This is a genomic window from Mesorhizobium subarcticum (assembly GCF_055456085.1).
This window is the reverse complement of sequence record NZ_CM144237.1, coordinates 1,186,884-1,301,445: the sequence shown is the minus strand read 5'-3', so window position 1 is coordinate 1,301,445 and position 114,562 is coordinate 1,186,884. Positions and strand designations below refer to the sequence as shown.

At 63.1% G+C, this 114,562-nt stretch carries 102 protein-coding genes, 1 tRNA gene and 3 pseudogenes (2 of these 106 only partly in view); 52 read left to right on the top strand and 54 right to left on the bottom strand.

The features are described from left to right. The 5 genes from pyrF to dnaK form a co-directional block, all read right to left on the bottom strand. Positions 1–242, bottom strand: the 5' portion of a protein-coding gene (pyrF, locus tag ACZYHG_RS06085; RefSeq protein ID WP_464614633.1) for an orotidine-5'-phosphate decarboxylase. 442 nt of this gene lie to the left of the window's left edge; the window shows 242 of its 684 coding nt (coding positions 1–242); its start codon is at positions 240–242; its stop codon lies beyond the left edge, outside the window. 11 nt (positions 243–253) lie between these two features. After that, the gene (locus ACZYHG_RS06080) at positions 254–850 is read right to left on the bottom strand and encodes an NADPH-dependent FMN reductase (RefSeq protein WP_464612985.1); all 597 of its coding nucleotides are present in this window, start codon (positions 848–850) and stop codon (positions 254–256) included. 45 nt (positions 851–895) lie between these two features. After that, complete coding sequence (pmtA, locus tag ACZYHG_RS06075; RefSeq protein ID WP_027032232.1) at positions 896–1,501, bottom strand: phospholipid N-methyltransferase PmtA; 606 nt, start codon at positions 1,499–1,501, stop codon at positions 896–898. A gap of 149 nt (positions 1,502–1,650) precedes the next feature. Then, complete coding sequence (dnaJ, locus tag ACZYHG_RS06070) at positions 1,651–2,781, bottom strand: molecular chaperone DnaJ (protein ID WP_172221511.1); 1,131 nt, start codon at positions 2,779–2,781, stop codon at positions 1,651–1,653. A gap of 223 nt (positions 2,782–3,004) precedes the next feature. Then, complete coding sequence (gene dnaK, locus ACZYHG_RS06065; protein ID WP_464612984.1) at positions 3,005–4,921, bottom strand: molecular chaperone DnaK; 1,917 nt, start codon at positions 4,919–4,921, stop codon at positions 3,005–3,007. A gap of 488 nt (positions 4,922–5,409) precedes the next feature. On the opposite strand from dnaK, the gene ACZYHG_RS06060 reads away from it, so the two are divergent. The 5 genes and pseudogenes from ACZYHG_RS06060 (at position 5,410) to ACZYHG_RS06040 (ending at position 13,459) form a co-directional block, all read left to right on the top strand. Then, positions 5,410–7,371: a YncE family protein gene (locus ACZYHG_RS06060; protein WP_464612983.1), complete on the top strand. Its 1,962-nt coding sequence runs from the start codon at positions 5,410–5,412 to the stop codon at positions 7,369–7,371. A 9-nt stretch (positions 7,372–7,380) separates the two neighbouring features. Continuing rightward, positions 7,381–10,458: pseudogene (locus ACZYHG_RS06055) on the top strand (DUF7929 domain-containing protein); the annotation flags it as partial. A gap of 114 nt (positions 10,459–10,572) precedes the next feature. Beyond that, positions 10,573–11,349 (top strand): annotated as a pseudogene (locus ACZYHG_RS06050) (hypothetical protein); the annotation flags it as partial. 210 nt (positions 11,350–11,559) lie between these two features. Then, the gene (rpe, locus tag ACZYHG_RS06045; protein WP_464612982.1) at positions 11,560–12,237 is read left to right on the top strand and encodes a ribulose-phosphate 3-epimerase; all 678 of its coding nucleotides are present in this window, start codon (positions 11,560–11,562) and stop codon (positions 12,235–12,237) included. A gap of 475 nt (positions 12,238–12,712) precedes the next feature. Beyond that, positions 12,713–13,459 (top strand): GntR family transcriptional regulator, encoded by a 747-nt coding sequence (locus tag ACZYHG_RS06040; protein WP_464614632.1) that lies wholly within the window; start codon positions 12,713–12,715, stop codon positions 13,457–13,459. Between the two features lie 47 nt (positions 13,460–13,506). On the opposite strand, the gene ACZYHG_RS06035 is transcribed toward ACZYHG_RS06040, so the two are convergent. Continuing rightward, positions 13,507–13,644: a hypothetical protein gene (locus ACZYHG_RS06035; protein ID WP_464612981.1), complete on the bottom strand. Its 138-nt coding sequence runs from the start codon at positions 13,642–13,644 to the stop codon at positions 13,507–13,509. Between ACZYHG_RS06035 and ACZYHG_RS06030 the strand changes: the two genes are divergently transcribed. Then, positions 13,643–15,157, top strand: coding sequence for a malonate--CoA ligase (locus ACZYHG_RS06030; protein ID WP_464612980.1), 1,515 nt, complete (start codon positions 13,643–13,645; stop codon positions 15,155–15,157). The two genes, ACZYHG_RS06035 and ACZYHG_RS06030, sit on opposite strands and share 2 nt — an antisense overlap. Before the next feature lie 69 nt (positions 15,158–15,226). Here the strand turns inward: ACZYHG_RS06030 and ACZYHG_RS06025 are convergent, their stop codons facing one another. The 6 genes from ACZYHG_RS06025 to ACZYHG_RS06000 form a co-directional block, all read right to left on the bottom strand. Next, positions 15,227–17,299, bottom strand: coding sequence for an ABC transporter ATP-binding protein/permease (locus ACZYHG_RS06025; protein ID WP_464612979.1), 2,073 nt, complete (start codon positions 17,297–17,299; stop codon positions 15,227–15,229). A 73-nt stretch (positions 17,300–17,372) separates the two neighbouring features. Beyond that, positions 17,373–18,488, bottom strand: coding sequence for an NAD(P)/FAD-dependent oxidoreductase (locus ACZYHG_RS06020; RefSeq protein WP_464612978.1), 1,116 nt, complete (start codon positions 18,486–18,488; stop codon positions 17,373–17,375). 10 nt (positions 18,489–18,498) lie between these two features. After that, a complete protein-coding gene (gene nagA, locus ACZYHG_RS06015) occupies positions 18,499–19,671 on the bottom strand; it encodes an N-acetylglucosamine-6-phosphate deacetylase (protein ID WP_464612977.1) in 1,173 nt (390 codons plus the stop codon). Continuing rightward, positions 19,668–20,702 carry an SIS domain-containing protein gene (locus tag ACZYHG_RS06010; RefSeq protein WP_464612976.1) on the bottom strand — a complete coding sequence of 345 codons (1,035 nt, stop codon included), beginning with the start codon at positions 20,700–20,702 and terminating at the stop codon, positions 19,668–19,670. Before ACZYHG_RS06010 ends, nagA begins: the two co-directional genes overlap by 4 nt. After that, complete coding sequence (locus ACZYHG_RS06005; RefSeq protein WP_464612975.1) at positions 20,699–21,481, bottom strand: GntR family transcriptional regulator; 783 nt, start codon at positions 21,479–21,481, stop codon at positions 20,699–20,701. The genes ACZYHG_RS06010 and ACZYHG_RS06005 overlap by 4 nt, the downstream gene beginning before the upstream one ends. After that, positions 21,478–22,356 (bottom strand): glucosamine kinase nucleotide-binding domain-containing protein, encoded by an 879-nt coding sequence (locus ACZYHG_RS06000; protein ID WP_464612974.1) that lies wholly within the window; start codon positions 22,354–22,356, stop codon positions 21,478–21,480. Before ACZYHG_RS06000 ends, ACZYHG_RS06005 begins: the two co-directional genes overlap by 4 nt. A 198-nt stretch (positions 22,357–22,554) precedes the next feature. Between ACZYHG_RS06000 and ACZYHG_RS05995 the strand changes: the two genes are divergently transcribed. From ACZYHG_RS05995 to ACZYHG_RS05970, 6 genes are all read left to right on the top strand, one after another. Then, positions 22,555–23,505, top strand: a complete 951-nt coding sequence (locus ACZYHG_RS05995; RefSeq protein WP_464612973.1) for an N-acetylmuramic acid 6-phosphate etherase — start codon at positions 22,555–22,557, stop codon at positions 23,503–23,505. A gap of 117 nt (positions 23,506–23,622) precedes the next feature. Next, positions 23,623–24,882, top strand: a complete 1,260-nt coding sequence (locus ACZYHG_RS05990; RefSeq protein WP_464612972.1) for an ABC transporter substrate-binding protein — start codon at positions 23,623–23,625, stop codon at positions 24,880–24,882. Between the two features lie 228 nt (positions 24,883–25,110). After that, positions 25,111–26,040 carry a carbohydrate ABC transporter permease gene (locus tag ACZYHG_RS05985; protein ID WP_464612971.1) on the top strand — a complete coding sequence of 310 codons (930 nt, stop codon included), beginning with the start codon at positions 25,111–25,113 and terminating at the stop codon, positions 26,038–26,040. 10 nt (positions 26,041–26,050) lie between these two features. After that, entirely contained in the window at positions 26,051–26,890 is an 840-nt protein-coding gene (locus ACZYHG_RS05980; protein WP_464612970.1) for a carbohydrate ABC transporter permease, read from the top strand. Then, positions 26,887–27,966, top strand: coding sequence for a Gfo/Idh/MocA family protein (locus ACZYHG_RS05975; RefSeq protein WP_464612969.1), 1,080 nt, complete (start codon positions 26,887–26,889; stop codon positions 27,964–27,966). Before ACZYHG_RS05980 ends, ACZYHG_RS05975 begins: the two co-directional genes overlap by 4 nt. 34 nt (positions 27,967–28,000) lie before the next feature. Further along, positions 28,001–28,999 (top strand): ABC transporter ATP-binding protein, encoded by a 999-nt coding sequence (locus tag ACZYHG_RS05970; RefSeq protein WP_464612968.1) that lies wholly within the window; start codon positions 28,001–28,003, stop codon positions 28,997–28,999. Between the two features lie 174 nt (positions 29,000–29,173). On the opposite strand, the gene ACZYHG_RS05965 is transcribed toward ACZYHG_RS05970, so the two are convergent. The 5 genes from ACZYHG_RS05965 to ACZYHG_RS05945 all read right to left on the bottom strand — a co-directional run bounded on the left by ACZYHG_RS05965 (position 29,174) and on the right by ACZYHG_RS05945 (position 35,470). After that, positions 29,174–30,019 carry a fumarylacetoacetate hydrolase family protein gene (locus ACZYHG_RS05965; protein ID WP_464612967.1) on the bottom strand — a complete coding sequence of 282 codons (846 nt, stop codon included), beginning with the start codon at positions 30,017–30,019 and terminating at the stop codon, positions 29,174–29,176. 26 nt (positions 30,020–30,045) lie between these two features. Beyond that, on the bottom strand, positions 30,046–30,777 hold the full coding sequence (locus ACZYHG_RS05960; protein WP_464612966.1) for an SDR family oxidoreductase: 732 nt from the start codon (positions 30,775–30,777) through the stop codon (positions 30,046–30,048). A 189-nt stretch (positions 30,778–30,966) separates the two neighbouring features. Beyond that, complete coding sequence (locus ACZYHG_RS05955; RefSeq protein ID WP_464612965.1) at positions 30,967–33,339, bottom strand: aldehyde dehydrogenase family protein; 2,373 nt, start codon at positions 33,337–33,339, stop codon at positions 30,967–30,969. Positions 33,340–33,406: 67 nt separating this feature from the next. Then, positions 33,407–34,453: a deoxyribose-phosphate aldolase gene (deoC, locus tag ACZYHG_RS05950; RefSeq protein WP_464612964.1), complete on the bottom strand. Its 1,047-nt coding sequence runs from the start codon at positions 34,451–34,453 to the stop codon at positions 33,407–33,409. A 189-nt stretch (positions 34,454–34,642) separates the two neighbouring features. Then, positions 34,643–35,470 (bottom strand): ferredoxin--NADP reductase, encoded by an 828-nt coding sequence (locus ACZYHG_RS05945; protein ID WP_464612963.1) that lies wholly within the window; start codon positions 35,468–35,470, stop codon positions 34,643–34,645. A 220-nt stretch (positions 35,471–35,690) separates the two neighbouring features. On the opposite strand from ACZYHG_RS05945, the gene ACZYHG_RS05940 reads away from it, so the two are divergent. The 6 genes from ACZYHG_RS05940 (at position 35,691) to ACZYHG_RS05915 (ending at position 42,452) form a co-directional block, all read left to right on the top strand. After that, on the top strand, positions 35,691–37,790 hold the full coding sequence (locus ACZYHG_RS05940) for a hydantoinase/oxoprolinase family protein (protein ID WP_464612962.1): 2,100 nt from the start codon (positions 35,691–35,693) through the stop codon (positions 37,788–37,790). A gap of 1 nt (position 37,791) precedes the next feature. Beyond that, positions 37,792–39,534, top strand: a complete 1,743-nt coding sequence (locus tag ACZYHG_RS05935) for a hydantoinase B/oxoprolinase family protein (RefSeq protein ID WP_464614631.1) — start codon at positions 37,792–37,794, stop codon at positions 39,532–39,534. Positions 39,535–39,658: 124 nt separating this feature from the next. Continuing rightward, complete coding sequence (locus tag ACZYHG_RS05930; protein ID WP_464612961.1) at positions 39,659–40,429, top strand: ABC transporter substrate-binding protein; 771 nt, start codon at positions 39,659–39,661, stop codon at positions 40,427–40,429. A 48-nt stretch (positions 40,430–40,477) separates the two neighbouring features. Further along, entirely contained in the window at positions 40,478–41,608 is a 1,131-nt protein-coding gene (locus tag ACZYHG_RS05925; RefSeq protein WP_464612960.1) for an aminomethyltransferase family protein, read from the top strand. A 58-nt stretch (positions 41,609–41,666) separates the two neighbouring features. Further along, positions 41,667–41,873 (top strand): hypothetical protein, encoded by a 207-nt coding sequence (locus tag ACZYHG_RS05920; protein WP_464614630.1) that lies wholly within the window; start codon positions 41,667–41,669, stop codon positions 41,871–41,873. A gap of 3 nt (positions 41,874–41,876) precedes the next feature. Next, on the top strand, positions 41,877–42,452 hold the full coding sequence (locus tag ACZYHG_RS05915) for a Fic/DOC family protein (protein ID WP_464612959.1): 576 nt from the start codon (positions 41,877–41,879) through the stop codon (positions 42,450–42,452). Positions 42,453–42,461: 9 nt separating this feature from the next. Here ACZYHG_RS05915 and ACZYHG_RS05910 read toward each other — a convergent pair whose 3' ends face one another. From ACZYHG_RS05910 to ACZYHG_RS05890, 5 genes are all read right to left on the bottom strand, one after another. After that, positions 42,462–43,118: a methionine ABC transporter permease gene (locus ACZYHG_RS05910; RefSeq protein WP_464612958.1), complete on the bottom strand. Its 657-nt coding sequence runs from the start codon at positions 43,116–43,118 to the stop codon at positions 42,462–42,464. Beyond that, positions 43,099–44,196: a methionine ABC transporter ATP-binding protein gene (locus ACZYHG_RS05905; protein WP_464612957.1), complete on the bottom strand. Its 1,098-nt coding sequence runs from the start codon at positions 44,194–44,196 to the stop codon at positions 43,099–43,101. The genes ACZYHG_RS05910 and ACZYHG_RS05905 overlap by 20 nt, the downstream gene beginning before the upstream one ends. An 83-nt stretch (positions 44,197–44,279) precedes the next feature. Next, on the bottom strand, positions 44,280–45,134 hold the full coding sequence (locus ACZYHG_RS05900; protein ID WP_464612956.1) for a MetQ/NlpA family lipoprotein: 855 nt from the start codon (positions 45,132–45,134) through the stop codon (positions 44,280–44,282). Between the two features lie 241 nt (positions 45,135–45,375). Then, positions 45,376–46,863: an aldehyde dehydrogenase gene (locus tag ACZYHG_RS05895; protein ID WP_464612955.1), complete on the bottom strand. Its 1,488-nt coding sequence runs from the start codon at positions 46,861–46,863 to the stop codon at positions 45,376–45,378. 62 nt (positions 46,864–46,925) lie between these two features. Next, the gene (locus ACZYHG_RS05890; protein WP_464612954.1) at positions 46,926–48,374 is read right to left on the bottom strand and encodes an APC family permease; all 1,449 of its coding nucleotides are present in this window, start codon (positions 48,372–48,374) and stop codon (positions 46,926–46,928) included. Positions 48,375–48,546: 172 nt separating this feature from the next. Here ACZYHG_RS05890 and ACZYHG_RS05885 point away from each other — a divergent pair, with 172 nt between their 5' ends. From ACZYHG_RS05885 to ACZYHG_RS05860, 6 genes are read left to right on the top strand one after another with little or no spacing between them, the layout of a single operon-like run. Further along, complete coding sequence (locus tag ACZYHG_RS05885) at positions 48,547–49,317, top strand: IclR family transcriptional regulator (protein ID WP_464612953.1); 771 nt, start codon at positions 48,547–48,549, stop codon at positions 49,315–49,317. Further along, positions 49,317–50,597, top strand: coding sequence for a Tm-1-like ATP-binding domain-containing protein (locus ACZYHG_RS05880; RefSeq protein ID WP_464612952.1), 1,281 nt, complete (start codon positions 49,317–49,319; stop codon positions 50,595–50,597). The genes ACZYHG_RS05885 and ACZYHG_RS05880 overlap by 1 nt, the downstream gene beginning before the upstream one ends. Then, positions 50,594–51,262, top strand: coding sequence for an HAD family hydrolase (locus tag ACZYHG_RS05875; RefSeq protein WP_464612951.1), 669 nt, complete (start codon positions 50,594–50,596; stop codon positions 51,260–51,262). The genes ACZYHG_RS05880 and ACZYHG_RS05875 overlap by 4 nt, the downstream gene beginning before the upstream one ends. A gap of 21 nt (positions 51,263–51,283) precedes the next feature. Then, positions 51,284–52,633 (top strand): aminotransferase class III-fold pyridoxal phosphate-dependent enzyme, encoded by a 1,350-nt coding sequence (locus ACZYHG_RS05870; protein ID WP_464612950.1) that lies wholly within the window; start codon positions 51,284–51,286, stop codon positions 52,631–52,633. Positions 52,634–52,691: 58 nt separating this feature from the next. After that, positions 52,692–53,975, top strand: a complete 1,284-nt coding sequence (locus tag ACZYHG_RS05865) for an aminotransferase class III-fold pyridoxal phosphate-dependent enzyme (protein ID WP_464614629.1) — start codon at positions 52,692–52,694, stop codon at positions 53,973–53,975. Beyond that, positions 53,972–54,994, top strand: coding sequence for a phosphotransferase enzyme family protein (locus ACZYHG_RS05860; RefSeq protein WP_464612949.1), 1,023 nt, complete (start codon positions 53,972–53,974; stop codon positions 54,992–54,994). The genes ACZYHG_RS05865 and ACZYHG_RS05860 overlap by 4 nt, the downstream gene beginning before the upstream one ends. 18 nt (positions 54,995–55,012) lie before the next feature. On the opposite strand, the gene hpaH is transcribed toward ACZYHG_RS05860, so the two are convergent. The 5 genes from hpaH to ACZYHG_RS05835 form a co-directional block, all read right to left on the bottom strand. Then, on the bottom strand, positions 55,013–55,819 hold the full coding sequence (hpaH, locus tag ACZYHG_RS05855) for a 2-oxo-hept-4-ene-1,7-dioate hydratase (RefSeq protein WP_464612948.1): 807 nt from the start codon (positions 55,817–55,819) through the stop codon (positions 55,013–55,015). Further along, on the bottom strand, positions 55,816–56,688 hold the full coding sequence (locus ACZYHG_RS05850) for a fumarylacetoacetate hydrolase family protein (protein WP_464612947.1): 873 nt from the start codon (positions 56,686–56,688) through the stop codon (positions 55,816–55,818). Before ACZYHG_RS05850 ends, hpaH begins: the two co-directional genes overlap by 4 nt. A gap of 245 nt (positions 56,689–56,933) precedes the next feature. After that, on the bottom strand, positions 56,934–57,914 hold the full coding sequence (gene hpaD / locus ACZYHG_RS05845; RefSeq protein ID WP_464612946.1) for a 3,4-dihydroxyphenylacetate 2,3-dioxygenase: 981 nt from the start codon (positions 57,912–57,914) through the stop codon (positions 56,934–56,936). A gap of 15 nt (positions 57,915–57,929) precedes the next feature. Further along, a complete protein-coding gene (hpaE, locus tag ACZYHG_RS05840; RefSeq protein WP_464612945.1) occupies positions 57,930–59,447 on the bottom strand; it encodes a 5-carboxymethyl-2-hydroxymuconate semialdehyde dehydrogenase in 1,518 nt (505 codons plus the stop codon). Positions 59,448–59,459: 12 nt separating this feature from the next. Beyond that, positions 59,460–59,846, bottom strand: coding sequence for a 5-carboxymethyl-2-hydroxymuconate isomerase (locus tag ACZYHG_RS05835; protein ID WP_464612944.1), 387 nt, complete (start codon positions 59,844–59,846; stop codon positions 59,460–59,462). Positions 59,847–60,059: 213 nt separating this feature from the next. On the opposite strand from ACZYHG_RS05835, the gene hpaR reads away from it, so the two are divergent. Continuing rightward, a complete protein-coding gene (hpaR, locus tag ACZYHG_RS05830) occupies positions 60,060–60,455 on the top strand; it encodes a homoprotocatechuate degradation operon regulator HpaR (RefSeq protein WP_245268869.1) in 396 nt (131 codons plus the stop codon). Positions 60,456–60,458: 3 nt separating this feature from the next. On the opposite strand, the gene ACZYHG_RS05825 is transcribed toward hpaR, so the two are convergent. Both ACZYHG_RS05825 and ACZYHG_RS05820 read right to left on the bottom strand, forming a co-directional pair. Beyond that, on the bottom strand, positions 60,459–60,968 hold the full coding sequence (locus tag ACZYHG_RS05825) for a flavin reductase (RefSeq protein WP_027040919.1): 510 nt from the start codon (positions 60,966–60,968) through the stop codon (positions 60,459–60,461). Between the two features lie 5 nt (positions 60,969–60,973). Further along, positions 60,974–62,518: a 4-hydroxyphenylacetate 3-hydroxylase N-terminal domain-containing protein gene (locus ACZYHG_RS05820; RefSeq protein WP_464612943.1), complete on the bottom strand. Its 1,545-nt coding sequence runs from the start codon at positions 62,516–62,518 to the stop codon at positions 60,974–60,976. Between the two features lie 93 nt (positions 62,519–62,611). Here ACZYHG_RS05820 and ACZYHG_RS05815 point away from each other — a divergent pair, with 93 nt between their 5' ends. From ACZYHG_RS05815 to ACZYHG_RS05780, 8 genes are all read left to right on the top strand, one after another. Next, positions 62,612–63,478, top strand: coding sequence for a helix-turn-helix domain-containing protein (locus ACZYHG_RS05815; protein WP_464612942.1), 867 nt, complete (start codon positions 62,612–62,614; stop codon positions 63,476–63,478). A gap of 144 nt (positions 63,479–63,622) precedes the next feature. Then, positions 63,623–64,717: a transporter substrate-binding protein gene (locus ACZYHG_RS05810; protein WP_464612941.1), complete on the top strand. Its 1,095-nt coding sequence runs from the start codon at positions 63,623–63,625 to the stop codon at positions 64,715–64,717. After that, the gene (locus ACZYHG_RS05805; protein WP_464612940.1) at positions 64,714–65,331 is read left to right on the top strand and encodes an ANTAR domain-containing response regulator; all 618 of its coding nucleotides are present in this window, start codon (positions 64,714–64,716) and stop codon (positions 65,329–65,331) included. The genes ACZYHG_RS05810 and ACZYHG_RS05805 overlap by 4 nt, the downstream gene beginning before the upstream one ends. Continuing rightward, positions 65,309–66,217, top strand: a complete 909-nt coding sequence (locus ACZYHG_RS05800; RefSeq protein ID WP_464612939.1) for an ABC transporter permease — start codon at positions 65,309–65,311, stop codon at positions 66,215–66,217. The genes ACZYHG_RS05805 and ACZYHG_RS05800 overlap by 23 nt, the downstream gene beginning before the upstream one ends. Continuing rightward, on the top strand, positions 66,214–67,134 hold the full coding sequence (locus ACZYHG_RS05795) for an ABC transporter permease (RefSeq protein WP_464612938.1): 921 nt from the start codon (positions 66,214–66,216) through the stop codon (positions 67,132–67,134). The genes ACZYHG_RS05800 and ACZYHG_RS05795 overlap by 4 nt, the downstream gene beginning before the upstream one ends. A 79-nt stretch (positions 67,135–67,213) precedes the next feature. Continuing rightward, on the top strand, positions 67,214–68,809 hold the full coding sequence (locus tag ACZYHG_RS05790; RefSeq protein ID WP_464614628.1) for an ABC transporter substrate-binding protein: 1,596 nt from the start codon (positions 67,214–67,216) through the stop codon (positions 68,807–68,809). Continuing rightward, the gene (locus tag ACZYHG_RS05785; protein WP_464612937.1) at positions 68,799–69,743 is read left to right on the top strand and encodes an acetamidase/formamidase family protein; all 945 of its coding nucleotides are present in this window, start codon (positions 68,799–68,801) and stop codon (positions 69,741–69,743) included. The genes ACZYHG_RS05790 and ACZYHG_RS05785 overlap by 11 nt, the downstream gene beginning before the upstream one ends. Beyond that, positions 69,740–71,542: an ABC transporter ATP-binding protein gene (locus ACZYHG_RS05780; protein ID WP_464612936.1), complete on the top strand. Its 1,803-nt coding sequence runs from the start codon at positions 69,740–69,742 to the stop codon at positions 71,540–71,542. The genes ACZYHG_RS05785 and ACZYHG_RS05780 overlap by 4 nt, the downstream gene beginning before the upstream one ends. Here the strand turns inward: ACZYHG_RS05780 and ACZYHG_RS05775 are convergent. The 3 genes from ACZYHG_RS05775 to ACZYHG_RS05765 all read right to left on the bottom strand — a co-directional run bounded on the left by ACZYHG_RS05775 (position 71,539) and on the right by ACZYHG_RS05765 (position 77,223). Continuing rightward, the gene (locus ACZYHG_RS05775; protein WP_464612935.1) at positions 71,539–75,063 is read right to left on the bottom strand and encodes a glycoside hydrolase family 99-like domain-containing protein; all 3,525 of its coding nucleotides are present in this window, start codon (positions 75,061–75,063) and stop codon (positions 71,539–71,541) included. The two genes, ACZYHG_RS05780 and ACZYHG_RS05775, sit on opposite strands and share 4 nt — an antisense overlap. Positions 75,064–75,083: 20 nt before the next feature. Next, positions 75,084–76,220 (bottom strand): rhamnan synthesis F family protein, encoded by a 1,137-nt coding sequence (locus tag ACZYHG_RS05770; RefSeq protein ID WP_464612934.1) that lies wholly within the window; start codon positions 76,218–76,220, stop codon positions 75,084–75,086. A 154-nt stretch (positions 76,221–76,374) separates the two neighbouring features. Continuing rightward, positions 76,375–77,223, bottom strand: a complete 849-nt coding sequence (locus ACZYHG_RS05765; protein ID WP_464612933.1) for a glycosyltransferase family 2 protein — start codon at positions 77,221–77,223, stop codon at positions 76,375–76,377. 321 nt (positions 77,224–77,544) lie between these two features. Here ACZYHG_RS05765 and ACZYHG_RS05760 point away from each other — a divergent pair, with 321 nt between their 5' ends. The 7 genes from ACZYHG_RS05760 (at position 77,545) to ACZYHG_RS05730 (ending at position 83,540) form a co-directional block, all read left to right on the top strand. Continuing rightward, positions 77,545–78,753, top strand: a complete 1,209-nt coding sequence (locus ACZYHG_RS05760; RefSeq protein ID WP_464612932.1) for an ABC transporter substrate-binding protein — start codon at positions 77,545–77,547, stop codon at positions 78,751–78,753. 11 nt (positions 78,754–78,764) lie between these two features. Beyond that, entirely contained in the window at positions 78,765–79,544 is a 780-nt protein-coding gene (locus ACZYHG_RS05755) for an ABC transporter ATP-binding protein (protein WP_464614627.1), read from the top strand. Continuing rightward, positions 79,537–80,247 (top strand): ABC transporter ATP-binding protein, encoded by a 711-nt coding sequence (locus tag ACZYHG_RS05750; protein ID WP_464612931.1) that lies wholly within the window; start codon positions 79,537–79,539, stop codon positions 80,245–80,247. The genes ACZYHG_RS05755 and ACZYHG_RS05750 overlap by 8 nt, the downstream gene beginning before the upstream one ends. Before the next feature lie 7 nt (positions 80,248–80,254). Next, positions 80,255–81,142 carry a branched-chain amino acid ABC transporter permease gene (locus tag ACZYHG_RS05745; protein ID WP_027032301.1) on the top strand — a complete coding sequence of 296 codons (888 nt, stop codon included), beginning with the start codon at positions 80,255–80,257 and terminating at the stop codon, positions 81,140–81,142. A gap of 1 nt (position 81,143) precedes the next feature. Beyond that, entirely contained in the window at positions 81,144–82,115 is a 972-nt protein-coding gene (locus ACZYHG_RS05740) for a branched-chain amino acid ABC transporter permease (protein WP_464612930.1), read from the top strand. A gap of 135 nt (positions 82,116–82,250) precedes the next feature. Next, positions 82,251–83,090: a hypothetical protein gene (locus ACZYHG_RS05735; protein WP_464612929.1), complete on the top strand. Its 840-nt coding sequence runs from the start codon at positions 82,251–82,253 to the stop codon at positions 83,088–83,090. A gap of 165 nt (positions 83,091–83,255) precedes the next feature. After that, on the top strand, positions 83,256–83,540 hold the full coding sequence (locus ACZYHG_RS05730; RefSeq protein WP_464612928.1) for an EAL domain-containing protein: 285 nt from the start codon (positions 83,256–83,258) through the stop codon (positions 83,538–83,540). Positions 83,541–83,589: 49 nt separating this feature from the next. Here ACZYHG_RS05730 and ACZYHG_RS05725 read toward each other — a convergent pair whose 3' ends face one another. From ACZYHG_RS05725 to ACZYHG_RS05690, 8 genes are all read right to left on the bottom strand, one after another. Continuing rightward, entirely contained in the window at positions 83,590–83,982 is a 393-nt protein-coding gene (locus ACZYHG_RS05725) for a lysozyme inhibitor LprI family protein (RefSeq protein ID WP_464612927.1), read from the bottom strand. Positions 83,983–84,125: 143 nt separating this feature from the next. Next, positions 84,126–85,106, bottom strand: a complete 981-nt coding sequence (locus ACZYHG_RS05720) for a 2-dehydropantoate 2-reductase (RefSeq protein WP_464612926.1) — start codon at positions 85,104–85,106, stop codon at positions 84,126–84,128. Positions 85,107–85,108: 2 nt separating this feature from the next. After that, positions 85,109–86,629 carry an acyl--CoA ligase gene (locus ACZYHG_RS05715; protein ID WP_464612925.1) on the bottom strand — a complete coding sequence of 507 codons (1,521 nt, stop codon included), beginning with the start codon at positions 86,627–86,629 and terminating at the stop codon, positions 85,109–85,111. 99 nt (positions 86,630–86,728) lie between these two features. After that, entirely contained in the window at positions 86,729–88,315 is a 1,587-nt protein-coding gene (gene ggt / locus ACZYHG_RS05710; RefSeq protein ID WP_464612924.1) for a gamma-glutamyltransferase, read from the bottom strand. Positions 88,316–88,445: 130 nt separating this feature from the next. After that, entirely contained in the window at positions 88,446–89,138 is a 693-nt protein-coding gene (locus ACZYHG_RS05705; RefSeq protein WP_464612923.1) for an ABC transporter permease, read from the bottom strand. Then, entirely contained in the window at positions 89,135–89,848 is a 714-nt protein-coding gene (locus ACZYHG_RS05700; RefSeq protein WP_464612922.1) for an ABC transporter permease, read from the bottom strand. Before ACZYHG_RS05700 ends, ACZYHG_RS05705 begins: the two co-directional genes overlap by 4 nt. Positions 89,849–89,922: 74 nt before the next feature. Next, on the bottom strand, positions 89,923–90,774 hold the full coding sequence (locus ACZYHG_RS05695) for a transporter substrate-binding domain-containing protein (protein ID WP_464612921.1): 852 nt from the start codon (positions 90,772–90,774) through the stop codon (positions 89,923–89,925). 91 nt (positions 90,775–90,865) lie between these two features. Next, the gene (locus ACZYHG_RS05690; protein WP_464612920.1) at positions 90,866–91,507 is read right to left on the bottom strand and encodes a GntR family transcriptional regulator; all 642 of its coding nucleotides are present in this window, start codon (positions 91,505–91,507) and stop codon (positions 90,866–90,868) included. A 164-nt stretch (positions 91,508–91,671) separates the two neighbouring features. Between ACZYHG_RS05690 and ACZYHG_RS05685 the strand changes: the two are divergent. After that, a pseudogene (locus ACZYHG_RS05685) lies at positions 91,672–91,734 on the top strand (GntR family transcriptional regulator); the annotation flags it as partial. A gap of 112 nt (positions 91,735–91,846) precedes the next feature. Here ACZYHG_RS05685 and ACZYHG_RS05680 read toward each other — a convergent pair. The 3 genes from ACZYHG_RS05680 to ACZYHG_RS05670 all read right to left on the bottom strand — a co-directional run bounded on the left by ACZYHG_RS05680 (position 91,847) and on the right by ACZYHG_RS05670 (position 93,104). Beyond that, positions 91,847–92,029: a hypothetical protein gene (locus tag ACZYHG_RS05680; protein WP_464614871.1), complete on the bottom strand. Its 183-nt coding sequence runs from the start codon at positions 92,027–92,029 to the stop codon at positions 91,847–91,849. A 7-nt stretch (positions 92,030–92,036) separates the two neighbouring features. After that, the gene (locus tag ACZYHG_RS05675; RefSeq protein ID WP_464612919.1) at positions 92,037–92,243 is read right to left on the bottom strand and encodes a hypothetical protein; all 207 of its coding nucleotides are present in this window, start codon (positions 92,241–92,243) and stop codon (positions 92,037–92,039) included. A 102-nt stretch (positions 92,244–92,345) separates the two neighbouring features. Continuing rightward, positions 92,346–93,104, bottom strand: coding sequence for an SDR family NAD(P)-dependent oxidoreductase (locus tag ACZYHG_RS05670; protein ID WP_464612918.1), 759 nt, complete (start codon positions 93,102–93,104; stop codon positions 92,346–92,348). A 306-nt stretch (positions 93,105–93,410) separates the two neighbouring features. Here ACZYHG_RS05670 and ACZYHG_RS05665 point away from each other — a divergent pair, with 306 nt between their 5' ends. Further along, positions 93,411–93,794 (top strand): VOC family protein, encoded by a 384-nt coding sequence (locus ACZYHG_RS05665; protein WP_464612917.1) that lies wholly within the window; start codon positions 93,411–93,413, stop codon positions 93,792–93,794. Between the two features lie 27 nt (positions 93,795–93,821). On the opposite strand, the gene ACZYHG_RS05660 is transcribed toward ACZYHG_RS05665, so the two are convergent. Next, positions 93,822–93,898: transfer RNA gene (locus ACZYHG_RS05660), tRNA-Arg, on the bottom strand. A 279-nt stretch (positions 93,899–94,177) separates the two neighbouring features. Then, positions 94,178–95,665: an ATP-binding protein gene (locus tag ACZYHG_RS05655; protein ID WP_464612916.1), complete on the bottom strand. Its 1,488-nt coding sequence runs from the start codon at positions 95,663–95,665 to the stop codon at positions 94,178–94,180. Positions 95,666–95,945: 280 nt separating this feature from the next. On the opposite strand from ACZYHG_RS05655, the gene rpmH reads away from it, so the two are divergent. The 4 genes from rpmH to ACZYHG_RS05635 all read left to right on the top strand — a co-directional run bounded on the left by rpmH (position 95,946) and on the right by ACZYHG_RS05635 (position 99,027). Continuing rightward, positions 95,946–96,080 carry a 50S ribosomal protein L34 gene (gene rpmH, locus ACZYHG_RS05650; protein ID WP_008833937.1) on the top strand — a complete coding sequence of 45 codons (135 nt, stop codon included), beginning with the start codon at positions 95,946–95,948 and terminating at the stop codon, positions 96,078–96,080. A 14-nt stretch (positions 96,081–96,094) separates the two neighbouring features. Further along, on the top strand, positions 96,095–96,448 hold the full coding sequence (rnpA, locus tag ACZYHG_RS05645; RefSeq protein ID WP_464612915.1) for a ribonuclease P protein component: 354 nt from the start codon (positions 96,095–96,097) through the stop codon (positions 96,446–96,448). Between the two features lie 13 nt (positions 96,449–96,461). Beyond that, positions 96,462–98,270 carry a membrane protein insertase YidC gene (yidC, locus tag ACZYHG_RS05640; RefSeq protein ID WP_464612914.1) on the top strand — a complete coding sequence of 603 codons (1,809 nt, stop codon included), beginning with the start codon at positions 96,462–96,464 and terminating at the stop codon, positions 98,268–98,270. Positions 98,271–98,466: 196 nt separating this feature from the next. Then, positions 98,467–99,027 carry a fasciclin domain-containing protein gene (locus ACZYHG_RS05635; protein WP_027060748.1) on the top strand — a complete coding sequence of 187 codons (561 nt, stop codon included), beginning with the start codon at positions 98,467–98,469 and terminating at the stop codon, positions 99,025–99,027. A gap of 191 nt (positions 99,028–99,218) precedes the next feature. Here the strand turns inward: ACZYHG_RS05635 and ACZYHG_RS05630 are convergent, their stop codons facing one another. Genes ACZYHG_RS05630 through ACZYHG_RS05620 form a run of 3 tightly spaced genes read right to left on the bottom strand, consistent with a single transcriptional unit; the run spans position 99,219 to position 102,518 of the window. Further along, positions 99,219–100,766: a DHA2 family efflux MFS transporter permease subunit gene (locus ACZYHG_RS05630; protein WP_464612913.1), complete on the bottom strand. Its 1,548-nt coding sequence runs from the start codon at positions 100,764–100,766 to the stop codon at positions 99,219–99,221. Then, the gene (locus tag ACZYHG_RS05625) at positions 100,763–102,061 is read right to left on the bottom strand and encodes an HlyD family secretion protein (protein WP_464612912.1); all 1,299 of its coding nucleotides are present in this window, start codon (positions 102,059–102,061) and stop codon (positions 100,763–100,765) included. Before ACZYHG_RS05625 ends, ACZYHG_RS05630 begins: the two co-directional genes overlap by 4 nt. Then, positions 102,054–102,518 (bottom strand): MarR family winged helix-turn-helix transcriptional regulator, encoded by a 465-nt coding sequence (locus tag ACZYHG_RS05620; protein WP_464612911.1) that lies wholly within the window; start codon positions 102,516–102,518, stop codon positions 102,054–102,056. The genes ACZYHG_RS05625 and ACZYHG_RS05620 overlap by 8 nt, the downstream gene beginning before the upstream one ends. 117 nt (positions 102,519–102,635) lie before the next feature. Between ACZYHG_RS05620 and ACZYHG_RS05615 the strand changes: the two genes are divergently transcribed. Continuing rightward, positions 102,636–103,010: a hypothetical protein gene (locus ACZYHG_RS05615; RefSeq protein ID WP_464612910.1), complete on the top strand. Its 375-nt coding sequence runs from the start codon at positions 102,636–102,638 to the stop codon at positions 103,008–103,010. Positions 103,011–103,170: 160 nt separating this feature from the next. Continuing rightward, positions 103,171–103,830 carry a ribosome biogenesis GTP-binding protein YihA/YsxC gene (gene yihA, locus ACZYHG_RS05610; protein ID WP_027032342.1) on the top strand — a complete coding sequence of 220 codons (660 nt, stop codon included), beginning with the start codon at positions 103,171–103,173 and terminating at the stop codon, positions 103,828–103,830. A gap of 27 nt (positions 103,831–103,857) precedes the next feature. On the opposite strand, the gene ACZYHG_RS05605 is transcribed toward yihA, so the two are convergent. After that, positions 103,858–104,604: a TetR/AcrR family transcriptional regulator gene (locus ACZYHG_RS05605; protein ID WP_464612909.1), complete on the bottom strand. Its 747-nt coding sequence runs from the start codon at positions 104,602–104,604 to the stop codon at positions 103,858–103,860. Between the two features lie 127 nt (positions 104,605–104,731). Between ACZYHG_RS05605 and ACZYHG_RS05600 the strand changes: the two genes are divergently transcribed. Next, positions 104,732–105,922: an HlyD family secretion protein gene (locus ACZYHG_RS05600; RefSeq protein ID WP_464612908.1), complete on the top strand. Its 1,191-nt coding sequence runs from the start codon at positions 104,732–104,734 to the stop codon at positions 105,920–105,922. Between the two features lie 72 nt (positions 105,923–105,994). After that, positions 105,995–107,590 (top strand): DHA2 family efflux MFS transporter permease subunit, encoded by a 1,596-nt coding sequence (locus tag ACZYHG_RS05595; protein ID WP_464612907.1) that lies wholly within the window; start codon positions 105,995–105,997, stop codon positions 107,588–107,590. Between the two features lie 174 nt (positions 107,591–107,764). Here the strand turns inward: ACZYHG_RS05595 and msrB are convergent, their stop codons facing one another. From msrB to ACZYHG_RS05575, 4 genes are all read right to left on the bottom strand, one after another. Next, positions 107,765–108,268: a peptide-methionine (R)-S-oxide reductase MsrB gene (gene msrB, locus ACZYHG_RS05590; protein ID WP_464612906.1), complete on the bottom strand. Its 504-nt coding sequence runs from the start codon at positions 108,266–108,268 to the stop codon at positions 107,765–107,767. 196 nt (positions 108,269–108,464) lie between these two features. Beyond that, the gene (locus tag ACZYHG_RS05585) at positions 108,465–109,022 is read right to left on the bottom strand and encodes a fasciclin domain-containing protein (RefSeq protein ID WP_464612905.1); all 558 of its coding nucleotides are present in this window, start codon (positions 109,020–109,022) and stop codon (positions 108,465–108,467) included. A gap of 227 nt (positions 109,023–109,249) precedes the next feature. Continuing rightward, complete coding sequence (locus ACZYHG_RS05580) at positions 109,250–109,972, bottom strand: anti-sigma factor (RefSeq protein WP_464612904.1); 723 nt, start codon at positions 109,970–109,972, stop codon at positions 109,250–109,252. Beyond that, positions 109,969–110,508 (bottom strand): sigma-70 family RNA polymerase sigma factor, encoded by a 540-nt coding sequence (locus ACZYHG_RS05575; protein WP_464612903.1) that lies wholly within the window; start codon positions 110,506–110,508, stop codon positions 109,969–109,971. The genes ACZYHG_RS05580 and ACZYHG_RS05575 overlap by 4 nt, the downstream gene beginning before the upstream one ends. 151 nt (positions 110,509–110,659) lie before the next feature. Here ACZYHG_RS05575 and ACZYHG_RS05570 point away from each other — a divergent pair, with 151 nt between their 5' ends. Then, the gene (locus ACZYHG_RS05570; protein WP_464612902.1) at positions 110,660–112,159 is read left to right on the top strand and encodes an amidase; all 1,500 of its coding nucleotides are present in this window, start codon (positions 110,660–110,662) and stop codon (positions 112,157–112,159) included. A gap of 142 nt (positions 112,160–112,301) precedes the next feature. Further along, positions 112,302–113,195 (top strand): acetylglutamate kinase, encoded by an 894-nt coding sequence (gene argB, locus ACZYHG_RS05565; protein WP_464612901.1) that lies wholly within the window; start codon positions 112,302–112,304, stop codon positions 113,193–113,195. 8 nt (positions 113,196–113,203) lie between these two features. Here the strand turns inward: argB and bchE are convergent, their stop codons facing one another. After that, on the bottom strand, positions 113,204–114,562 hold the 3' portion of the coding sequence (gene bchE / locus ACZYHG_RS05560) for a magnesium-protoporphyrin IX monomethyl ester anaerobic oxidative cyclase (protein ID WP_464612900.1). It continues 207 nt past the right edge of the window; 1,359 of the gene's 1,566 nt are visible here — the last part of the coding sequence; its start codon lies beyond the right edge, outside the window — the gene reads right to left on this strand; the stop codon is at positions 113,204–113,206.

The window sequence follows — 114,562 nt, the reverse complement described above, 5'->3', positions numbered from 1 at the left end:
ATGCCCATCTTGATGATGTTCTCGACGCCCTTGGCCACCGTGTGGTCGATGTCGAGCAGCTTCATGTCGAGGAAGACTTTTGTCCCGCCGCTGGCCAGTTCCCTGGCAAAGTCGAGCCCGCCGGCAAAGGCCAGCTGATAGCCGATCTTGTAGAAGGAGACGACGCCATCGAGTTGCCGCACCGCTTGCTCGGCCTCTTTCACCGTTGGCACGTCGAGGCCGACGATCAACCGGTCTTGCATGGTCTTGGCAATCACGCTTCGATCCGCGTCGACAGCATGCGCGAGGTTTCGATCAGCGTGCGGCATAGATGCTCCATCGATTTGTACAGTCTTTCGTCGCGGAAATTGCCGCCTTCGTCAAAGGCGTCGCCGCCGTCGGGCACGCAGCATTCCGGCGTCACCACTTCCATCTGGCAACGCACCAGCACGGCGCGCAGATGGTTGATGCAGCGGATGCCGGCGAAGTGGCCGTTGGAGGACGAGCACAGGCCGGCGACCTTGCCGGCCAGCGGCCTGACCGGCCGGCCGCCATCCCTGCGCACCCGGCTCACCCAGTCGATCGTGTTCTTGAGCAGCGGAGGGATCGAGCCGTTATATTCCGGCGTGGCAATCAGCAGCCCGTCATGGGCGATGACCAGGCGGCCGAGTTTGACGGCGTTTTCGGGAACGCCTTTTTCCTTTTCGAGGTCCTCGTCGAGAATCGGCAGGACATAGTCGGCGAGCGAAATGCGGGTCACCTCGGCGCCCTGCACCGCAAGCTCCTTCTGCGCCACGTCAGCGATCCTGCCGCTATAGGCGCCGCTGCGCACCGAGCCGGCGAAGACGAGGATTTTCGGGATCACTGCCATTGGCCACTCTTGTTCCCGGACAGGTACAGCCAGGGGCGGCTCAAATCAATGCGCTTCGCGGCGATAGATCCACAGCTGCGTTGGCGGGATATTGCGGAAGATGAAGTCGAAATGCTTGACCGTGTAGTTGCCGCGGCCGGCCGGTATCGGCGACATCGGGCCGTAGGTCAGCTGCACGATCGGCCGTCCGGCCGGGATGCGGTCGAGCAGGCTCTCGATGTAAGCGATGCGCTGGGCGACGGGGAAATTGAGCAGCGGCACGCCGGACACGACGGAATCGAAGATCATCCCGCTCCTCTCGCCGAGCGTGGCGTTGAGGTTGAAGGCATCGCCCTCGATGACGTTGACGCCCGGATAGAGTCCGCGCAAATGGCGCACGAAATCCGTATTGTATTCGAGGGCGTAGAGGTTCTCAGGCCGCACACCGAGCGCCAGGATGGCGCGGGTGATGACGCCGGTGCCGGGACCGACTTCGAGCACTGGCAGGCCTGACTTCGGATTGACGATCGAAGCCATCTTGCGGGCCGTGATCGAGCTGGTCGGAACGATCGAGCCGACCGTCTTCGGCTTGTCGATCCAGCCCTTGAAGAACTTGAGCTCGTCGTCGAACTTTTCGGCAAGCGCCTTCCGCAGTCCGGGACCACGTGTCATGCAAGCTCTCCTCAGCGCTCCCCCAGGGTTACTTAACACCTGAGCAGCGCAAGGCAAGGCACGACCCTGCCGATGTCGTGGATAAGATAGATTTGGTCGCGTCCCGGGACGCGGCGCGTTTCATCTGATGATGCGCCATTCCTGCCCTATCAGCGCTCGCCAAAGGATTCGAAGAAATCCTTCATGCGGGCGAAAAAGCCGCTCGATTGGGGCGAATTGTCCTGCGAAGAGAGCTGTTCGAACTCTTCCAGCAATTCGCGTTGGCGTCGGGTAAGGTTCTGCGGCGTCTCGACCGCGGTCTGGATATAGAGGTCGCCGACATTGGGCTGGCGCAGCACCGGCATGCCCTTGCCCTTGAGGCGGAACTGGCGACCGTTCTGCGTGCCTTCCGTCACCTTCACCTTGGTCTGCGTACCATCCAGCGTCGTCACCTCGAAGGAGCCGCCAAGGGCTGCCGTCGTCATCGAGATCGGCACCTTGCAGTAGAGGTCGGCACCATCGCGCTGGAAGAATTCGTGCGGTTTCACCGCCAGGAAAATATAGAGGTCGCCCGAAGGTCCGCCGCGCAGGCCGGCCTCGCCCTCATTGGCAAGGCGGATGCGGGTGCCGTCCTCGATACCGGCCGGAATGTTGACCGACAGTGAGCGTTCCTCGGTGACGCGGCCCTGGCCAGCGCATTTCGGGCACGGGTCCTTGATGGTCTGGCCGCGGCCCTGGCATTGGGGGCAGGTGCGTTCGATCGAGAAGAAGCCTTGCGTGGCGCGCACCTTGCCGTGGCCGTTGCACATCGAGCAGGTGACGGGCTGGGTGCCTGGCTTGGCGCCGCTGCCTGAGCATTCCGAACAGGAAATCGAAGCCGGTACGCGGATCTGCGCGGTTTTCCCGGCAAATGCTTCTTCCAGCGAGATTTCCATATTGTAGCGCAGATCGGCACCGCGCTCGCGGCCGCCCGACGAGCGGCGCTGACGCCCGCCCATCATGTCGCCGAAAATGTCCTCGAAGATGTCGGCGAAGCCGCCGGCGCCAAAGCCCTGCGCGCCGCCATTCATGCCGCCCTGTTCGAAGGCGGCGTGACCGAAGCGGTCATAGGCCGCGCGCTTCTGCGGGTCCTTAAGCGTTTCGTAGGCTTCGTTGATTTCCTTGAACTTGTGCTCGCAGGAATGATCGCCGGGATTGCGGTCGGGATGGAACTGCATGGCGAGCTTGCGGAAAGCGCTCTTGAGCTCCTTCTCGTCGGCGCCTTTCTGGACGCCTAGCGTTTCGTAGAAATCAGCTTTCATTTTTTCCCGCAGTCCGGATGCTCAACGTCTTGATGCTTGTGGCGTCGTTTGCCGGCACGTTTTCTCGATTTTAGGGGCGGTGCTGCCCGGATGCTAGGGCCGGCGCTGTCCTGTCGGTGTTTTTCGGTGATTTTTCTACAAAGGCCCGCACTTTTTCAGCAAGGGGTTGCAAAAAAGCCCGGCTTTGCGCCGGGCTTTCTGCATTATTTTGCCGACAAGTGGCTCAGGCCGACTTCTTCTTGTCGTCGTCCTCGTTGATTTCCTCGAAATCGGCGTCGACAACGTCGCTATCCTTGGCGGCATCCGCCTTGGCGTCGGCTTCCGCGGCTTCCTTCTGCGAGGCCTCGTACATGGCCTGGCCGAGCTTCATCGAAGCTTCGGCGAGGATCTGCGACTTCGCCTCGATGTCGGCGGCGTCGTCGCCTTCGGCAGCCGTCTTCAGAGCGGCGATGGCATCGACGATTGCCTTGCGGTCGGCTTCCGAGACCTTGTCGCCATATTCCTTCAGCGACTTCTCCGAAGAATGCAGCATCGCCTCGGCCTGGTTGCGGGCCTCGACCAGCCCACGCCGCTTCTTGTCGGTCTCGGCATTGGCTTCGGCGTCCTTCACCATCTTTTCGATGTCGGCGTCCGAAAGACCACCCGATGCCTGGATGCGGATCTGGTGCTCCTTGCCGGTGCCTTTGTCCTTGGCCGAAACGTTGACGATGCCGTTGGCGTCGATGTCGAAAGTGACCTCGATCTGCGGCACGCCGCGCGGGGCCGGCGGAATGCCGACCAAGTCGAACTGGCCGAGCGCCTTGTTGTCGGCGGCCATTTCACGCTCGCCCTGGAAGACGCGGATGGTCACGGCCGACTGACTATCCTCAGCCGTCGAGAACACCTGGCTCTTCTTGGTCGGGATCGTCGTGTTGCGTTCGATCAGGCGGGTGAACACGCCACCCAGCGTCTCGATGCCGAGCGACAGCGGCGTCACGTCGAGCAGCAGCACGTCCTTGACGTCGCCCTGCAGCACGCCGGCCTGAATGGCGGCGCCGAGTGCGACGACCTCATCCGGGTTGACGCCCTTGTGCGGTTCCTTGCCGAAGAACTGCTTCACGATCTCCTGGATCTTGGGCATGCGGGTCATGCCGCCGACCAGGACGACTTCGTCGATTTCGGCAGCCTTCAGGCCGGCATCCTTGAGCGCCGCCTTGCAGGGCTCGATCGTGCGCTGGACGAGGTCGTCGACCAGCTGCTCGAACTTGGCACGCGTCAGCTTCAGCGTCAGGTGCTTCGGGCCGGTCGCGTCAGCGGTGATGAAGGGCAGGTTGATTTCGGTCTGCGTCGTCGACGACAGCTCGATCTTGGCCTTTTCCGCCGCTTCCTTGAGGCGTTGCAGGGCAAGCTTGTCGTTCTTCAGGTCGATGCCCTGTTCCTTCTTGAACTCGGCCGCCAGGTACTCGACCAGGCGCATGTCGAAATCCTCGCCGCCGAGGAAGGTGTCACCATTGGTCGACTTCACCTCGAACACGCCGTCGCCGATCTCGAGCACCGAAATGTCGAACGTGCCGCCGCCAAGGTCATAGACGGCAATGGTCTTGCCATCCTTCTTGTCGAGGCCGTAGGCAAGCGCTGCCGCGGTCGGCTCGTTGATGATGCGCAGGACCTCAAGGCCTGCGATCTTGCCGGCGTCCTTGGTCGCCTGGCGCTGGGCGTCGTTGAAATAGGCCGGAACGGTGATGACCGCCTTCTCGACCTTCTCGCCGAGATAGGCTTCCGCCGTTTCCTTCATCTTCTGCAGGATCATGGCCGAGATCTGGCTGGGCGACTGCTTCTTGCCGCCGGCCTCGACCCAGGCATCGCCATTGTCGCCCTTGACGATCTTGTAAGGGACAAGCTTCTTGTCCTTCTCCGTCACCGGATCGTCATAGCGGCGGCCGATCAGGCGCTTGACCGCGAAGATGGTGTTTTCAGGATTAGTGACCGCCTGGCGCTTGGCCGGCTGGCCGACGAGACGTTCGCCGTCGCCCGAGATGGCGACGATGGAAGGCGTCGTGCGCGCGCCTTCCGCATTTTCGATCACCTTCGGTTCCTTGCCATCCATGATGGCGATGCAGGAGTTTGTGGTGCCGAGATCGATACCGATTACTTTTGCCATTTTCCAAGTCTCTCCTCTAAGCAGGCTTTCAGGACCCATGAAGGCGTTCCGACGAAAGCCCCTGTTCACAAGAAATCCCGTTCGACGACCGTTGTTCCGGTGCCGCACGGCTTGGCGCGTATATAAGAACAGGCAGCATCGGGCGCAAGCATTCTGCGCAAGGCTTCCATGAACCTTTCCACCTCCGTGCGCGACCAACGCTCAGGTGCCGCATGGTGCGCACCGGAAAGGAAGCCCCCATGACCAGTAACCCAGAGGCTCCGCGGTCTCCGGGAACAACAGGAGCTCAGCGCGACCATCGCCTTCGGGACAAGGTCGATGCGCTGGGCTTTCCGTTGATTCCGTTGACCCTGCGGAAGAGCAGGCGTATCGTGCCTGTGAGGAAAGCAGACAATTCGATCAGGGAAGAACGAGCCGGACCACCGCGCCTTGCCCTGATTTGCGCGGCGGCCCCGGACGTTTCTCCCCTTGACTACGGGGGTAGTGTCATGTCTCGCATCCGCGGCTCGTTCGTATCGTCTCTCTATGGCCATTTGCGCCATGCTGCCCATGCAGGCGGCGAATTGCTGGCGCTGGCACTCACCGCCAGCCTGTGGTTTGGCGGGGCCGCCCAGGCACAGGACACCCAGATCATCTATCCCGGTTCGATGGCGGTCACCGGCTTTCCCGGTACCGTAATCCCCAATTTCGATGAGGGTCTGCCGCCCGGCGTCGATCCGGTCGACGAAACCTTCATCGACACCACGCGCGCCACCTTGCGCGTTTTCGACGTTTCGCACCTGGGTGGGCCGGCATCGGGCCAGCTTGTCTTCACGCCGCCGCCTTTCGAGGTGACATCAGGCCAGATCGGCGAAGTGTTCGGCCTCAGCTATGATGACGGCGTGCGCGATGGTGTGCCGTCGGGCATTCCCAACCTTTATGCCGCCGCCACTTCGCTGCACGGCATCGAGATCGTCACGCCGGACGCCGACAAGGATGGCAGGCCGGAGCGGCAGCGTCGCGGAACGGCCGGCGCCACCTTCATGGACGGTCAGTTCGGCACCGAAAATGGCGGCGGACCGGGCACCATCTGGAAAATCGACGGCATTACCGGCCAGGTCGCCAAATTCGCCGACATCGACACCAACAGCGGCCCCGGCATCGGCAATATCACCTTCGACCCCAACCACCGCCAGTTCTTCGCCTCGGACCTCGATACCGGCCTGATCCATCGCATCGACGCCAACGGCAAGCTGATCGACACCTTCGACCATGGCGTAGCCGGGCGACCGGCGCATGGCCTGGCTCCCGTCGCCGACGATGGCGCGGTGATGGACATACAGGGTGCGGCCTTCGACTCGGAAGACCCTGAGACCTGGGGCTACACGCAGGACGAACGCCGTGTCTGGGCCGTCTCCTATCATGGCGGCCGGCTCTATTATTCGGTCGGCGAAAAGTCGGAAATCTGGTCGGTGGGCATTGCCCGTGACGGCACCTTCGCCGGCGACCCGCGCTGGGAACTGACGGTCAAGGCCGACAAGGATTACGCGGTCACCGACATCGCCTTCGACAACAGCGGCTTCATGTATCTGGCCCAACGCGGCCCGGTGGAAAACCGCTACGATTACAGCCGTTTCGCCGATTCCGGCAAAGGCGAGGTCATCCGCTACTGGCTTGAGAACCCGGACGATCCGGCGACGGAATCGGTCTGGGTGGAAGCGCCGCAGGAATATGCGGTCGGCTTCCCGCAGGGCAACCGGCAGTCGGCCGGCGGCCTCGACCTGCAATATGGCTATGACGCCGACGGCAATCTCGACACCTCGGTCTGCACCCAGACGCTGGTCAACACCGGCGACAAACTGCGTGACAATCCAGCCCTTGCCGAGCAGCTAGCCGCTGGCGGGCCGCTCGCGGTGCATGGCGTCCAGATCACACCCAAGGACCTGGTCAAGCCGGCCAATGTGCCGCCCTTCGGTTCATGGTTCGTCGACTTCGACGGCTATTTCGAAGATCCGGAAGTGGAAGGCCATGTCGGCGACGTCGCTGTCTGGCACCCTTGCGAGGGCCGCGCCGGCTATTATGAAGAAATCCCGGGCGGCTATCTGCCTCCCTTCTACCCGCCGGACTTCCCACCGCCCGGCAATCTGCCTCCCTGTCTCGATGTCGACGACGTCCAGTACTACTGCACGCCGTCCGGCCTCGAGGCTGATCTCTATCTCCATGACCATGCCGGCTTCGGCGGCGATTCGATCAAGGCCCAGTCCAGGACGCCAGGCGTCGGGGTGACTTCACCCATGTCGCATGCGCCAGGCAAGCCCTACACGATCAACATCACCGGCCACTATCCGGGCGACAGAGTGGATGTTGGACTTTGCTTCTATAGGAAGTCCGACAAGGACAAGGGTGGCTACTACCCTTGCTGCAAGATGACCTTGCCGCTCCGCACCCCAGCCGTCAGCTGCGAACGTTGAGGAGGGAGGATGAAAAATCTCGCACTCTCCCCGCTCGCGGAAAACAACTCAAGCGTCATGGAGACGATCATGAAACCCCTGTCATACGCCAGGCGCGGCGCGCGCTGGCTGATGGCGGCCGGTATCGCGGTCGCCACCCTAACCCCGGTGCAAAGCTTCGCCTTTGATGTCTACACCGCTGTTACCCAGCCCAAGCTCGATTTCGACAACCCACGCGTCGTCAATCCGGAGCCGGGCCGGCTCGTCCCCTTCTTCACCAAGAAAGGCGGACAACGAAGCTGCGACTATGTCGAATATTTCCTGAGCTTCGGCGTGCGCGGCGATCCGCAGAATTTTGCCAACCCGAGCCTGGCGGCCTTGCTGAAGAAAGCCCAGCTCGACTTCAAGGACGTGCTTCCGCACGGCCTGCAGATCGTCAGCGTGCATGTGGCCGGCGACGGCACGGATTCGTCCGGCGGGCCTTTGCCCGGCGCTTCGATCAGCACGTCGACAAATCCCAACGATACGGCGACGGTTTCCGATTTCCGGCTTTCCGCCGACGATCTCGACGGCGTCGGCGCTCCCAATGAACGCGTCATCACCTTCCAGATCACGGCCAAGATCGACCACGCGGCGTTTCCCGCGCCGACGATGGTCGACAACCAGGGCCTGATCAAGGTGACGAACGGAACCGGCACGGGCTCCATCATCCCGTCGCAGGATCCGGGCAAGCCAGACGACGGCAACATCGCGACCGGCGAAAAAACATCGATCAAGATCGACGTCACCAACTGCGACAAGCAGCCCCCACCCCCGACCGACCATGAATGCTTCAAGGTCGAACGCGGCACGGTCGACTGCGTGCCCGGCGGCGGTGCCTTCATCTACCACATGCCGGTCGGCCCGGAGATGGGCGGCAAGTGGGTGCAGCTTTCAACCACCACATCAGGCATCACCATCATCCCCGACACGCAACAGGTGCCGGCGGGCGGCGGTGTGCTCAACTGGAAGATCGTCGGCGCGTCACCCGGCGAGACGATCCATATCATCGTCACCGGCATCAACACCTATGCTGGCCCGAAGGAAGGCTGGGGCCTGTGCTGCACGCAGACCATCGACATCGTCATCCCGCCGGATCTGAAATGTCCGCCACGGAACAAGGAACCTGACCTCAAGGTGGAAAAGCATGCCGATGTCCCGCGCTGCACGATGGCCGGCGGCTGCGACTTCACCATCAGGGTCACCAATGTCGGCACCGCGCCCTACAACGGCAAGATCGTGCTCGACGAGGTGACGCTGCCGGCCGGCTCGACGCTGAGTTCAGGGCCCAACCCGCCTTGGGTCTGCGTACCCGGCACCACCCCGATGGTTTGCACCTATCCGGTGACCACGCTCAATCCGGGTGCTTTTGTCGACCTCAAGCTCGGCTTCAAGCCGGCCGCGGGCTGGCAAGGCAGCGTGCTGCGCAACTGTGCCGCCTATAATTATGCGGCCAGCGGCAAGCCATTGTTCGGCAGCCAGTCGAACGATCGTGGCTGCGCCTCGATCCCGATCTGCCGCCGTGGCGATCGTGACCGCGACTGCCAGCCGCCGGTCGAGAAGAAAGTCGACCTGATCCTGAAAAAGCGTGCCCGCTCGGAAGTCTGCACGGCCGACGGCGTCTGTTTCTTCGTCATCGACATCATAAACAACGGCACCGCTACCTATAATGGGCCGCTGACGGTGATCGACGCCTATCCCGGCGGTGCACCGACCTCCTCGACCTTCGGGCCGAGCCCGCCCTGGACATGCGGACCGAACGGCCCCGGCCAGTTCCGCTGCGACGACCCCGGCATCGCGTTGCCTCCGGGGGCCTCGACATCGATCGTCGTCAAGGCGGTCATGCCGTCAGGCTATCGTTCGGATACAGTCGAGAACTGCGCCGAGGTGAAGGCCATTCCAGGTGAGGTCGACCTCACCAACAACAAGGCCTGCGCCAAGGAAGGCTTCCGTCATCCCAATGGCGGCCAGCCGGGCCTGCGCATCACCAAGGTGTGCAACGGTTCGCTCGCCGGTGCCGCGACTGTCTCGTGCCGCATCACCGTCATCAGCACCGGCACGACCGCACCCACCGGCCCGGTCCGGATCACTGAATCGGCGACGCTTATCAGTGGTGGAACCAACGTGACGATCCAGACCGTCACGCCAGACGGTCCGGATTGGTCGTGCGCTCCGGTGCCGGCCAATGCGGTATCGTGTGGAATTCCAGGCTCCGTCATGACGCCTGGAACCAGCCGTTACTTCGACGTCACGCTCTCGTCGGAAAAGCCGTTCGAGAACTGCGCGCGCGGCTCCTATGGACCGGCGCCGGGAGACGATGTCGTCCACCCGATCGCTCCGGCCTGCGTGAAAGGCGGCGGTGGCTCGACCATCCGTGTCGAAAAGACCGGCGACCGCGAATGCAAGCTCGGCCAGCCCTGCTCGTTCGACATCACCATCACGAATGATGGGACGAGCCCCTTCTCCGGTCCGGTTCGCATCGGTGATGCGATCGGCGTGGACGGTCTGGGTCGCCTGGATGGCGTTGCGATCACCTCGATCGATCCGCCCTTTGGCTGCTCGCCGGAACCGACGACACTGCCTGCCTCCTGCATTGCCAACCTGACGCTCGGCGCCGGCGAAAGCCAGTCGCATTATGTCACCGTGGTCATTCCCGACGACGGACGTCTGGCCAATCTGCAGGGCAACCTCAACGGCCAGAACTGCGTTGGTGTCTTGTCTCCCGACACACGGGTGCAAGGCGGCGGCGACGTGCTCGCCGGCGACCAGACCAACGTCCAGGGCGATCGCGGCAAGGCCTATGCGTGCCACCCCTTCATCATCACCCATGAGGTGAAGAACGAGTGCTCGCAAGGCTTCGTCATGAACGACGCCGGCCGCTGCGTCTGCCCGGAAGGCACCACCTTCCGCAATGGCCAGTGCACTGGCGGCGGCACCCACCTTCTGCCGCTTCCCGTGCCGCCGCCCAAGCGCTGCGTGCTGCTCGAAGGCCAGATCCGGACCGAGGACGGACGTTGCGTCTGCCCGCGCGGCACGGAGCTGGAGAACGGCGCCTGTGTCAAGATCGACCAGCCGAACTGCACCATACCTGGTTCGGTCCCGACCTCGGACGGCAACAGCTGCTATTGCCCTGACGGCACGCATCTCGACAGGCAAGCGAATGCGTGTGTGAGGGACAGGCCGAAGCCTGAGCAGTGCACCATTCGTGGCCAGATCCACAACGCCGACGGCGACTGCATCTGCCCGCAAGGGACCGAGGTGCGCAACGGCGCCTGCCGCCCGGTGCGGCCGAAGCCCCAGCAGTGCACGATCCGCGGTCAGATCCAGAACTCGGATGGAGATTGTGTCTGCCCGAGCGGAACGGAAGTCAGGGGCAATGCCTGCCGACCGATCCGGCCCAAGCCTGACCAGTGCACGATCCGTGGCCAGATCCACAATGCCAATGGCGATTGCGTCTGCCCGGATGGCACGGAAGTCAGGGGCAATGTCTGCCGTCCGGTCCGGCCAAAGCCCGACCAGTGCACCATCCGTGGTCAGGTCCACGACGGGGACGGCAATTGCGTTTGCCCGAGGGGTACCGAGGTGCAAGGCAATGCCTGCCGGCGCAAGCAGCCGACGCAGGAGCAGTGCGACATACGCGGCCAGGTCCACAACCAGAGCGGCGACTGTGTCTGTCCGCGTGGGACCGAGGTAGTCAACGGCGCATGCCGCAAGCCCAGGCAACAGACCGAATGCGCACCGGGCTCGCAGATGATCAATGGCCAGTGCCAGCCGATCATCAGGCGGCACTGCCCGGAAGGCACGATCGGGCGCTTTCCAAACTGCCGGCCGATCCGCAACGGGCCGTCGCTGGAGATCAACCCGGGACAGCTGCTGCAGATACTGCCACGGCGCAGGCAGCAGACCGACCAGGGACAGGATCCCGTTCCAAACAGGATCCTGAAACTCCAGCAGCAGTAATTATCTGCCCGAACCCAGACCAAAGCCCGCCGGAGCAATCCGGCGGGTTTTTTCTTCATGGCCGGACAGGCTGGAATTGGCTACACGCGATCGAGAACGCCACCCAAGCCTGGGGAGCCGTCATGTCTTCACCCTCGACAAGTTCCCCGCCGCGCATTAGGCAGTCGATCCGGAGTGACCGCATGAAAAGGCGCTCGGAAAGGCCGCACGATGAGCAAGAAGACCTTGATCGCACCTTCGGTGCTGGCTTCGGACTTTTCGAAGCTAGGCGACGAGGTCGAGGCGGTGGCGGCGGCTGGCGCCGACTGGATCCATCTCGATGTCATGGACGGGCATTTCGTGCCCAACATCACCTTCGGGCCGCCGGTGATCAAGGCGATCCGCAACCGCACCACGGCCTTTTTCGACTGCCATCTGATGATCGCGCCGGCCGATCCCTATCTCGCCGCTTTCGCCGAGGCTGGCTGTGACGGCATGACGGTGCATGCCGAGGCCGGGCCGCATCTCGACCGTTCGCTGCAGACGATCAAAAACCTTGGCAAGAGAGCCGGTGTTGCGCTCAATCCGGCGACGCCGGAAACGATGATCGAATATGTGCTCGACCGGCTCGACCTGATCCTGATCATGACCGTCAACCCGGGTTTCGGCGGCCAGGCTTTCATCCCGGGGATCGTCGACAAGGTGAGAAGGGTCAAGGCACTGATCGGCAGCCGGCCGATCCGCATCGAGATCGACGGCGGCGTCTCACCGGAGACAGCTCCCCTGGTCACGGCTGCGGGTGCCGATGTTCTGGTGGCCGGTGCTGCCATCTTCAAGGGCGGTAGTGTCGAAGCTTACCGCGCCAACATCGAGGCGATCAGGACGGCGGCCGACAGGGCCGCCGGCTAAAGCGCGTCGCGCTTTCGGTCTTTGTTTTTTTATGCATGTCATTTTCCCAAAACCGAGGTCACTTTTGGGCGACATGCCTGAGCTCAACGCCATCATCCCGCGTCCAATTCCGCAGGCCGGCTGAAGGTCTTCGTGCGGATGCGATTGGCCAAGGCGCCGAAGCATCGGCCCGGAGAAGAGGCCTGATTCGGGGGGTGTCGTCCGTTGACCTTTGCGCGCGATAGAAAAGATGATCGCGCGGGCACACACGGAGAGATGATCCTGCGTGCATACAAAACACGTTAAGTTTCTACTGGTTGTAGAAGCGCGCCAATTTGCCCGATCGGACAGCGGATCGACGCACATTCCTTTGTGCTTAAGTACGACAAAGTCATCTTCTGCTTGAGCTACAGGGTGCAAGCACTGTATGGTACATGTACGGAAGGATTCTCTTAGGACTCGGATTGCCCAGAAAAATGGGGACAAGGAGTCAACTTTGACATACGGAGCTGCCAACCTGAACGACGACGGCACGGGATCCAAGAGCACGCTGGCCAGCACGGTCTATCATCAACTGCGGGATGATCTTCTCGGCGGTGCTCTTGAAACCGAAAGCAAGCTGCGGGTCGAGTGGGTTGTTTCCAAATATGGCGCTGGTGCCTCTCCGGTTCGTGAAGCCCTCAATCGTCTTGCCTCCGAGGGGCTTCTCGGTCGTCACGACCAGCGCGGCTTCTTCATCATGCCGGTCACCGCGACGGAGCTCGAGGAGCTGACGCGCACCCGCTGCTGGATCGAGGAGCGGGCGCTTCGCGAATCCATCGCCCACCGCACTGCCGAATGGGAAGAACAGCTGGTGCTGGCGCTGCATCGCCTGGGCCGCGCCTCGCGTCTTTCGCCGCAAGTTCTCTCGTCGTCACTCAATCCGGATTGGGAGAAATTGCACCGCACTTTCCATCGGGTGCTGATTTCGGCCTGCCGGTCGCACTGGCTGGTGGGTTTCTGCGATCAGCTTTCCGACCATGCATACCGCTACCGGCAAATGGCCAATAACGGCGAAAGCATCGGGCGCGACGATTTCGGCGAACACCGGCTGATCGCCGAATGCGCGCTGGATGGCAATGCCGACGGTGCCGTCCAGGCATTGATCGATCACTACCAGCTGACCGCGGCCATGTGCATGGAGCGCTTCAAGCAGAGCGAGGCCGCAAAGGTCGCTCCTTCGGCCGAACGGATCCGGGGCTAGCGTTCATTGCGGTTGTCGGGCCCTGCCGACAATCGCGCCCCACCCTTTCAGCAGATCTGACGTGCTGGATCGCCGTTTGCGGTCTTGACGGCACGGCCGGGAAACGCGAACTCTTCGCCGCCGACACATGCCGCCCGAAGAGCGTTGCCGGCGTCGCTGTTGCCGTAACTGCGGGAAGACTTCATGAGCAATCATCTGTTCGATGCGTTCCGGTCCCGGATGCCGGTACCCGGACGTCTGTTGATGGAAACCGACGATGGGCGCTCGCTCAGCTATGGCAACATGCTGGCACGATCGGCACAGCTCGCGCATGCGCTGCTGCAATTGGATGTCGAACCGGGCGACCGCGTCGCCGTGCAGGTCGAGAAGAGCCCGGAGGCGCTGCTGCTCTATCTCGCCTGTGTGCGCGCCGGTGCCGTCTTCCTGCCGCTCAACACTGCCTACACGCTGACCGAGCTCGGCTATTTCTTCGAGGATGCAACACCTCGGATCATCGTCTGCGATCCGGCAAGGTCGGTGGATATCGGCCGGATGGTCGAGCCATCCGGTGCCGTCGTGGTCACGCTCGACCGCAATGGCTGGGGATCCCTTACGGACCAGGCATCGCGACAGTCTTCCGAATTCCATGATGTCGAGCGGGGCGCGGACGATCTTGCCGCGATCCTCTACACATCGGGAACAACCGGCCGCTCGAAAGGCGCCATGCTCAGCCACGAGAACCTGGCCTCGAACGCACGGGTGCTGGTCGATCAATGGCGCTTCACACCAAGTGACGTGCTGATCCACGCGCTGCCGATCTTCCACACGCACGGGCTGTTCGTCGCCACCAACGTCATCCTGATGGCCGGCGCCTCGATGCTGTTCGAGCAGAAATTCGATCCGGCCCGCATCGTCTCATTGCTGCCGCGCGCCACGGCACTGATGGGGGTCCCGGCCTTCTACACCAGGCTGCTGCAGCAGGAGAGCCTGGACCGCGAGGCCACGAAAAACATCCGCCTGTTCGTGTCAGGCTCGGCGCCGCTGCTGGCCGAGACGCACAAGGCCTGGCGCGAGCGCACCGGCCACGCCATCCTCGAACGCTACGGCATGACCGAGACCAACATGAACACCTCCAACCCCTATGATGGCGAGCGCCGCGCCGGCACGGTCGGCTTTCCCTTGCCTGGTGTGTCGCTGCGCATCGCCGATCCGGACAATGGCAAGCCGCTGGTCCAGGGCGAGGTCGGCATGATCGAGGTGAAAGGCCCGAACGTGTTTTCCGGCTACTGGCGCATGCCGGAAAAGACCAAGGCGGAATTCCGCGCCGACGGCTTCTTCATATCAGGCGATCTCGGCATGATCGACGCCGACGGCTATGTCCATATCGTCGGCCGCGGCAAGGACCTGATCATCTCAGGCGGCTACAACATCTATCCAAAGGAACTCGAAAGCGAGATCGACGCGCTTGCCGGAGTCTTGGAAAGCGCCGTCATCGGCGTCGCCCATCCGGATTTCGGCGAAGGCGTCACCGCGGTCGTCGTGCGGGCGCCGGGGGCACAAATCACCGGAGCTGAGATCCTCGGTGCCATCGCCGAACGGGTGGCCAAGTACAAGCACCCGAAACGGGTGATCTTCGTCGACGAATTGCCGCGCAACACGATGGGCAAGGTGCAGAAGAATCTCTTGCGCGATGCCTACAAGGATCTCTACGCGTCCTAGAGCAATTCCAGGAAAATTATGAAACGGTTTTCCGTCCGGAATTGCGTCAAAACAACCGGCGATGCGACCTTACTTCAGCTTGCGCGGCTTTTCGATCTTCGTACCGGAGCCCCACAAGGCGCGCTGAAGCAGGCTGCGTTTACGGTTGCGTGGCGCAAGGTCGATATCTCCGACCAGTTTCGCGCCGCCCTTGCGCCGCTCGAGCGTGATCTTGCGGGTGTGATAGACTTCCAGTTCGGCGCGGTGCGCCACGCTGACGATGGTGACCTCGGGCAGTTCGCGGATCACCGTTTCCATCATCTGATCCTGGCTCTTCTCGTCCAGCGCCGAGGTCGCCTCGTCCAGCACCACGATATCGGGACTGTGCAAGAGAAGACGGGCGAAGGCGACCCGTTGCTTTTCGCCGCCCGACAGGGTCTGGTCCCACGGCGCTTCCTCCTTGATCCGGCCGGCGAGGTAGCCGAGACCGACCTTGTCGAGGGCGGCCTTGATCTGTTCGAGCTTCCAATGGTTGGCCGCCGCTGGATAGGCGACCACCCGGCGCAGCGTGCCCGAGGGGATATAGGGACGCTGCGGCAGCATGAACAATCGCTTGCCGGGATGGAAATTGACGCTGCCACTTCCCCATGGCCACAGGCCGGCGATCGCTCGCACCAGCGTCGACTTGCCCGAGCCGGATTCGCCGGACACCAGCAAGCGCTCACCCGGTTCGACCACGACCTCGGTCTCCTTGACCACGGACGTGCCGTCATCGAGCGTCACGGAGAGATCGTCGAGGGAGAGCATCGTATCGCCCTTGGTCTCGCCTTGCTGGATGCGTCCGAGCTCGTTGCTCTGTTCGGCACGTTCCAACCCGTCGAGCGACATCATCAGCGAGGCGATGCGCCGAGCCGACGCGTTCCAGTCGGCGAGGCGCGGATAATTGTCGACCAGCCAGCCGAACGCGCCCTGCACGATGGCAAAGGCGGACGCCGCCTGCATGACCTGGCCGAGCGTCATCGAGCCTTCGAGGAACTTTGGCGCGCACAGCAGCACCGGCACGACCGGCGCAAATAGGCTGGACCCTTGAGAGACCACCGCCGTGCGCATGTGCTGGCCGGTCAGCAACGCCCATTGCTTGAGCGCGCCGGCAAAGGTCTTGTCGATGCCGCTGCGTTCCTCCTCCTCGCCGCCGAGCAAGGCGATGCTCTCGCCGTTTTCGCGCACGCGCGTCAGCACGTAGCGGAATTCGGCTTCCGCCTGGTTCTTCTTCTCGGAGAGCTGAACAAAATCGCGGCCGATGAGGAACATCGAGGTGGAGGTGATCGCGGCATAAATCACGGCGGTGATGACGAGGAAGCCAGGCACGGTGAAGGTCGAGCCTCCCAATGTAAAGCTCAAGGCCCCGCCGATCGTCCACAGCACCACGATGAAAGTCGAGGCAGACAGAAAGGCTGATACGACGCCGGCGACAAAATCGACGGGCGACTCCGTGGCGACGCGCAGATCTTCCGAAAGGCGGGCCTCGGGGTTCTGGTGGTCGCCCTTCACGAGGTTCAGCTGGTAGTAGCGGCCATTGGCGAGCCAGCGCGCTATGACCGAGGTCGTCAGCCACGACCGCCAGCGGCGCTGCATCGTCATGCGCAGATAGACCTGCGTGACGACAAGGCTCATGCTGCCAAGCACGAGCGGCACGAACACGGCGCTTAGAAAGTAGACGGTGTGGGCGTCACGCTTCTCGATGGCGTCGAAGATGGCGCGGTTCCAGACATTGATCCCGTATTGGAAGCCGACATTGACGCCGATCAGGATCAGCAGCCCGATCGTCAGTGGCCAGCCGAGCTTGTCGCCGTGCCGGCCCCAATAGCCGCGCCCGCTGATCCAGAACCGTCGCAACAGATATTTCTTGCGCGCCTGTTCGGCCTGTTCGGCCGTCAGTTGTGGATCGGATTCAACGGCTTCCGGCGGCGGCGGTTCGGCTACGACCCCGGACGCGGCCGCTTCGAGGGGCGATGCTTTCTTACCGCGTGGCTTCTTTTCGCGCAGAACCTTGTCGCGCGCCGTCTCGTCGGGCGGCGTTGATCGCCGCGGCTTTCGCTGACGCGGGCTCGGAGCACCGCGCGGTTTGGCGGCCGGTTTGGATCTGGGTTTCGCGTCGGACATGCGCCCCGACAACGGCCTCGAAATCGAAAGGTTTCATGACTTCAGCCGGTGAGGACAAAATTCTCAGCGGCGCCTATAACCGAGTATACAGCAGCTCGACGACATGATCGGCGATCGCCAGGCTTGCCGTCAGGCCGGGGCTCTCAATGCCGAACAGATTGACGATCCGTCCGGCGCCATGATCGGCGGGGCCCTGGATAATGAAGTCGGCCGCAGGCTGGCCGGGACCGGACAGTTTCGGCCTGATGCCGGCATAGGCAGGCTGCAAGGCGCCGTCGGCGAGATCGGGCCAATAGCGCCGGATCGCTTCATAGAAGACGGCGCTTCGGCCGGGATCGACGGTGTAATCCACATGGTCGACCCATTCGACATCAGGACCGAAGCGTGCGCTGCCGCCGAGGTCGAGCGTCAGATGGACGCCCAGGCCGCCTTCGACCGGAACCGGATAGATCAGCCGCGAAGAGGGCGAGCGGCCCGAAATCGCGAAATAATTTCCGCGCGCCAGCCACTGCCGAGGGATGAGCCCCCTTGGGAAACCCTCGATCCGGCCGGCCACGGCCTGCGCCTCGAGGCCCGCGGCATTGATGAACGCACCGGCCTCCAGGGCGAAGGCCTCGCCATTGGCATCGCGCGTGTCGATCCGGATCCCATCGGCGTCGATCGTCGCCCCGGTGATCGAGGTGAGGAAAGCGAAAGACGCGCCGGCGGCCTCGGCGTCGCCGCGCAGCGACAGCATCAAGGCATGGCTGTCGACAATGCCGGTCGATGGCGACAGCAGGGCGCCGGCGCATGTCAGCGCCGGTTCGAGGCTTTCGGCCTCGCCCTGCGTCAAGAACTGGAGATCGTCGACACCGCAGCACCGTGCATTGGCCTCGATCGCCCGCAACCCGTCGGTCTGGCCCGGCTCGCTGGCGACGATCAGCTTGCCGGTGCGGGAATGAGCGACATTGTGCTCGGCGCAGTAGGTGTAGCACCGCCGGCGCCCTTCGACGCAGAGCCGGGCCTTCAGGCTCCCCGGCGCATAATACAGCCCCGCATGGATGACTTCGGAATTGCGCGAACTGGTGACGGTGCCGATCGCGTCGGCCTGCTCGACCACCACCACCTCGCGGCCCGACAAGGCAAGCGCACGGGCAATGGCCAAACCGACCACGCCCGCTCCGGCGACGACACAATCAATTGTCTGCATGGCCTCGCTCTCAGTGTGGAGCGACAGCCTCGAACACCTTGCCGCCGCCGATCCAGACGCTTTCTATGTCGAGACCGTCCGACAGCGCAACGATATCGGCGGCCGTGCCGTCGGCAAAGCGCCCAAGCCGGTGCGACTGGCCGATCGCCTGCGCTGGATAGAGCGAGGCCATGCGCAAGGCCTCGGACAGATCGATGCCGACGACTTTGTGCATGAAGCGAACGGCCGAGATCATGTCGAGATCGGCGCCCGCCAGCGTGCCGTCGGCAAGCCTGAGACTCCCATCGCGGCGATAGATGGTGCGGCCGTTGAGGGTGAACGAAGTCATGTCGGTGCCGATCGTCGCCATGGCGTCGGAGACCAGTACGATCCTGCCCGGGCCTTTTTTGGCGTCGAGCGCAATCCTGATGGTCGTGGGATGGACATGGATGCCGTCGGCGATGAGCCCGGCGGACAAGGCGCCGATGTCGATCGCGGCGCCCGCCAGCCCGGGCTCGCGATTGCCGATCTGGCTCATGGCATTGAAGAGATGAGTGACGACAGACGCACCGGCTTCGGCGAAGGCTTTTGCCGTGGCGTAGCCCGTGTCGGAATGACCAACGCTGACAATGACACCGGCTTTGGTCAATGCCGCAACGCGCGCCGGTTCGACGGATTCGGGCGCGATCGTGGTGAGCAGCACCGCCAGCTTCTGTCGCGCCGCGATCAGCATTGCCTGATCTGCGTCCGTCATCGGCCGGATCAGCGCCGGGTCATGCGCGCCCTTGCGGGCGATCGACAGGTGCGGGCCTTCGAGATGCAGGCCGAGAAAACCAGGCACTTTCTGCAGCGCTGCCGATTCGCCGGCGGCAACGGCGGAAGCGGTGATGTCAGGTGTGTCGGTAATCAGCGTCGCCAGCAGCGCCGTCGTGCCGAACGGCGCATGCGCCTTGCAGATGGTCTCGATTGACGCGACATCGGGGTGGTCGTTGAGCATGACGCCGCCGCCGCCATTGACCTGGATGTCGACGAAGCCCGGCGCCAGGATGCCGTCGCCGGTCTCGACGATGCGGATATCAGAGGGAATGGCGCCTATGGGCAAAATAGCCTCGACGAGCCCGTCGCGCACGACGAGGGCGTGGCCTTCATGCCAGTCGTCGCCGTCGAAAATCCGGGCGCCGGTCAGGGCAAAACGGTCGCTCATACCGTCTCCGTCACCTTGCGAAGATTGCGCGGCGTATCCGGATCGAGGCCGCGGTGGCGAGCGAACGCCTCGACGAACACGTAGAAGGAGACGATCAGCGTCAGCGGATCGGTCAGCGGGTGACCGGTAGCGACATGCGGCAGGCGCGTGGCGCGGTTGGCAAGCGCTGATGTGACGAACACCGGCGCTCCCTTGGCCGCCAGGCCGTCTGCCGCCTCGGCGACGGACGGTTCGGAGGCATCGCGCGCGGCCAGCGCCAATACCGGAAAGTCGGGGCCGATCAGCGCCAGCGGGCCGTGCATGACTTCGGCCGCGCTATAGGCCTCGGCATGCATGCCGCAGGTTTCCTTGAACTTCAGCGCCGCCTCATTGGCCATTGCCGCCGATGGTCCGCGGCCGAGGATGAACAGCGACTTCTGCTTCTCGATGGTTTCGGCCAGAACGCTCATCCAGTCGCAGGCGATCGCCTTGCCGAAATGCTCAGGCAAGCGGGCAAGTGCGGCAAGCAGCGCATCGTCGCCGGTGGAATGCGCCATCAGCGCGAGACCGGCAACGGCGGAATTGACGAAGGTCTTGGTCGCCGCGACGCTACGCTCGGGCCCGGCCAGTATGTCGATCGCATAGTCGGAGGCGCGCGCCAGCGGCGAATCGGCGGTGTTGGTGACGGCGATGGTCAGCGCGCCGCCGGCGCGTGCGGTTTCAGCCATGGCGACAATGTCGGGGCTCTTGCCCGACTGCGAGATCGCCAGACACGCCGAGCCGCCAAGCCGCAGCTTGCGGCCATAGATCGAAGCGATGGAGGGGCCCACCGAGGCAACGGCGAGGCCGGCGGTCAGTTCGACGGCATATTTCATGAAGGTGGCGGCATGGTCGGACGAGCCGCGCGCTACGGTGACGACGAAATGCGGGTCGCGCTCACGAATGCCGCGCCCGGCTTCGGCCAGCACGGCGCCGGAGCCGTCGAGCAGGCGGGCGACGGCTTGCGGGATCTCCTCGATCTCGCGCTGCATATGGGTGGTTTTGGGGATCATGGTCGGCCCTCTTCGCTCGGCCCTGTCAGCCGCAGTTCGGCGACGAAATCATAGGCGTCGCCCCGGTAGATGGAGCGGGTGAATTCGATCACCTTGCCGCTCGCCAGATAGGAAATGCGTTCGATGTGCAGGCCGGCAATGCCCGGCGGCACTTCGAGCAGGCGCGCATCGCTGTCGCCGAGATTGGCGGCCGATATGCGCTGTACCGCCCGCACCGGCCGGTTGCCGGTCAATCCCAGCGCGGCGTAGAGCGAGGAACCGATGCCTGCCGGGTCAGGCAGCACGCTGGCCGACAGCGAGGCGCGTTCAATCGCCAGCGGCGTGTCATTGGCGATGCGCAGGCGCGCCACGCGCGCCACCAGTTCGCTGGACGACAGGCCAAGCACCATCATCTCGTCGGGCGAGGGCGCATAGAGCCCACGGTCGAGCCATTGCGAACGCACCGCCATGCCGCGCCGCGCCATGTCTTCGGTAAACGAGGTCAGCCGCGACAGCGACTGCTCGACGCGCTCCATGCGCGGCGCCACGAAGGTGCCGGAGCCATGGCGCTGGACCAGTATGCCGCCCTTCACCAAATCCTGCACCGCCTTGCGCACGGTGACGCGCGAAATGTCGGCCTTGGTGGCGATGTCGCGCTCGGACGGCAGGGCATCGCCCGGCCCGATCAGGCCGCGATTGACCGCGTCCTCGATGCTCTTGCGCAGCTGCAGATAGAGCGGTGCGCCGCTTTGCGAGGATTGTTTCAGCGTGGCGAAGATTTGGTCGGCGGCGTCATTCATCGCGCCGCCTCCGATTTGGCGAACAGACGAGCCGCCATCTGCACAGCGCCGCCCAATGCGTCGTCGAGCGGCGGCTTCAGGAGCGCCCGATAGCGTGCCGATAGGCGCGACGCATAAAGCGGTGCCAGCCCGCCGAGCAGGCAGAGCGGCGCGTCGTCCGCGAGGTTGAGCGCGCCGAGGGAGGCTTCGACGTCGGCGATCGTCCGGTCAAGAATCCAGTTGGCGACACTGTCACCCTTTTCGGCATGTTCGAACACCTTCGGCGCGAAGCCGCCGAAATCGCCGGGCTTGGCGTTGGTGGTGAACTCGACCACGTCCTCGGGATTGTTGCGGAAGACGGCCAGCATGCTTTGCGTCAGCGGCGACGCCTCGCGGACGCCGTCATAGGCAAGCAATGTCTGTTCGAGCAGATCGCGGCCGATGCGGGCGCCGCTGCCCTGGTCGCCGACCTGAAAACCCCAACCGCCGATGGCGCGCGACTTGCCGTTCCTGCGCGCCATATAGGCGGTGCCGGTGCCGAGGATCGCCATGGCGCCGTCGCCGGAGCCGACAGCGCCTTCGAGCGCGATCTCGGCGTCGGTCTCGACGCGGCTGATGCTGAACGGCAGGATGGCTTCGAGCTGTTGCCGGTAGGTGCCGACATTGGCGCCGGCGAGGCCGAGAATGGCCGGTGTCTGCGGGATCAGCTCCGGATTCTGCCCGGCGGCGATAAATGCCTGCCGCGCCGCCTCAACAATGTTCGAGCGGGCGCCGGTGAGGTCGGTGCGGATGTTGGCGGCGCCGCTTTTGGCGCGGCCGACGACAGCGCCGTCCACCGTTGCCAGGGCGGCCCGGCAACTGGTGCCGCCGCCATCGATACCGAGCACGAATTTCACGCGATTTCTCCTCCGGGCGGATAATACCAATAAAATACCAATAGCCAAGGATTAATTTCCGTTTCAAAAAGATTAAGGCGTATTTTATTGAAAAACCTGCACATTTCGTCGGCTCATCGATTTCCTGTCTGCGAATTCGTTAATGCATGTGGACAAGTGGTATTTTTTTGGTATTGTTTCCACATTGGAGGGACCGGGATGGCCGAAACGCGCACCGAAGCGCTTCACCAAAATGCCGAGGGGCTGGATATCCAGGCCCCGGAAGCCATCCTTGCTTCGCTGGCCGACGCCCAAGTCGAGGCCGCGAAAGTCGTCCGCAACGCCATTCCATCCATCGCCGTGGCCGCCGAAATCATCGCCGGCCGGCTGAAAAGCGGCGGCAAGCTTGCCTATGCCGCAGCCGGCAGTTCCGGCCTGATGGCGTTGGCTGACGCCCTGGAATTGCCGGGCACGTTTGGCATCCAGCGCGACCGCATCGCCATCCTTATCGCCGGCGGCGACGAGGCATTCAGGATGCTGGCCGGCGGGCCGGAGGACGATACCGAGGAGGCAGCCGCAGCGGTCACCAATGCCGGCATCGGCAAGGGCGATTGCCTGATCGCCATCTCCGCCAGCGGTACGACGCCCTATGCGGTGCGCGCCATGCAGGAAGCGGCCAGTCGCGGCGCGGCCACCATCGGCATCGCCAACAACCGCGATTCAGCCCTGCTGCGCAAGGCGCAAACCGCGATCCTGCTCGAAACGCCGCCGGAAGTGATCGCCGGTTCGACGCGCATGGGCGCCGGCACCGCCCAGAAGATCGCGCTCAACATGCTGTCGACATTGACCGCCGTCCATCTCGGCCACGTGCATGACGGCTACATGGTCAACCTCATGGCCGACAACATCAAGCTGCGCGACCGCGCGGCGCGCATCGTCGCCGCCGTCAGCGGGCGCAGCACGGACGATGCGGCGCGCCTGCTCGAAAAGAGCGGCGGCGCCGTCAAGACCGCCATTCTGCTTGCCGCCGGCGCCGACAACGCCGATGCGGCCGAGAAACTGCTGGAGGGGGCTGGCCAAAGGCTGCGGCCGGCACTTTCCGCGCTGGGGCATGATCCCGAAAAGTGGAACCCGCTTTTCGGAAAAGATCATGCCCGAACAAAGAAGTAGGGCCTGTTTCATCCCGATTTCCATCGGGGTGAAACGAGCTTGCGAGGGGAACAAGGGGTCAAACGCCCCTGTTCTCATCAAAACCGAACCTGAAAAAGGTCAACAGGGAGACTGAGCATGACAACGAAACTACTGACGGCACTGCTTCTGGGCACCAGCATTCTCGGCTCGGCCGGGCTTGCCCATGCCGAGGACGTAACGCTCAACATCGAAAGCTGGCGCGGCGACGACCTTGCCATCTGGAAGGACAAGCTGATCCCGGCCTTCGAAGCCAAGAACCCCGGCATCAAGGTGGTGTTCGCACCATCGGCTCCAACCGAATATGACGCTGCACTCGGCGCCAAGCTCGCCGCCGGCTCGGCTGGCGACCTGATCACCTGCCGCCCATTCGACAAGTCGCTTGAACTGTTCAAGAAGGGCAACCTTGCCGATCTCTCGGCGCTGCCCGGCATGGAGAACTTCTCGCCGGTCGCCAAGTCCGCCTGGCAGACTGACGACGGCAAGTCGAGCTTTTGCGTGCCGATGGCCTCGGTCATCCATGGCTTCATCTACAACAAGGACGCCTTCGAAAAGCTCGGCATCAAGATCCCGACGACCCGCGACGAGTTCTTCGCCGCGCTCGACAAGATCAAGGCCGACGGCACCTACATCCCGATGGCCATGGGCACCAAGGATCTCTGGGAAGCCGCGACCATGGGTTACCAGAACATCGGCCCCAACTACTGGAAGGGCGAGGACGGCCGTGCGGCGCTGATCAAGGGCGATCAGAAGCTGACCGACAAGGACTGGGTTGCTCCCTATGAGGAACTGGCCAAGTGGAAGCCGTATCTCGGCGACGGTTTTGAAGCCCAGACCTATCCGGACAGCCAGAACCTGTTCACGCTCGGCCGCGCCGCCATCTATCCGGCCGGCTCGTGGGAAATCGGCCTGTTCAACACCCAGGCCCAGTTCAAGATGGGTGCCTTTCCGCCTCCGGTCGAAAAGGCCGGCGACACCTGCTACATCTCGGACCATACCGATATCGGCATGGGTCTGAATGCAGGTTCGAAGCACGCCGACGCGGCCAAGACCTTCCTGTCCTGGGTCGCCTCGCCGGACTTCGCCACCATCTACGCCAACGCGCTGCCGGGCTTCTTCAGCCTGAACTCCGCGCCGGTGAAGATGGCGGACCCGCTGGCACAGGAATTCGTCTCCTGGCGCGGCAAGTGCAAGTCGACGATCCGCTCGACCTACCAGATCCTGTCGCGCGGCACGCCGAACCTCGAAAACGAGACGTGGGTTGAATCGGCCAACGTCATCAACGGCACCGACACCCCGGAAGCTGCCGCCAAGAAGCTGCAGACCGGTCTCGACAGCTGGTATAAGCCGGCGAAGTAAGAACTCAGGCAACGGAGCCGGCCGGGCGCATGCCTGGCCGGTTTCGGATTTCAGATAGCGATTGTCGGCACCGCCTCGCGGCCTTACCCTCGATTTCCTGGGGAAGGCTAGCTGATCAGTCGCAGGCCTTTGTTCTTACGCGACAGTGCAAGAACATTCGGGTCGTGCATCGAGGCATCATCTAGCATCAACATCGTCTGGAACCGAGAGACGGCGGGAACCGAACTCATGGCCGCAGAAATACGACCGAAAAGACCGTTTCGCTGGCATATCGGCATCTTCCTGGCGCCGGCCGTGCTGGTCTACACGGCCATCATGATCCTGCCGCTCGCTGGCACGCTGCAGCTGTCGCTGTTTCGCAACGTCAGCGAGTCGCAGGTCTTTGTCGGGCTGGCCAACTTCCGCACCCTGTTCGGCGATCCCAACTGGTCAGTCGGGTTCTGGAATGCGTTGAGGAACAATGTATGGTTCTTCATCATCCACATGCTGGTGCAGAACCCGATCGGCGTCATGCTGGCGGCACTCCTGTCCAGCCCGAGGCTGAGATTTGCCGCCTTCTACCGCACGGCGATCTTCGTGCCGACCATCCTGTCCTTCGTCATCGTCGGCTTCGCCTGGAAGCTGATCCTGTCGCCGCTGTGGGGCGTGGCGCCGCATCTGATGGATCTGGTCGGCCTGAAAAGCCTGTTCACGCCATGGCTAGGCAAGGAGCAATATGCACTGACCGCGCTCAGCCTGATCTCGGTGTGGCAGTTCGTCGGCATTCCGATGATGCTGATCTATGCAGCGCTACTGTCGATCCCCGAAGAGGTGATCGAGGCGGCCGAATGCGACGGCATTACCGGCCTGTCGCAGTTCTGGAAGATCAAGCTGCCGCTGATCCTGCCGTCGATCGGCATCATCTCGATCCTCACCTTCGTCGGCAATTTCAATGCCTTCGACCTGATCTACACCGCGCAAGGCGCGCTCGCCGGACCGAACTATTCCACCGACATTCTCGGCACCTTCCTCTACCGCGCCTTCTTCGGCTTCCAGCTGCAGGTCGGCGATCCCAACATGGGTGCGGCGATCGCCACGATGATGTTCCTGATCATTCTTGGCGGCGTCTGCGTCTACCTCTTCCTCGTCCAGACGCGCCTGCGTCGCTACCAGTTCTGAGGGGCAAGAGATGAGCACCGCCACCCGTTCGCTGCCCCGCACCATCGGCGCCCACGCGATCCTGTTGACCTACACGGCGATCGCGCTGTTTCCGGTGATCCTGGTGATCATGAATTCGTTCAAGTCGCGTGCCGGCATCTTCAGCGAACCGCTGACGCCGCCGACGCCAAAGACCTTCGACCTGATCGGCTACACCACCGTGATCGGCCAGGGCGACTTCATCCACTATTTCCAGAACAGCCTCGTCGTCACCGTCGCCTCGCTGTTCTTCGTGCTGTTGTTCGGCGCCATGGCGGCCTTTGCCCTGTCGGAATACCGCTTCCGCGGCAACACCCTGATGGGGCTTTATCTCGCCCTAGGCATCATGATCCCGATCCGTCTCGGCACAGTTGCCATCCTGCAATTGATGGTGGCGAGCGGGCTGGTCAACACGCTGACGGCGCTGATCCTGGTCTACACCGCGCAGGGCCTGCCGCTGGCGGTCTTCATCCTGTCGGAATTCATGAAACAGGTGTCCGACGATCTGAAGAATGCCGGCCGCATCGACGGCCTTTCCGAATACACCATCTTCTTCCGGCTGGTGCTGCCGCTGGTGCGCCCATCGATGGCCACCGTCGCCGTCTTCACCATGATCCCGATCTGGAACGATCTGTGGTTCCCGCTGATCCTGGCGCCGTCGGAAGAAACCAAGACCGTGACGCTCGGCGCCCAGCTCTTTCTTGGCCAGTTCGTCACCAACTGGAACGCCATCCTGGCAGCGCTGTCGCTGGCGATCATGCCGGTGCTGATCCTCTACGTCATCTTCTCGCGGCAGCTGATCCGCGGCATTACCTCCGGAGCCGTCAAGTGAGTTCGCAGACCCCTCTTCGCGTCCCAAATCCTCTCCGGGTAATTGTCGCCGGGCTCGGCAACATGGGGCGCAGCCATGCGCTGGCCTATCACGTCAATCCGGGCTTCGAGATCGCCGCGCTGATCAACCGCTCCACCGTGCCGCTGCCGGACGGGCTGTCGGGCTATGGCATCAGGCGTTCCTTCGACGAGGCGTTGCGCGACGAAAAGCCCGATGTCGCCTGTATCGCCACCTATTCGGACAGCCACGCCGACTATGCGGTCAAGGCCTTCGAGGCCGGCTGCCATGTCTTCGTCGAGAAGCCACTGGCAACGACCGTCGCCGACGCGAAACGCGTCGTCGCAGCCGCCAAGGCCAATGGCAAAAAGCTGGTGATCGGCTACATCCTGCGCCATCACCCGTCCTGGATCAGGCTGATCGCCGAGGCGCGCAAGCTCGGTGGCCCCTACGTCTTCCGCATGAACCTCAACCAGCAATCCTCGGGGCCGACCTGGGAGACGCACAAGCAGTTGATGCACACGACCTCGCCGATCGTTGACTGCGGCGTGCACTATCTCGACGTCATGCTGCAGATCACCGACGCCAGGCCGGTCGAAGTGCGCGGCATGGGCGTGCGGCTGACCGAGGAGGTGGCGCCGTCCATGTACAATTACGGCCATCTGCAGGTGCTGTTCGATGACGGTTCGGTTGGCTGGTACGAAGCCGGCTGGGGGCCGATGATTTCGGAAACCGCTTTCTTCGTGAAGGATGTGATCTCGCCGAAGGGCTGCGTCTCGATCGTCATGAAGGAAGGTGTGAAGTCGGATGATATCGACACTCACACCAAGACCTCGACCATCCGCCTGCACAGTGCGGAGACCGGCGCGGACGGCAAATTCGTCAGGCAAGACGAGACGCTGTCGATGGCAGGCGAACCCGGTCACCAGGACCTCTGCGACCTCGAACAGGCCTTCGTGCTGAAGGCGATCCGCGAGGATCTGGATCTCACCAAACACATGGACGACGCGGTCAAATCGCTCGCCGTCTGCCTTGCCGCCGACGAGAGCGTGCGCAGCGGCGCCCCCATAAAACTCTAAGAAGAGTCAAACTCTAGAGCTAGGAACAAATATTGTGGGCTCGCTGAAGATCGAGAATGTGAAGAAGGCCTTCGGGCCGGTCGAGGTGCTGAAAGGCATCAACCTCGAAGTGACGGATGGTGAATTCGTCGTCTTCGTCGGCCCGTCTGGCTGCGGCAAGTCGACCTTGCTCAGGGTCATCGCTGGGCTGGAGGATTCGACTTCGGGCCGGGTGGTCATCGATGATGTGGACGTCTCCACCATACCGCCGGCCAAACGCGGCATCGCCATGGTGTTCCAGACCTATGCGCTCTATCCGCATCTGACGGTGAAGAACAATATGGGCCTCGGCCTCAAGCAGGCCGGTACGCCGGCGGCCGAGATCGAGCGCCGTATCGGCATCGCCTCCTCGATGCTGTCGCTGGAACCCTATCTCGAGCGGCGGCCGGCCGAACTCTCCGGCGGCCAGCGCCAGCGCGTCGCCATCGGCCGCGCCGTGGTGCGGGAGCCAAAACTGTTCCTGTTCGACGAGCCGCTGTCTAACCTCGACGCGGCCCTGCGCGTCAACACGCGTCTTGAAATCGCGCAGCTGCATCGCCGGCTGAAGGCAACGATGATCTACGTCACCCACGACCAGGTCGAGGCGATGACGCTGGCCGACAAGATCGTGGTGCTGAACGCCGGCCGGATCGAGCAGATCGGTGGCCCGATGGAACTCTACAATTCGCCGGCAAACGAGTTCGTCGCCGGCTTCATAGGCTCGCCGAAGATGAACTTCATCGACGGCGCGCGGCTTGGCGAAACAGCCAAGACCATCGGCGTGCGGCCCGAGCATCTGACGGTCGATACGAAGTCAGGCGCCTGGAAGGGCACGGTGGTGCATGCCGAGCATCTGGGCGCCGACACCAACCTTTACCTCGACTGCGAGAAGGCCGGGCTGATTACGGTGCGGATTTTCGGTGTGTATGACGCCGAGCCGGGGGCGACGCTGTATGCGACGCCAGAGCCTGGGAAGACGTACCGGTTTGGGGCTGATGGGAAGGTGCTGAAGTAGGCTGGCGCAGCCCCCTCACCCAGCCTCCGCTTCGCTCGGCTGACCTGTCCCCGAGGGGAGAGGAGAGTTGCAGCGCCCGCGCCTTTCTCTTCTCCCCAACGGGGAGAAGGTGGCCGCGAAGCGGCCGGATGAGGGGGCCTTTGAGGTAGGCTATAGGCGGGCAGCCCTACAGATTTACACGTCAGCCTTGAACGTCTGCTTCTGCTGACCCAGACCCTCGATACCCAGCTCCACCACATCGCCAGCCTTCAAGAACACCGGCGGCTTCATGCCCAGCCCAACGCCGGGCGGCGTGCCTGTCGAAATAATGTCGCCGGGGTGCAGCGACATGAACTGGCTGAGATAGGACACCAGGAAGGCGACGCCATAGACCATGGTCTTGGTTGAGCCGTTCTGCATGGTCTTGCCGTTGACGGTCAGCCACATCTTCAGGTTCTGCGGGTCGGCCACTTCGTCCTTGGTCACCAGCCACGGGCCGGTCGGGCCGAATGTGTCGCAGGACTTGCCCTTTGTCCACTGGCCCTGGCGCTCGGCCTGGAAGGCGCGCTCGGAGACGTCATGGGCAACGGCATAGCCGGCGACATAATCCAGCGCATCGGCCTCGCTGACATACTTTGCTGTCTTGCCGATCACCACGGCGAGCTCGACTTCCCAGTCGGTCTTTTCAGAACCGCGCGGGATCAGCACGTCATCGTCCGGTCCGACAATGGCCGAGCTTGCCTTCATGAAGATGATCGGCTCAGGCGGCACGGTAGCACCGGTTTCGGCGGCATGGTCGGAATAGTTCAGGCCGATGCAGATGAACTTGCCAGTGCCGGCAACGCAGGGGCCGAGCCGAGGCTTGCCGGCAACCGCCGGCAGCGACTTCGGATCGACCTTCGACAGCATCTCCAGGGAGGCCGGGTGCAGCACCGTGCCGGCAATGTCGGCGACATGGGCGGAGAGATCGCGGATCGTTCCATCCGCATCGAGCAGGCCGGGACGTTCGCTCCCGACCTCGCCATAGCGCAGCAGTTTCATGGTGTTCTCTCCTCAGTCAGATTGGTTCAGATCGACCAGCCGCCATCGATATTATAGGCCTGCCCCGATGTGTAGGTGGCCCCGGCCAGATAGACGGCGAGATCGGCGATTTCCTCCGGCGTGCCGAGCCGGCCCATCGGCTGGCGGGCAATGAACGCCGCGCGCGCGGCTTCGTAGTCGCCCTGCGCATGCATGCGGTCCTGCAGCGATGGGCTTTCGACCGTGCCGGGGCAGATGGCGTTGCAGCGAATGCCCTTGCCGACATAGTCGGCGGCGATCGCCTTGGTCAGGCCGATGACAGCGGCCTTGGTGACGCCATAGGCGAAGCGGTTGGGCACGCCCTTGCCGGCGCCGGCGACCGACGACATGTTGATGATCGATCCGTCGCCCCGCTCCAGCATGCCGGGCAGCACCGCCCGCACGGTGCGGATCATGGCGCGGACATTGAGGTTGAAGGCGAAGTCGAGATCGGCGTCCTTCATCTCCAGGATCGAGCCGGAATGGACGAAACCGGCGCAGTTGAACAGCACGTCGACCTTGCCGATCTCGGCAAAGCCGGCATTGACGGCCTCGTCATTGAGCACGTCGAGCTTGCGGGTCTTGATCCCGGAGGTCTTGGCGAGTTCGGCCAGCAGCGCTTCGTTGATGTCGGTGGCGTGGACCACGGCGCCCGCCTTGGCGAAGGCCAGCGCGCTCGCTTTGCCGATGCCTTGCGCCGCTGCCGTGATGACAACGACCTTGCCTGCCAGATCGGCCATGCTTTTCTCCTCGCGCACTCAGGTCAACCGGATCTATCGGTGCCCAGCCTAGGCGTCATGTGCCAGTCGGGCGCCATTATGCGGCCTGTGTCGCAGCCAGTTCACAGATAAAGATGTTTTTTCTCGTTAAAGAACATGCGTCCGGGCGTCAAGCCCGAACACAATCACCATTGCGACAGTCTGGCAATGTCAGTCTCCGTAAGGCACCCAGACGTTCTTGACCTCGATGGCGCGGCGCAGAAAAACATCGCCGGCTGCCTCGTCGGAAGCCCAGTCGAGGCTGCGGCCATTGCCGCTCCAGACGCGCTTGAGGTTACCGATGGACTCGGCCTCCGCCTTGGCGCAGGTCTCGGCATCGGCGAACACCCACAGCCCGTCGACATCGTCATGCTTGGCCAGCACACCGGCAAGCTCCGCCGTGCGACCGGTGACGATGTTGATGGCGCCGGCCGGAACGTCGGAATATTCGATCACCTGGTAGAGGTCGGTGGCGAGCAGAGGATAGCGCTCGGACGGCACGGCCACCACCGTGTTGCCCATGGCCAGCGCCGGCGCGACGAGTGAGATCAGCCCGAGCAGCGGCGAGGATTCCGGCGCGACGATGCCGACGACGCCGACCGGCTCATGCAGCGCCAGTGTCACGGCACGGGCCGGTGGCTGGTGCACGCGGCCCTCGAACTTGTCGGCAAGACCGGCATAGAGGAACAGCCGTTCGATGGATTGTTCTACTTCTTCCCGCGCGGCCTTGGCGTTGGTACCGGTCAACTCGCTGAGACGCGTGGCGAACTCGCCGGCGCGACCGGAAAGGTTCTCGGCCAGATAATAGAGCACCTGGGAACGATTGTAGGCGGTCGCTTCCGGCCATGCCTTGCAGGCGCGGGCGGCGGATACGGCGTCGCGGATATCCTTGCGGCTGCCGAGACCGACCTCGCCGGCCAGCTTGCCTTTAGCAGTCGCGACGGCCAGCGAATAATTGCCATCCGGCCGCACCTGCTTACCACCGATGAACAGCTTTGCCGTGCGGTCGATGGCGCCACCGTCTGGCTGTTCGACAGGTTGCGCCGAGACGACAGCCGGCTTGATGACCGCTCCGAGCGGCAGCTTTGCCGCGAGATATTCGAACATGCCTTCGCGTCCGCCCTCACGGCCAAAGCCGCTTTCGCGGTAGCCGCCAAAGCCGCAGGCGGCGTCGAACATGTTGGTGCCGTTGACCCAGACCACGCCGGCCTTCAACTGCGGCGCGACATGCAAAGCGAGGTTCACGTTCTCGCTCCATACGCTCGCTGCAAGGCCGTAGCGGGTGTTGTTGGCGAGCTCGATCGCTTCCTCGGTGTTACGGAAGGTCATTGTCGCCAGCACCGGGCCGAACACCTCTTCTTGCGCCAGAATATTAGCCGGCGAAACACCGGTGGCGAGTGTCGGCAGATGGTAGTAGCCGGAGGCTGGCAACGCCGCATCCGGCTGCCAGCAGACGGCGCCCTGCCTGGCGCCTTCGGCGACCAGGCCCTTGACGCGGTCGAGCTGCGTGGCATCGACCAGCGGGCCGATATCGGTGTTCTTGTCGAGCGGGCTGCCGACCCGCAGCCGGCTCATCCGCGTCTTGACCTTGGCGATCAGGGCTTCGGCAATGCCTTCCTGCACCAGAAGCCGCGAACCGGCGCAACAGACCTGACCCTGGTTGAACCAGATGCCGTCGACCAGACCTTCCACGGCGCTGTCGAGATCGGCATCCTCGAAGACGATGAAGGCCGATTTGCCGCCAAGCTCCAGCGACAGTTTCTTGCCCGAACCCGCCGTGGCTTTCCGGATGATCTTGCCCACTTCCGAAGAGCCGGTGAAGGCGATCTTCTGGATGCCGGCATGGTTGACGATGGCCACACCCGCTTCCGGGCCGCCATGGACAATGTTGACGACGCCTTTCGGCACGCCCGCGCGTTCACAGATCTCGGCGAACAGGATGGCGGTCAGTGGCGTGAACTCGGCCGGCTTCAGCACCACGGTGCACCCGGCGGCAAGCGCCGGCGCGATCTTCCAGGCCAGCATCAACAGCGGAAAATTCCACGGGATGATCTGGCCGACGACGCCGACGCCCTTATGACCAGGGAAATCCTTGTCCAGCGCCTGTGCCCAGCCAGCATGATGGATGAAATGGCGGATCGCCAGTGGCACGTCGATATCGCGGCTCTCGCGGATCGGCTTGCCATTGTCGATCGACTCCAGCACCGCGAACAGGCGCTGGTGCCGCTGCATGGCGCGGCCGATAGCATAAAGCACCTTGGCGCGCTGGTAGCCCGTGGACGCCGCCCATTTCGGCAACGCCTTGGTGGCAGCCGCAACGGCCGCGTCGATGTCGGCAGCGCTGGCATCCGAGACTTTTGCCAACAGCTTGCCGGAAGAGGGCTCGCTTGTCTCAAAGGTCTTGCCACCCGAAGCGGCTTTCCAGTCGCCGCCGATGAACAGCGCCTTGCCAAAATCGCGCCCGGCAAGCCACGCATCGGCCTCGTTGCGGGCTTCTGGCGCCGGGCCGTATTCCATGGCGTGATAGCGATCGAGAATGTTCATCAGGTGCCTCCTTCACGCTCCCCTGCGTGGGGAGGGTCGATCGGCAAGGCCGATCGGGGTGGGGTGCTCAAGCCATTGCGTGGCGGTGATTGGCCGAATAGTGCCCGGTCAGATGATGTTCGAGCTGGCGCTCGATGTCGGTCAAAAGGCTTGACGCGCCAAAGCGGAACAACTCGGGTTCCAGCCACGGCCGACCAAGCTCTTCCTTCATCAGCACCAGCCAGTCGAGCGACGCTTTTGCGGTCGAGATACCGCCGGCCGGCTTGAAACCGATGAGATAGCCGGTTTCCTCGAAATAGGCCCTGATGGCGCGCACCATGGCGAGACCGACGGGCAATGTGGCATTGACGCTTTCCTTGCCGGTCGAGGTCTTGATGAAATCGGCGCCCGCCATCATCGCCACCATCGAGGCCAGCATGACATTGCGCAGCGTGGCGAGGTCGCCGGTACCGAGAATGACCTTCAGATGCGCGTCCCCGCAAGCGGCGCGCATCGAGACGATCTCGTTGTACAGCTCCCGCCATTTGGCGCCGAACACCAGCCCGCGCGGAATGACGACGTCGATCTCGTCGGCGCCATCGCGCACCGAGGCCTCGATTTCCTGCAGGCGGGTCGACAGCGGCGCCAGGCCATGCGGGAAGGCGGTGGATACGGCGGCGACATGAATACCGGTGCCGCGCACGGCGTCCACTGCCGTGGCGACGAAGGGATGATAGACGCAGACAGCGGCCGGGCGAATGGTTTCGCCCGCAATGCCGAGTCCCTCGACGATATCACGGCGGAACGGGTTGATCGCCTTGGCGCAGAGCCGGCGCACGCGCTCCTCGGTGTCGTTGGAATTCAGCGTCGTCAGATCCATGCAGGCGACGGCGCGCAACAGCCATGCCGCCTGGTTGTCGGCCTTGATCGAGCGTCGCTTGGTCAGGCTGACGACGCGGCGTTCCAGCGCCGAGCGGTTGACGCTGCGCACCGATTCCATGAAGCCGAGATCAAGCTTCATGCCGGGATTGCGGGCAATGCGGTGGTCCAGCGGGGCGGGGGTGTTGGCGGCGGCACGCGCGGGCAGCGGCGTTACCTTGGTGCCAAGATCGGCTTCGCGGATTGTGCTGCTCATCTCCTGCCCTTTCATTCAGCGACTTGCGCTTGATGTCTTGGTGCGCGTCGTTTCCCGATGTGCACAAAGATAGCCCGTGAAGTCTTCCTTCACGAGTCCTCAAGCGAGCGATAGCTGAAAAAGGCCGCAAAAGCAGCTAGTTTTTGACCGCATGGTCAAAATGCGGGTTTTGAGATGTAGGCGCCCGACTCAGCCGACGAAAGCGCGCTCGACGACAAAAGTCGCGGGATGGCTGAGTGAGCCTTCGTGGAAGCCGAGGCTTTCGGCCAGTTCCTTGACGTCCTTGAGCATATGCATCGAGCCGCAGATCATGATGCGGTCGGTTTCTGGATCGAGCTTCTCGATGCCGAGGTCGGAATAGAATTTACCCGAGCCGATCAGCGCGGTGATGCGGCCCATGCGCGACGAATCCTCGCGGGTGGTCGAGTTGTACAGCGTGACGCGCCCGGCGGTCAGCTCGCCGATCAGCGGATCGCTTTCGAGCGCTGCCACCAATTCCTGGCCATAGGTCAGTTCGGCGTTGTCGCGGCAGGTATGGGTCAGGATCAGCTGATCGAATTTCTCATAGGTGTCGGGATCGCGCAGCAGGCTGGCGAAGGGCGCGATGCCGGTGCCGGTCGAGATCATGAACAGTCGCTTGGCCGGGGTCAGTGCGTCGACCACCAGCGTGCCGGTCGACTTCTGGCGCATGATGACGGTGTCGCCAACCTGGATCTTCTGCAGTTCCGAGGTCAGCGGGCCGTCCGGCACCTTGATCGAGAAGAATTCCAGCTCTTCGTCCCAGGCCGGGCTCGCCACGGAATAGGCGCGGTACACCGGCTTCTCGGCATTGGGCAGGCCGATCATGACGAACTCACCGGAGCGGAAGCGCAGCGACTGCGGGCGGGTGATGCGGAACGAGAACAGCCGGTCGGTATAGTGCTTCACTGAGACGACGGTCTCAGCATAGACGTTGGCCGGAATCGGAAACTGCAGCGGGCGGGCGCCGGCGGTGCTGAGAGCGGATGTGGTGTTCATCAAATCCAACCTTCTGGCCCAGCTGCGGACGCGGGCGCCAAACTTTCACCTGCGCGTCCGGACCATTCAGGTCCCGGCGGGCTGTTCGCACACTCCAAAGCGGTAAGCTCTTGTGTCCGGAATTTATTAGTATACAAACGATATTTGCGTCAAGATGCTACCTTAAAACACCTTTCCAAACTGACGCATATCCGTAGTCTCAGCATTTCGGGTTTCGACGATGAAAGAGAATTTTCCAGCGCAAGCGCGCGATTCCCTGGGAAATGTCGTTGCCGGCATCGATGTCGGCGGAACCTTCACCGACCTGCTTCTGATCGACGGCAAGGACGGCGGCAAGGTGCATATCGCCAAGACGCCGACCACGGTCGACAACCAGGCTTTCGGCGTGGTTTCGGCACTCGGCGCCACCGGATTCCCGATCGACGGCATCGACCTCATCGTGCATGGCACGACGACCACAACCAATGCAGTGCTAGAGCGCCGGCTGGCCAGGACCGGCATGATCACGACACGTGGTTTTCGCGACGTGATCGAGCTTGGCCGGCGCACGCGGCCGCAGCCCTATGGCATGACCGGCAGTTTCGTTCCGATCATCCCGCGCAATCTCAGGCTCGAAGTGTCGGAGCGCGTCGAGGCGTCGGGTGTGGTGCGCACACCGCTCGACGAAGCCGAAATGCGCGAGGCTGTGAAGACGCTGATCGGCGCCGGCTGCGAATCTCTCGTCATCCATTTCCTGCATTCCTACGCCAACCCCCGGCATGAGCGGCGCGCTGCTGAAATCGCCGCTGAATTCTGGCCGAACGGCTACATCACCACGGGGCACGCCCTGCTGTCGGAAGCGCGCGAATTCGAGCGCGGCGTCACCGCCTCGGTCAATGCTTCGGTACAGCCGATCCTGGAGCGTTATGTCGAGCGGTTGCGCAAGGAATTGGCCGCCAAGGGCTATGCGCGCGACTTCCTGATCATGAACGGCAATGGCGGCATGATCTCGGCCCGTTTCGTCACACGTGAGTCGGCCAAGACCGTGATGTCGGGCCCGGCCTCCGGCGTCATCGCCGCAGCCTATACGGGAAAGCGCGCCGGCTTCGAAAACCTCGTCACCTACGACATGGGCGGCACCTCGACCGATGTAGCGCTGATCCGCAACGCCGAGCCGGCGGTCTCGAACGAGATCGAGATCGAATATGCCATGCCGATCCATGTGCCGATGGTGGCGGTGCATACGGTCGGCGCCGGCGGTGGTTCGATCGCCCGTGTCGATGCGGCTGGCCTGATCCAGATCGGCCCAGAAAGTGCCGGCGCCAATCCCGGCCCGATCTGCTATGGACGCGGCGGCCTTGAGCCCACCATCACCGACGCCAATCTGGTGCTCGGCCGGCTGGCACCGAAAAAGCTGCTTGCGGTTGAAAACCCGGTCACATCAGAACGCGTCACCGGCATTTTCGAGGATCGCATCGGCAAGGCCACGGGCCTGTCCGGTGTCGAGGCGGCCGGCGCGGTGCTCAGGCTCGGCAACATGAAGATGGCCGGCGCCATACGCATGGTCTCGGTGTCGCGCGGCCACGATCCCCGCGATTTCGCGCTGTTTGCCTTCGGTGGCGCCGGGCCATTGCATGCCACTGCCCTGGCGCGCGAACTCGGCCTGCCGCGTGTGCTGGTGCCGGCGCGGCCTGGCATCACAAATGCGCTCGGCTGCGTCGTTGCCGATCTGCGCCATGATTTCGTCAACACCATCAACCAGCCGGTCGCCGTGCTCGATGAAATCCAGCTTTACCAAGTATTGGAACGGCACCGAAACGAAGGCGAGGAGCTGATCGGCAAGGAAGCGGTGAAGCCGGAGACGATCCGCGTCACCCACTCCGCCGACATGCAGTTCGTCGGCCAGACACATATCATCAACGTGCCGCTACCATCCTCCTCGGTGACCCGGCAGGAATTGCAGGCACTGTTCGAGAAAGCCTATTTCGCCCGCTTCAAGGTCGAGCTGCCGGAGATCCGCGCCAACCTCGTCAACCTCAACACTTCGGTCACCGGCGTGCGCCCCGCGATCGACCTGTCGCGCCTGATCGACCCGGCGGGGCGCACCAAGACGCTCGAAGAGGCGCGGCGCGAGATCAGGCCGGTCTGGTATGCCGGGCGCTGGCACGACACGCCGGTCTATATCAGGGAAAAGCTGCCGCTCGATGCCGTCATCGAAGGGCCGGCGATCCTCGAACAGATGGACGCCACCACCGTGCTTGAACCCGGCGACCGCGCACGTTCGGACGCCGACGGCAACATCATCATCGACATTGGCGAGGCCTGGAATGCCCGACATTGATATGGCAAAGCTCGACGCCATTACGCTTTCAGTCCTCCAGGCCGCCTTGCAGCAGGTCTGCGACGAGATGGACCTGACCTTCTCCCGCGCCGCCTTCTCACCTGTCATCGCCGAGGCCAATGACCGCTCCGACGGCATCTATTCGGCCGTCGATGGCTCGCTGATCGCGCAAGGCAGCCAGGGGCTGCCGGTGTTCGTCGGCGTCATGCAATATTCGACCAGGACGGTGATCGAGATGATCGCTGACGGCCGCTGCCTGCCGCCCGAACCCGGCGACATCTACATCGTCAACGACCCCTATCTCGGTGGCACCCATCTGATGGATGTGCGTTTCGCCATGCCGGTCTACCGGGACGGCAAGATCTTCTGCTGGCTGTCCAATACCGGCCACTGGCCTGACATTGGCGGCTCGGTGCCGGGCGGGTTTTCGGCTTCCGCCACCGCGGTCGAGCAGGAAGGCCTGCGGCTGCCGCCGGTAAAACTGTTCAAGAAGGGCGTGCTCGATCCCGAGATCTACGCCATCATCTGTTCCAACATCCGCGTCGCCGACCAGCGCATCGGCGATATCAGGGCGCAGGCCGCGGCATTGCTGATCGGCCAGGACCGGCTCAATGGAATCCTGGATCGTTACGGGGACGAAACTGTTGTCGAGGCGATCGCCGAACTGCGCCGCCGCGCCGCCGAACAGATGCGTGCCAACATCGCGGCCATCCCCGATGGCACCTATAGCTCCAAGGCCTTTGTCGATTCCGACGGGGTGGTCAACGAACCGCTGACCATCGCGCTTGCGGTCGAGAAGCAGGGCGATACGCTGATCTTCGATTTCTCCGGCTCGTCGAAGCCCTGCGCCGGGCCGATGAACAGCGTGCTGGCGACGACCCTGTCGTCGGTCTATCTCGCCATCCGCCATATCTTCCCGGATGTGCCGATCAGCGCCGGCGCTTTCGAGCCGCTGCTCGTCAAGCGGCCGGAGGGCACATTCCTTGATGCAAAGTATCCGCGTCCAGTCTCGGGCTGCGCCGCCGAAGTCTCGCAACGCATCGCCGAGGCGGTGTTCGCGGCCATGGTGCAGGCGCTGCCCGACAAGGTGACGGCGGCTCCCGCCGGCTCCAGCGGCAATTTCGCGCTTGGCGGCAACGATCCGGCGCGCGGCCGCGACTATGTCATGTACCAGATCTCCGGTGGCGGCTATGGCGGCAATGCCGGCCATGACGGCCTGACCAATGGCTGCTCGACCATCGGCATTTCCAAGTCGCCACCGGTCGAGATCATGGAACAAGCCTTTCCGGTGCTCTACCGCCACTATGCCTTGCGCGAAGGTTCGGGTGGCGCCGGCAAGCATCGCGGCGGTTTCGGCCTCGCCTATGAGGTCGAGATCCTGCGTGGCGAGGCGCGGGCCTCCTTCGTCATGGATCACGGCCGCTTCGGCCCGCAAGGCGCGCTTGGCGGTGGGGATGGCGCGGTCAACACGGTCACCGTCTTCCGCAACGGCGGGGAACATGTGCCGCCCCACCTCTCCAAGGAGCAGGACATCCCGCTGAAGGCCGGCGACCGCGTGCGCGTCGGCACGCCGGGCGGCGGCGGCTATGGCGATCCATTCCAGCGCGATGCCAACCAGGTGCAGCGTGATGTTGCGCTGGGGTACTACACCTCAGAGGAAGCCAGCGAAAAGTTTGGCGTGGTCCTGTCAGGAAGCGACCTCGCCGTTGACCACAAGGCGACAAACAAACAGCGCGCCGGCTAACCCAAGCCGGCCACAGTCACGCGGACAGCCTGCCGCGCCGTGATCGCCGCATGACATGTCGTTTCCGTCTCCGCCGCATGTATGGAAGCCCGTAGACTTCTGGTGCTCAACGGGGATCTGGAACATGCGTCTTTTCGGTCGTTTCGTGCTTGCCGCCTCTGTCGCCCTGGCTCTCGCCACGGGTGCAGCCTCCGCCCAGAAACTGAGGATCGGGACCGAGGGTGCCTATCCGCCCTTCAACTATGCCAACGCCGACGGCACGCTGGGCGGCTTCGACATCGACCTCGGCAAGGCGCTGTGCGCTCAGATGAAAGCCGAGTGCGAATTCATCGTGCAGGATTTCGACGGCTCGATCCCGGCGCTGCAGGCCGGCAAGTTCGACGCCATCATCAACATCACCATCACGCCGGAGCGGGCCGAGAAGGTCGAGTTCACCCACAAATACTACCAGACGCCGCCGGCCATCGCTGTGCCGAAGGATTCGACCATCGCGGGCACCTCGCCGGACGATCTGAAGGGCAAGGTGCTAGGCGTGCAGACCGCCACCATCCATCAGAAATTCGCCGAGCTGAAATATTCAGGTTCGACCGTCAAAGCCTATCCGACCGGCGACGACGCCCGCACCGACATGGCCAATGGCCGCCTCGATGCGATGATGGATGGCTCGATCATCCTGACCGAATGGCTGAAGAAGCCCGACGGCGCCTGCTGCAAATTGCTCGGCACGCTGACGGCCGATCCCGCCATCCACGGCCCCGGCGTCGGCATCGCGCTGCAGAAGGGCAACAAGGAACTTACCAACAAGTTCAACGCGGCGATCGACGCGCTTCGCGCCAACGGCAAATACAAGGAAATCAACGACAAGTACTTTGCCTTCGACGTCTACGGGAATTGATCCCAGCACTATCAACCTCGGCGGCGCCACTGGCGCTGCCGATTTTTTATGACGGAGACTTTCTTGGCTGAGCGGCGTTCCCCTTTCTACAGCAGCATCGTCGGGCTGGGCGCGACCATGGGTCGGGTCGGCGGCGATTTCATCTCGGCCAAATATTATTCCGGCATTGAAGACGAACACCTGAACACGCGGAAAAATGTCGGCGTTCAGGATCTCAGCACCATGGGCAAGATGGACATCAAGGGGCCGGACGCCGAGGCGCTGGTCAACCATGTCATCGTCAACGATGCCGCGGCGATGAAACCGGGCCAGGTCCGCTACTCTACCATCTGCCGCGAGGATGGCGGCATCATGGACGACCTCACCGTGTTCCGGCTTGGGCCCGAGCATTTCATGCTGGTGACCGGTTCGGTCAACCGCCTGAAGATGCTGCCCTGGCTGCAGCATCACGCTCAGGGGCGGAAAGCCTATATCACCGATATCACCGCCGCCGTGGCCTTCCCGACCATCCAGGGTCCGCGCTCGCGCGAACTGCTGAAGGCGATGATCGCCGATGCCGATCTGGATGGGCTGAAGCGCTGGGCGTTCACCTCAGGCCATGTCAACGGGACGCGGGTCCTGATCTCACGCACCGGCGTGACTGGCGAGCTCGGTTTCGAACTGTTCGTGCCGGCCGACGAGGCAGCTTCCGTCTGGGATGTGCTGATGCGGACAGGAGGGGATTTCGGCCTGAAACCCTATGGCGTGCTGGCGATGTTCACGCTCGGCTTGGAAAAGGCCTATCCGGCGCATGGCATTGACATGGACGAGACCCGCACGCCGTTCCATGTCGGCCTCGACCGCTGGATAAAATTCGACAAGGGCGATTTCGTCGGCCGCGAAGCCCTGCTGAAGGTCCGCGACAACGGCCTCGACGAACGCTGGACCGGGTTGATCCTGGACGGCGACAAACCGGCCGTGACGAATGCAAGGGTGATGGCCGATGGCGAGGATGCCGGTGTCGTCACCTACAGCGACCACGGCTATTCGCTGGGGAAGGTGCTGGCGACGGCGCATCTGCGGTTGCCATTTACGGCCATAGGCACCGAGCTAAGCATCGATATCGACGGCAAGCCGACGCGTGCAGTGGTGGTGCCGATGCCGTTCTTCGATCCGGGAGGGACTAGGTTGCGGGCTTAGTCCGGCTTGGCCGGAAATCGTTTTGGTTTCCTCTCCGGGCCTATGATATAGTTTGCGAATGAAGGCTCCTAATTCAAGAATCGGCCGTTCGGCCAAGACGGGTCATTTCGTGCTGACGAGAGCGCATGGCGAGAAAATCAGCGCCGTCGAAGGTCTGAAGCTATCGCCCCGCATGACCAAGGTGCTCAACCATAGTGTGCGGCAAGGGCTGTCCGGGGATGAGCGACGCTCGCTCATCAAGGAAGAAATTCGCAAAAAGAAATAGACGTTGGTCTACGCCGCCGAGTCCGATCCGCTCTGCTACCCCGGCACAACAGTGCTTATCAATTTGCTGGACATCCGCGACCAGTCCGAACTCGATGAGGTCGAACTCGCTCTGTTCCTAACTCGTGCCGATGAGGCTCTTCCGGCAGGCGAACTGGACTACCCTCATTATCGCGGCTTGCACCGGCACCTATTTCAGGACGTGTATGCCTGGTCCGGTCAGCCGCGCACTATCCGCATCGGAAAGGGCGGCAGCTGGTTCTGTTATCCCGAGCACATCGCGACTGAGATGGCGCGGGTGTTCGGCGAACTCGGCAATCCCGACCGTTTAGCCGACCTCGACAGCGTCGGTTTTGCCGCGCACGCGGCTCACATCGTCGCAGAGATCAATGCCGTGCATCCGTTTCGCGAAGGCAACGGCCGAACCCAGCTCACCTTCCTCGCAATGCTCGCCGAGCATGCAGGGCTGACATTCAATGCGGATATCCTTGAACGAGATCGCGTCATTCAGGCCATGATCGACAGTTTCAGCGGTTCCGAAGCGCCACTGCAGGCTCTCATCGAAGACATCATCGCATAGTTCGCCGGCTCACCCCCGCCGGTCCAGCCTCGCCACCAGCCGGTCACCCACCCATTGGATGCCGCAGACCATGATAATCAGCACGATCACCACGGCGACCATCACCGACGTCTCGAAACGCTGATAGCCGTAGCGGATGGCGAGGTCGCCGAGGCCGCCGGCGCCGATGGCGCCGGCCATCGCCGAGGCGCCGATCAGCGTTACCAGCGTCACGGTGAAACCGGCGACGATGCCGGGCAGGGCTTCGGGCACCAGCACTTCGCGGATGATCGTCCAACGGTTGCCGCCCATGGCCCGCGCCGCCTCGATCAGGCCCTTATCGACCTCGCGCAGCGACACTTCGGCGATGCGCGCGTAATAGGGCGTGGCGGCGATCGACAGCGGCACGATGGCCGCCCAGGTGCCGATCGAGGTGCCGACGATCAGCCGCGTCAGCGGGATCAGCGCCACCAGAAGGATGATGAACGGCACCGAGCGGAAGCCGTTGATGACGGCGCCGAGCGCGCGGTTGACCCACAGGTTTTCGGCGATGCCACCGCGTTCGGTGGCAATCAACGCCAGCCCAAGCGGCAGGCCGAACACCAGCGAGATCAGGCCGGAGGCGGCCGTCATCAGGATTGTCTCCCAGATCGACCGCAGCAGAAGTTCAGACAGAATCGGCGACATGGCCAAGCACCTCTACCCGCGCCTGGCGGGATTTCAGGAATGTGATCACCTCGGCGAGATGTCTCGCATCGCTGCCGGGGACGGACAGGAACAGCGTGCCGACCGGCTGCTGCTGGATATGGTCGATGCCGCCATGGACAAGGCGGAATGGCCCAGGCACCGTGGCGGCAAGGTCAGAGAGCAACGGGCCGCGCGCGGCCTCGCCGGCCACATCGACGCGCAGGATCGTCTCCGCCCCGGTCGCCGGCAGCAGCCGCGCCGCCAGTTCGGCCGGCAGTTGCGGCCGGATGGCGCCAAGCAGGCTTTTGGTGATGTCCGACTGCGGGTCGGCGAACACCGACCAGACCGGTCCTTGCTCGACGATGCGCCCGGCATCGATCACCGCCACACGGTCGGCGATCGAGCGGATCACTTCCATCTCGTGGGTGATCAACAGGATGGTCAGGCCAAGCTGCCGGTTGATGTCTTTCAGCAAAGCAAGAATGGAGCGCGTCGTTTCCGGGTCGAGCGCCGATGTCGCTTCATCCGACAGCAGCAGCGCCGGCCGGGCAGCCAGCGCGCGGGCGATGCCGACGCGCTGCTTCTGTCCGCCGGACAGCGATGCCGGATAGGCCTTGGCCTTCTCCGACAGGCCGACAAGCTCGAGCAGTTCGGCGGCGCGTTTCAGCCGCTCCGCCTTCGGGCGGCCCTCGATCTTCAGCGGCAGCACCACATTGTCCTCGACCGTCTTGGCCGACAGCAGGTTGAAATGCTGGAAGATCATGCCGATGCGCCGTCGCAGCGGCTGCAGGTCGCGCTCGCCGAGCCGGCTGATCTCGCGGCCCTCGATGAACACTTCGCCGGAATCGGGACGTTCCAGCCCGTTCAGGCAGCGGATCAGCGTCGATTTGCCGGCGCCGCTGCGGCCGATGATGCCGAGGATCTCGCCCTTGCGCACCGTCAGCGAGATGCCATCGATTGCCGGAATGGCGCCAAAGCGACGCTTCAGGTCGACGAGGCGCACCACGTCTTTCGGCGCATCGGACCGGGCGTGGGTCTGATCGGCGATCTCCTGGGATGCCGTTATATGCTGGTTCATGCGGTTCTCTGTTCTCGCCATCGCAAAACGCAATTGCGGCCCGCGCTCAGGCGCGGACCGCATTTGCTCTCGATCCGGTCGGATCAATAGGCGCTGAGGCCGGTGCCCTTGTAGACCTTGTCGAACTCGGCTTTCACTTTGTCGTTCTGGTAGGAAGCCACCAGCGTCTTCACCCAGGCCTCGTTCTCATTGCCGACCTTGACGGCAATGAAATTGCGGTAGGGATTGTCGGCAATTGGCTCCTGCGCGATGCGGTTGTCCGGCGTCAGGCCGCTTTTCAGCGCCCAGTCGGTGTTGACCACGGCCGCGTCGAGATCCTCGACCGAGCGGCCGACGATGCCGGCGTCGAGTTCCTTGATCTGCACCTTCTTCGCATTCTCGGCGATATCGGCGGTGGTGGCCAGAATACCGGTGCCATCCCTGAGCTTGATCACGCCTTCGTTCTGCAGCACGCGCAGCGCCCGGCCTTCGTTGGAGGGGTCGTTCGGCACGCCGATGACGGCGCCTTCCGGCAGGTCGGCGACCTTCGTGTACTTCTTCGAGTAGAGGCCGATGGGCCAGACGCCGGTATAGCCGACGCGCACGATGTGATAGCCCTGCGTCTTGATCTGGTTGTCGAGATAGGGCTGGTGCTGGAAGGCGTTGGCGTCGATCTCACCGCGCTCAAGCGCCTCATTCGGCTGGGTGTAGTCGTTGAACACCACGGTCTCGATGGTCAGGCCCTTGTCGGCGGCCTGCGCAACCACGACGCGCCAGACATCCTCGTCCTCGCCGCTGATGATGCCGACCTTGATCGCCTTCTTGTCCTCGGCGAAGGACGCATGCGGCGCCATCAGGCTGCCGATCGCGACGGCCGAGGCGAACAGAAGAGCCAGGCCGCCGCGCCGGTTGATGGTTGACCAAAGGGAAGATGGCAAAGTGTTGTTGAAGTCGGACATATCTGATCTCTGCGGTTGCGAAGTCATGGCATAGGCGGATTGCCTAGCCTTGATCGCATGATCAGAAATTCTATAGATTTTATCAAAGAATGTGTTTCGCCGTTCTCGGCAAAGCCGGGAATATTCTCTCAAAAATTTGCAGGGCGGGAGCACAAGACCCCACCGGACCCACCACAGCGAGGCTGCGGCGTGATCCGATGCGCCTTAAGGGAGGTCGAGGAGAGCCTGGCCGCTGCCAGCCTCAAAGCGCGATCCAGGCGGTCTTGAGCTCGAGATATTTCTCCAGCGCGTGCAGCGACTTGTCGCGGCCAAAGCCCGATTGCTTGACGCCGCCGAGCGGCACGGTGATGTCGGCGCCGCCATAGGTGTTGACGTGGACGACGCCGGCATGGATGGCGCGCACCACGCGATGCGCGGTGGAAAGGTTTGATGTCCACACCGCCGAGGCGAGGCCATAGACGCTCGAATTGGCAAGCCGCACCGCTTCCTCCTCGGTGTCGAAGCGCATGACGCCAAGCACTGGCCCGAAGACCTCCTCGCGGGCAAGCTGCATGTCCTGTGTGACATTCTCGAAGATCGTCGGCGCCATGTAGCTGCCGCCGGTCGCGGCCAGGATCCGGTCGCCGCCGGTGACCAGCCTCGCACCTTCTTCCCTGGCCTTGGCGACGAAGCCGAGGTTCTTGTCCAGCTGCTCCGCGCTCGACACAGCGCCGACATCGCTTTTGAGGTCGAGCGGATCGCCGACCTTGAGTCGCGTGGTCGCCGAGACAAGCTCCTCCATGAAGTGGTCATAGACCGACGTCTGGACCAGCAGCCGCGAGCCGGCGACGCAGACCTGGCCGGAATTGCGAAAAATGCCGTTGGCCGAGACGACCGCCGCCTGCTTCAGGTCCGGGGCGTCGGCAAAGACGATGTTGGGCGACTTGCCGCCGAGTTCGAGGAAGACACGCTTCAGATTGGAGCGGGCCGAGTACTCGAGCAGTCGCCGGCCGACCGGCCCCGAGCCGGTGAAGGCAATGGCATCGACATCCATATGCAGGCCGAGCGCTTCGCCGGTGACGGCGCCGCGGCCGGTGACGACGTTGAGCACGCCGGCAGGCAGGCCAGCCTCGGCAGCCAGTTCCGCCAGCCGCAGCAGCGTCAGCGACGCGATTTCAGGCGGCTTGACCACCACGCAATTGCCGGCCGCCAGCGCCGGCGCGATCTTCCAGGCGCCGATCATCAGCGGGAAATTCCAAGGCACAATGACACCGACGACGCCGAGCGGCTCCTTGTGGATCAGCCCCAGCACGTTCTCGGCCGTCGGCGCGATCTCGCCATAGACCTTGTCGATCGCCTCGGCGTAGTAGCGGATGGTGCCGGCGGCCGACAGCGGCTCGGCCTTGTAGGCCATGCCGATCTCGGTGCCATTGTCGCGCACGCCGAGCACGGCCAGTTCGTCGACATGTTTTTCGATGAGCTCGGCGAACCTGGTCAGCACCTTCTTGCGGAAAGCAGGGGCGGCCCGCGACCAGGAACCCTTCTCGAATGCCTTGCGCGCCGATTTCACCGCGCGGTCGATATCGGCGGCATTGCCGTCGGCGATGCTGGCGAAGGCCAGGCCATCGATCGGCGAAATGACAGGCAGCGTCGCGCCACTGGTTGCCGTCGATTGTGCGCCATCGATGAACAGGCCGCGCGCGCCGATCTCCGTCTTGCGCAGCGTGTCGATGGCATTTTGAGTGATCATGATCTTCTCATTTCAAGTGGGGTCTTTGCTGGGCGGCTTGGTACGCCGCCCAGATATTTCGCTCAATCCTTCAGCGGCACGCCGAGGTTTTCGTAGGCGACCGGATCGCGGCTCTTCAAGGCACTGGCCAGCAGAAGGCCGATCACGGCGGCAATCAGCACCAGTCCCGGCAGGAACACGCCGAGGAAGCCGCCGGCTCCCGACAGGCTGCCGAAATTGATGACGATCAGGTAGATGATGACGACGAAGGCGATGAAGGTCAGCCCAGGCAGGATGGTGGTCTTCACCGCGTTTTCCTGGCTGGACGGGTTGGCGCGGAAGTACATGACCACGGCAAGCGAGGCGACCGCCATCATGACGATGACGCCGAGCGTCGCGACATTGGTCAGCCAGGAGAACAGCGCCAGGACCGGATCGAGGCCAAGCACCGCGAACAGCCCGACGACGACAGCCGCCAGCACGCTCTGGATCACCGAGGCGACATGCGGGCTCTGGTGGGCGGAATGCGTCACGCCGATCGACTGCGGCAACAGCTTCTCGCGGCCGGAGACGTAGATGTAGCGGGCAACTGCATTGTGGAACGCCAGCACGCCGGCAAACAGGCTCGACACGAACAGGATGCTCATCGCATGCGTCAGCAGCGTTCCGGCATAACGGTCGGACAGGCCGAACAGGAAGGTCGTCGGATCCTGCAGGCCCTGCAGCGCCGGCAGCAATTTGTCGACGCCGGCACCGACCGCCATCAGCCACGCGGTGATCATGTAGAAGACGCCGATCAGGATGACCGAGAAATAGGTGGCGCGTGGAATGGTGACTTTGGGGTCACGGGCTTCCTCGGCATAGATCGTCGTCGCCTCGAAGCCGATAAAGGCGGCGAAGCAGAACAGGATGGCGATGGCCGGCGCGCCCGAGGTGATCTGGCTCCAGCTGAAGGGCGCCGCCGAAAGGCCGCTGTCGCCTCCGGTCTTGAGGATCGTCAGATCGAGGATCAGCACCACCGCATATTCACAGAGGACCAGCACCGTCAGGATCTTGGCCGACAGGTCGACCTGGCGGTAACCAAGCACGGCAACGATGGCGATGGCGATGAAGCTCCACACCCACCAGGGCAGGTTGATGCCCCAGCCGGCAAACAGTCCGGAGGTCGCCGCACCGAGCAGGCCCATGACGCCGATCTGCATGGCATTGTAGGACAGGATGGCGATCAGCGCCGTGGCGCCGCCGGCGAGACCGCCGAGGCCGCGCGCGGCGTAGGCATAGAAGGCGCCGGCATTGCCGACATGGCGCGACATTGCGACATAGCCGACCGCAAACAGCAGCAGCAGCACCGTGACGATCAGATAGGTGCCGGCAAAGCCGGCGCCATTGCCCATCAGCATGCCGAGCGGCGTGCCGCCGGCCACTGCCGTCAGCGGCGCCGCTGCCGAGATCACCATGAAGGTGATGGCGCCGACGCCAAGACTGTTCTTGCGCAGCCTGTTGGCCGGCGCCTGTTCCGAAACTGCTGTCATTGGTCCCTCCTGTTCGCGAACCCCGGGGGTCGCCGGCCTGATGGCCTGTCCCATACGCTCTGGATGCGGGTTCATTATTTGAACCATTATTTTGAATATAGACTTGCAAACAAAGCGGCTTCCTGTCAAGTTAATTCACACGTTAAATGATTGCCCAATCCGGGAGGATGCGGTGGGTACGGTCGGCAAGGCGATTTCACTTCTGGAGCTGTTCAGCGCAGCCGAGCCTGAGCTCGGCCTGACCGAGTTGGCGCGCCGCTCGGGCTTCGACAAGGCGACAACGCGGCGGCTGCTGGTGGCCCTGACCGGCCATGGCTTTGTCGAGCAGGACGCCGGCACGCGGCATTACAGGCTCGGCGCCGGCCTGTCGCGGCTGGCCCGCATCCGCGAGGCGCGCTTTCCTTTCCTGCAGACCGCGGTGCCACTGGTGCAGGATCTGGCAAGTGCCACCGCCGAGACCGTGCATCTGTCGGAATTCGGCACCGACAGGCTGGTCACCGTCCATGTCGAGCATCCCAGCTGGGCTAACCGGGTCAACATCGATATCGGTCAGCTTCTGCCCCTGCATTCGACTGCGTCGGGCATCGCCTATCTGGCTTTCGCCAGGGATGAGGCCGTCAAGGCATGCCTGGCGGGTCCGCTCGAAGCCTTCACGGCGCATACGCTGATCGAACCGGCCGCCATCTCCCGCTCCATGGCCGAGGCGCGCGAGCGCGGCTATTCGATCTGCGATCAGGGCCTGGAGGAAGGCGTCATCAGTGTCGCGTCGGCAATCCTGGCGGCGGACGGGTTTGCGCTCGGCACCATAGCGGTGGCGGCGCCCAAGGCGAGAACGACGGCGGCGGATATCGTAGAACGAGGACTTGCGGTGATGGACGCGGCACGGGAGATTTCGATGCGCCTCAATGGCGACAATTTGCAAACCCTGAGGAGGCAGGCCTGATGTCTGCACAGATTGCGCCCCGCATTCTGGTTATCGGTACAGGTGACACCAAGGCCGACGAGCTGTTGTTCATGAAAGCTTGCATCGAGGCGTCGGGCGGCAGCGCCGTGATGATGGATGTCAGCGTTCTCGGCGATCCGCCCTACAGACCCGACCACGACAAGCATGCCGTGGCGCGGGCTGTCGACGTGACCATCGAGGAGATTGTCGCCAGCGGCGACGAGAACACCGCCATGACGCTGATGGCGGGCGGCGCCGTACAACTGGTGCGCAAGCTGCATGGCAATGGCGAGATCGACGCCTTCATCGCCATCGGCGGCTCGATGGGGACGGACCTGGCGCTCGACGTGGCGCTCTCGCTGCCGCTCGGCGTGCCGAAATTCGTCGTCTCCACCATCGCCTATTCGCACCTCATCCCGCCGGAGCGCGTCGCGCCCGACCTGATGATGATCCTCTGGGCCGGCGGGCTCTACGGCCTCAACTCGATCTGCAAGTTGGTCCTGTCGCAGGCCTGCGGCGCGGTCGTCGGCGCGGCCAGGATCGTGCTGGAGAGCCGCGCGTCGGCACCGGCAACAGGCCCGACCATCGGCATGACTTCGCTCGGCAGCTCCTGCCTGCGCTACATGAAGACGCTGAAGCCGGCGCTGGAACGGCGCGGCTATGATGTCGCTGTCTTCCACACCACCGGAATGGGCGGCCGCGCCTTCGAATCGATCGCCGGCCAGGACCATTTCTGCGCTGTGTTCGATTTCAGCCTGCAGGAAATCACCAACCATCTGGCTGGCTCCGTCGTCAGCTCTGGCGGCGACCGGTTGGAAAATGCCGGCGCCCGTGGCATTCCGCAGATCGCCGCGCCCGGCGCGGTCGACATGGTCGATCTGCCGACCTGGCAGGATTTGCCGGCTAAATTCTCGGCAAGGCCCTTTCATGCCCATAACAGGCTGATCGCATCAATCACCGTCGATGCCAATGACCGCCGCCAGGTCGCCCGGACCATCGCGGCCAAGCTCGGCGCGTCGAAGGGGCGCTCGGCCTTCATCCTGCCATCAGGCGGCATCCAGGAATGGGACGTCGAGGGCGAGCCGCTCTACGAGCCGGAAGCGCTTGCCGCCTTCGTCGATGAAATGCGCAAGGCCATTCCCGCCGGCGTCGAGTTCCACGAGATCGACGCCCACATCAACAGCGATGGCTTTGTTGCCAAGGCGCTCGAGATTTTCGACCGCTGGGTCGAGGAAGGCATCATCCCGCGCGGCATGCCGGCCAAGGGAGTGGCGGCGTGAGTGCTGTCCCGGCCCAGGCGCTAGTCCTTGATTTCGGCGGCGTCGTCACCCGAACGCTGTTCGAAACCCATGCCTTCACCGAACAGGCGCTCGGCCTGACGCCCGGCACGCTGCAATGGCGCGGGCCGTTCGATCCGGACAGCGACCCGCTCTGGCGCTCCATGCAGGCCGACGAGATCAGCGAGCGCGACTATTGGCGCACCCGCACGAGCGAGGTCGGCCGTCTCGTCGGCGAGGACTGGCAAGTGATGGAAACGTTTGTCCAACGCGCACGCGGTGCCGAACCGGAAAAGGTGGTGCGGCCGGAAGCCGACCACGCCATCCGCGCCGTCCATGCCGCGGGATTTCGCCTGGCGATCCTGTCCAACGAACTCGACCTTTTCTACGGCGCCGACTTCCGCCAGCGATTGCCGCTGCTCGGCCTGTTCGACGTGATCGTCGACGCTACCTATACCGGCATCCTCAAACCCGACCCGCGTGCCTATGGCTTTGTGACCGAGGCACTTGGCCTTCCTGCCGGCGCCTGTGTGTTCGTCGACGACCAGCAGCGCAATGTCGATGGCGGCCGTGCCGCCGGCATGCGCACGGTTCATTTCGACGTTGCCCGGCCAGCGCAGTCCTATGCCGAAGCCCTTGCCCATTTCGACCTCGTCCCAGCTGCCTGAGACCATTTGCGGAGCCTTGTCATGCGCGACATCAATTTCCTCACCGAAACCAATGCCAAGCCGATCTGGCATCCGATGGCGCATCCGGCCGAGATGCGGGCCAACCCGCCAAAGGTGATCATGAAGGGCGAGGGCGTCATGGTCACCGACATCGCCGGCAACACCGTGCTCGATGCCGTCGGCGGCCTGTGGAACGTCAACCTCGGCTACAGCTGCGACCCGATCAAGAAGGCGATCGCCGACCAGCTCGGCGCGTTGCCCTACTATTCCGGTTTTCGCGGCACCTCGACCGGGCCGTCGATCGAGCTCGCCTACGAACTCGCTGAATGGTTCGCGCCGGAAGGCATGGTGCGGACCTTCTTCACCTCGGGCGGTTCGGATTCGGTCGAAACCGCGTTAAGGCTGGCCCGCCAATACTGGAAGATCCGCGGCCAGGGCGACCGGACCAAATTCCTGGCACTGAAGAAGGGCTATCACGGCACCCATTTCGGTGGTGCCTCGGTCAACGGCAACGCCAATTTCCGCCGCAACTACGAGCCGCTGCTGCCAGGCGTCTTCCACATTCCCGCACCCTGGACCTTCCGCAACCCGTTCGACGAGACCGACCCGGCGCGACTGGCGAAATTGTGCGCCAAGGCACTGGAGGACGAGATCGCCTTCCAGGGCGGTGACACCATCGCGGCTTTCATCATGGAACCGGTTCTGGGCGCCGGCGGCGTCATCGTTCCGCATGAAAGCTTCATGCCGCTGGTGCGCGACATCTGCGACCGCCACGAAATCCTGCTGATCGCCGACGAGGTCGTCACAGGTTTCGGCCGCACCGGCGCCTGGTCGGGCTCGCGGCTGTCCGGTGTGAAGCCGGATTTCATGACCATCGCCAAGGCGATCACCTCGGGCTATTTCCCGCTCGGCGCCACCTTGATCGGCGCCAAGGTTGCCGATGTCTTCGAGGCCGACAAGACCAGCTTTGGCGCCATCGGCCATGGCTACACCTATTCCGGCCACCCCGTCGGCTGTGCAGCGGGTCTGGCGGCGCTTGCCGAGACCAAGCGGCTGCGCCTGAACGAGAACGCGGCCGCCCGCGGCGTCGAATTGGCGGCCGTTCTGGAAGGGCTGAAGGCCAAGCACGCCCTCGTTGGCGATGTCCGTTACAAAGGGTTGATGGCGGCGGTGGAACTGGTCTCGGACCGCGCGACGAAGAAACCCGCCGACAAGAAGACCATGGCCGTGGTCTCGGAGGGTGCCTACGAAGCCGGCGTCATGCTGCGCGTTTCCGGCAACAACATCATCTTGTCGCCCCCGCTGATCATCAGCGCCGCCGACGTCGCGAAGATGGGCGAGGCGATCGGCGCGGGCCTGTCGAAGGCCTGATGAGCCGGCAGATAAAACGAGATTTTGGGACCAACGAATGACTCAATCGCACAAAGTAATGGCCGAGGAAGCGCTCCTTAGCCGGCGTGGTCGCCTGCTCGGCGCCAAGTCGCAATTGTTCTATGACGAGCCCGTTCACCTGGTGCGCGGCGAAGGCGTCTGGCTCTACGACGCCGATGGCCGCAAATATCTCGACGCCTACAACAATGTCGCCCATGTCGGCCACTGCCATCCCCATGTGGTCGAGGCGCTGTGCCGGCAGGCAAGCCTGCTCAACACCCACACGCGCTATCTCCACACGGAGATCCTCGACTATGTCGAACGGCTGACCGCGACCTTCGATGCCAGCCTCACCACTGCCATCCTCACCTGCACCGGCAGCGAGGCCAATGACATCGCGCTGCGCATGGCGCAAGCGACTTCAGGCCAGATGGGCATTATCGCCACCGATGCCACGTATCACGGCAACACCACGGCGGTTTCGCAGCTCTCAACGCGCATGCCGCCGGTCGGTGGCCGCGCCCCCTATGTCAGGCTGGTGCCGGCGCCCGACAGTTATCGCCACCCCGACGCAATGGCCAACGGCAAGGCATTTGGCGATGCCGTGCGCGAAGCTATTGCTTCGCTGGCGAAGGACGGCATCGGCCTGTCCGGCATGATCTTCTGCCCGCTGCTCGCCAATGAAGGTTTTCCGGCATTGCCCAGCGGCTTTTTCGACGACGCCGTGGCGGCGGTGCGTGACGCCGGCGGGCTGGTCATTGCCGATGAGGTGCAGCCCGGCTTCGGCCGCACCGGGAGCCATTTCTGGGGCCATCAGCGCGCCGGCTTCACCCCCGATATCGTCACCATGGGCAAGCCTATGGGCAATGGCCATCCGGTCGCCGCCGTGGTCACCACCAGCGAGATTCTTGGGACCTTCCGCAACGCCTTCCGCTACTTCAACACCTTTGGCGGCAATCCGGTTTCCTGCGCGGTGGCCAACGCCGTCCTTGATGTCCTGGAACAGGAAAAGCTTGTCGCCAATGCGCGCGATGTCGGCGCCTATGCGCTCGATCTGTTGCGCCCGCTGGCCGATCGTCATGACTGCATCGGCGAAGTCAGGGGCGCCGGCCTGTTCTTCGGCGCCGAGCTGGTCCACGACCGTCAGACGCGCGAGCCGGCGCCTGACATCGCCGGGCGCGTCATCAATGCCATGCGTGAGCGTGGCGTGCTGATGGGCAAGACCGGCATCCACGGCAATGTGCTCAAGATCCGCCCGCCCATGCCGTTTTCCCGCGACAATGCCGATCTGCTCATAGGCACGCTCGACGAGGTGCTGGGCGAAGTCGGAGCGTCGGCGTGAACGTCGTCTCCGCCCGAGCCGAGCCTGAGACGGAAGCGGATGTTACGGAGCTTGCCAAGCATGCGCTTGAGCATTGGGGGGTCCTTGATTTTGAACCGCAACTGCTGAAATACCGCGAGAATGCCGTCTTCCGCGTCCGCCTGCCCGACGGTGAGCCTGCAGCCATGCGCATTCACCGGCTCGGCTATCACACGGATGCCGCGCTGCGCTCGGAACTGCAATGGATGGGGGTTTTGGAATCAGCTGGTGTTGCAACGCCGTCTCCGGTCGCAACGCAGGCCGGCGATCCGTTCGTGCTCGTCAGCACGGCCACTTCTGGGCCACCTCGCCAGGCCGATTGCCTGAGCTGGCTCGAAGGGCGCGCCGTCGGCGCGCGGGGCGTGCCTCTGGCCTACACGCCTGAACAGGCGAGACAGGTCTTCACGGCGATCGGGCGGACCATTGCGCATATGCACAATGTCAGCGCCGCCTGGGCGCCACCCGCGGGCTTTGCCCGCCATGCCTGGGATTTCGACGGCTTCTTCGGCGCGAACCCGACCTGGGGCCGCTTCGAGACCTCGCCCTTTCTCGATGGTCCGCGCCGCGAGCTTGTTCTCGAGGCGCGGGACAAGGCCGTGAAAGCGCTGTCGGCGCATGAACGCAGCGCCCGCAATTTCGGCATCATCCACGCCGATCTGGTGCGCGAGAATGTGCTTATCCATGACGGCGCGGTGCGCATCATCGACTTCGACGATTGCGGCCATGGCTGGCATATGTACGACCTTGCCGTCGCGCTCTACCAGAACCGCGAGGAGGCGATCTATCCGCTGATCGAGGCTGCCTTGCTCGACGGCTATCGGCAGCAGCGCGCGCTGACGGCGCAGGACATCGCCGCGTTGCCGCTCTTCGCCGCATTGCGGGCCTTCGCGTTCCTTGGCTGGGTGCAGAGCCGTGTCGAAGGCGATATCACCAGGGAGGTCGGCCTGCGCATGTCTGATATCGCAGCCGACGTGGTGATTGACTACCTGCGCGGCGAATAATGGCCGGCGATAGAGCCGTCAGCTCTTCGCGAAATGGATGCTGACCGTTCCCGAACTGCCGAAATCGGCGACGATCGTGTCGCCGGGCCGTGCCTCGACCGGACGCACGAAAGACCCCGACAGCACCACTTCGCCGGCCGCGATCGATAGGCCGTAGCGGGCGAGCCGGTCGGCCAGCCAGGCGATGCCCATGGCCGGATGGTTGAGAACGCCGGCGCCAAGGCCGGTCTCCTCGACCTCGGCGTTGCGCGAGACGATGGCGCCGATCCAGCGCATGTCGGTTTCATCGGGCCGCTGCGGCCGGCCGCCGATGACGATGCCGGCATTAGCTGCATTGTCGGAAATCGTGTCGAAGAAGGTGCGTACCTTTTTCGTCTCGGCGTTGATGCGCTCGATGCGCGTGTCGAGGATTTCCAGCGCCGGCGTGATGTAGTCGGTGGCGTTGAGCACGTCGAAAATCGTCACGCCGGGACCTTTGAGCGGCGCCTTCATGACGAAGGCGATCTCGGCCTCGACGCGCGGCTGGATGAAGCGGCCGGCGGGGATGGTCGCGCCGTCGTTGAAGAACATATCGTTGAACAACACGCCGGAATCCGGCGTGTCGATGGCCAGCGCATATTGCATCGCCTTGGAGGTCAGGCCGATCTTCCAGCCCTTCGGCGTCAGCCCGGCATCGGTCTTGCGCGTCACCAGCGCCGCCTGGACGCGATAGGCATCCTCCATCGTCGCCTCAGGGAAATCGAGGCTGAGCAGCCGGATCTGCTTGCCCGAACGCTCGGCCTCGAACAACCGTCCGGCGGCGTCTTCCACTTGCTCCGGGGTCATGCTGCGGCCTCATCGATGACGCCGTTGCGGAGCACCCCTATGCCGTCGGCCTCGACCTCGATCACATCGCCGGGCTTCAGCCAGATCGGTGGGTCGAAGCGGGCGCCGGCGCCGGTCGGCGTACCGGTGACGATGATATCGCCAGGCGCCAGCGTGGTGAAGGTCGATATGTAGTTGATGATCTTGCGGAAGGAAAAGATCATCCGGCTGGTGCGATCCTGCTGGCGGATCTCGCCATTGACGCGGGTGGTCAGCGCTATGTCGGCGATCTGTGCCTCATCCGTGAACGGCACCAGCCATGGGCCGATCGATCCGCTGCGGTCGAAATTCTTGCCTTGCGTGACGTTGAACTTGGCGTGTCGCACCCAGTCGCGGATGGTGCCTTCATTGCACAGCGACAGCGCGGCGATATGGCTGAGCGCGTCGGCCTCTTCGATACGCCGTCCACCCTTGCCGATGACGATGACGATCTCGCCTTCATAGTCGAGTTGCGGCGATTCCGGTGGCCGCACCAGCGCAGCGTCGTGGCCGACGAAGGAGCGGGGAAAGCGGATGAACAGCGACGGGTTGGCTGGCGCCGCCTGGCCGTCCTTGTACTCCTCGTTGCGGTCGGGGTAGTTGACGCCGACGCAGATGATCTTTTCCGGCGACGGGATCGGGATGTCGTAGGCGATGGCGTCGAGCGGGAAATCGATTGCAAAGGCGTCGGCTTCTTCCGCCAGCCGCCGCAAGGCGCCGGCCTCGATCACCTCGCGCAGAGTCGGCCATTGGCTGTGGCGGGCCGACAGGTCGATGACGCCCTTGTCGGTAACCGCGCCATAGCGCGCCTTGCCGTTGATGGTGAAGGTGGCGAGCCGTGGCGGGGTCATGCGGCAACTCCGCCATTGGTGATGTTGAATATAGGCAAGGCTGGAGCTCTACGGCGCCCCCCTCTGTCCTGCCGGACATCTCCCCCTCTTGGGGGGAGATCGGATGTCATCTCTGCCTTCGCCAATTTCCAGCGCTGCAAGAAAGGCGCCGGTCGCGAATCCAGCCAATCTCCCCCCTTGAGGGGGAGATGTCCGGCAGGACAAAGGGGGGCGACAAGGAACGCTGACATCAACTCAAAACCCACCTAAGGCGCAATAATCGGCGACGCCGTCAAATCCGGCTGGCGCGCGGTGGCGCCGGCGAAGAGGCTGCCTTCCTCGAACCAGCTTTTCGGCGCCGGCGCGCCCCACAGCGTCTGGCGCTGCGGGTCCTTGAGGTCCCATTTGATCGGCTCAAGATCCGGATCGACCGTCTGGTAATCCGAACAGTAGATCTCGATGCGATGGTTATCGGGATCGCGGACATAGAGGAAGAAGGCATTGGAAATACCGTGCCGGCCGGGGCCACGCTCGATGTTCGCGAGATAACCGGTCGTTGCCATCAAATCGAGCAGGTCGATGATGTTGAGCGGCGTCGGCACCCAGAAGGCGACGTGGTGCAGGCGCGGCCCGATGCCGTTGGTGAAGGCGATGTCATGCACACCGCCCTTGCGATGCGTCCAGGCCGCCCACAGCGTCCCGCTGCTGGCATCCTCCGTATATTCGGTTACGCGAAAACCGAGCTCGTTGTAGAAGGCGACGGACTCGTCGACATTGGGCGAGAAGCAGTTGAAGTGATCGATGCGCAGCGGCTTCACGCCCTTGTAGAGAGCATACTTCTGGTGGATCGGCGGCAGCCGCGTCATCTCAGCATAGAATTCGAGCGGAATGCCGTGCGGGTCCCGCGTGCGGAAGGTGCGCGACTGGTAGGGCCGCTCCACCCATTCCACCGGCAGGCCTTTGGCCCTGAAGAAATGCTCGGCCTTGTCGAGGTCCTCGTCCGAAAAGACCTTGAAGCCGAGATCGCGCGCTTCCGGCGTCGTTGCCTTCTTCAGCACGATGCAGTGATGGCCGCGCTCCTCCATGGCTCTGAGGTAGATGGCGCCCGATGTCTCGTCGGTGACCTGCAGGCCGAGCGTATCGACATAGAACGCGCGGGACCTGGCAAGGTCGGTCACCGCCAGCTCGACATGGCTGAGCCGCACGATGTTGAAGGCGGGATAGAGGTTGGGTTTGGGCAAGGGCATTCTGATCTCCTCCAGTCAGCCGCCGAGTTTCTGGATCGCGTGCGCTGATGTGGCGAAGGCGACGTTCTTGGTCTCCATGTAGAAATCGAAGGAATGGTCGCCGCCGTCGCGGCCGATGCCGGAATTCTTGACGCCGCCGAACGGCGTCGGCAGATGCCGCACATTCTCCGAATTGACCCAGATCATGCCGGCCTCCAGCGCATCGGTGAAACGGAAGGCGCGGGTCACATCAGAGGTCCAGAGATAGCCGGTCAGGCCATATTGCGTGTCGTTGGCGAGCGTCAGCGCCTCCGCCTCGTCCTTGAAGGCGATTGCGGTCAACACCGGCCCGAAAATCTCTTCCTGGGCAATCCGCATCTTGTTGGTGGCGCCGGTAAACAGCGTCGGGCTGACATAACAGCCGCCGCCCGGACCGGCGAACTTGCCGCCGCCGGCGGCAACCACAGCACCCTCCGATTTGCCGATTTCGATATAGGACAGCACCTTTTCCTCGTGCACCGGATGGATCAGCGGGCCGACCACTGTTTTCGGGTCCAGCGGATGACCGATCTTGATGCGCTTTGCCTTCTCCGCCACCAGATCGGTGAATCGGTCATAGACCGAGGCTTCGACCAGCAGTCGCGACGACGAGGTGCAGCGTTCGCCATTTAGCGAATAGATCATGAACACCGCCGCGTCCGCCGCGCGCTCCAGGTCGGCGTCGGCGAAGACGATCACCGGGTTCTTGCCGCCCAACTCGAAATGCACGCGCTTCAGCGTGTCGGCGCCCTGTTTCATGATCATCGAACCGGTGCGGTTTTCGCCGACAAAGCCGATCGCCTTGATGTCGGGATGTTCGGTCAGCGCCTTGCCGGCGTGCTCGCCAAGGCCGTTGACCAGGTTCCACACGCCCTTCGGCAGACCGGCCTCCTCGGCGATCTCGACCAGCAGCCGCGCCGTCAACGGCGAAAATTCAGCCGGCTTATGAACAACGGTGCAGCCGGCGGCCAGCGCCGGCGCGATCTTCCAGGTCGACAGCATGAACGGCGTGTTCCACGGCGTGATGATGCCGACCGGGCCGATCGGAACGCGCGTCGTGATGTTGACCTGGCCTGTCGTGCGCAGCGTCTCGCCGTCGCGCGCTTCCGGCGCGCGGTCGGCAAAGAAGCGGAAATTCTCGGCACCGCGCAGCGCCGCCTTGGCCATGAATTTCAGCGCCTGGCCGGTGTCCATGCATTCGACGAAGGCGATCTCCTCGGCGCGCGCCTCGATCGCGTCGGCGATTTTGTGCAGCAGCTTCTTGCGGGTCTCGCCAGGCATGGCTGCCCAGGCCGGGAATGCCGCCTTCGCCGCCTTGGCGGCGCGGTCGATGTCGGCGGCGCCACCACGCGCGACCTTGGCCAGCGGCTTGAGATCGGCAGGCGACAGGGTCTCGAAGGTCGACCCGTCGATGGCCGGCACCGCCTCGCCGCCGATCTGATTCAAGACGCCGTCGTCCTTGAAACGGGCGAGATAGGCCTCGGCCTTTTTCAGATTGCCTTCGAGGTCGGACATGTCAGTCTTCCGTCACTTGCCGCGCAGCCGCGGGTGGATTGCATTCTTCTTCCAGCTCAGCACCGGATCGGTTTCCCTGATCTCCAGCGACAGGGCGAAATGCGGGGTCTCGAACAAAGTGGCCAGATAGTGGCTCACCGCCGCGAACACGGCCTCGCCGGTTCGCTTCTTGTCCTCGGCGCTGCGGCCGCTGCCGATGCGAAACGACATGTCGAGAAAGGCGTTTTCCGGCAGATCGTCGGCAATGGCATAGGCGTTTGCGCGAAAGGCCCGCACCCGCACCGCACCGGTCTCGAACAGCCCGGTTTCCAGCACGGTGCGCAACACCAGCGCGCACAATTCGCCCATGTCGACCTTGGCATCGAGATTGGCCGAATACTCGATTGAGAAGTGAGGCACGGCGTTTCGTTCCCAGGATCATTGCATTGTTGTAGTTAACGCGTTAATTACATGGGGTGTCGCCGAAGTCAAGTCTTGCATCAGGCTTGAGGCAACGATACGGGATGAAAAGGTCGGGTTTGGCGTTGTCCATTTCGGGTCAAATCCGACGGACAACCGCATTATCGGGGACGCTGCTTCTTGCTGCCTGAAAACACTCGTCGTTCCCTGCCAATGGCGCTGCTTCACGCCCGCGAAGCGGTGATGGCGCGCTTTCGCCCCATGCTCGCCGCGCATGACGTGACCGAACAGCAATGGCGCGTGCTGCGCGTGCTGAGCGAGGCCGGCTCGGTCGAGGCGACGGAGCTTGCCGACCGCGCCTCGGTGCTGCCGCCCAGCCTGACCCGCATCATCAAGGCGCTCGAAGGCCGAAAATTCATCACCCGCAACAAGGCCGAAGGCGACGGCCGCCGCGTCGTGCTGACCATCGCCCCGGCCGGTTCCGCCCTGATCGACGCCCTGTCGCCCGAGCGCCGTATCATCTACGACGACATAGAGCAGCGCTTTGGCCACGAGAAGTTGGAGCAACTGCTCGATCTCCTGGAGACGCTGATCGATGGCGAAAGCTGAGACTCACCCGCCAAAACTCCCCAGCCGCGTCGGCTGCGTGTAATTCCGGTCGACATAGAGCAGGGCCGAGCCGCCGCTGCCGTGCCTGACATCGATGACGCGGCCGATCATCACATTGTGCGTGCCGACGATGTGCACGTCCTCGATTTCGCAATCGAAATTGACGATCGCGTCCGACAGTGCCGGCGTGCCCGAGGTCAGCGTCTGCCAGCGCGCCGCCGAATAGCGCGCCTCCATGTCCCTTGTCGCGCCGGCGAACTTTCCCGCCAAGTGCATATGGTCATGCGTCAGCACGTTGACGCAGAAGCGCCGGTTGGCGAGGAACATGGCCGCCTGCGTCGAGCGCCCGTTCATGCACACAAGGAGCGTCGGCGGCTCGTCGGAAACGCTGCACATGGCGGTGGCGGTGAAGCCGCCGCGCCCGGCCGGTCCATCCGTCGTGACGATGTTGACCGGCGCGCAGACCCTTGCCATGGCGTCGCGGAAATCGGTCTTCGAAATCTGCGTGGCCATCGGCGTCACTCCGCCGGTGAAGCAAGCGGATTCAGCCAGGTATCATCAGTCCAGCCATTCTCGTCATAGTCGGCCATGCAGGTGTCGACGAGCTCTTCCATCGCCTTCAGCCGGCCACCGCGTTCAGCACCTTTCAGCACCTGCAGCCGCACTTCCTCCGGTGCGCCGGCATAGTTGAGTTCGTAGAGCGCGTGGCGGCCACCGAACTCGGTGCCGGTCGCGTCCCACAACAGCTTCATGATCTTGATGCGTTCGACATGGCCCATGTCGTTGGAGCCGCGCACATACTGCGCCAGATATTTGTTGATCTCCGGATTGTCGAAATCGCGCACCGACGACGGCAGGTAGATCAGCCCGGACGCAATCACCCGCCGCACCGTGTCGATGACGCGCGGATAGGCTTCCGACATGAAGGTGCGGTAGGCGAGTGCGGCCTCCAGATTGGGCAGCACCGCGCCGTTCGCCCACGGGATCGGATTGTAGGCCATGGCGTTGGAAAAGCTCCAGAACATGTGCCTGAGCGCGATGACCTCGCCCAGTGCCGCCTGGTTGCCGCGAAAGGCGTCGCCGCCGGTGGCGCGAAGCGCCTTGGCCAGCAGGCCGGCGAGGAAGTCGAGCTTGACGGCGAAACGGGTGCAGCCCTGGAAACAATAGCCATGCATGAAACCCGACGCCGGGTGGAACGACAGGATCTTCTGCGCGTCGCGCAGCACCAGCACGTCCTCCCAGGGGATGAAGACATTGTCCAGCACCAGGATCGCGTCGTTCTCGTCGAAGCGTGACGACAGCGGATAGTCGAAGGGTGCCGCCACCGTGTTGGCGGTCTGCTCGTAGGAGACGCGGCAGAACATCTTTATCCCCGGCGCGTTCATCGGCACGATGAACATCACCGACAGCGACGGATCCTCGGTGACCGTCGCCGAGCTCTGCGCCAGGAAATTATAGTGGGTCAGCGCCGATGACGTCGCCACCACCTTGGCGCCGGAAACGTAGATGCCGGCATCCGTCTCCTTGGTGATGTGGACGAAGACATCCTTCACCTGCTCGGCCGGCTTGTGGCGGTCGATCGGCGGGTTGACGATGGCGTGGTTCATGAACAGAACGGCTTCCTGGGCACGTTTGTGCCAGGCAAGCGCATTGTCCTTGAACGGCCCGTACCAGTCGGCATTGGCGCCAAGTGTGTTCATCAGCGCCGCCTTGTAGTCGGGCGTGCGCCCCATCCAGCCATAGGACATGCGCGACCACTCGGCGATCGCCGTCTGCTGTGCCGCGAGTTCGCCGGAGGATTTGGCGACGCGGAAATATTTGTGGGTGTAGCCGCCCGAACCGGTGTCGGTCGCTGAGGTCAGCACCACCCGCCGTTTCGGATCATGCAGCGCATCGTAAAGCCGCGCCAAGGACCGCGCCGAATTGCGCATCGCCGGATGCGTGGTGACATCGGCGATGCGTTCTCCGTTGATATAGACCTCGCGGCCGTCGCGCAGGCTCTCCAGATATTCAGCGCCGGTGAATGGGCGCGCTTTGTCGGCACGATAATCTTCTGACCGCATGATGTTCCTCCACTTCCAACGCAAATCCTAGCGCTTGGCCGGAGGATCGGTTATGGACGGAACGGCAAAACCGATTAGACTTTTTCCGGTGCCATGAGCCAGAGTTCCATCCCCGACTTCTTCGTCTATGGCGAGCCGGTTCGCGCGCTCGATGTCGGCTTCCTTCATGTCGAGACAGTGCTTACCCGCAGCAACATCCATCTCGGCCAAGTCGCCGCGCACAAGCATCCGCAGATGGGCCAGATCACCTACTGGACCAGCGGCTCCGGCACCTACCGCATCGAGGACCGATCCTGGGACTTTTCGGCGCCTGCCGTCAGCTTCGTGCCGAGCACTGTCGTGCACGGTTTCTCGATCGGCCCCGGCACCGACGCGATCGTCGTCTCGGTCGCCGACGATGCGCTCTCCGCCCTTGGCGGCCACAGCCTGCTGCCATTGGACAGACCGGTCTTTGCCGATGGCCTGCAGGACCGTGCGGCGTGGAAAAGGCTGGCGGCGGTGCTGGAGATGATCTCCGCCGAATACGCCGAGGCGCAGGCCGGCAACGACAAGGTCCTGTCGTCGCTGATCGCCGTCGCGCTCTCCCACATCGCGCGCCTCGCACCGGCGCCCATTGCCGCCGCCGCACCGTCTTCCGATGCGTCGCTGGCCATGGGCTTGCGCCGGCTCGTCGACGCGCATTTCCGCGACAACTGGCCTGTTGATCGCTACGTCGAGACGTTGGCCACGACGCCGCATCTTCTCGACAAGGCCAGCCGCGCGGTGCTGGGCAGCGGCGTCAAACGCGTCGTCAGCGAGCGACGGCTGCTGGAAGCCAAGCGGCTGCTGCTGTTCACCGTGCGCACGGTAGAGGACATCGCCTACGAGATCGGCTTCGACGACCCAGCCTATTTCTCAAGGTTCTTCCGCGAACGGACAAGCGAAGCGCCCGCTGCCTGGCGTCGCAAGCAGTTGAGGTAGAGACGCACTTTCCCGCTTGACTGACCGGCGGGACCGAATACGCTAGTGCAAAATACCGGCTCTGATCGCCGGGCGGCAAATATGCCTCGTATGCCTCGCCCTTGCGGTGCTGGCTGCGGGGCATTGTCATTTCTGGGGTTCTGTTTGAAACGGCGCATCGAGATCGGCATCCTTTATTCCCGCTCGGGGAGCTACCAGCTCATCTCCGATGCGTGCCGCATGGGTGCCATGCGCGCCATCGCCGACATCAATGCCGACCGGAGCTACGGCATCGAACTGGTGCCGGTCGAACGCGATCCGCAGAGCAATGCCGACCGCTACGCGACGCTCTGCGAAGACATTTTCAAGACCAGCAGCGCGCGTCATGTCGTCGGCTGCGTCACCTCCTGGAGCCGCAAGGAGACGATCCCGGTGCTGGAGAAGGCCGGCGGCATGCTCTGGTATGCCTGTCCTTATGAGGGGTTCGAGGCCAACGAGCATGTCGTCTACATGCACGCTTGCCCCAACCAGCACCTGGTGCCGCTGATGGCCCACGTCGTGCCGCGCTTTGGCGCCAACGGCTTCCTGCTCGGCTCGAACTACATCTGGGGCTGGGAGATGAACCGCGTCGCGCGTGACCTGATCGCGGACGCCGGCGGCAAGGTGCTGGGCGAGCGCTATCTGCGCATCGGCGAGACCGACGTGTCGCGCCTGATCGCCGAAATCCGGGCCACCCGGCCGAGCTTCATTCTCAACAATCTGATAGGCACCTCGTCCTATGCCTTTCTCGCCGCCTATCAGGAACTGGGCCGTGAGGACGCGGCCTTCCGTCCGGAAAGCTGCCCCGTCATCTCCTGCAACCTCACCGAGGGTGAACTGCCGGCGATCGGTGAAACGGGCAAGGGCCATCTATCGGTCGGGCCCTATTTCGCGCCGCGGCCGGCCGCCTTCGCCTCATCCTTCGAGGCCTCCGCCTATGCCTCCGTGCAGGTGATGGCTGACGTGCTGTCGCGCGATGCCGAAGCCGGCCCGGCGGCGTTTTCGAAAGCTTTCGCCGAGCGGCGCTTCTCCACGCGGCTCGGGCCGATCGCCATCGACGCCCACTCCCAGCACGCGACGCTGCCTGTCATCATCGGCCGGATCGCCGATGGCTTCTTCGAGGTCGTCAGCCGCGAGGATGAGGTCGCGCCGGACCCCTATCTGTCGCGCTACGACCCCGCCAGAACATTCGGCCGTCCGCGCCTGAGGGTGGTGTCGTGAGCAGAACGCCGCGTATCCCCAATCTCGGCGGCGCCAGGGCCTTTATCCTGCATCGGCCGCATCCGACGGTGCAGGCGATCACCAGGCAATTGTCGGCCATCGGCCTGATCGCGCTGGACTGCTGGCCGGAGCTCCCACCCGAGGCGCTGGCCGCCGATTTCGTCTTCTTCGACGCCGATCTCGGCTTCGACGAGCAATTCCCGTGGAAGCCGGGCGAGGCGCCGATGCCACTGGTGGCGCTGATCGGCTCCGAGGCACCCGGCCGCATCGAATGGGCGCTGTCGCACAAGGCCGACGCGCAATTGTTGAAGCCTGTCGGCAATGCCGGCGTCTACAGCGCGCTGCTCATCGCACGACAGAGCTTCGAGGCACGAAAACACTTAGCCGGCGAAATTACTGCGCTGCGCCAGCGCGTCGCTGAGCGCCAGACCATCGTGCGCGCGGTGGCGGCCCTGTCGAAAGGGTCGGATGACGAGCGCGCCTATGCGCAGCTGCGCTCGCTGGCGATGAGCTGGCAGATCAGCGTCGAGGATGCCGCGCGCCGGATCGTTGCGATGACAAGTGAAGAAGTAACTGTGGAAGAAGGCGGCGATGACCAGTCCCATCGCGCCTGACCTCACGGCGCCTGCGCGCATGCCGGGCAAGCCGCGCGCCGGTGTCTGGCGCCGGCTGGCCCAGCGCCGTCTGGCGCTGGTCGGGCTGGTAATCGTCGCCATCGTCGTTGCCGGCGCTGTGCTGGCGCCATGGCTGACCGGCTACGATCCCAACGAACAGATGTTCGACGGCCTCACCATCGAGGGTTCGCCGCTGCCGCCGGATGCCAAATTCTGGCTCGGCACCGACCTGCTCGGCCGCGACCTCTTGACCCGCATCCTCTACGGCGCCCGCACCTCGTTGATCATCGGTATCGTTGCCAATGGCGTGGCGCTGTTCATCGGCACGCTGGTCGGCGTCACCGCGGGTTATTTCCGCGGCTGGATCGGCAGCGCGCTGATGCGCTTCACCGATCTGATGATGGCGTTTCCCGCACTCCTGCTCGCCATCTGCCTGGCGGCGGTTTTCCAACCCAGCCTGTGGATCGTCGCCATGGTCATCGCGCTGGTCAACTGGGTGCAGACCGCGCGTGTCATTTACACCGAGACGTCCTCGCTGGCCGAGCGCGAGTTCATTGACGCCGAACGCACCATCGGGGCGAGTGCACCGCGCATCCTGTTTCGCCACATCCTGCCGCATCTCCTTCCGACCATCATCGTCTGGGGCACGCTCGGCATTTCGACCACGGTGCTGCTCGAGGCGACGCTCTCCTTCCTCGGCATCGGCGTGCAGCCGCCGACCGCCTCCTGGGGCAACATCATCTTCGAGAATCAGACCTATTTCCAGGCGGCACCCTGGCTGGTGTTCTTCCCCGGTGCCGCGATCCTGGCTTTGGCGCTGGCCTTCAACTTGATCGGCGATGCGCTGCGCGACATCCTCGATCCGACGCAGAGAGGTCGGGCATGATCACCCATCTCGGCCGCCGCCTCATCCAGTCGGCTCTAATCCTGCTCGGCGTCTCGCTGATCACCTTCGCGCTGCTCTACCTGTTGCCGGCCGACCCGGTGCGCCAGATTGCCGGCCGCAGCGCCACGCCGCAGACGGTCGAAAACATCCGCCAGCAGCTCGGCCTCGACCAGCCTTTTGTCGTCCAGTATTGGCGCTACCTGACCAAGCTCGTCAGCGGCGATCTCGGCCGCTCCTATATCCAGCGATCCGAAGTCACCGAGCTCATCGTCTCGCGGCTGCCGGCCAGCCTGCTTTTGATGGTCGGCGCCATCCTGTGCGAACTGCTGATTGGCCTGAGCATGGGGCTGATCGCCGCCGTCAAGCGCGGCACCGCCACCGACCAGACGCTGATGGTCGCCTCTTTCGTCGGTGTCTCGGCGCCGCAATTCGTCGTCGGGCTTCTGCTGCTCTATGTCTTTGCCGTGCGGCTGAGCTGGTTCCCGATCGGCGGCTATGGCACCTGGCGTCATCTCGTGCTGCCCTCGCTGACCATAGGCATCCTCGGCGCTGGCTGGTACGCGCGCATGATGCGGTCGTCGATGATCGACGTGCTGCGCCAGGATTATGTGCGCACCGCCCGTGCGAAAGGTCTGGCACGAAGCGCCATCATTTTCCGCCACGCACTGCCCAACGCCATCCTGCCCGTCATCGCCATGATCGGCATCGACATCGGCATCTTCATGGGCGGCATCGTCGTCGTCGAAAGCGTGTTCGGCTGGCCCGGCATTGGGCAACTCGCCTGGCAAGCCATCCAGCGCGTCGACATTCCGATCATCATGGGCGTTACGCTGGTCTCGGCCTTCGCCATCGTGCTCGGCAACCTGCTCGCCGACATCATCGCGCCATTCATCGACCCCCGTATCAAGCTCAGATGAAATGAAAAACAAACAGAGAAAGGGAACATAAATGAAAAAGTTTCTCGCATCCACCGTCGCGGCATCGGCGCTGGCGCTGATGCTTGGCATGGTAAGCGCCCGCGCCGAAGACACCATCGATCCCAACGCCAAGCAGGGCGGAGAGATCATTGCCACCTACAAGGATGACGTCACCACGCTCGACCCCGCCATCGGCTATGACTGGCAGAACTGGTCGATGATCAAGAGCCTGTTCGACGGGTTGATGGATTACGAACCGGGCACAACCAAGCTGAAGCCCGACCTTGCCGAAAGCTACGAGATTTCGCCCGACGGCAAGACCTTCACCTTCAAGCTGCGCCACGGCGTGAAATTCCACAATGGCCGCGAGATGACCGCCGACGACGTGAAATATTCGCTCGACCGCGTCACCAACCCGAAGACCCAAAGCCCGGGCGCTGGCTTCTTCGGCTCGATCAAGGGCTATGACGATGTCGCGACCGGCAAGGCCGACAGCCTCGCGGGTGTCACCGTCGTCGACCCCTACACCGTCAAGTTCGAACTAAGCCGGCCCGACGCCACTTTCCTGCATGTCATGGCGATCAATTTCTCGCATGTCGTGCCGAAGGAAGAGGTGGAAAAATACGGCGCTGATTTCGGCAAGCACCCCGTCGGAACCGGCGCCTTCAAGCTGGCCGAATGGACGCTCGGCCAGCGCATCGTCTTCGTGCGCAATCCGGACTATTGGCACAAGGGCCTGCCGCATCTCGACAAGATCACTTTCGAGGTCGGCCAGGAGCCTATCGTGGCGCTGCTGCGCCTGCAGAAGGGCGAGATCGACCTGCCCCTCGACGGCATTCCGCCGGCTAAATTCCAGGAGGTGATGTCCGACCCCGAACAAAAGGCGCGCGTCGTCGAGGGCGGCCAGTTGCACACCGGCTACATCACCATGAACACCACTATGGCGCCCTTCGACAATGTGAAAGTGCGCCAGGCCGTCAACATGGCGATCAACAAGGCGCGTATCATCCAGATCATCAACGGCCGCGCGGTCCCCGCCAACCAGCCGCTGCCGCCGTCGATGCCGGCCTACGACAAGGCCTTCACGGGCTATCCCTATGACGTTGCCAAGGCCAAGGCGCTGCTTGCCGAGGCTGGCCATCCCGATGGTTTCGACACGCAATTGTTCGCCATGAACACCGATCCCAATCCGCGCATCGCCCAGGCGATCCAGCAGGATCTGGCGGCGATAGGCATCAAGGCCAGCATCCAGGCGCTGGCACAGGCCAACGTCATCGCCGCCGGCGGCGACAAGGCCGGCGCACCGATGATCTGGTCCGGCGGCATGGGCTGGATCGCGGATTTCCCCGATCCCTCGAACTTCTACGGTCCGATCCTTGGCTGCGCCGGCGCGGTGCCGGGCGGCTGGAACTGGTCGTGGTATTGCAACAAGGATCTCGATGCCAAGGCCGCCGAAGCCGACTCGATCGTTGATCCGGCGAAGTCCGATGAGCGCTATAAAATGTGGAGCGACATCTACGCCAAGATCATGGCGGACGCACCCTGGGCGCCGGTCTTCAACGAGCAGCGCTTCACCATGAAATCCGCGCGCATGGGCGGCGCCGACAATCTCTATGTCGACCCGGTCCACGTTCCGATCAACTATGACAATGTGTACGTAAAAGATGTGCAATAGCTGCGACTACACCATCCACGGGCGCCATCACCATTTCGGCTGGGACAATTCGTTTGTCCCGGCCGAGCGCGTGGCGCCCGGCTCGACCATCGAGTTCCAGTGCCTGGATTCCTCCGGCGGCCAGTTGAAGGCCGACAGCACGGTCGCCGATATCGCCAAGCTCGACTTCGCCCAGATCAACCCGGTGACCGGACCGATCTTTGTCGAGGGTGCGGAGCCCGGCGATGCGCTCAAGGTGACGATCGAGATGTTTAAACCGTCCGGCTTCGGCTGGACGGCGAACATTCCAGGTTTCGGCCTGCTTGCCGACGACTTTAAAGAGCCCGCGCTGAACATCTGGAAATACGACGCCGCCTCGCTCGAGCCGGCGCTGTTCGGCAAGAATGCCCGTGTGCCGCTGAAACCCTTTGCCGGCACCATCGGCAACGCGCCGGCTGAGATGGGTCATCATTCGGTGGTCCCGCCGAGACGCGTCGGCGGCAATCTCGACATCCGCGATCTCGCCGCCGGCACCACGCTGTACCTGCCGGTGGAAGTGGCGGGCGCACTGTTTTCGGTCGGTGACACGCACGCGGCGCAAGGCGACGGAGAGGTCTGTGGCACGGCGATCGAAAGCCCGATGGACGTCGTGCTCAAACTCGACCTGGTCAAGGATGCCAGGCTGAAGACGCCGCGCTTCACCACTTCGGGCCCGGTGACGCGCCATCTCGATGCCAAGGGCTATGAGGTGACGACCGGTGTCGGTCCGGACTTGATGGCTGGTGCTAAAGAGGCAGTTTCCCAGATGGTCGACCTGCTCGCCGGCCGCTACAAGATCGACCCGGTCGAAGCCTATATGCTGGCCTCGGTGTGCGGCGATCTCCGCATCAGCGAGATCGTCGACATGCCAAACTGGGTGGTCTCGTTCTACTTCCCGCGCTGCGTGTTTGAATGAACGCAGGCGTGGCCAGGAAGCGGACCGGGGCGGCTGCCCCGGTCGCAGTGGGACCGGTGCTCGACATCGCCAACCTTTCCGTCAGCGTGCGCGGCGAGGATGGCGAGCGCGATGTCGTCTCCAACCTCTCGCTGACGCTGGCGCGCGGCGAGACGCTCTGCATTGCCGGGGAATCCGGCTCCGGCAAATCGATGACCGCGCTGGCGATCATGCAACTCCTGCCGCAGCCTGCCGCCCACATATCATCCGGTAAGATTCGTCTCGGCGATACCGACCTGGCGACGCTTGACGAGCGCCGGATGCGCAGCATTCGCGGCAACCGCATCGCTATGATCTTCCAGGAGCCGATGACCTCGCTCAACCCGGTGCTGTCGATCGGCCGGCAGCTCACCGAATCGATCGAGGCGCATACCAGCCTGTCGCAGGCTGAAGCCCGTCAACGTGCCATCGAGGCGCTGAAGGCGGTGCGTATCTCGGAAGCCGAAAGCCGGCTAAGGCAGTTTCCGCACGAGCTCTCCGGTGGCATGCGCCAGCGCGTGATGATCGCCATGGCACTGGCGCTGGAGCCCGACGTGCTGATCGCCGATGAGCCGACGACGGCACTCGACGTCACCGTGCAGGGCGAGGTGCTGGAGTTGCTGCGCGACCTGCAGCGCCAGCATGGCACCAGCGTCATCCTCATCACCCATGACATGGGCGTGGTCGCCGAAATGGCCGATCGCGTCATCATCATGCGGCACGGCCGCATGGTCGAGGAGGGCAAGACATCGGACATCTTTGCCCGGCCGCAAGCCGACTACACGCGCGAACTGCTGGCCGCCGTGCCACGCATCGGCAGTGGTCTCGGCCGCCTTCCATCCAGGGACGTCGAGACGGCAATGCCGGCCAATGTCGCTGACGTCAAAGACCTGCATGTCCGCTTCGATTTGCATGGTGGGTTCTTCGGCCGGGTCACCCGCCGCGTTCATGCTGTCGAGGGCGTCAGCTTCTCCATCGCGCCCAACGAGACACTGGCGCTGGTTGGCGAATCCGGCTGTGGCAAGTCGACCACCGCCAAGGCACTGGCCGGGCTGGTGCCCTACAGCGGCGACATCGTCATTGGCGGGCGCGATCTGTCAGCCCTCGGCCGCGACGAGCGCAAGGCCGTGCGCCGCGACGTACAGATGATTTTTCAGGACCCGTTTGCTTCACTCGACCCACGCATGCGCGTCGGCGACCTCGTCGCCGAGCCGCTGGTCATCCACGGCATCGCCTCGAAGGACGAGCGCGGGCAGCGTGTCGCGGCGCTGTTCGAGCGCGTCGGCCTGTCGGCCGACCAAATGGAGCTTTACCCGCACGAATTCTCCGGCGGCCAGCGCCAGCGCGTCTGCATCGCGCGTGCGTTGGCGTTGCGGCCGAAGCTGATCATCGCCGATGAAAGTGTGTCGGCGCTCGACGTCTCGGTGCAGGCGCGTGTGCTCGATCTGTTGAAGGAATTGCAGCGCGAATTCGGCGTCGCCTATCTCTTCATTTCGCACGACATGGCGGTGGTCGAGAACATTTCCGACCGCGTCGCCGTCATGTATCTCGGCCAGATCGTCGAGATGGGCACGCGTGACCAGGTTTTTTCCAACCCGCGCCACCCCTACACCAGACGCCTGATTGAGGCCGTGCCGGTGCCCGATCCGGCGCAGCGAAGAAGTCGCTTCGCCCGCCTCGATCAGGAAATCCCGAGCGCCACCCGAAGGATCGGCGAGGCGCCGCTGAAGCTGGCCTTGCAAGATGTCGGCAATGGCCATCTCGTCGCTGCCGGTCATTAAGCCGGAACGATCTCACCGCTCTCCGGGGTTCTCTGGGGGAATCCCGCCAATTGGCCTAGCGAATACAAGCTTTCCATCTCTTCGGCAGGGCGTCCGGGGAATAGGTCACTCCAGAGCTGCACGATATGTTCGGCCATCTTCAGCCTGATCGCCAAATCCGTTTCGTATGTTTGCAGCACATGCTGGTGAATCCTCTGCCGCGTTCGAACAAGCGCCTCTGCTTGGGATGCCACGATGACGCTGCTCACGCTGTTCACGTGTCGACGGTGATGGTTGAGCACCGCGGCTTCATAGGCGATGGAACCGTCGCGGATTGCTTCGAGAATAAAGTACCAGTCGCCACTCGTCGGCAGGGATAGGACATGCTCGACAAAGTCGGGCGTGATGTCGAACTTCCGGAAAACAGCCGCACTGATATTAGGGACCGTGTTCTTCACGCCCAGCCCCTCGTTGACTTCCTGTTGCGCCGAAACCTGGTAGCTGCGTCTCCATTTGAAATCGGAGAGATCGGTGAGATACCGGCTGGATAGATAGTCGCCGACGATTTCGCTTCGGTCGTTGATGATCTTCGATGCGCAAAAGGCGAATTTCAAGCTCGGATCGCGAAACAAGGGCACGAGGGTTTTGAGGAAAGCCGGATCTGACACGTCGTCGGCTTCGGCGATCCAGATCAGATCGGCCCTTGCCAGCGCTATGCCCTTGAACCATTGCGGATAGGGCGCTCCGGAGTTCTTCTCATTGACGATGACATGGGTGCCATAGATTCCGGCATAATAATCCAGAATCGATCGGCTATCGTCTGTCGAGGCATCATCCAGGATGATGAGCTCGAAATCCTGAAAGGACTGCCCAAGAATGCTTTCCATGCGCTCGCTGAGGTAGCGGGCGTAATTGTAGTTCGGCACGATGATCGATACGGCGGGCGGCTTGTTTGCGACCTCGCGGATGGTCGACAGCAGGCGCGGAAAGACCCGATCGGTGGAAAAATGCCGCCTTGCCTTGCCGCTCGCCTGCTTGCCGAGCTTCATCCGCAAAGGCTGGTCCTGGATCAGTTTCAGCGTCGCATCGGCCATCGCGATGGGATCAGCCCAGTCGACGATGATACCGGCATCGTCTTCGACGAAATCCGGTGCCCCACCGCTGCCTGCAAAGCAGATTACAGGCAATTCGGCGAAGGCCGCCTCCAGGATGACGCGGCCGAACGGCTCCTCGCGCGATGTCAGCAGAAACAGGTCGGCACCCCGCAGATAAGGGCGCACATCGTCGACATTGCCGAGGAATGTAACCTTTTCGCCCAATCCGTCCGCCAGCAACCTGTCGACTTGCTGTGACCACGTACCCAGAGCCTCATCCCGCTCCGACCCCGGAAACAAGCCCAACCAATAGAAATGGCAGTCTTCAACCCCGCGTGCCCGGAGAATCCTGGCGACTTCGATAAACAGGTCAGCCCCCTTGCGGAATGGCATTCCTAGGCCGGACCCCACGACGATGCTGCTGTCCGTCGGCCAGCCGGCCAGCCGACGACTTCCAAGGCGCTGGATTTCGGTGAGATTGTGATCCGCGCTGGACTGCGGCACCGCGCTTGGAAGTACGTCGATGATGTTCGAGTCGACACTGTATTCGGCCATCAGATAGTCCCGGACACTACGGGAACACGCTACGAATTTCCGCGTGTGGGAAACGACTTCCTCCATGTCCTCCTTTGCGAATCGGGCCACGCTCGTTGCCAATTCCCTGGCATGCGTCAGGATAGGACTGTCCAGTTGACCGAGCAACGCGTGTACACGGCCGGTTGCAAGGCTGTTGCAATAGATCAGGTCTGGTCGGCCACCGCACCAGGCCGTGATGCGGGCCAGTTTGGTGGGCGTCGTGTCGGTCTTTGAAACCAGATCATCCAGGAGCACGGTATCGACCATGCGTCGAAACTGTTCGAGCTGTTGACCACCTGCCAGGCACAGCACCTTGATCTCCAAGTCCGTGTGCGCTTGCAGCCATTGGAGAATGTCGAGCAACGACCCCTGTGCGCCGCCGAGGCGCGCATCATGCGACACGAACAGAACGCGCCAGGAAGAACTCCCAGGCAATTTTCCGGCCGCCAGCGGAGCAGCCAGGACGTCCCGCGTCTGCTGCAGATAGGCGTAGCCATGGCGGGCATCCGGCTCGAGATATGCGCCCTCCGCCCAGTCGTTCCAGGCGTTGACGAAGATCAGCCGACTGTCGAAATCGGCAAAACGATCGCATGTATCTGCGACCGCGTTGGCGAGCCATTCGCGATAGCTGGACGGCGACGCATTCATCCAGATGCTGGTTGTCTCCCTTCTCTGCGCCGTGTTGTCCCATGACGGGCAGAGTCCGCGAAACAGTGTGTAAGGGACCTGAGGATAGGCTCGGCTGCGACCAACAAGGTCCGCCCAGTCATGGATCTCCCCGCAGAAATCGCTCTTGAACGGCGGCATGCTGGCGCTGCTTTCGGGAAATGTTCCGAGATTGGGCGGAAACTCGACAGCGGCGTCGAACCCGAATTCCGCCGGGTCAATAGTGTCTAACGACTGCGGATAAGACAAAAATATCTCGCCGATGCCGGCAGCCCGGCAATAGGCCCTCCAGCGCTCTGCCGTTTCTACCGCCGACGGGAACAGTCCGGGCCTGTGGACCATGAGCAGCGGCTTGCCGCCGATGCGTATATAGCGCCGATCGCGGAAATAGCCGGCTACATATTCGATGAAGGCGAGATCGTCCTCGGGTGAATGCGACTGCAGGACCAGAACCTCCTGATGGCGTCCGCCCCAACGGCGCCCCCACTGGCCGTTTGCCCAGTTGATGCAGAAGCCCATTTCGTGCGTGTCGTTTTCGACGAATTGGGTGATTGGCATCTCGAACGGGCGCCTGCCGTTCAACCAGTAGAAGTGGAAGCAGAATCCCGAGAGGCCGTATTGCTGGGCAATCTCGATCTGTTGCTTCTGGACGTCCTTTATCCTGAGGTCATAGAAACCGAGGTCCGCCGGCAGCCTGGGCTGATGGTGACCGTCGAACTGTGGCACCGCGCGTGTCACATCAGTCCACTCCGTGAAGCCCTTTCCGCAAAAGGCGTCGTTTTCAGGAGTTGGATAAAACTGCGGGACATAGAATGCGATGACCCGCGCTCTCAATCCGGCTGGCCGCCTCTCGCTCGATCGCGGCACATAAGTTGCCGGGATGCGCCGGGTTTCACGTTTTTCATTCCTGCCAAAACGGATGTAGTGATCCAGCGGATTTATCTCGGCGATTGTCACGTCGGGATATCTGGTGAGATAGTATTCTGTGTCGAAATCAGTATTCGGATCTCGAGACTCGGCGGCACCGTGATCGATATAATGCATGATCGGGTCGGCCCCGCGCTTGGTCACGTCGGGATTCTGAGCAAGATACCAAGGCCCGTCGAACTGTCCGCTGGCTCGAATGCGTTGCCAGACGCGAAATCTCTTCCACCGCCTCCTGCTGGTGATCGATCTTAAAAGGATCATGAAGTCGGCTTTATTCAACGACGTCCACCTCCTAGCGATCAGGCTTCATTTTCATCGTCCCAGGCAGTTCCCGAGACTTTCGTGCAGATCATTCCGAGGATCCGCTCGAGGGCATGCTGCAAAGTGCCGTCCAGTTGGCCTGTCTCGCCGGGAAATGACGCCAAGGGCAGATCAAGCCGCTTGAGCGGCTCCAATGCGCGGCGCCGCACCCAGAACATGGTTCCGGCAAAGAAGTGGAGAGGAGAGTCCGCGGCCATGCCAAGCGTCTCCAGCAGAGTCAGGATCGTCTCCCTGTTCTTGCCCCACCCCGCTGCCTCGGCCTTCCATTCGTTGGGCAACAGAAAGCGACGGGACCCGATCATCCCAGTTTCCGGCGAACGCTCGAAAGTGGCTACAATCCGGTCGACCACATCGCGCGATCCGATCAGGTCGAAGGCGCTTGCCCGGCGCCAGATCTCGCCCAGAACCATGCGCGGCCCGCTCGATCCCGACTTCTTGCCGTGCAGTTTGCAGATGAGATCGAAGCGATCGAGCCTTCCTTCGCGCAGCAATTGCACGAAGGGGCCGATGTCGCGGCCGCGATTGTCATAGACCATGATCTCGGCAGCCGGAAATCTTGCCTGAACGCGTTCCGTCAGTGTCGCGTCGGGCCCGGTCAGCGTGAGGATGAGGTGGAACGGCCGATCTATCGCCTCCAGCAGCGTCTCGAACTCGGGCCAGAGATCGGAGTAATGCAGATGCATCGCAACGGCGATCCTTGGCTCGGCGGCAAGCAGGCGTTCGCTGGCTTGTGCCGGTGGGCCGTCGAAAAGTCGCGACAGGGTTTTCTGCAGATTGTCGCTCGCCACGCCAAAGCCCCACCCGGTGAGGCTGACCAGCGCAGCGGTCAAATGCTGCCCTTCTGCTCCTGCCAGATGCAGCAGAGGCCACAGGACGATGCCCGGGCCCAGCGGCAGTTCAAACTGCTTCTGCCGTCGGCGGCGGCGCAACACTAAACCAAGATCGCCGATCCCTATCCGGCGGATGCTTGAGGCAATAATGTCGCTTCTGTCGAATTGCAGCGACACGCCGCCTTCGCTGCTTTTAAGCAGGTAGGACGTTCGCTTGGTAACCGGCACATAGACGACCCTGTCGGGCTGCCGTTGGCGGCGAACGTTGAGCCGGAGAAACGGCATCCGCCTGTCCGTTGGCGAAAGCTCCACGATGTAGCGTCCTGGCGCGTGAATGTGGATTTCGCTGCGGGCATTGCTTCGGTCGACGCCGTATGCCCCGCCATTTCGCGGCTCGCTGGGCAGGACATCACGCGAGGCAACTCTCGTGTCGGGAGCGTCAGGCGACATAGCCGCTGTTCCGATTCGCGCGCGATCGGTCAAGGATACTATCGAAGATACCGATCAGCCGGCCGAGGGAATTGATCAGTCTGGTTCGATTAAGCGTCAGGCAATAGAAGCCAATCTTCGTCGAATACCGGAGTATGTCCACGAATGGGCTGTAGGCGATGCCGTATTTTCTGCGCAAGTGGATCTCCGATCGCATCTTCGACCGATGCCGGAAAATCCGGGACCCGATCGACTGCGCAACGGAGGTGCCAATGTCGTGGACAGCATGCGCGCCACTGACAAGGATCATCGGCTCATTGCGCTGAATCAGACGGTGCGAGAGGTCATCATCTTCGAAATACAGGAAGATTTCCTCGTCAAACCCTCCGGCGTCGAGGAACAGCGTTCGCTTGATCATGAACACGCCGCCATTGACGAAGCGGACGCAACAATCCCCCCAGACCTGCCGAATACGTGTGGGCAGCGACACGCCGGAAAGGCGATCAATCTCGCTCTGCTCGCGAAGCCACAGCCGCCCGTCCACCGTGTTTGTGCGTGGCACGAAGACGCTGCAATTCGGATAGCGCCCAGCCGCTTGCATAAGCGCATCGACGGCGCCGGTCCCTAGACGCACATCGGGATTGATGAACAGCAGATACTCTCCCGATGCCGCTGCCGCCCCAATGTTGCAGGCATGGCCAAAGCCGAGGTTTACAGGGTTATCAATGCGGTGAACGGTAAAGCCTGAGAGGGCGGCGGAAAGATCGTCGGTGCTTGCATTGTCGACGCACACGATCTCCAGGCCTGGCGGCAGGCGAGCCAGCGCGCCGCGCACGGTATGCGCGCTGTTGTGCGTCACGGTAACTACGCTTATCGACCTGGTCATTATCAAGCCATCCTGATATCTCAGTTGGCTTCCCCGTGGAAGGCTGCCGATCATACGCAACCTAAGCGTTGCCACTCCAGCGGTCGAGTCCATACTCCTGACTAAAAAGGGGTAACTCTTCGCCGATCTCGATCTCAAACTTGGCCGCGATCCGCTGCAGCGGCGCCCCCTGCAGGGATTCGAACCTGAATTCGCACCGGCCCCTTGCCGTCCATGCTCATTTTGCTCATGTTCAGTACCGTTTGCTGATGATCGTTGGGGGACGGTCGCATTCACAATGGGAGGAAGTTGACCATGAAGGCATGCTATCTCGTTTCCGCCGCGCTTCTCGCCGCGGCCGCGGTCCCAGCCTCGGCCGCCGAAATTTCCGATGGGAAAGTCAAGATCGGCATCCTCAACGACCAATCGGGCGTCTACGCCGACTTCGGCGGCAAATGGTCGGTCGAGGCGGCCAAGATGGCGGTCGAGGATTTTGGCGGCAAGGTGCAGGGAGCGCCGATCGAAATCATCAACGCCGATCACCAGAACAAGCCTGATATCGCCTCCAACATCGCGCGGCAGTGGTATGACACCGAACAGGTCGATGCCATCATGGAGCTGACGACCTCATCGGTGGCGCTCGCCGTCCAGGGGATTTCCAAGGAAAAGAAGAAGATCGATATCGTTACCGGTGCTGCGACCACCGAGCTGACCGGCAAGCAATGCTCGCCTTACGGCTTCCATTGGGCCTATGACACCCATTCGCAGGCGGTGGGAACCGGCGGCTCCCTGGTTCAGCAGGGCGGCGACAGCTGGTTCTTCGTCACTGTCGACTATGCCTTCGGCTATTCGCTCAAGGAGCAGACCACCAAGTTCGTCGAGGCCCACGGTGGCAAGGTGCTGGGCGAGGTGCGCTATCCCCTGGGGTCGACCGATTACTCATCCTTCCTGTTGCAAGCCCAGTCGTCGGGCGCCAAGGTCATCGGGCTGGCCAATGCCGGCCTGGACACGTCCAATTCCATCAAGCAGGCCGCCGAATTCGGCATCGTCCAGGGCGGCCAGCGTCTTGCGGCACTCCTGTTCACGCTGGCCGAGGTGCATGGGCTGGGCCTGCAGGCGGCGCAAGGCGTCGTGCTGACCGAGGGCTATTACTGGGACCGCGACGACAAGAGCCGCGAATTCGGGCAGCGCTTCTTCAAGCGCACCAACCGCATGCCGAACATGATCCAGGCCGCGACCTATTCGGCGGTGACGCAGTATCTGAAGGCGATCGACAAGGCCGGCACCGACGAGACCGAGGCCGTCGCCAAGCAGCTGCATTCACTGCCGGTGGACGACGCCGTGATCACCAACGGCAAGGTGCAGGCGGACGGCAACATGGTCCACGACATGTATCTCTACCAGGTCAAGGCGCCCAGCGAGAGCACCAAGGATTGGGACTATTACAAATATCTCGCCACCATTCCCGGCAATGAGGCCTTCCTGAGCGAGAAGGAAAGTGGCTGTCCAACGGCGGCCCAGTGACCGGCGCGGCGATGGCGCCGCCTGATCTCGACGGGAACGAACCGCCTGTGGTGCTGTCCGCCCGCGGGCTACGGCGCGACTTCGCCGGCTTCGTTGCCGTGAGGAATGTCGACCTCGATGTGCGCCATCGCAACATCCACGCCCTGATCGGACCCAACGGCGCCGGCAAGACGACCGTCTTCAACCTGCTAACCAAATTCCTGGCGCCGACCAGCGGCAGGATCGAACTGCTGGGCACCGATATCACCCGCACCTTGCCGGCGAAGGTGGCGCGGATGGGGCTGGTGCGCTCGTTCCAGATATCGGCGATCTTTCCGCACCTCAGCGTGCTCGACAATGTCCGTGTCGCGCTGCAGCGGCCCGGTGGGCTCGGCGTCCAGTTCTGGCGTTCGCTCACGGCGCTCGATCGATTGACGCCACGCGCCGTGGAATTGCTGCGTTCCGTCGGCCTCGAGGATGCCCGTAACAAATTAGCCGGCGATCTTTCCTATGGCAGGAAACGCGTGCTCGAGATCGCCACGACCCTGGCGCTCGATCCGAAAGTGCTGCTGCTGGACGAGCCGATGGCCGGCATGGGACATGAGGACGTGGCCACGGTTTCCGCCCTCATTCGTTCCGTGGCTAAGGACCGCGCGGTTCTGATGGTCGAGCACAATCTGACTGTCGTGGCCGATCTCTGCGCCTGGATAACGGTCATGCAGCGCGGCGAGGTGCTTGCCGCCGGCGACTACGCCACCGTCAGCCGCGATGAACGGGTAAAGGTCGCCTATATGGGCACCGCCGATGACTAGTGCCGCGCCCCTGCTTGCGGTCCGTGGCCTCAACGCCTGGTATGGCGAGGGCCATGCGCTGCACGGCGTCGATCTGGAAGTGTTTGCCGGCGAGACGGTCACGCTGCTCGGCCGCAACGGCGTCGGCAAGACAACGACGCTGCGCGCCATCATGGGGCTGATCCGAAAGCGAACCGGCGAGGTCGTTTTCGACGGCGCGGATCTGATGCGGCTGCCGTTGCACCGCACCGCGCATCAAGGCATCGGCTTCGTGCCCGAGGAGCGCGGCATCTTCGCGACGCTGACCGTCGACGAGAACCTGATCCTGCCGCCAGTCGTCGCCGAGGGCGGCATGAGCGTCGCGGAGATATTCGATCTCTTCCCCAATTTGAAGGAGCGGCGCAACAGTCCCGGCACCAGGCTGTCGGGCGGCGAACAGCAGATGCTGGCGATCGCGCGCATGCTGCGGACCGGCGCGAAGATGCTGCTTCTCGACGAGCCGACCGAGGGTCTGGCTCCCGTCATCGTGCAGCGCATCGGCGAGTTGCTGGTGACGCTGAAAAAGCGCGGCATGACGATCCTGCTGGTCGAGCAGAATTTCCGCTTCGCCAGCCGTGTCGCCGATCGTTTCTACCTGATGGAGAACGGCAAGGTCGTCGCCGGATTTCCGACCGGCGAACTGGCGGACCGCATGACGCAACTCCACGACGTTCTGGGTGTATGAGGGCGCCATGACGATGATCTTCGGAATCCCCGTCCAGGCACTCCTCGGCCAGTTGCTGGTCGGACTGATTAATGGCTCGTTCTATGCCATGCTGAGCCTGGGTCTGGCCGTCATATTCGGCCTGCTGCGCGTCATCAATTTCGCCCATGGCGCCCAGTATATGCTCGGCGCCTTCACAGGCTATCTGCTGCTCACCTATCTCGGCATCGGCTATTGGCCCGCTCTGATCCTTGCGCCGCTGATCGTCGGCCTCTTCGGCATGGTGGTCGAGCGTCTGGCATTGTCGCGCCTCTACGATACCGATCCGCTCTACGGCCTGCTCTTCACCTTCGGTCTCGCGCTCGTGCTCGAAGGCATATTCCGCTACAGTTACGGCGTGTCGGGAAATCCCTACGCCGTGCCGTCGCTGCTTTCGGGCGGCACCAATCTCGGCTTCATGTTCCTGCCCAATTATCGCGGCTGGGTTGTCATCGCCTCGCTGATCGTCTGCTTCGGAACCTGGGCGCTGATCGAGAAGACCAGGCTCGGGTCCTATCTGCGCGCCGCAACCGAGAACCCCCGTCTAGTCCAGGCCTTCGGCGTCAACGTGCCGTTGCTGCTGACCCTTACCTATGGCCTCGGCTCCGCCCTTGCTGGGCTTGCCGGAATTCTGGCGGCACCAATCTATCAGGTGAGCCCGCTGATGGGATCGGATCTCATCATCGTCGTCTTCGCTGTGGTTGTGATCGGCGGCATGGGATCGATCCTTGGCGCGATCGTCACCGGCTACGCGCTTGGCCTCGCCGAGGGCCTGACCAAGGTCTTCTACCCCGAGGCTTCCAATCTCGTGGTCTTCGTCATCATGGCGATCGTCCTTCTGGTCCGGCCGGCCGGCCTGTTTGGAAGGGACATCTGACATGGCCGAACTGTCGCTTCGCGAGACATCGGCCAGAACCCAGGGCTGGCTTGAATGGACGCTGGTCGGGCTCGGCATACTGGCGCTGCTGGTGGCGCCTTTCCTGGTCTATCCGATCTTCCTGATGAAGATGCTTTGCTTCGCGCTGTTCGCCTGCGCGTTCAATCTCCTGCTCGGCTATACCGGCCTCTTGTCTTTCGGCCACGCCACCTTCTTTGGCGGTGCGGCCTATTTCACCGCGCATGCCGTCAAGGTCTGGGGCTGGCCGCCGGAAGCCGGTATCCTGCTCGGCATGGCGGGCGCAGCCCTGCTCGGTCTTGTCATGGGCTTCTTCGCCATTCGCCGGCAAGGCATCTATTTCGCCATGATCACGCTGGCGCTGTCTCAGATGTTCTTCTTCTTCTGCGTGCAGGCGCCCTTCACGCAAGGCGAAGACGGTATCCAGGGCGTGCCGCGCGGCATGCTGTTCGGCGTCCTCGACCTGAACGTCTCGCTGAACATGTACTATTTTGTGCTGGCGGTGATCCTGATCGGCGTCTTCGCCATCTGGCGCATCGTCAACTCGCCCTTCGGCATGATCCTGCGCTCGATCCGGGAAAACGAAAATCGCGCCATTTCGCTGGGCTATTCCGTCGCCAATTACAAGCTCGGCGCCTTCGTCATGTCGGCAGCACTTGCCGGGCTGGCAGGTTCGCTCAAGGCGATCGTTTTCCAGTTTGCCACGCTGACCGACGTCACCTGGCAGATGTCGGGCGAGGTGATCCTGATGACGCTGCTCGGCGGCATCGGCACGATGGTCGGGCCGATCATCGGCGCCAGCCTCGTCGTCGGCCTGGAAAACACGCTTGCCACCTCGGGTTTCCCGGTGACCATCGCCACCGGGCTGATCTTCATGGTCTGCGTGCTGATCTTCCGGCGCGGCATTGTCGGCGAACTCTATGCGCGGCTTCTCAAGCGGCCGGGCAAGGACTGATAGGCTCCTGATCGATTGCGCGATTGAGGTGACCGCCAGGGAAACGAGGCGTCTGCCTCCGTGGGTATAGACGGATTCACCCATGCGCAATATGGATAGGGATGAGGCTGCTGTGGCGCTCGGGGGATCTGATCAATGACCGACAACAAGCCAGACGTTACCAAGGATTGGCAAGCGACGCAGGGCCAGAAGTCCTCCGCCACGCGTCTTCGCCTTTTCGCCGCACTGTCGTGGATCGTCGCCATTGGCGGCGAAATCTACGGTATTGTTCTGCTTCGCCAGAACAAGTTCGACCAGGGACACCTGCCGCTGATCATCGGCCTTCTGGTCGGCATCGCGATTTTCGCAATCGCCGGCAACTTCCTGTGGAAGGCGGCCAACAGGCACGATCCGGCCCGTGCATCCGACACGGCCAGTTTCTTCTTCCAGAACCAGCTCGGCGCGATCATCACGCTGATCGCCTTCGTGCCGCTGGTCTTCCTGATCCTCTCTGACAAGAACATGGACCCGCAGACCAAGAAGGTTGCCGGCGGCCTCGGTGCTGTACTGGCCGTGGTCGCCGCGATAACGGGGGTCAGCCTCAAGCCTCCGTCGGTCGAACAGTACACCCAGGACATGAACGCATGCGCGGCCCAGATCAAGTCGGGCCAGCCCACCACCGCCTGTTCGCCCGACGTCGCCGCCCAGGCGCAGGCGATCGCGACGGACTCAGCCGCGGTGACAGCGGCGACGCAGGATGCGAACCACCCCGCGGGTCAGGATGTCGTCTACTGGATCGCGCCCGAAAACGGAGCCAAGAAGTCCTCGGAGCCGCATGTTTTCCACCTCTGCGCAGGCGTCAGTCCGCTGAAGGACAAGACCGTGAATAGCGGCTCTGTGACAGAGGCCTACGCACAGAATGCCATCCGCATCACCAAGCAGATCGATATGGAACAGAAGCAGTGCGGGTTTACACCCAAAGCGAGCACCAACTGAACCCGCCCGCGCTCGTCGGCGCCTGCAGCATCATGGCGCCAGCAAGTGCCCCGGGGTGCCTTCGTCGCCGACGATTGGGGCTGGTGTGGAGCCGGCTTCACCCAGATTTCGCTGCAGAAATCTTGAAGTGAGAATGTCGTCAGTCCGCTTCCGGAAGAGGCGCGCGTGGATCGCGACCGCATTGACGAAAAGCTGGAACGCCTGGCGGACGCCGGCCTATCCATTATGCTGGATGATTTCGGCACGGGTTTTTCGACGCTGGTTTCGCTGAAGGACAGCCGTATCCGCAAGGTCAAGATCGACAAGGACTTCGTTCGCGATCTCGCCAGCTCCATCGAAGATCAGGCCTTGGTCAAGGCAGTCATCGATCTCGGGCGAACCCTGGGAATAGAGGTTGGTCGCCGAGGGGGTCGAAACGGACGCCGATCGCCTGATCCCGCGGTCGCTTGATTGCATGATCGCGCAGGGCTTTCTCGTCTCGGCAGCACTTCCCGAATGGCTACGGGTTTTTCTGGACACGCTTTTCAAGTTCGGCCGTGCGCGCGCTCAAATCGTCCAGTTCAAACCCTTGAGATGCGAGGAAGGCGGCCGATCCGTTGTTTGGATCGGCGGCAAGACGGTGCGTTTCCTGCAAATGATGCTTCAGCCAGGCGCGCTGCTCACGCTGCAACCGTGCACGTTCGGGGCCGTGTTCGCGATGCATCAGGGTACTGTAGGCCGCATTCAACCTGGCATCGAACCTGTCGATCTCGGCTTTCCCGCAATCCAGCATGTCCGAGGTGACGCCGCCGGATCGATCGACGCACGCTTTCATTTCAGCATCGCTCTGCGCCATCGCCGAATGAGCCGTTGTCATGACCAGAATTCCGAGGAGGCAAGCATACCGGAGCATGAAGGCGGTTCCTTGGTTCTAAACGCTGTATGCGGGTTGGGACATATCTGTTTCGGCACCCCCTCTCGGATAGGCAACAAGGGCGGGCCAACGATATGTTGGGCAGGGCGCGAGCGCGTCAAGATTTGGCCCGTCGCGCCCGCTCACCCATAACACCCGCGCTCCACCGCCAGCCGCCGCACCAGCGCCAGCACGGCGTCGATGGTCGGCGTCGGCTTGTCCGTCAGCCGGCCAAGTTCCTGCACCGCGCCGACCAGCGCATCGATCTCCATCGGCCGGCCGCGCTCCAAATCCTGCAGCATCGAGGTCTTGTGTTCGCCGACATCGCCGGCGCCCTTGATGCGACGGTCCACCGTGATGGGAAAACGCACGCCGAGGCTTTCGCCGATCGCTTGCGCTTCCAGCATCATGCTGCGGGCAAGCGAGCGGGTGCCTTCGTCGGCGACGATCGCGGCCAGCGTGCTCCCGGTCAGCGCCGAGATCGGGTTGAAGGAGAGGTTGCCCCACAGCTTCACCCAGATTTCGCTGCGGATGTCGTCGCGCACCGGGGCCTGCAGGCCGGCCTTGACCATTTCCTCGGCCAGAAGCGTGACCCTTTCGCTGCGTTCGCCAGAGGGTTCGCCGAGTGAGAAACGCTTGCCCTCGACATGGCGGATGAGGCCGGGCGCATCGACCTCGACGGCGGGATAGACGACCGAGCCGATGACGCGCCGCGGCCCGATCCGCTGCCAGATCGCGCCGCCGGGATCGACCGCGTTCAGCCTGGTGCCTTCGAGCGGCCCGCCAGCGCCATGGAAGTACCACCACGGCACGCCGTTCTGCATGGTGACGACGGATGTATTGTCCCCGAGCAGCGGCGCGATCTGGTCCAGCGCCGGGGTGAGCGAATGGGCCTTCAGCGCCAGCACGACATAATCCTGCACGCCAAGCTCCTCGGCCTTCGCCGCGGCCCGGACCGGCGCCACCAATTCCTTGCCGTCCTCGATCAGACGCAGGCCGTTGGCCTGGATCGCTTCGAGATGGGCGCCGCGCGCGACGATCGACAGGTCGGTGCGGCCGGCGATCGCCAGCTTGGCGGCGAGATAGCCGCCGATCGCGCCGGCGCCGAAAATGGTGATCTTCATCGTCAAAGCCCGAGTTTGGCGGCAAGGCCGATGCGCTGCAGTTTGCCGGTCGCGCCCTTGGGGATCTCCTCCAGGATCACCACCTTGCGCGGCACCTTGAAGTCGGCAAGCCGTGTCGCGGCGTAAGTGCGGATGTCGTTCTCATTGGCGCTCATGCCTTCGCGCAACACGACGGCTGCCGCCACCTCCTCGCCAAGCTTGTCATGCGGCATGGCGAAGGTGACGACCTGCGCCACCGCCGGATGGTCCATCAGCACGTCGTCGACCTCGAGCGGCGAGATCTTTTCGCCGCCGCGGTTGATGATCTCCTTGAGACGGCCGGTGACGCGGAGATAGCCGTCCTCGTCGAGCACGCCCTGGTCGCCGGTGTGGAACCAGCCATGCGCGAAGGCGGTGGCATTGGCCTCCGGGTTTTTCTCATAGCCTGCCGTGACGTTGGGTCCGCGAATGACGATCTCGCCGGTCTCGCCGGCTGTCAGCAGCCGGCCGTCCGGTGCCATCACGGCCACGTCCGGGCCGGCGCCGGCGCCAACGCTGCCCGGCTTGCGCAGGCCCGGCGGCAGCCGGTTCGACGCCATCTGGTGCGCGGCTTCGGTCATCCCGTAGGATTCGATCACCGGACAGCCGAAGGTTGCTTCGAGTTCGCCCATCACTTGCGCCGGCAGAGATGCCGAGGACGAGCGGATGAAGCGCAGGCGCGCCGCAGCCAGCACCTCTTCATTGCGCGCCGCGCGCGGCAGGATCGCCTGATGCATGGTCGGCACTGCCGTGTACCAGCTTGGCTTGGCATCGCCCAGCCATTGGAAGAAGCGCAGCGCGTTGAAGCCCGGCGTGCAGTAGATGCTGCCGCCCGCTGCCAGCGACGACAGCACCGCCGCGATCAGGCCATGGATATGGAACAGCGGCATGATGTTGAGGCAGCGGTCATCGGCGGTCAGACCGAGGGTTGCGCCAATGTGGGCTGACGAGGCCGCGATGTTGGCATGGCTGAGCGGCACCAGTTTGGGCCGCGATGTCGTGCCCGATGTGTGCAGCAGAAGCGCGATGTCGTCATCTTGCGCCATGTCGGGCGCCGCCAGCGGACCGACCGGCGCGCCCTCGATGGTGAAACTGCCGGCGGGCGTATCCGACGAAACGACAAGTCTGAGCACGCCGATCCCGAGCCGTTCGGCCACCGCCACCGCCGGTCCGGTCTCGTTCTCTGCAACAAGGATCGCCTTGGCGCCGATGTCGGTGAGGTAAAAATCGAGTTCGTCCGCCCGATAGGCGGGATTGAGCGGCGCCGTCGAGGCGGCGGCCGCCACGGCGACGAAGGCGGTGGCCATCTCCGGGCCGTTCGGCAGCACGATCGCCACCCGATCGCCCCGGCCGATGCCGAGCGCATGCAGCCGCTCGGCGGTAGCCGCGATCAGGCTGCGCAACCCGCCATGGGTGAGCGTCGCCCTGTCGGGTGCCAGGATCGCCGGAGCATCGTCGGCGCCGGCAGCGAGGCGGCGGGAGAGGTCTTTTGAATTCGTGCTCATGGTCACCGACTATGTTTCAAACGACTGCTTCTAGAAAGCCCAGAAGACGATTGCGATCCTAGCAGCATCGCCGATCGCAAACCGGTTCTCCCGGTCGCCTCAATATCCCAGCGCCATCCCGTCTTTGCGCGGATCGGAGGCGCCGGTCAGCGTTCCCTTCTCCCAGTCGATCAGCACCACCTGTCCGCCGCCAAGCGGGTGATCCGGCTCGGCGATGCGATGGCCGCGCCGGCGCAAGCCTTCGAGCGCCTCAGCGGGGACGCCGCGTTCGGCCTCCACCGTATCATCATTGTAGAACACCCGTGGCGCATCCAGCGCCTGCTGAGGGTCCATGCCGAAGTCGATCATGTTGGTCAGGAGATGCACGTGTCCGAAAGGCTGGTAGCCGCCGCCCATGACACCGAACGGCATCACCACGCGGCCGTTTTTCGTCGCCATGCCGGGCATGATCGTGTGCATCGGCCGTTTGCCGGGCGCGATCGCATTGGGGTGCGCCGGGTCGAGGCGGAAGCTCGCGCCACGGTTCTGCAGCACAATGCCGGTCTTCGGGCCGACGACGCCGCTGCCGAAGGAATAATAGGTCGAGTTGATGAAGGAAACCGCATTGCGGTCGCGGTCGACGATGGAGATGTAGACCGTGTCGCTGCCGGGCAGATCCAGGCGCGGCAGATGCGTCATGGCGCGATCGCGATGGATCTCGGCGCGCAGCCGGTCGGCGTAAGCGCTGGACAGAAGCTGCTGCACCGGCACATGAACCTGATCTTGGTCGCCGACATAGCGGTCGCGATCCTGGTAAGCCAGGCGCCCAGCCTCGATTTCCAGATGCAGGCGCTCGGCGCCATTGGGGTCGAGCCCGCCAAGCTTGAAGCCCGACAGCACGTTCAGCATAAGCAGCGCTGTCATCCCTTGATTGTTCGGCGGCATCTGGTGGATGTCGTAGCCGCCATAGGCAGTGCTGACCGGGGCGACATAGTCGCCCTTGGTCGCCGCGAAATCCTCGTGTGAATGCAGCCCGCCCAATTCATTGAGCCGGCGCACCATATCGTCGGCGACCGCGCCCTCATAGAACCCGGCACGGCCCTGCTTGGCGATGATCCGCAAGGTCGCGGCGAGTTCCGGCTGGCGGTGGACATCGCCCGCCTTCGGCGCCGTGCCACCCGGCAGGAAGATGCGTGATGCATGTTCGTCGGCCGACAAGTCGGTCTCCGGCTCGGCCCAGTCGAAAGCGACGCGGTCATGTACGACATAGCCGGCCTCGGCATAATGGGTAGCCGGCGCCAACACTTCGGCAAGGCTCTTGCGGCCATGGTCCTCCAGGAGACGGCTCCAGGCATCGACGGCGCCCGGCACGGTCACCGCATGCGGCCCCTGTTTCGGAAGCTCGCCAAAACCCTTGTCCAGATACCAGTCGACGGTGGCGCCCGCCGGCGCGCGGCCGGAGCCATTGAAGGCCAGCACCTCGCCCTGTCCTCCTGGAGAGTAGAGGACAAAACAATCGCCGCCGATGCCGGTCGACTGCGGCTCGACCACGCCTTGCACGGCGGCGGCGCAGACGGCCGCGTCCATGGCATTGCCGCCGGCGCGCAGCATGTCGATGGCGGCAAGGGTCGCAAGCGGGTGCGAGGTCGCGGCAACGGCCTCCGTGGCACGAACCGGTGAGCGGCCGGGAAACTGGAAATCACGCATTCTGTCTTTGTATCCCTTGGTCTGATGGATGCGACGTTGCCATCATGGCGTAACACGACACGGAAACGGATCGCTTCGGCTTCTCGTCCCTGCGCATTTTGTCAATTCTCCTCGTTACGCCAGACGCGTATCAGGCTCGGACCCGATAAGGCGTTAGCCAGGTTTCCAGCGCGTTCAGTGCCGAGATGATCGTGAAATTGATGGTGAGATAGATCGCGCCCGCAGCCACGAAAACCTCTACGGCGCGATAGGTCTGCGAAATAAGCCCCTGGGCGATGCCCGTCACTTCCATCAGGGTGACGATCGATGCAAGCGACGTACCCTTTACCATGAGGATGATCTCGTTGCTGTAGCTCGGTATGGCTTGGCGCAGCGCCAAAGGCAGAACGACGAGGCGCAGGGTCTGGAGCCGTTTCAGGCCCAAGGCAGAGGCCGCCTCGACAAGGCCACCCGGCACACCCTGTATCGCACCCCGCAGGATTTCGCTGCCATAGGCCGCAGTATTGAGACTGAGCGCAATGATGGCACACCAATAGGGCTCGCGAAACAGCCACCAGAGCCCAACTGCCTGAAGTGTGGGGCGGAACTGGCCGAGGCCGTAATAGATGAGGAATATCTGGACGAGCAATGGCGTGCCGCGAAAGACGGCAACGAAGGAGCGTATGGGCCAGACCAGCATCCGATGGTTTCCCTGCTGCGCCAGTGCGAGCAACAGGGCCAAGGCAAAGCCTATCGCGATCGACAACCCCGCAAGTTGCAAGGTTAACGGCAAGCCGGAGAGAAGGGTCGGAATGATCTCTGCAAAAAAGGCGAAGTCGATCATGCGTGGACCATGCCACGCCACGCCCGTGCCTCGCCGTAGCGGAAGACCGATCCGGTAACGGTAGCGATGAGGAAATACAGCGTCGCGGCAGCTACATAGAAGACGAAGGGCTCCCGCATCGATCCCGCGCCGATCTGAGATTGCCGCATCAATTCCACCAAGCCGATCACGGAGATCAAGGCCGAATCCTTGAGCACAAGCTGCCAGACATTTCCGAGGCCCGGCAGGGCGTGCCGCATCAGTTGAGGCACGATGACAAGACGCAGCGATTGGAATCGGGACAGGCCAAGCGCCTTGCTAGCCTCAAACTGGCCGAGATCGACGGCGAGATACGCTCCGCGATAGACCTCGGCTTGATAGGCGCCCGAAATGATGCCGATCGCCAGGACGCCAGTCGCAAATGTCGGCAGCCCGACGAAGCCTGTGCTGCCGAAGAATTTACCGATCTCAGTCAATGCTATGCTGCCGCCGTAGTAAAGCAGGTAGATAGTCAACAGATCGGGCACACCTCTGAACACCGTGCCGTAGCCCTTGGCGACCCATGACGGTAAAGCTCTCGTGGAGAGCCGGCCTCCTGCTGCAACCGCGCCGAAGAGAGCGCCGAGCAGGAAGCCGAGGACTGACAGCGCAAATGTCACGCCAGCTGCCAGCAGCAGGGCTCCGCCCCAGCCGCCCTTGCCCACGGAAAGGATATGGAGTGTGTCCGTCATGTGGAACCTGATCGTTCAGCGCGGCGCCCGGCCGATCGGTTGATACCAATCGTCCGGACAGAATACACACGTGGCTACTTGACCGGCGTCACGTCCGTTTTCACCCATTTTTCCGAGATGCTTTTAATGGTCCCGTCGGCAATGGCGGCGCTGATCGCGTCGTTCAGCATTTCCTTGAGCTTGGTGTCTTCCTTCCTGAGTCCCGCACCCGTTCCGGCGCCGAACAGGCCGCCGACAAAGCCCGGACCTGCAACCGTGAAGCCCGAGAATTCGGGTTTAGCGAGCGTCGCCGCGAGCGCTGTCTTCTGAGCGAATATTGCATCGATGCGGCCCGCGGCCAGATCGAGATCATGCTGCTCGGTCGTCTTGTACTCACGGATCTCCACCGTGTCGCCGAAGTATTTCTTGACGAATTCGAGCATGGCCGTGGCCGCCTGGACACCGACTACCTTGCCCTTCAGCAGGGGCTTCAACTTGTCGACCGCGGCCTTGGTAGCAGCCTCATCGTCCAGTTTGAATTTCTCGGCCGAAGCGCCGAGCTTCCCCAGATCGCTATCCTTGGCGGCTGCGAACCCGCCCGGGTCGATCGCATAAGGCTGGGTGAAGTCGATGGTCTCGAGGCGTTTCGGCGTGATGAACATGCTGGCCATAATCACATCGAACTTGCCGACCTTCAGCGAAGGAATAAGCCCGTCCCAGTCCTGAGCGATGATGGTGCATTTGACCTTCATCCGCTCGCAAAGATTGTTGGCGAGTTCGATCTCCAGTCCGTCGAGCTTGCCGTCCGCGTTGGTGAAGTTCCACGGAGCGTAGGCGCCCTCCGTGGCGATGGTTATGGCCTTGGGCGCGTCCTCGGCCAATGCAGTGTGCATGAAGCCGAACATGCTGAGTACGGCCGCAACTGCGGCCAAACGACGAACTTTCATGTGGTTCCCCTTTTTTTGACAGGCTGATCGATCTGTTCCTACGTCCGGCCGCATTGCCGGTTCGAGGCCATTCTTGTCCGGCCGGCGTTCGTCACCGGCTCGGACTCACGAACTCGGCCAGCATCGGTGCTGTGCTGAGAATGTGATCCTGCATCACCTTTTCCGCGTGAAGTTCGTCGCCTGAACGCAAGGCCGCGATCACGGCGGCATGCTCCTCGCGCGCAGAATGCGGCTTGTCACAGTCGTCGAACCAGATGCGCATGTAGGGCTCTATCACGACATGCAGCGCCGATATCTGGTGGATAAGCTTGGGCCTCCGGCTTAGCGCACAGATACGGCCATGGAATTCCTGGTGGCGGACCACCCAGTCGCTGCTGCCGCTCTGGCCCGCGCGTTCCATGCGCTCGAGCAGGCGCTCGAGTTCCTCGAACTCCTCCTCATCGATCCGGGGCATCGCCAGCCTTACGGCCAGTCCCTCCAGAACCGAGCGAATTTCGAAAATCTCGTAAAGCTCATCGACCGTCAGGCCTGCGACCACGCATCCACGATTGGGCCGCAGGACCACCAGCCCGTCGGAGGCCAGGCGCCGAAAGGCTTCCCGCACAGGCATGCGACTCATGCCGATCTCGGCGGCAATCTCCTCCGGAATAAGCCTCTCGCCCGGTTTGTAGCGTCCGAGGCGAAGGGCTCTCTGAAGGTGCCTGTACGCCTCTTCCTCCGCGGTGGCGGACATCTGTGGCTCTGCCGGAAAGGCTGCTGGCATGGGGCACCTAAAAGTATTTTTGTATCCACGTATTATCAAATCCGCATTTTGTTTGGTCGTCAATACCCTCAGTGACGACGGTGCAATGCACCACCGGCACGATCTATTTCGGGCCGGGCGAGTCTTTGAGAAAAATGAATGTCAGCCGCACGACGGTGCGCGAAGCCTTCAACCGCCTCAAACGCGACGGCCTGGTCACCGGCCGGCCGCCTATGTGCGGGATCGCGCGACAACGTGCTGCGGCTGCTGCAGGCGAAGTCGGACTATCAGAGCTTTTTCGCCAAGGCGTCCTGAGCGGACCACCTGACCCTATCGATGCGCGCCGCTGGCTCGAGACGTTGCCTCGGCCAATACCGCCAGCGCCTGTTCGACATTCTGAGCCTGAGCATCGATGCGCTCGATATGCTTCACCATCAGCTTTCGCAGCACGGCGAGCTTTGCGGCGCGAGATGCGGCACTCTTTTCGGGAGATTCGAAGGGCGTCATAGCCATCGGACAATCAGTGGGTGGCGGGATCGATGTGGCGGAGGCGAGAGCGCGCTTCAGCCAAACGTTTTTGCTCGGATCTGATCCGGCAGCACAAGGCAAGGCTGATGCCGACGCCACGCTCGTCGTCCAGCATTTCATTCGCTCGCGTGAGAAACAGTTCCGCACGCATGACGCGCTGCCTGGCTCTCGCCAATTCCAGTTCCAGATGGTCGTACATTGTTCCGAACCCTTGAGGTCAGTGGTCCCTTCAAGGAGAAAACCGCTGCCGAGCGGTTTGGTTCCGCTGATTGGCGGCAGGGCACCAGGCCCGACCGAGCCTTCAACCCTTGTGCTCCTGCAGGCTGTTGCCGCCGTCGACCACCAAAAGGACACCGTTGACATAGCTGGCGCCTTCCGAGGCCAGGAACACGACCGCCGCTGCCACTTCATCGGGTCGGCCGCCTCGCGCCGGCGGCGTATGCAGGGCCGCTATCCGCTCCATCTCGCTCGACGCGCCGGTTTCGATCCAGCCGGGCGCCACTGCGTTGACGGTTATGCCGCTCCTGGCCACTTCCAGCGCCAGCGTGCGCGTCAGGCCGACCATGCCGGCCTTGGCGGCGGAATAGGCTGATGTGCCTTCGAAAGACACCAGCGGCCCGGTCACCGACGCCACACTGACGATGCGCCCGTAGCCCGCTTCGACCATCGCCGGCAGGAAGGCTCGGGTGACCAGAAACGCGGTCTTCAGGCTGACCTCGATGCCCCGGTCCCACTCGGCCTCGGTCATGGCGAGAAATGCCTTGTCGATGGAGGGCGATGCCAGCGAGCCCATGCCGGCATTGTTGACGAGGATATCGACGGCGCCGACATCAGCCCGCAGCCGCGCGACATCGGCAGCGATGGTGAGATCGGCGACCACGGCGCTGGCGTCGATGCCTTCGGCGCAAAGCTCGGCGGCGCGGTCGAGCACGCGCGCACTGGCGCCGGTGAGGAACACGGCATGGCCTCCACGGCCAAGCTGCAGGGCAATGGCGAAGCCGATGCCGTCGGCTGCTCCGGCGCCGGTGATCAGCGCGCGCTTAATGCTGGGATGGGGCATGGTCGGATCTACTCCAAAGGCTCCGCCCGCTGCATGCGAACAGACAGTATCGGCTGTATCGGCAGAAACTATATAAAGGAGGTTTGGCGCCGTGCGAGCCCAGGGGCGCGATCCCCGGCAACGGGAAGAAGCTAATCATCGTGCCAAGCAGCGCCCTCCTGGCCCAACGCCTCCGCTCCGAGCATGGGCCGAGCTGCATGTCGAAGCCGACGACGATTACCTGGCGTATCGACGCTCGATGGCCCTATTGACGCGAAGGCTCGGCCAACGCACGATCCCTAGTCTCGGTGGCTGAAGGAGACCGTCGTGGTCGCACTGCGCCTCAATCATGTTTCCCTCCGCGTCCGTGATCTGGCAGCCAGCGCGAAGTTCTATCAGGATGCACTCCAACTGCCCGAGATTGCTTGTGCCGCAGGAAAGCCTAACATCCGCTGGTTCGGCCTCGGCGAGGGACAGTCGCTTCATCTGATCGAAGGTGATTTCGGCAAGACCTTCGTGACGATGTCGACGCATTTTTGCATCTCCACCACCGATTTCGCGCAGGCTTTGCAGCATTTAAGCAGCAAGGGCATTCCGTTCGGCAACCTTGCAGGCGAGATCGGCAAGGAGCACGTGAGGGCGGACGGGCAGCGATCCGTCTATCTCAGGGATCCCGATGGCTACTGGATCGAGGTCAATGGCGACTATTAAAAGCGGCGGGAAATCAATCGGATAAAATGGCGCGCCCGAAGAGATTCGAACTCCTGACCCCCAGATTCGTAGTCTGGTGCTCTATCCAGCTGAGCTACGGGCGCGCATCAGGCCGTGTTTCCAACAGCCCCGCGATCCGATCCGTGAGGGGCCGGCCGCGATGTGTGCAGTTCCCTAGCGACTGAATTTGCGAAAAGCAAGTCGATCGAGCAAAAGTTTTGTCGCAAGCCTGTCATCTGGTGAATGACGGGCTCGACCGCGTCGCGTCGACGCCGCCACAAAGCCGGCTCGACCCCAAGGCCACGGGGATCGAAGCTGGAGGGCTGATAAAAGCATGGGGCCGGGAAGGCGGTAGGGGCGCCAGGCAAACGGCGCCTAAGTCGTTACGCCGGGCGGCGTAGGCTGCCGCGGGCCTGGTCGAGCCGCACCGGCTGGTCGGGGATGGTGACGGCGAACGTGGTGCGCCCGCCAATCGACTCGACCAGCTCCACCGTGCCGCCATGCGCGCGGATCAGTTCGTGCGCGATCGCCAGGCCAAGGCCGGTGCCGCCGCTGCGCGCCGAGCCGCGGAATGCCGCAAACAGGTTCTCGCGTGCCTTTGGCGGCAGGCCGGGGCCGGTATCGGTGACAGTGACGCGGCTGACGCTGCCCATCCGCACGGCCGATACGGCGAGCCGCCGCACCACGGCGCTCTCGGTGTCTCCGGCCATCGCCTGCACCGAATTGCGGCACAGATTGGTGAGCACGCGGAAAAGCTGATCGGAATCGGCGTCCACCTCGAAAGCCGACTCGACAGCATTGATGAACTCGATGCCTTCCTCGATGTCGAGCAGGCCGTGCACGTCCTCGACCAGCTGACGCAGCCGCACCCTGCGGCGCGAGGGCGGCGGCTCCTGCGTGCGGCCATAGTGAAGCACGCCTTCCGAATAGGAAACGGCCCTGTCGAGCGCGCGCAAAAGCTTCGGCGCGAAGGCCTGCACAGTCGGGTCCTTGACCAGGCGCAGGCGGTCCGAAATCAGCTGCGCCGAAGCCAGGATGTTGCGCATGTCGTGGTTGATCTTGGAGACCGCCAGGCCGAGATCGGCGAGGTGTTTCTGCTCGGAGAGCATTTTCTGCAGCCGCTCCTGCATCTGCGACAGCTCGCGTTCGGCAACGCCGATCTCGTCGGAGCGGGCGGCGGGATGGATGATGCGCCCGGGGTCGTCGGGCGCTTCGGAGAAGGACAGCATCGAACGCGTCATGGTGCGGATCGGCCCGATCATGATCAGGTCGATCGCGGCGTAGACCAGCATGGCCGTGAACAGCGAGATCAGCAACGAGACGAAGGCGACGTTGCGCGAATAGATGAGCATGGCCTTGCGCAGCGAATAGTCCGGCATGATCAGCTCGAACTCCTTGTCGCTGTCGCCGACCGGCCCGAAAACACGCAGCATCCGGTCGCCGCCGAAGAACAGCGTGTCGAGCGCGCCGGTCATACCCTTGACCATGCCGACGCTGGACAGGTCGATATGCTCGTCGACCTGCGGCGGCATGTCGGCCACCACCAGAAGCCGCGAGACGCCGCCATCGCGCACGGCGATCGCCTTCGCGCCGATCGCCATCAGCACGTCGTTCTGGGCCGTGCGCGACAAGGAGGTGGACTCGCCCTGCACAAGCACGATCGATACGGCGGCGGCCGTGCTTAGCCGCTCCTTGAGCCAGCTCAGCCGATAACTGGCGATCCAGGGCAGGAAGATGAGCACTTCGGCCAGAAGCACGAAAACGATGGTCAGGAGCAGCAGTTTTGTCGACAGACCGCGCGACAAGGGCACGCTGCGGCCGGCGGCGGGCGCCGTTCCGATCCCTTCCCCCGCTTGGCTGGCTTCGCTCATGCGACTCGATCTTCACAATCACTTGATCAGCCAACATTAGGGGATTACGGCATTTTTGCCAATTTCATCCTTTGGTCGGAACATTAAATTACTGTCATGAAGCCGGCGTCCATGGCGCCACGACTCCGGATTGACTTCCAAAACCCTTCTTTCTATAAGCCCGCTCACGCTCGGGCCATACATCCCGGCGCGGTTTCGATCGCGCCAAAGCCGGCCCGGCAAAGCTCCTGTTACACAGTGACAGAATCAAGAAGGGCCGCACCCCGCGGTATTAAAACAAATGAAGCGTACCTACCAACCGTCCAAACTCGTCCGCAAACGTCGGCACGGCTTCCGTGCCCGCATGGCCACCAAGGGTGGTCGTGGTGTCGTCGCAGCTCGCCGCAATCGCGGCCGCAAGCGGCTCAGCGCCTAAGCGAGACGAAATCGTTGCCCGCAACCGGCAAGCCAGTGGGGGTCAATCCCAAGCGGCTTCTGAAACGCGCGCAATTCCTGGCCGTCCGTCGTGGTGAAAAGCGACGCGGGCGGTTTTTCCTCGTTGAGGTTCTCGACCGCGGCGACGGCCTGTCGCCGCGCGTCGGGTTTACCGTCACCAAGAAAGTCGGCAATGCGGTTGTTCGCAACCGCGTCCGGCGGCGGCTGAAAGAAGCCGTCCGCACGCATGCCGCCGATGACATGGTGCCCGGCAGTGACTATGTCATCGTCGGACGCGATGATGCGCTACGCGCCCCGTTCGGCCAGTTGAAGACCGAACTCTCCCGCCGACTTCGCGGAACACGATAGGCCAAGGCTCTCGATGGAAAACAACCGGAACTTCTTCATCACCATCGCGCTGTCGGTGCTGATCCTGGCATTGTGGCAGTACTTTTATGTGCTGCCGCGCAGCGAGGCGCAGCGCGATGCTGCCCGTATCGAACAGCAGCGGGTGGAAGAACAGAAGAAGGCAGCCGACGCCGCCAACCCGGGCGGCACGCCGGCGCCGGCGCCGGGGACCATTCCCAGCGCGCCCGGCGGCGATGTCGTCACCGCTGCCAGCCGCGACCAGGCGCTTGCCACTTCGAAACGCGTCAAGATCGACACGCCGAGCCTCGAGGGCTCGATCAACCTGACCGGTGCGCGCCTCGATGACCTCAAGCTGAAGCACTACACGGAAACCGTAGACAAGACTTCGCCCGAGATCAGCTTGCTCAACCCGCAAGCGCTGCCCAACGGCTATTTCGCCGAGATCGGCTTTGTCGGCAACGACAAGACCGGTGCCGTGCCGGGTGCGGAAACGGTGTGGAGCGTGGACGGCAATCCGACGCTGAGCCCGTCGACCCCGGTGACGCTCACCTACACCAACGACAAGGGCCTGACCTTCAAGCGCACCTTCTCCGTCGACGCCAACTACATGTTCACGGTCTCGGACACGGTGCAGAATTCCGGCTCGAGCGCGGTGTCGCTGTTCAATTACGGCCGCGTCACACGCTATGACAAGCCGGCTGTCGCCAGCACCTATGTGCTGCATGAAGGCCTGATCGGCGTGACCGGGACCGAGGGCCTGGCCGAATACAAATACGCCAAGATCGAATCCGAAAAGCAGGTCACGCCCGGCAAGTCGACCGATGGCTGGCTCGGCATCACCGACAAATACTGGGCGGTGACGCTGGTACCGACCGAGAAGCAGCCGTTCCAGCCGCGCTATGCCTTTTTCGAGGATGGTCGGCATCGTTACCAGTCCGACTTCCTCACCGATGCAATCAATGTCGGGGCCGGCCAGTCAGCGACCGTCGAGACCGAGATCTTCGCCGGCGCCAAGGAAGTCGCCAAGATCAACGCCTATGAGAAGGACCGCGACATTCGCCAGTTCAATCTGGTGATCGACTGGGGCTGGTTCTATTTCATCACCAAGCCGATGTTCTGGCTGATCGACACGCTCTACAAATTCTTCGGCAATTTCGGCCTGGCGATCCTCGCCACCACCGTCATCGTCAAGGCGCTTTTCTTCCCGCTCGCCAACAAGTCCTACGCGTCGATGGCGAACATGAAGAAGGTGCAGCCCAAGATGCTCGAGATCCGCGAGAAATACGCGGACGACAAGATGAAGCAGCAGCAGGCGATGATGGAGCTGTACAAGACCGAGAAGATCAATCCGCTTGCCGGCTGTTGGCCGGTGGCGCTGCAGATCCCGGTCTTCTTCTCGCTCTACAAGGTGCTCTACATCACCATCGAGATGCGCCACGCGCCATTCTTCGGCTGGATCCAGGATCTGGCGGCGCCCGATCCGACCTCGATCTTCAACCTGTTCGGCCTTGTGCCGGTGACGCTGCCGCACATGCTGATGATCGGCGTTTGGCCGCTGATCATGGGCGTCACCATGTTCCTGCAGATGCGCATGAACCCGACGCCGCCGGATCCGACGCAAGCCGCGATCTTCACCTGGATGCCGGTGATCTTCACCTTCATGATGGCGGGTTTCCCGGCCGGCCTCGTCATCTACTGGGCCTGGAACAATTCGTTGTCGATCCTCCAGCAGGGCGTCATCATGAAACGCCAGGGCGCCAAGATCGAGCTGTGGGACAATCTGGTCGCATTGTTTCGAAAGAAACCGTCGCCGGCGGAGTAGCCGCTCATCTTCTCCAGGAAGCGGAACAGGTCTCTCTCTTTTCCAGAAAGCCCGGCTCGTCCGGGCTTTTTCTTTGGGCAAGCGATCGATCACGTTCCCGTGATCGCTGAAACTGCCACCCGCCACGCGGCGTGACTGCGTGTGCATTTCCAAAGGCTTATCAATTCCGATCAGCCCTCACCCGGAGGAAGACCATATGCGCATGCCGTCATTCAGGACCATCGCCTTTTCCGCACTCGTCGCCAGCGTCGCGATTGCCGCTCCCGCCTACGCCAAGAACCCGAATGTCGGCGGCGCGCCAATGTACACCACCAAGAACATCGTCGAGAACGCCGTCAACTCTAAGGACCACACGACGCTGGTCGCCGCCGTCAAGGCCGCCGGCCTGGTCGACACGTTGCAGGGCGCCGGTCCGTTCACCGTTTTCGCGCCCACCAACGAAGCCTTCGCGGCACTGCCCAAGGGCACCGTCGATACGCTGCTGAAGCCCGAGAACAAGGGTCAGCTCACCAAGGTGCTGACCGCGCATGTCGTGGCCGGCAAGATTTCAGGCGCCGAGATGATGAAGAAGGCCAAGGCGATGGGGGGCAAATACGAGATGAAGACCGTCTCGGGCGACACGCTCACCGCCGAGGTCAAGAAGGGCAAGCTCTACATCATGGATGAGTCCGGCGGCGAGGCGAAGGTGACGATCGCCGACGTCAACCAGTCGAACGGCGTCATCCATGTCGTCAACAAGGTGCTGTTGCCGAAGTAACGGCTTCCGGCAAAAGAGGGCAAGGGCAGGTCGTTGGGCTTTCTCGGCCTGCCCTCCCCGCCTCATGCGAGGTGCCACGTTTCTTGGGAAGTCGTATCGGCGAGGCCGGGGCCCTGTAGTCCCTCACAGGGCCCCGGTTTCTTTTTGCGCACTTGCGCTTCAGCGGTCGAACGTCGACCGCTTCGCGCACATCACTCCATCACGGCGCTGTGGTCGACCTTGGCCGGCGTGCCTGGCTTGCGCAGCAGCAGAACCAGCGGGATCGCGGCCAGCGACAGGATCATCATCAGCTTGAAGTCGTTCATGTAGCTGATAACAGTCGCCTGCAGCGTCACCACGCCATCCAGCGCGGCGCGGCCGGCGGCGGTGTAGGGGTTCATCGCCTGGAAGATCGCCGGATTGCTGAATGCCTGGTTGTAGGGCGTCACATAGGTGGCGATGTTGGCGTGGTTGATCTGGACGTTCTGCACCAGCAACGCGGTGACCACCGATATGCCGACGCTGGAGCCGATGTTGCGCGACAGATTGTAAAGGCCGGTGCCTTCCGCGCGCCGCTCCGGCGCCAGCGTGGCGAAGGTGATGGTGGTCAGCGGCACGAACAGGAAGCCGAGGCCTGCGCCCTGGATGAAGCCGGTGCTGACGATCGTCCATTGCGACACGTCGGGTGTCCAACCGGTCATGTCGTACATCGCCCAGGCGGTGATCGCGAGGCCGATGAACAGCAGCCATCGTGTATCCACCTTGCCGATCAGTCTGCCGACCAGGAACATGCACGCCATCGTACCGAGGCCGCGCGGGCCCATGACGATGCCGGCCGTCACCACCGGATAGCCCATCAGCGTCTGCAGATAGGGCGTCATCAGCGCCAGCGAGGCCAGGTAGGTGATGCCGATGATGAAGATGAAGATCATGCCGACCGCGAAATTCCTGTCGAGGAAAAGCCGCGGGTTCACGAAGGTGTTTTTGGCGGTGAAGGTGTGGACGAGGAAGATGTAGAAGGCCGATGCGCAGATCAGCGCCTCGACGATGATCTCGGATGACGAGAACCAGTTGAGCTGCTCGCCGCGATCGAGAAACATCTGCAGGGCGGCGATGGTGATACTGAGCGCGCCAAACCCCAGCCAGTCCAGCCTGGCCTTGATATCAAGCTTCGTCTCCTGGACGAACATCCACACGCCGGCGAAGGCCAGAGCGCCGATAGGCACGTTGATGTAGAACACCCAGCGCCAGCTGACATTCTCGGTCAGCCAGCCGCCGATGACGGGGCCGAGCACCGGCCCGACCATCACCGAAACGCCGAACAGTGCCATCGCCGAGCCGCGCTCTTCCACGCTGTAGATATCGAGCAGGATGCTCTGTGCCAGTGGCACGAGGGCGGCGCCGAACAGGCCCTGCAGCAGGCGGAAGCCGACGATCTGCGGCAGCGACTGCGCAAAGCCGCAGAGCACCGAGGCGACCACGAACCCGGTGATCGAGGTCAAAAGGATGCGCTTGCGGCCGAAACGATTGGCTAGATAGCCCGAAGGCGGTGTCATCACCGCGGCAGCGACGATGTAGGAGGTCAGCACCCAGTTGATCTGGTCGGCGCTGGCCGAAACGCTGCCCTGGATATAGGGCAGCGCCACATTGGCGATGGTCGTGTCCAGCGCCTGCATGATGACGGCCAGGATCACGCAGGCGGTGATGGCACCGCGATTGGCGACCACCGGTGTGGCACCTGCCGCGGCTGCGCTGGTCATGATTTCTGTCCGAACATCTTGAGAAGGTTGGTGATGAAGTCCGGCAGGCCGCGCGTATGGCCGGTGTCGACGTCGACCACGACGCTCATTCCGCCGCGCAGCGGCGGTTTGCCCTGGGGATCGTCGACCGTCACGCGCATCGGGATGCGCTGCACGACCTTGACCCAGTTGCCGGTGGTGTTTTGCGCCGGCAGCAGCGAGAAGCTCGACGACGAGGCGGGGCTGATCGAGGCAACCGTGCCGTGCCAGACGGCGCCGGGATAGGTGTCGACGCTGATCGTCGCCGTCTGTCCTGGCCGCACATAGGTCAGTTCGGTTTCCTTCGGCTCCGCTTCGATCCACAGATCGGTCGATGAAATCAGGCTGAAGGCCGGCTGCGAAGCCGGCAGATACTTGCCGACCTGGAGCGCATCGACATTGGTGACCACGCCGTCGAACGGCGCCTTGACGATAGAGTCGTTGAGATTGCGCTGCGCATCGTCGACGCCCGACTGGGCCTGCAGATAGAACGGGTTCTTCTCCACCGGCTGGCTGGCGTCGCCGCCGAGCTGGGCAAGCATGGCTTGCGCCTGCGCCTTGGCGACCGACACTTTCTGGCGCGCGGCGACGAGGTCGTGCTGGGCGCTGTCGAAAGATGCCTTCGAGGCGGTGGAGGTCTTGAGCAGATCCTGCTGCCGCTGGAAGGCGGCCTCGTAATAGGGGAGGTCGGCCTGCGCCTGTTCGATCTGCGACAGTGACTGCTGGTAGCTGGCCTGCAGCGTCAGCACCTGGTTGCGCACGGTCCCCAGCTGGGCCTGGGCGGCGGCGAGCGCGGTCTCGAAAGAGGCCGGCCGCAGGCGGAAGAGCATGTCACCCTTCTTCACCACCTGGTTCTCGTGCACGTCGATCTCCTGCACGGTGCCGGAGACATCGGTGGACACTCCGAGCGACTGCGCCTGGATGTACGCATTGTCCGTGCTCATCACCTGGCCGCCGGTGACATAATAGTAGCCGCCAACGACCAGCGCGACGGGAAGCAGGGCAAACAGGACCGGCCGCCTCAGGCTGCGCTTTGGCTTGACCGGGGCAGGCGCGGGAGGGGCAAGGGTGGCGGGCGCCTGCTGCGGCTGCGGCTCCTTGGCCGGAGCCTCGAGTGCCGCCGGCTCCAGGGCTACAGGGGCTTCCAGCTCGCCATCGTCGATGACGACATTGGCGCGCCTCTGTTCGCGTTCGCTGTCCAGCCGGATGATCTGGTCGGTTTTCCGCGCCGAAGATTGTTCCTCGGCGGGCTTCTTGGGGGATGTTGATTCAGCCACGTACTTTCTCCCGGTCGACGGCAGGATGGGTGCAAGCCGCGAGCAGATTGGATTTGATCAAGCTTAGTGTTTGCAGCAGATGCTGCTGGGTATCCGCGGACAGGCCGATAAAGGCTTCGTTGCGTGTTTTCTGGCCATTGGCGCGCATGATTTCGAGCAGCGGATGGGCCTGGGGTGTCAGATAGAGAAGCCATGCCCTGCGGTCGGCAGGATTGGGGCGGCGTTCGATGAAGCCGCGCGCCTCCATCTTGTCGAGCAGCCGCGCGAGCGTGATCGGCATGATCTCGATGAGATCGGCGAGTTTGTTCTGGTGGATGCCCTCACGCAGCGAAAGATAAGCCAGCACCTGCCATTGGGCGCGGGTCAGTCCGGATGTGCGCGAACGCTGCTCAAACCGCTTTCTAAGCAGTCGCGCGACGTCGTGCAGCACGAAGCTGATATTGGGCGAGGAGGACATGGGAGGTGATCAGGATCTGGTGACAAGCTTTCGTGAGCATGCTTATTATCATCATGCACATAATCCTGCTGGACGGCGCGCGCAAGACGGGCTAAGCCCCGAAAACCAAAAAATTGAATGGGCCACGACACCGAAGAGGCGCTTGGCGGTGGCACTTTGCCGGCAAGGATTGTGACGATGAATTGGATAAAGATCGCAGCTGTCGCGGCTCTCTTGGGATGCCCGGGCGTCGCCGATGCAGGGCAGGCCGTGAGCTGCGGTGGCGCCGCCATGCTGGGGGGCGCGCAGCTCAACTGCAGCCACGTCGAACCCACGGCACCGCCGCAATTCTGCACGTTTAGCTGGGCTCTGCACACGGCCGCGGGCGATCAGAAAGTCGTCGACGGCACCTTCCTGCTGCCGCCCGGAGCATCGAATGTCACCGTCTACCAGGGCAGTGGTTTCGACAGCGCGCTGTCCAATCCGATCGTGATCTGCCGCGGCAACAAATGAGCCTGACTGTCATGGAAGACTCGCTCCTCGGCCGATTGGTGCTATAGGGCGGATCACGTTATTTTGACCGGGCGCGTGCGACCGCCTAAGTGCATGGCGGCCAAGATCGCCGCAACCTCGACGCCATCTGGGGCGCCGATATCTCTCTGGAGGCAGCAGCTTGAACGCTCTGAACAGCACCGTGATCAGCACCGACCTCTTCACGCGCGGGTGGATTTTCATTCGCGGCGTGCCGGCCATGAAGTTCCTGCCGCCGGAAGGTCCGCCGGAAATCGCTTTTGCCGGCCGCTCCAACGTCGGCAAATCGTCGCTGATCAACGCGCTGGTCAACCAGAAGGGGCTGGCGCGTACATCAAACACGCCGGGGCGCACGCAGGAACTCAACTACTTCGTCCCGGACGGATTTTCAGGCGAGGGCGCCGATCTGCCGCCGATGGCGTTGGTCGATATGCCGGGCTACGGCTACGCCACCGCACCCAAGGAGAAGGTCGATGAGTGGACCAAGCTGGTCTTCGATTATCTCAAGGGCCGTGTCACGCTGAAGCGGGTCTATGTGCTGATCGACGCGCGCCACGGCATCAAGGCCAAGGACGACGAGGTGCTATCGCTGCTCGACAAGGCGGCGGTGTCTTACCAGATCGTGCTGACCAAGACCGACAAGATCAAGGCCGCCGGCGTGCCGCGGCTGATCGAGGAGACGCTGGCCAAGATCAAGAAGCGACCGGCGGCGTTTCCGTTCGTCCTGGCGACATCATCGGAAAAGGGCGAAGGCCTCGAAGAGTTGCATGCCGCGATCGTGCTTGCGGCCAATGGCGGGTAAACTGGGCGCGGCGGGCACTACGCCGCGCTAAACCTTTGCCTCGATTGCGATCATTTCGTGGCTTTCTTCGACCGCAAGCTGCTCGGTGCCATAGGCCTTCAGGAACATGTCGACACCCGACCGGACGACGTGGTCGATCTCATCCTGACCCGGAGCCTTGGTGCGGTAGGCAAAGATGCATTGGCGGAAAAGGCCGGACAGGCACAATTCGGTGAGCTGGTAAGCCGCGAGATCGACATCGTCGATCCGCAACAGGCCGCGGTCGATAGCCGCGTTCAGGAAGGTCATCATCTTGTCGTGGCCGCGCTTGGGACCGCGTTCGTAAAACCGTGCGCCAAGCTCGGGCATCCTGTCGGTGACACCGATCACCGTGCGCTGGGCTTGGATGACCTTGGCCGAGGTGATCTTGAGTGACAGCACCTTGCCGTATTTGACCAGCGTTTCGCGCAGATTGTCGGCGCGGTCGAGCAGGTCATACATGTTCTTGAAGATCGTGCCGCGCTCTTCCTCGATCAGCGCCTCGAACAGCTCTTCCTTGTTGGCGAAGTAGACATAGATAGTGCCCTTGGAGACACCGGCTTCGCGCGTGATGTCGTTCATCGAGGCGGCTTCGAAGCCTTTCTCGATGAAAACACGGCGGGCGCCTTCGATGATCTGGCCGCGCTTGACGGGGTCTTGCCCCGCCGCCGGGCGGCCGCGACGCAGCTCCAGCACGTCGCAAGGATCCTGGTCTACATTGGGTAAGGTTTCGGCATTGGGTAAGGTTTCGGTCATAGGATGACACCTCGAAAATAATTCGAACCAAACGGTTCGATTGCCCCTTGATATGGTCCTCTTTTCGCGCTATGTCAACGCCCAGATCGAACCGAACGGTTCAGTATTATTGTATTAGAGAGATGTCATGTCTTCGAACGCGCCCACGTCAGCCGAGGTTCGCCCCTTCCCCAACGCCAAGGTTGCCCCGGCGACGGAAGCACCGGAAATTCCCGTGCAGCCGGTCGTCGCACCGCCGCCGGCGGCTGAAGCTCCGGCCAAGAAGAAGCGCTCGGTGCGCTCCTTCCTGTTGCCGATCATTGGCCTTGCCCTGCTGAGCGGCGGCGCCTGGTATGGTTACGATTACTGGACCACGGGCCGTTTCATGATCTCGACCGACGACGCCTATGTCCAGGCCGACATGGCCTTCGTCTCGCCCAAGATTTCCGGCTATGTCGATCAGGTCAAGGTGAGCGAGAACCAGCTGGTCAAGGCTGGCGACCCGCTGCTGACGATCGACGACGGTGACTACAAGATCGCCGTCGCCCAAGCCGAGGCGCAGATCGCCACGCTGGCCAAGACGCTCGACCGCATCGATGCGCAGACCAAGGCCGCGCAGGCGTCTCTGCAGCAGGCTCAGGCGCAGAAGGTTGCCGACCAGGCCGCGGCCGATAATGCCGGGCGTGCCCAGCAGCGCGCCGCGCAACTGCTCAAGACGCATGTCGGCACGCAGGCGCAGCTGGACGATGCCCAGACCGCGCTCGACCAGGCCAATGCTGCTCTGGTCGGTGCCGATGCCCAGATCGCCGCCGCACAGGCCAATATCGGCGTGTTCGAGGCGCAGCGCGCCGAATCGGCAAGCACGCTCGCCTCCTTGCAGCTCAGCCGCGACAAGGCCGCGCGCGACCTGTCCTTCACCGTGCTCAAGGCGCCTTATGATGGTGTCGTCGGCAACCGCTCGGTCGAGCAGGGCGACCTCGTCAGCCCCGGCCAGAAGCTCGCCGTCGTCGTGCCGATGGACAAGCTCTACATCGTCGCCAACTTCAAGGAAACGCAGCTTGCCCGGCTGGTTCCCGGCGAAAAGGTCAACATCTCGGTCGATGCCATCGACGGCCAGCCCATCCAGGGAACCGTCTCGTCGCTGGCCCCGGCTTCGGGAGCGGTGTTCTCGCTGCTGCCGCCGGAAAATGCCACGGGCAACTTCACCAAGGTGGTGCAGCGCGTGCCGGTCCGCATCGACGTTCCGGCCGACGCCCTGAAGACTGGCAAGCTGCGCGCTGGCCTCAGCGTCATCGTCAACGTCGACAGCCGCACCGCCCCTGCCGCGACGACCAACTAAGCCCTTTCGGAGGGCGGCTCGGTGGCTGACTAAGCACTGAGCCGCCCGGCCTGCCTCAAGGAGGCCCATGCAATGGCAACCGCAACCATCACCGCAGGAGCGCCACCGGCAAGGCCGGCGGTCCCTGACACCATTTCGACGCGGCGTGTCATCGCCTTCCTGGCGATGGTGTTCGGCATGTTCATGGCGATCCTGGACATCCAGATCGTCTCGGCCTCGCTGGCCGAAATCCAGGCTGGCCTGAGCGCCAGTTCCGATGAAATTCCGTGGGTGCAGACGGCGTATCTGATCGCCGAGGTGGTGATGATCCCGCTATCGGGCTTCCTCAGCCGCATGCTGTCGACGCGCGTGCTGTTCACCATCGCCGCCGCGGGCTTCACCGCGGCCAGCGCCCTTGCCGCGACCGCCACCAACATCGACCAGATGATCGTCTACCGCGCCGTGCAAGGCTTCATCGGCGGCGGCATGATCCCGAGCGTCTTTGCGGCCGCGTTCACTATCTTCCCACCCTCGAAGCGCGCCATCGTCTCGCCGATGATCGGCCTGGTGGCGACGCTGGCGCCGACCATCGGCCCGACTGTCGGCGGCTATATCAGTCATGCCTTTTCATGGCACTGGCTGTTCCTGGTCAATGTCGTGCCGGGCATTCTGGTGGCGACCGCTGCCTGGTCGCTGATCGATTTCGACAAGCCCAATCTCAAGCTGTTCAACAAGTTCGACTGGTGGGGCCTTGCCGGCATGGCCGCATTCCTCGGCTGCATGGAATATGTGCTCGAAGAAGGCCCGAACAATGACTGGCTGCAGGACCAGGGGGTGTTCATCTGCGCCATCGTCATGACCGTCGGCGCTGTCGTATTCTTCTGGCGCGCATTCACGGCGGAGGAGCCGATCGTCGACCTCAAGGCTTTCACCAACATCAACTTCGCCTTCGGCTCGCTGTTCTCGTTCGTCATCGGCATCGGCCTCTACGGCCTCACCTACCTCTATCCGGTCTTCCTCGGCCGCATCCGCGGCTACGATTCGATGATGATCGGCGAGGCGCTGTTCGTCAGCGGCCTGGCGATGTTCGTTACCGCGCCAATCTCGGGCTTCCTGTCGAGCAAGATGGATCTGCGGCTGATGATGATGATCGGCTTCTTCGGCTTCGCCACCGGCACCTGGTGGATGACGCATCTGACCGCCGACTGGGATTTCTATGAGCTACTGATCCCGCAGATCCTGCGCGGCTGTTCGATGATGCTGTGCATGGTGCCGATCAACAATATCGCGCTCGGCACCTTGCCGCCGGACCGGCTGAAGAATGCGTCCGGCCTGTTCAACCTCACCCGCAACCTCGGCGGTGCCGTCGGCCTTGCCCTGATCAACACGGTGCTGATCGACCGCAATGCCTTCCACTACGCAAGGCTGGCCGAGCATGTGCAGTGGGGCAGTGCCGCCGCGCAGACCAAGTTGCAGAACATGACACTGAACTTCGAGCAGGTCACGGGTCTCGATGCCACCAGTGCCGCGATCTCCAAGCTGTCGGGCATGGTCCAGCAACAGGCGGCACTGCTGTCCTTCATGGACGTGTTCTACATGCTGACGGTGCTGTTCGCGACGCTTGGCCTGTTCACCATGCTGATCAACAAGCCGGCTGCGCCCGGTGGCGGCGGAGGCGGCGGGCACTAAAGCAATTCCAGGAAAAGTGTGAAGCGGTTTTCCGTACGGAATTGCGTCAAAACAAGAATACCAGACGTGGCAGCGGTTTCGGGGAGCTCCTCCAGTCCACGCCCGAAAAGCTCTGACCGCGCAAAAAACTCCGGGCCGCAAGACCCGGAGTTTTTCGTTTGGAGCCGAATTTAGTCAGGCGCTCGCTAGCTTGAAGGTCAGCGCCACGCCGTTGATGCAATGGCGCAGGCCGGTCGGCGCCGGGCCATCGTCGAAGACATGGCCGAGATGGCCGCCGCAGCGGCGGCAATGGACTTCGGTGCGGGTCATGCCGAGCGACCTGTCCTCGGTCTTGCCGATGCCATTGGCGATCTCTTGCCAGAAGCTCGGCCAGCCGGTGCCGGAATCGAACTTCGTCTCCGAGGGATAGACCGGCAGGTCGCAGCCGGCACAGGCGAATATGCCCTTGCGGTGCTCGTTGAGCAGCGGGCTGGTGCCGGGATATTCGGTGCCTTCCTTGCGCAGCACGTCAAAGGCGGCGGGCGACAGGATGGCTTTCCATTCGTCATCGGTCTTGGTGACCTCGAATTTCTCGGCCGCTTGCGCTGGCTGAGGGCCACCCATGCGAAGCATGGCTGCCGCTGCGCCGAGGACGCCGATTGCGGCAGCACCACTCAAAAGAAGATCGCGACGGTTCATGACCAGTTCCTCCTGTTGTCCTTTTTGCCAAACTACACCGCCACACAGAAATCAAAAGCCGGTGACGGGTGCCCTCAACGACACTCCGCGCCGTTCCATGGGTTAAACCATGGCGGCGCGGAGCATGCGTGTCGAATGCGGATCCCGCGATCGACGGAGAGCTCTTGCTGCCGGTTCGTCGACAGCAAGGCCTTTGTTACATCTTCGGCAAGAGAACCTTGTCGATGACGTGGATGACGCCGTTGGACTGCTCGACATCGGCGATCGTCACATTGGCGACATTGCCGTTCTCGTCGGTAACGGTGACCTTTCCGCCTTCAGCCTTGAGCGACAGTTCGCAACCGCCGACCGTCTTGACCTTGTGCGTGCCGCCATCAGCCTTGACCATCGCGGCCACATCAGCCGCCATCGCCTTGGCGGCGACGACATGGCAGGTCAGGATCTTGACGAGCTTGTCCTTGTTCTCGGGCTTGAGCAGTGTGTCGACCGTCCCGGCCGGCAGTGCGGCGAAGGCCTCATTGGTCGGCGCGAAAACGGTGAACGGACCGGCGCCCTGCAGGGTCTCGACCAGGCCGGCTGCCTTGACGGCGGCCACAAGCGTCGTGTGGTCCTTCGAATTGACGGCATTCTCGACGATGTTCTTGTTGGCAAACATGGCGGCGCCGCCGACCATCGGGTTTTCAGCATAGGCAGCTGTGGCAAGCGCGGAAACGGCGATTGTACCGGCGAGCAAAAGGGTGGCGAATCTACGCATGATATTCAAACTCCTCGGGTTTTCTCTTCCCATCTTTGGGGACGCGAGGAGATACGGAACACCAACGCGTGAGTTTCAGAATATTTTTTGATTTTTGATTTATTCGTTCAGGCAAGAAGATTTATTCGACGCAATATTTCGCCGGCTCACATGCTCACTTAGACATGTGTGACCCAAGATAAATTTGGATTATTCTGGCGACGGCTTCGGGTTGAGGAGGAAGCAGATCAGATGCTCTTCAGGTCGCCCGCGGCAACCACCGGCCCGGTGGGCTGGCCGGTCGGCGAACCGCCTGCCGGCTCGAGGCTGACGGCCAGCACGGCGCCTTGCGCCAGCTTCTGCTGTGTGGCGGGCGAGACCCCGATATGCGCGGTCGCACCGGCCGGGATGACGCCCATCGAGACCGGGGCGTTCTTGCCTTCGATCATCCAAAGTTCGAAGTCCTTGCCAGAAGCGAGCGTGCCGGAAACATGCGAAAGGCTGACCTCATGCCGCCCGGAATCATAGACAGCGAGATATTTGACGTCGCTGCCGTCGGCGGCCAGCGAGGCGACAAGCCGCGCCTGCGGCAGTTCAGCCGGCCGATTGATGTATGGCACGGCGACATAGAGAGCCAGAGCGGCAACAGCCGCAACGGCAAGGCCTCGCCAGAAGGCAAGGCTGGACCAGAAGCCGGCGCGCACGTCGGAGGGTTTTGCAGCCGTCGACGCAAACAGCCGTCGGTCGATCGCCGGTTTCACTGAAGCTGGCGGCTCGATTTCCGGATAGGCGGCAGCCATGGGCGAGAGATGAACCTCCCAGCCATCGACCAGCCGCGCGAAATCGGTTTCGGAATCGATGCGCCTCGAAGCGATCTGCCGCTCGTCCGCCGGCAGCACGCCAAGAACGTATTCGGCGGCGAACATGTCGTCGCCCCCACGTTCCGGTCCATTGTCCTCTGCGAGCGTCATCTTTCCAGACATTCTCTGAGTTTCATCAGGCTGCGGCGCAGCCAGGTACGCATCGTGTTCAACGGCACGCCATGGCGCTCCGCCAGCTCGGCATAGCTTTCGCCCTTGAGATAAGCGCCCCGGACGGCCGCCGCCCGGTCTTTCTCCAATTCATCGAGACAATGATGGATCCTTTCGGACTCATCGCCCGCCACCACCATCGCTTCAGGTCCAGGCGTCGGATCGGCCACGTCGAGCGCGGCATCGATATCGACGGCCGGCTTGCGCCGCGCCCTGATGCGATCGATCGCATGATTGCGCGCGATTGCCACCAGCCAGGAGATCGGGCTCAGATCGGAAACAGCAAAACGGTCCGCCTTCGTCCATATCTTGACGAAGACCTCCTGCAAGGCTTCTTCCGCATCTCCCCGGTCGTTCAATACACGAAGGCAGACGCCGAAAAGTTTCGCGCTGGTCTGCCGGTACAGCAGATCGAACGCGGCCCGATCCTTCATCGAAGTTCGGACGATCAGCTTGGTGATGTCCTGCGGCGTCATGTCAGGCAAATTAGGGTATTGTTATGTATTTGCAACGGCGGAAATCGCCTTGTGCACGTCTAAGCTTCACGCGTTCCCCACCCGGATCCGCCCCCGATTTGCCATTGAAGTCGCCACTGGCTAGCCTTGCCACAGGTGGTGGAGAGCGCGCATGTCGGTTGAACAAGTCCTTTGGGAACAAGATGCAACCGGCCTCGCTGGTCTGGTGCGCAAGGGCGAACTGTCGGCGATCGAGCTGACCGAAGCGGCGATCGCGCGCGCCGAGGCCACAAGGCCCGAAATCAACGCCACGGCCGAACCGCTTTATGAAACGGCCCGGGCGCGAGCCAAGACCATGGACCGCTCGCTGCCGTTGGCCGGCGTGCCCTTTGCCATCAAGGACCTCGGCATCGCCATCAAGGGCGTGCCGTCGCATGGCGGCAGCCGCATCCCCGCCTGGGTGCCCGACGTCAATTCGGTGATGACCGACCGCTACCTCGCTGCGGGTCTCATTCCGATCGTCACCTCGACGTCGCCGGAACACGGGCTGCGGCTGATGACAGAATCCAAAGCCTTCGGCATCACCCGCAACCCCTGGAACACCGCCCACACCAGCGGCGGCTCGTCGGGTGGCGCGGCAGCGCTCGTTGCCGCCGGCGTGGTCCCGGTGGCGCATGCCTCGGATGGCGGCGGTTCGATCCGCGTGCCTTCCGCCTGCACCGGCCTTGTCGGCCTCAAGACCTCGCGCGGCCGCATTCCGCTGACGCCGCTGGTCAGCGAAGGCTGGTACGGCATGGTGGTCGACCATGCCGTCACCCGCTCGGTGCGCGATTGCGCGCTGCTGCTCGATCTCACCCACGGTCCCGACGCCTTGTCGCCCTATGCGGCACATCAGCCCAAGGGCACATTCGCCGCCGCGGCCGCGCGCGACCCCGGCAAGCTCAAGCTGGCCGTCTACCGCAACTCGCCGCTCGGCCTGCCGATTTCCGTCGAAACGATGAAAGCGCTCGACACGGCGGTGGCGCTGGCGCGCGAGGGCGGCCATGCGGTCGAGGACATCGACCTGCCCTTCATCAGCCGCGATTTCTTCGCTGATTTCTGCAGGACGGTTGCATCAGCCGTCGCCGGCACGCTGCGCGCCGAAGCGCTGCGCGTCGGCCGTTCCGTTACCGGCGACATCGAGCGCGCCACGCGCGTTCTCGGCAGGTTGGGCGAAATGGTCTCGGCCGGCGAGACCTATGCCGGCCTGCAGCGACTGCACGCCGCCTCGCGGCAACTGATCGCGGAGACCGCGCGCTATGACGCCGTGCTGATGCCTGTCATCGCGCACCCGCCGCTCGCCTGCGGCGCCATGGATCCGAAAGGTGCCGATGAGCTAATCGAAAACCTGCTCGACAAGCTTCATCTGACGCCGCTGCTGAAAGTGAAATCCTTGTTCGGCCAACTGATGGACAAGAGTCTCTGGTTCACCCCTTGGCCGGCGATCTACAATGTCAGCGGCCAGCCATCGATCGCGCTGCCGGTTTATGTCACCGATGCTGGCCTGCCGCTCGGCATCCAGGCCGCCGGCCGTCCGGGCGATGAGGAGACGCTTCTGTCCTTCGCCGCGCAGATGGAGAAGATCTCGGGCTGGCCCGGCCGCAGGGCGCCGCTGATGGTGCCGACACCGTAAGCCGCTCGAATATGACAACAATGACATTTGCGAGCTGAGCCAATTCCCGCTAAGACGCCGCCGTCTTTACCAGTGCATGTCGCCAAAAAGTGCTTGGCGGTTTTGGGAAAATGCATAAACCAAAAGTCAGGGAACCAAGCCGATGACGGAGATAACCGCCACCGCCGAAATGCAGGCTGACCTGCTTTCGCGGGCGCTCCCCTACATGCAACGCTACGAGCACAAGACGATCGTAGTGAAATATGGCGGCCACGCCATGGGCGACCTTGAGCTCGGCAAGGCTTTCGCGCGCGACATCGCGCTGCTCAAGCAGTCGGGAGTCAACCCGATCGTCGTGCATGGCGGCGGGCCGCAGATCGGCGCCATGCTGGCCAAGATGGGCATCGAGTCCAGGTTCGAAGGTGGCCTGCGCGTCACCGACCAGAAGACGGTCGAGATCGTCGAAATGGTGCTGGCCGGCTCGATCAACAAGGAAATCGTCGCTCTGATCAACGCCGAAGGCGAATGGGCGATCGGCCTGTGCGGCAAGGACGGCAACATGGTCTTCGCCGAAAAGGCGCGCAAGACCATGATCGACCCGGACTCCAACATCGAGCGCGTGCTCGATCTCGGCTTCGTCGGCGAGCCGGTCGAGGTCGACCGCACGCTGCTCGATCTCCTGGCACGCTCCGAGATGATCCCGGTGCTGGCGCCGGTGGCGCCCGGTCGCGACGGCCACACCTACAACATCAACGCCGACACGTTTGCCGGCGCCATTGCGGGCGCCTGCAAGGCCTCGCGTCTTCTGTTCCTGACCGACGTGCCCGGCGTGCTCGACAAGAACAAGAAGCTGATCGACGAGCTGACCGTGGCCGAGGCCAGGGGGCTGATCAAGGATGGTACGGTTTCGGGCGGCATGATCCCCAAGGTCGAGACCTGCATCGAGGCGATCGAGCGCGGCGTCGAAGGCGTCGTTATCCTCAACGGCAAGACGCCGCATGCGGTGCTGCTCGAGCTGTTCACCGAACACGGCGCCGGCACGCTGATCGTGCCCTGAATCGTCAGTCAGCCGGCTAATCGTTTCGTCGGCAATCCGCGACTTGCGACGACGGGAAGCTCCGGCTTTCGAGCCGGGCGTGAAACCGTCATCGATTCCTCCTCGGCATCCTGCGGCGCGCCCCAGAATTCGGCCAGCGTCGGGCCGTCCTTCACCCTGCCGTCGCGGGCCAGAAAGCCCCAGACCTCACGGAACCAGACGCGGCGCCCCATCTGTGTGTACCAGCGCATTGAATGCCGCTGCTCGGGATCGGGGTGGAACAGGATGCGTGCCAGCGCCTTCGGCCGCGACTGTACGGCGACTTCGATCAGCTTGACGCTGAAGAACAGCATCCACGGTTTCAGCCGCGTCATCTGCAGCACCTGGTGCTTGTAATCCCACAGGCGGGCATCTTTCTGGATCACCTTGCGGTCCCGTGCGATGCGGAAGAACGGCGTCCAGCGATGCGGCGTCACGTAGAGCGCCTGGATCTGGTCGGGGTCATAGGCGATGAGCTGGCGAAAGCCGCGCCAGAGGTCGCGAAACCCTTCATCCTCGAAACCGGCCACCCAGGTTGCCATCGACAGGATACCGTGCTTGCGCAGCAGCCTTATCGCCTCGCGATCGGATGAGGTGCTGCCGCCCTTGCGGATCAACTGCAAGGTCTGCTCGTCGGTGTTTTCCATGCCGAGCAGCCAGCGGATGACACCGGCCTTGCGGTAGAGATGCAGGATGCCGGCATCGCGCACGATGTCGTCGGCCCGCGTCGAGCCGACGATCAGCACCGGCACATTCTCGGCAATCAGGGCGTCGAGAAAGGCGCGCCACGCCTTCTTCGAGACCGTCGGGTTCTCATCGGCAAGGTTGATCAGCTCGACGCTGTGCTCGCGGTGCAGCCAGGCAATCTCCTGCGCGAACTTCCTGGGATCGCGATGCCGCCAGCGGGTCCAGAAACCACGCTGGCCGCAATAGTTGCACAGATGCGGGCAGCCGCGCGAAAACTGCATGACCACCGCGCGCTTGCCGCCCCAGTAGCTGTAACGGCTGTGGTCGATCAGCTCCCAGCCGACGCGGTAGGCGTCGAGTTCGGCAATCGTCATGGCCGCCTGCGTGGCGAAGGGGCGCTGCAAATCGTCGCGAAAGGCGATACCGGCCACGCTCGCCGGCGGCTGGTGCATTTCCAGCGCCTCGACCAGCGCCACGACGGTCGCCTCGCCCTCGCCGCGCACGATGAAGTCGAAGACGGCGGTCTCCGCCAGTATGTCGCGCCAGTGATAGGTCGGGAAAACGCCGCCATAGATGATCATGGTCGCCGGTTCTTGCGCCTTGATCATCTTAGCGATCAGCAAGGCGGTCGGGTGCGCCGAGGTCGAGCCGGAATGGCCGAT

Bases quoted from the DNA above. Each gene is read 5' to 3' on its own strand.
- ACZYHG_RS06080 (WP_464612985.1), bottom strand. From the start codon at position 850: ATGGCAGTGATCCCGAAAATCCTCGTCTTCGCCGGCTCGGTGCGCAGC.
- pmtA (WP_027032232.1), bottom strand. From the start codon at position 1,501: ATGACACGTGGTCCCGGACTGCGGAAGGCGCTTGCCGAAAAGTTCGAC.
- dnaJ (WP_172221511.1), bottom strand. From the start codon at position 2,781: ATGAAAGCTGATTTCTACGAAACGCTAGGCGTCCAGAAAGGCGCCGAC.
- dnaK (WP_464612984.1), bottom strand. From the start codon at position 4,921: ATGGCAAAAGTAATCGGTATCGATCTCGGCACCACAAACTCCTGCATC.
- ACZYHG_RS06060 (WP_464612983.1), top strand. From the start codon at position 5,410: ATGTCTCGCATCCGCGGCTCGTTCGTATCGTCTCTCTATGGCCATTTG.
- rpe (WP_464612982.1), top strand. From the start codon at position 11,560: ATGAGCAAGAAGACCTTGATCGCACCTTCGGTGCTGGCTTCGGACTTT.
- ACZYHG_RS06030 (WP_464612980.1), top strand. From the start codon at position 13,643: ATGAGCAATCATCTGTTCGATGCGTTCCGGTCCCGGATGCCGGTACCC.
- ACZYHG_RS06035 (WP_464612981.1), bottom strand. From the start codon at position 13,644: ATGAAGTCTTCCCGCAGTTACGGCAACAGCGACGCCGGCAACGCTCTT.
- ACZYHG_RS06025 (WP_464612979.1), bottom strand. From the start codon at position 17,299: ATGTCCGACGCGAAACCCAGATCCAAACCGGCCGCCAAACCGCGCGGT.
- ACZYHG_RS06020 (WP_464612978.1), bottom strand. From the start codon at position 18,488: ATGCAGACAATTGATTGTGTCGTCGCCGGAGCGGGCGTGGTCGGTTTG.
- nagA (WP_464612977.1), bottom strand. From the start codon at position 19,671: ATGAGCGACCGTTTTGCCCTGACCGGCGCCCGGATTTTCGACGGCGAC.
- ACZYHG_RS06010 (WP_464612976.1), bottom strand. From the start codon at position 20,702: ATGATCCCCAAAACCACCCATATGCAGCGCGAGATCGAGGAGATCCCG.
- ACZYHG_RS06005 (WP_464612975.1), bottom strand. From the start codon at position 21,481: ATGAATGACGCCGCCGACCAAATCTTCGCCACGCTGAAACAATCCTCG.
- ACZYHG_RS05995 (WP_464612973.1), top strand. From the start codon at position 22,555: ATGGCCGAAACGCGCACCGAAGCGCTTCACCAAAATGCCGAGGGGCTG.
- ACZYHG_RS05990 (WP_464612972.1), top strand. From the start codon at position 23,623: ATGACAACGAAACTACTGACGGCACTGCTTCTGGGCACCAGCATTCTC.
- ACZYHG_RS05985 (WP_464612971.1), top strand. From the start codon at position 25,111: ATGGCCGCAGAAATACGACCGAAAAGACCGTTTCGCTGGCATATCGGC.
- ACZYHG_RS05980 (WP_464612970.1), top strand. From the start codon at position 26,051: ATGAGCACCGCCACCCGTTCGCTGCCCCGCACCATCGGCGCCCACGCG.
- ACZYHG_RS05965 (WP_464612967.1), bottom strand. From the start codon at position 30,019: ATGAAACTGCTGCGCTATGGCGAGGTCGGGAGCGAACGTCCCGGCCTG.
- ACZYHG_RS05960 (WP_464612966.1), bottom strand. From the start codon at position 30,777: ATGGCCGATCTGGCAGGCAAGGTCGTTGTCATCACGGCAGCGGCGCAA.
- ACZYHG_RS05955 (WP_464612965.1), bottom strand. From the start codon at position 33,339: ATGAACATTCTCGATCGCTATCACGCCATGGAATACGGCCCGGCGCCA.
- deoC (WP_464612964.1), bottom strand. From the start codon at position 34,453: ATGAGCAGCACAATCCGCGAAGCCGATCTTGGCACCAAGGTAACGCCG.
- ACZYHG_RS05945 (WP_464612963.1), bottom strand. From the start codon at position 35,470: ATGAACACCACATCCGCTCTCAGCACCGCCGGCGCCCGCCCGCTGCAG.
- ACZYHG_RS05940 (WP_464612962.1), top strand. From the start codon at position 35,691: ATGAAAGAGAATTTTCCAGCGCAAGCGCGCGATTCCCTGGGAAATGTC.
- ACZYHG_RS05935 (WP_464614631.1), top strand. From the start codon at position 37,792: ATGGCAAAGCTCGACGCCATTACGCTTTCAGTCCTCCAGGCCGCCTTG.
- ACZYHG_RS05930 (WP_464612961.1), top strand. From the start codon at position 39,659: ATGCGTCTTTTCGGTCGTTTCGTGCTTGCCGCCTCTGTCGCCCTGGCT.
- ACZYHG_RS05925 (WP_464612960.1), top strand. From the start codon at position 40,478: ATGACGGAGACTTTCTTGGCTGAGCGGCGTTCCCCTTTCTACAGCAGC.
- ACZYHG_RS05920 (WP_464614630.1), top strand. From the start codon at position 41,667: ATGAAGGCTCCTAATTCAAGAATCGGCCGTTCGGCCAAGACGGGTCAT.
- ACZYHG_RS05910 (WP_464612958.1), bottom strand. From the start codon at position 43,118: ATGTCGCCGATTCTGTCTGAACTTCTGCTGCGGTCGATCTGGGAGACA.
- ACZYHG_RS05905 (WP_464612957.1), bottom strand. From the start codon at position 44,196: ATGAACCAGCATATAACGGCATCCCAGGAGATCGCCGATCAGACCCAC.
- ACZYHG_RS05900 (WP_464612956.1), bottom strand. From the start codon at position 45,134: ATGTCCGACTTCAACAACACTTTGCCATCTTCCCTTTGGTCAACCATC.
- ACZYHG_RS05895 (WP_464612955.1), bottom strand. From the start codon at position 46,863: ATGATCACTCAAAATGCCATCGACACGCTGCGCAAGACGGAGATCGGC.
- ACZYHG_RS05890 (WP_464612954.1), bottom strand. From the start codon at position 48,374: ATGACAGCAGTTTCGGAACAGGCGCCGGCCAACAGGCTGCGCAAGAAC.
- ACZYHG_RS05880 (WP_464612952.1), top strand. From the start codon at position 49,317: ATGTCTGCACAGATTGCGCCCCGCATTCTGGTTATCGGTACAGGTGAC.
- ACZYHG_RS05870 (WP_464612950.1), top strand. From the start codon at position 51,284: ATGCGCGACATCAATTTCCTCACCGAAACCAATGCCAAGCCGATCTGG.
- ACZYHG_RS05865 (WP_464614629.1), top strand. From the start codon at position 52,692: ATGGCCGAGGAAGCGCTCCTTAGCCGGCGTGGTCGCCTGCTCGGCGCC.
- hpaH (WP_464612948.1), bottom strand. From the start codon at position 55,819: ATGACCCCGGAGCAAGTGGAAGACGCCGCCGGACGGTTGTTCGAGGCC.
- ACZYHG_RS05850 (WP_464612947.1), bottom strand. From the start codon at position 56,688: ATGACCCCGCCACGGCTCGCCACCTTCACCATCAACGGCAAGGCGCGC.
- hpaD (WP_464612946.1), bottom strand. From the start codon at position 57,914: ATGCCCTTGCCCAAACCCAACCTCTATCCCGCCTTCAACATCGTGCGG.
- hpaE (WP_464612945.1), bottom strand. From the start codon at position 59,447: ATGTCCGACCTCGAAGGCAATCTGAAAAAGGCCGAGGCCTATCTCGCC.
- hpaR (WP_245268869.1), top strand. From the start codon at position 60,060: ATGGCGCTGCTTCACGCCCGCGAAGCGGTGATGGCGCGCTTTCGCCCC.
- ACZYHG_RS05825 (WP_027040919.1), bottom strand. From the start codon at position 60,968: ATGGCCACGCAGATTTCGAAGACCGATTTCCGCGACGCCATGGCAAGG.
- ACZYHG_RS05820 (WP_464612943.1), bottom strand. From the start codon at position 62,518: ATGCGGTCAGAAGATTATCGTGCCGACAAAGCGCGCCCATTCACCGGC.
- ACZYHG_RS05815 (WP_464612942.1), top strand. From the start codon at position 62,612: ATGAGCCAGAGTTCCATCCCCGACTTCTTCGTCTATGGCGAGCCGGTT.
- ACZYHG_RS05800 (WP_464612939.1), top strand. From the start codon at position 65,309: ATGACCAGTCCCATCGCGCCTGACCTCACGGCGCCTGCGCGCATGCCG.
- ACZYHG_RS05795 (WP_464612938.1), top strand. From the start codon at position 66,214: ATGATCACCCATCTCGGCCGCCGCCTCATCCAGTCGGCTCTAATCCTG.
- ACZYHG_RS05790 (WP_464614628.1), top strand. From the start codon at position 67,214: ATGCTTGGCATGGTAAGCGCCCGCGCCGAAGACACCATCGATCCCAAC.
- ACZYHG_RS05785 (WP_464612937.1), top strand. From the start codon at position 68,799: ATGTGCAATAGCTGCGACTACACCATCCACGGGCGCCATCACCATTTC.
- ACZYHG_RS05780 (WP_464612936.1), top strand. From the start codon at position 69,740: ATGAACGCAGGCGTGGCCAGGAAGCGGACCGGGGCGGCTGCCCCGGTC.
- ACZYHG_RS05770 (WP_464612934.1), bottom strand. From the start codon at position 76,220: ATGCCGTTTCTCCGGCTCAACGTTCGCCGCCAACGGCAGCCCGACAGG.
- ACZYHG_RS05760 (WP_464612932.1), top strand. From the start codon at position 77,545: ATGAAGGCATGCTATCTCGTTTCCGCCGCGCTTCTCGCCGCGGCCGCG.
- ACZYHG_RS05755 (WP_464614627.1), top strand. From the start codon at position 78,765: ATGGCGCCGCCTGATCTCGACGGGAACGAACCGCCTGTGGTGCTGTCC.
- ACZYHG_RS05750 (WP_464612931.1), top strand. From the start codon at position 79,537: ATGACTAGTGCCGCGCCCCTGCTTGCGGTCCGTGGCCTCAACGCCTGG.
- ACZYHG_RS05745 (WP_027032301.1), top strand. From the start codon at position 80,255: ATGACGATGATCTTCGGAATCCCCGTCCAGGCACTCCTCGGCCAGTTG.
- ACZYHG_RS05740 (WP_464612930.1), top strand. From the start codon at position 81,144: ATGGCCGAACTGTCGCTTCGCGAGACATCGGCCAGAACCCAGGGCTGG.
- ACZYHG_RS05735 (WP_464612929.1), top strand. From the start codon at position 82,251: ATGACCGACAACAAGCCAGACGTTACCAAGGATTGGCAAGCGACGCAG.
- ACZYHG_RS05725 (WP_464612927.1), bottom strand. From the start codon at position 83,982: ATGCTCCGGTATGCTTGCCTCCTCGGAATTCTGGTCATGACAACGGCT.
- ACZYHG_RS05720 (WP_464612926.1), bottom strand. From the start codon at position 85,106: ATGAAGATCACCATTTTCGGCGCCGGCGCGATCGGCGGCTATCTCGCC.
- ACZYHG_RS05715 (WP_464612925.1), bottom strand. From the start codon at position 86,629: ATGAGCACGAATTCAAAAGACCTCTCCCGCCGCCTCGCTGCCGGCGCC.
- ggt (WP_464612924.1), bottom strand. From the start codon at position 88,315: ATGCGTGATTTCCAGTTTCCCGGCCGCTCACCGGTTCGTGCCACGGAG.
- ACZYHG_RS05705 (WP_464612923.1), bottom strand. From the start codon at position 89,138: ATGATCGACTTCGCCTTTTTTGCAGAGATCATTCCGACCCTTCTCTCC.
- ACZYHG_RS05700 (WP_464612922.1), bottom strand. From the start codon at position 89,848: ATGACGGACACACTCCATATCCTTTCCGTGGGCAAGGGCGGCTGGGGC.
- ACZYHG_RS05695 (WP_464612921.1), bottom strand. From the start codon at position 90,774: ATGAAAGTTCGTCGTTTGGCCGCAGTTGCGGCCGTACTCAGCATGTTC.
- ACZYHG_RS05690 (WP_464612920.1), bottom strand. From the start codon at position 91,507: ATGTCCGCCACCGCGGAGGAAGAGGCGTACAGGCACCTTCAGAGAGCC.
- ACZYHG_RS05680 (WP_464614871.1), bottom strand. From the start codon at position 92,029: ATGGCTATGACGCCCTTCGAATCTCCCGAAAAGAGTGCCGCATCTCGC.
- ACZYHG_RS05675 (WP_464612919.1), bottom strand. From the start codon at position 92,243: ATGTACGACCATCTGGAACTGGAATTGGCGAGAGCCAGGCAGCGCGTC.
- ACZYHG_RS05670 (WP_464612918.1), bottom strand. From the start codon at position 93,104: ATGCCCCATCCCAGCATTAAGCGCGCGCTGATCACCGGCGCCGGAGCA.
- ACZYHG_RS05655 (WP_464612916.1), bottom strand. From the start codon at position 95,665: ATGAGCGAAGCCAGCCAAGCGGGGGAAGGGATCGGAACGGCGCCCGCC.
- rpmH (WP_008833937.1), top strand. From the start codon at position 95,946: ATGAAGCGTACCTACCAACCGTCCAAACTCGTCCGCAAACGTCGGCAC.
- yidC (WP_464612914.1), top strand. From the start codon at position 96,462: ATGGAAAACAACCGGAACTTCTTCATCACCATCGCGCTGTCGGTGCTG.
- ACZYHG_RS05635 (WP_027060748.1), top strand. From the start codon at position 98,467: ATGCGCATGCCGTCATTCAGGACCATCGCCTTTTCCGCACTCGTCGCC.
- ACZYHG_RS05630 (WP_464612913.1), bottom strand. From the start codon at position 100,766: ATGACCAGCGCAGCCGCGGCAGGTGCCACACCGGTGGTCGCCAATCGC.
- ACZYHG_RS05620 (WP_464612911.1), bottom strand. From the start codon at position 102,518: ATGTCCTCCTCGCCCAATATCAGCTTCGTGCTGCACGACGTCGCGCGA.
- ACZYHG_RS05615 (WP_464612910.1), top strand. From the start codon at position 102,636: ATGGGCCACGACACCGAAGAGGCGCTTGGCGGTGGCACTTTGCCGGCA.
- ACZYHG_RS05605 (WP_464612909.1), bottom strand. From the start codon at position 104,604: ATGACCGAAACCTTACCCAATGCCGAAACCTTACCCAATGTAGACCAG.
- ACZYHG_RS05600 (WP_464612908.1), top strand. From the start codon at position 104,732: ATGTCTTCGAACGCGCCCACGTCAGCCGAGGTTCGCCCCTTCCCCAAC.
- ACZYHG_RS05595 (WP_464612907.1), top strand. From the start codon at position 105,995: ATGGCAACCGCAACCATCACCGCAGGAGCGCCACCGGCAAGGCCGGCG.
- msrB (WP_464612906.1), bottom strand. From the start codon at position 108,268: ATGAACCGTCGCGATCTTCTTTTGAGTGGTGCTGCCGCAATCGGCGTC.
- ACZYHG_RS05585 (WP_464612905.1), bottom strand. From the start codon at position 109,022: ATGCGTAGATTCGCCACCCTTTTGCTCGCCGGTACAATCGCCGTTTCC.
- ACZYHG_RS05580 (WP_464612904.1), bottom strand. From the start codon at position 109,972: ATGACGCTCGCAGAGGACAATGGACCGGAACGTGGGGGCGACGACATG.
- ACZYHG_RS05575 (WP_464612903.1), bottom strand. From the start codon at position 110,508: ATGACGCCGCAGGACATCACCAAGCTGATCGTCCGAACTTCGATGAAG.
- ACZYHG_RS05570 (WP_464612902.1), top strand. From the start codon at position 110,660: ATGTCGGTTGAACAAGTCCTTTGGGAACAAGATGCAACCGGCCTCGCT.
- argB (WP_464612901.1), top strand. From the start codon at position 112,302: ATGACGGAGATAACCGCCACCGCCGAAATGCAGGCTGACCTGCTTTCG.